Here is a 115,343-nt window from a genome sequence, read left to right as displayed (position 1 = left end):
TCATTTTGAGGCATGAATGAACCGAAAGCAAATAGACTTTGCATCCAAGGAACGTCTTTAATTAATTTAATTTCTAAAGTTTGATCATCAATTGCTTTAACACCTAATTCTTCAGGTTTTTTCTTACCTGCAGTAATGTCTTTAGCATTCTCGATGTTTTCAAACATATATGCATATTCAGCTGCTGTGTCTGGATCTACAGTTCTTTGCCAAGCATAAACGAAGTCATGCGCTGTTACTGGATCACCATTTGACCATTTTGCATTGTCTCTTAATTTGATCGTCCAAGTTTTACCGTCTGCAGATTTTTCAGGATCTGCTTTTGCAACACCTGGTGCAGGATTATCATCTTTATCTAATACATATAATCCTTCTAAAGTTTGGTTAAATGTAAAGAATGATACTTGGTCTGTTGCTAAAGATGAATCCATAGTTGGAATATCTGATGTTGAAGATAAGTTTAAGACGTTTTCAGATTTTTCGCTCTTAACGCCGCCTTTACCACCTTCGTCACTTTTAGAACCGCCACCACTACATGCTGCTAACGTTAAAACAGCTGCAACGAGTATTGACAATAAAACCGAAATCTTCTTCCTCATATAGCTTTTCCCCCTTGTTTTCTTACTTCTGAGTAATCAGAAGAGTTATTATAATTATATTTTAAAAATGCATGAATAACAATAAAAATTCACACAATTTTCAAACAATTGTTAAAATGCGGTAAATCTTGATTAAAAACTATAATTTATGCTTCTGTTAAATCAAAGTCTTTATTATAGTTGGCCTTCTTCTCAGCAAATTCTTTTTCAGAACAATATACAAAGTGATCCGGACCTACTTCTCTTAATTCTAGTTTGTCGTCGTCTTCATATTTATGTATATCTGGATTATATGAAGATCTTGTTCTTGTTCGTTCAGAATCAGGATCTGGTAATGGAATTGCTGATAATAATGATTTCGTATATTCATGTTGAGGGTGCTTATAAATTTGGTCAGATGGTCCAAGTTCAACCAATTTACCAAAGTACATGACACCGATTCTATCTGAAATATATTTAACCATTGATAAATCATGCGCGATGAATAAGAACGTAATGCCTTTTTCATCTTGTAGCTTTTGCATTAAGTTAACGACTTGTGCTTGAATCGAAACATCAAGTGCAGAGATAGGTTCATCTGCAATAATGAATTCTGGTTCAACAGCTAATGCACGTGCAATTCCTAACCTTTGTCTTTGTCCACCTGAGAACTCATGTGGATATCTATTAGCATGCTCTTTATTTAAACCAACTGTTTCAAGTAATTCGTAAACACGTTTTTTTCTTTCTTCTTTACTTGAAACTAATTTGTGAACATCTAAACCTTCAGCAATAATATCCATAACTTTAAGACGTGGATTTAACGATGCATATGGATCTTGGAAAATCATTTGCATACGACGATTAAATCGTAATAAATCTTTACGCTTTTTGATATTTTGTATATCAACGTTATCAAAGATGACTTTCCCGTCAGTTGCATCATATAGTTTAATAAGTGTGCGTCCCGTTGTGGATTTACCACAACCAGACTCACCAACTAAACCTAATGTTTCACCTTTAAATATTTGAAATGAGATATCATCTACCGCTCTTACCTCATTTTTCTTGCCTACGTTGAAATATTGCTTTAAATTTTGAACATCAATCAGTACTTCTTTTTTATCAGCCATTAGAACGTCACCCTTTCTACACGTTTTGGCTTGTCAAATTGATCTGGTGTTGCTTTTTGTTTTAATTTAACAGCTTCTGGTAATTCTACTTTAGGTGCTCTTTCATCTAACAACCATGACTTCACAAAGTGTGTAGGTGAAATTTGGAACCAAGGTGGCTCTTCCTTAAAGTCAATATCTAAGGCATATTCACTACGTCTAGCAAATGCATCTCCAACAGGTGGCTTGATTAAATCTGGTGGTGTTCCAGGAATAGCCAAAAGTTCTGTATCATGAGATGTTTCTAAACTTGGCATTGATGATAGTAAACCCCATGTGTATGGATGTTTAGGATTATAGAAAATTTCATCAACTGAACCTGTTTCTACAATTTGTCCACCATACATAACTGCTACTCTATCTGCCACGTTTGCTACTACACCTAAGTCATGTGTAATAAAGATAATAGAAGTATCTATTTTATGTTGTAATTCTTTCATCAATTCTAATATTTGTGCTTGAATGGTTACGTCTAATGCTGTTGTAGGTTCATCTGCAATTAAGATTTTAGGGTCACAAGCTAATGCTGTTGCAATAACAATCCTTTGTCTTTGACCACCTGAAAATTGGTGAGGATAGTTATTAAATCTTTCTTTTGCTTTCGGTAAACCTACTAAATTTAAAATATCTAATGCACGTTTTTTAGCATCTTGTTTAGATAATTTTTGATGCTTAATAAGTGGTTCCATGACTTGCTTACCAATTTTCATTGTTGGGTTGAGTGAAGTCATAGGATCTTGGAATATCATACCAATCTCTTTACCACGAATCTTCTGCATTTCTTTTTCGCTTAATTTTGCAATATCTTTCCCGTCAAACAAAATGGATCCGTCTTTAATTCGACCTACTTTTTTCGGCAATAAGCGTGTTAATGCTTTAGTCGTAACAGATTTACCTGAACCTGATTCACCAACTATTGCGAGTGTTTCCCCTTTATCTAAATAAAAGTCTACACCTCTTACTGCTTGTACTTCCCCCGCGTCAATGTCGAAGGAAACATGTAAGTTATTTACTTCTAATATTCTCTTAGCCATAATTAATTTCCTCCTTATTTACGCATTTTAGGGTCAAACGCATCTCTTAAACCATCACTGAATAAGTAGAAGAATAAGATTAATAAACTTAATACTGTTGCTGGTACGAATAATTCATGTGGGTAAATCAGCAACATTTTTCTACCAGTATCAACTAATGAACCTAGTGATGCTTGTGGTGCTGGAATACCTAATCCAATGAAGCTTAAGAATGCTTCGAAGAAAATTGCACTTGGAACTGTAAACATTGACGTTACAATAATTGGGCCAAGTGTATTCGGTAAAATATGTTTAAAGATTAATTTAAAGTTAGAAACCCCTAATGTTCTAGATGCCATTACGAATTCTTGTTCTTTAATTTTCAAGAATTGTCCACGTACAATACGACTCATACCGAGCCAACCTGTAACGGACATGGCTAAAATAATTGTCCATATAGATGGATCAAATAGTAATACGAATAAAATTACGACAATTAAGTTTGGAATAGAAGATAGTATTTCTACAATACGTTGTAAAACATCATCTATTCTTCCCCCGAAGTAACCTGATACAGCACCGTAAATGACACCGATAAAGATATCTAGAGCTGCCGCTACAACACCGATGAATAAGGATACTTGTGTCCCTCTCCAAGTACGTGTCCATAAGTCACGTCCAAGTTCATCCGTACCGAACCAATAATTTTCTTGAACGTTTTGACTTTCATATATGTCAAAGCCATCCTTGTCTGTGCCATCAAATGGTAAGAATGGCACTTTATCTAATACTGGAATTTTCGGTGGTAAGTTTGCATGTGCAACGTTTTGATCACTAAATTTATGATCGTTCATTAAAGGTCCTACTAAAGAAATAACTGTCAGTAAGATAAGAAATACTAAACCAACAATCGCTAGTCTATTCCCTACAAGTTGCTTCCAAGCATCTTGCCAGAATGTACGACTTTTTCTTTCGAATTTTTCTTCTACTACTTTATCTCTTCCATGTAATACGAAGCTTTCTGCTGGCATACCTTGTGTTGAGTGTGTAACAGAGGCGTTATCATAACCGCTATTATTTAACTTGTTATCATCATTATTAGCCATTATTTTTTACCTCCTTCAACACGGATTCTTGGATCTACTAATCCGTAAAGTACATCAACTAAAAAGATTGAAATAATAAATAAGAAACTGAATAGTAACGTTAAAGCCATAATGACTGGATAATCATTTGTTTGTATTGATCGAACGAATTGGTCACCTAAACCTGGAACGCCGAATATATTTTCAATTGTCAAAGTACCTGTTAAGATACCTGCTAACATTGGCACGATAATCGTAATAATCGGAATTAATCCATTACGTACTGCATGTCCAAAAATAACACGTGCACTTGACATCCCCTTAGCTCTTGCTAATTCTATGTAATCAGAACTTAGGACCTCAATCATTTCAGAACGAATATAACGTGCAATTGTTGCCGTTACACCTGCTGCTAATGCAATTGATGGTAATACAGCAGTCATAAATCCACTCCAACCTGCTACAGGGAATATTTGCCATTCAACAGCAAATACATATTGTAGTAATACAGCTAGAACGAATGATGGAACTGAAATAAATATTACCGATAGGAAGGTGGCCCCATAGTCTACTATTGTATTTTGCCTGATTGCAGCAACTATACCTAATAATAAACCAGTAATAGTTCCTAAAATCATCGCATATGTACCCATTTCTACAGATGGTCCAAGTCTAGGTTTAATTAAACTCCAAACCTCTCTGTTATCGTATTGGAATGAAATACCAAAATCTCCTTTCGCGACATTTTTTAAATAGTTCGCGTATTGTACTGGTACAGGATCATTCAAACCATACTTTTCATTTATAATAACCTTCTGCTCTTCTGATAATTTCTCATCGTTGTACGGTGAACCCGGTAACAATTTCATTAAGAAAAATGTTATCGTCATAATTAAAAACAATGATATGAACATATAAATAATACGTTTCAAAGTATATCTAACCATTGTTTTGCCTCCAATCCCCTTATCGAATTCATATTTCTTTTAATATTCAGAAATATTTATATACATTATACAGAATTTATACAATGTAAATCAACACGAATATTCAGAATTTTGAATATGAAAGTGTTCAAAATAATAGATTATTTTATTACGATAAAGCGACAACGCGATGTTGATATACACTTTATTAGCATAAATATACAACATTTGTTTACTAATTACCTATTTTTTCTAATTTTCAGTCATTTACTATGTAGTAGCATACAATAATTATACATAAGTAAAATTACACTTATTTTTTTATTAAGTTCCACAAAACATAAATATTTTTTTCTAATCTGTTATAATACACTTAAATCTAATGATAAGAGGTAGGTAATAATGAAATTTTGGGGTATTTTTACTATAGGTTATATTGGCCTATTTGCTGTCCTTTGTCTTATCTTTTTAAAAGACCTAGATCAAGCAGCTAATATATACTTTTACATCATGACAATTGCTTTTGCAGCGAGTTGGATTGTCGCAATGAAACAAGATGGCGTTGGAGAAGTTTCTAGACAAGCTGTTCGGAAGTTTAATTTTCATATGAAGTCTAAAGCGTCACAAGATTACTTGAAAGACGATGAAATCATGAATCCAAATATGAAAGAACTACATTTAAAAGAAAGAAAAATACATAACTGGGTATTACCTTTTGTCGTATTAAGTACATTATTTTTTATTATCTCAATCTTTCTAGGATTTATCGTTTAATATTTTTCATAAAAAAAGCTGAAACACCAAATTTTCATTGGTATTTCAGCTTTATTTTTATAATCTATTTTTGATATTTTTTGAAGACTAATACTGCATTATGTCCACCAAAACCTAAACTATTACTCATAGCGTACTCAATATCTAATTTAGCCGCTTCATTAGGCGTATAGTCTAAATCGATTTCTGGATCTGGTGTATTTGCATTAATTGTCGGAGCGACAATACTATTTTCAATTGATAAAGCCGTTAAGATTGATTCAACTGCACCAGTTGCACCAAGTAAATGACCCATCATTGATTTAGTTGAACTTACTTTTAAGTTCTTAGCTGCATCACCAAAAGTAGATTTAATAGCTAATACTTCATATAAATCACCAATTGGCGTACTTGTTCCATGCGCATTTAAATATTGGATATCTTCTGGTTTAATACCAGCATCTTTAATGGCTTCTTGCATTGCACGAGCACCGCCTTCTCCATTTGGAGATGGTGCTGTTATATGGAATGCATCACCAGTTGATCCATAACCTACAATCTCAGCATAAATATGTGCACCACGTGCTTCAGCTGATTCTAATGATTCTAATACGACTACTCCAGCACCTTCACCCATGATGAAACCATCTCTTCCTTCTTGGAAAGGGCGACACGCTGTATTTTTGTCAGGATTTGTAGATAATGCTTTATTCGCACTGAAACCTGCCATAGCCATTTCTGTTATAGGTGCCTCTGTACCACCAGCTAACATAACATCAGCATCACCACGTTGGATGATTTTAAATGCATCACCTATAGAGTTTGTACCTGTTGCACAAGCTGTAACTGTACAACCATTTGGTCCTTTAGCACCTAAATCTATAGATACTTGACCAGTTGCCATATCTGGAATCATCATTGGTACGAAGAAAGGACTTACACGTTTTGGACCGCGTTTTAATAGCATATTGTGTGAGTATTCGAATGTTTCCATACCACCAATACCTGAACCAATCCAAACACCTACACGGTGACTATTTTCATCTGTAATTTCATATTTAGAATCTTTTAGTGCTTCACGAGCTGCAACAATTGCATATTGCGTGAATCTATCCATTTTACGAGCATCTTTTTTCGGAATATGATCATCAATATTGAAATCTTTCAATTCACCTGCTAATTTAGCTGGAAATTCAGAAACATCAATCCTTGTTACTTCGTCTATGCCGTTTTTACCGTTAATTGCATTTTCCCAAGTTGTAGGCACGTCATTTCCTAAAGGATTTAATGTACCTAAACCAGTCATTACAACACGTTTTTTCTCTGTCATTATCCAATTTCCTCCTATTTACCCCAGCGTAACGTTATGGCACCCCAAGTCAGGCCGCCACCAAATCCAACTAGGACTATTGTATCGTTATCTTTTATTTTACCTTGTTCTAATTCATATGCAATACTTAAGGGTATTGAAGCTGCAGATGTATTCCCGTATCTATCTACAGTTACACTCATCTTCTCTTTAGCAATACCTAATCTTTCACGTGCAGATTCCATAATTCTGATATTAGCTTGATGTGGTACAAACATATCGATGTCATCTGATTGTAGACCTGCTTTTTCTACTGCTTTAGTTGAAGCTTCACCCATAATTCTAACTGCAAACTTAAAGACTTCTCGTCCATTCATTTGGATTGTATTAGCATCCATATCTTGATATAGGTATGGTCCACCATTACCATCTGAACCAAGCTCAACACTTAGTATACCTTTACCTTCTGATACTTCGCCAATGATTGCTGCGCCAGCACCATCACCAAATAATATCGCTGTACTTCTGTCATTCATATCTGTAATTTTCGTTAGTTTATCAGCACCAACTACTAATACATTTTTATAAAGACCAGATTGTACAAATTGTTGTGCAGTTACTATACCATAAATAAAACCAGTACATGCAGCAAGTTGATCCATAGATGGAACTTTATTTAAACCTAATCTCTGCTGTAATGTTGTTGCTACAGTTGGAAATGGTTTATCCCCTGTTGAAGTTGCTACGATAATCATTTCGATTTCTTCTTTATCCATTCCTGAATCTTCAATCGCTCTTACCGCAGCTTCGTATGCCAAATCACTTGTATCTTCAGTATCATCAGCAAAACGTCTTTCTTTTATACCTGTCATTTTTGTAATCCATTCATCTGATGTATCTAAATAACTTTCAAAATGTTCATTTTTTACCACGCGTTTAGGCGCATATGCACCAAAACCTTTTATACCAATATCCATTATATTGACACCTTCTTATAATCTGTTGTTATTATCAGGTACTAATTTAACATACTTATACCATTATACACAAGCACAGACTCACTTTTAAAAATATTTAAATCGTTTTCATCATATAAGGTATACAATTTATAAAAAGTTAATTATAATAAATGATATGACATTAACAGTTACGGAGGATAAAAAATGCAATACATCTTAACTTTTATATGGGCATTCTTATTATCACAAATGATAAACTTTGTATTACATAGTTTAGGCGGTTCAGATGAAGCGCTAAATTTTGTTAGTCCAACTATTTATGCAATCATTTTTACAGTTGTTATTATTCTTTTAGATGCATTAATTGGTAAATCTTCTGAGGACAAACAAAGTACACAACATTCATAAAAAAATCCCGTCAATTATATGACGGGATTTTTTTGTTTGTCATCAACTATATAATTTTTAGCTGATAATCAACGTGTGAAGGTGGGCGTTGTGAACACTTCTCGCCAAACTTGTTCATAACGGGGGCGTTGCGAACACTTCTTACCAAACTTGTTTATAACGGCGGCGTTATTTATAAAACTCGGCCGAAGTGTTACTAAGGATAGCCATAGTTACAAAACTCGGCTGAAATGTTACTAAGGATAGCCATAGTTACAAAACTTGGCCGAAGTGTTACTAAGGATACCCATAGTTACAAAACTCAGTCGAAGTGTTACTAAGGATACCCATAGTTACAAAACTCAGTCGAAGTGTTACTAAGGATACCCATAGTTACAAAACTCAGCCGAAGTGTTACTAAGGATACCCATAGTTACAAAACTCGGCCGAAGTGTTACTAAGGCACTCGTTATTTGCACTTCTCACCAAACTTGCTAATTGCTTCCTTACTATCTTATACACATCACCAAAAAAATCCCGCCAATTACATGACGGGATTCATTATTATGCATTTACTTCAAATTTAACTTCACCATCTACTAAGTGTACGTTTACTATTGTACCTTCTTTTAATTCTTGACCGATCATTAATCTTGCTAATGGTGTTTCAATTTGTCTTTGTACAAATCGTTTCAATGGTCTTGCACCAAATTGTGGTTCATATGCTTCTTCAGCTATCCATTCTTTCACATCTTGATCTACACTAACTTTGATGTGTTGATCTACTAATCGAATGTTTAAGTTTGTAATAATATGATCTACGATATGACTCATATCTTTAATAGAAAGTGGTTTGAATAATACGATATCGTCCATTCTGTTTAATATTTCTGGTTTAAAGTAAGCATGCAAGCTGTCGTCTACTTGTTTTTTAGCTGATTCTTCAATTTCACCATTTTCAGTAACACCATCTAATAAATATTGTGATCCAATGTTACTTGTCATAATGATAATTGTATTTTTAAAATCAACACTGCGACCTTTTGCATCTGTTAATCTACCTTCATCTAATAATTGAAGTAATACGTTAAACACATCATTGTGTGCTTTTTCAATTTCGTCTAATAAAATAACTGAATATGGTTGTCTTCTAACCGCTTCTGTTAATTGGCCACCTTCTTCATAACCTACATAACCTGGAGGCGCACCAATCAAACGTGCTACAGAGTGTTTTTCCATATATTCACTCATATCAATTCTGATCATATGCTTTTCAGAATCAAATAATGTTGCTGCTAATGTCTTAGCTAATTCAGTTTTACCAACACCAGTAGGACCTAAGAATAAGAAACTACCAATTGGTCTATTTGGGTCTTTAATACCTGCTCTAGCTCTTACAACAGCATCTGACACTAAATCTACTGCTTCATCTTGACCGACAACTCTCTCATGTAGAATGTCTGAAAGTTTAAGTAATTTTTCTCTTTCAGTTTCAACAAGTCTTGATACTGGAATACCTGTCCATTGACTGACGATATAACCAATTTCTTCATCTGTTACAACTTCTCTAATAAGTCGGTCATGGTCAGATCCTGTTTCTTCAGCAAATGCTTCTTCTAATTCTTTTAATTCTGCTTCTATTTGTGGAATCTTACCGTGTTTAAGTTCTGCTGCTTTAGCTAAATCATATTGATTTTCTGCATTTTCAAGCGCTTGTTTACTTTCATCTAATTCTGCTCTTTTATCTTGTAATGATTTGATTTGTTCTTTCTCTTGTTCAACTTTACTTTGTAATTGTTGTTGTTTTTCTTTTTCATCGGCTAATTCTTTTTGTAATTCTTCTAGACGAATTTGACTGCTTTGGTCAGATTCTGATTTAAGTGCATTTTCTTCGATTTCTAACTGCATCACACGTCTATTTACAGCATCTAACTCAGTTGGATTAGAACCCATTTCTGTACGTATTGTTGCACAAGCTTGGTCTACTAAATCTATCGCTTTGTCTGGTAAGAATCTATCTGTAATATATCTATCTGATAATTCCGTTGCTGCTACTAACGCTCTATCTTGAATACGAACACCATGGTGTACTTCATATCTTTCTTTCAAACCTCTTAAAATTGATATAGTATCTTCTAAGTCAGGTTCTTTAACGTTTACTTTTTGGAAACGTCTTTCTAATGCTGAGTCTTTTTCAATGTATTGACGATATTCATTTAAAGTTGTTGCACCGATACAATGTAACTCACCTCTTGCTAACATTGGTTTAAGCATGTTACCTGCATCCATTGCACCATCTGTTTTACCTGCGCCAACTAACATATGAATTTCATCAATGAATAATAAAATTCTTCCTTCAGATTCTTTAACTTCTTTTAAGACTGCTTTTAATCTTTCTTCAAATTCACCACGGAATTTGGCACCAGCAACTAGTGCTGATAAGTCTAATTCAAAAATTGTTTTATCTAATAGTGATTCAGGAACATCTCTTTTAACAATTCGTTGAGCAAGTCCTTCTACAATTGCTGTTTTACCAACACCAGGCTCACCTATTAATACTGGGTTGTTTTTAGTTTTTCTACTTAATATACGAATCGTATTACGAATTTCCTCATCTCTACCGATTACAGGATCCATTTTCCCTTTTCGAACTTCTTCGACTAAATCTCTACCGTATTTAGATAATGCTTCGTATTGTACTTCAGGATTTTGTGATGTCACACGATTCCCTCCTCTTATTTTATTAATAATTTCATTAACGACTTCTTTTTTATTGCCTACCATATCGATTGTTGTTTGATCAACTTCGATGGCTGCTTTTAAGATATGCTCTATAGACATATAGTCATCTTGCATTTCTTCTTTAATTTTATCTGCTTTATTAAATAATTCATTAAGCTTAGGCGAAATATATTGTCCATATTGGACGTTATCACCTTTAACTACAGAATATTGTTTTAACTTTTGTTCATATTTATCTTTTAAAATTTCTGTATCAATATTTGCTCTTTCAAGTGTTCTCTTATAAATACTTTCATCTTCATTTAAGGCTGCAAGTAATACAGCTTCTATTTCAATATTTTGTAGTTGATATGATTGTGATAATTGTTGTGCTTGTTCAATTGCACTTTGTACGGAATATGTCATCTGATTAATATCCAAATGTATCACCTCTTTAAATTTTCAACGGCCAATAGTTTGACTATCTTTGACCTTAATTTGATTATATACCTTTTGACCTTCTTTGACAAATATAAAGCATCAAAATTACAAAACTTTTTTATGACATTTTATGGTAAACTATAAGTGAAATCATAAGGGGAAGTGATCTTTTGCAAACTACATATACAGAAGCAACTTCAATTATTGAGTATATTATTCAACATGGTCAACGACACCATTTTAATGCCCACCATTATATATACCATACTGGAGACTTATGTAATCATATTTATGTAATTGTAGAGGGAAAAGTCATTACACATCGCGTAATGGAAGACGGGAAAGAATTTAATACTAAACTATTAGGCAGACATAGTATTTTCGGGTCGACAACATTATTTTGTGGAAGAAAGACACATAGCCTTTCAGCAAGAGTAAAAGAAGCAGCTGTCGTATTTAGTATTCCTAAAGTACAATTCGAAGAAGCCATTTTAAACGATGAAGTACTTAAATATGAATGGTTACTATGGGTACAGAATGAAAACGAAAAAAATGAATATCAAATTAGAGATGTCTATACACTTGGGAAAACGGGTGCGTTCTATTCGATATTGATTAAATTAGCAAATACCTATGGCATACAAGATGGTAATAGCATTTTGATCAATGTAGATTTAACAAATCATGAATTAGCCAATTTTTGTAATGTAACAAGAGAAAGTGTTAACCGTATGTTGAGTAATTTAAAGAAAGAGAAAATCGTCTCCATCCATCATAAAAAAATCACCATACACGACCTAGATTATTTAAAGAGAGCCATCAATTGCGAAAATTGTCCTTTATCTATATGTAGGATAGAATAAGTATTAAGATTTTAAAACCTTTATTCAATAAGGAGGATATCAATGAAAAACTTAATCTGGATTATTCTAGGTTTATGTAGTCTTATCTATTCTATAGATTTATTTTATAATGCAATTTTTAATAATAAGCCTTTGAATCCTGTTACTACTATCATATTGATATTCGTTATATTTTATATCATTTATGCTTTGATTTCAGAAAAGTATAAGAAAACAAAGTCTACTAATAATTAATTTCATTCAAGTAACTATAAACAACAAAAGCAGTAGAGATGCATGTTTTAAACATGATGCTCTACTGCTTTTTGATTACTTTAGCTTACACCTAATGCAATTTTAGCGTAACGTGACATTTTGTCTTTGCCCCATGGTGGATTCCAGACAATGTTAACTTCTGTTTCTTTAATTTCAGGTAATTCTGCTAATGCAGTTTTAACCTGGTCTATAATTTGTGGCCCCATTGGACAACCCATAGAAGTTAAAGTCATTTCTACTGTGCATAATCCTTCATCGTCTAAGTCAACGTTATATACAAGACCTAAGTTAACTATGTCAATTCCTAGTTCAGGGTCAATTACATTCTCAAGTGCACCGATAATACTATCTTTCATTGCTTCTTCCATATTTTCACCTCATTCTAAAAGTTACTATATATAATATATCAAATTTAAAGCATGGGTTAAAGAAAATGATATGATATTATTGTATGTATCATAAAGAAAAAATGGTAAGGAGTTATCGATATGGAAAAACATTTAATTTGTTTAGATTTAGATGGCACATTGTTAAACGATGAAAAGCACATCTCACCTTTTACTAAAAGAGTATTACAGTATTTAAAAAAATCCGGTCATGAAATTATGATTTCAACTGGTAGACCATATCGAGCAAGTGTGGATTATTACAACGCAATGAATATGAATACACCTATCATTAATTTTAATGGTGCTTATATTCATCATCCAACAGATAATAGGTTCCCAATGAAACATGAGCAATTTGATACTCGTATCGCATACAAAATTTATAAAGATATTAGTCAACTTGATATTAAAAATATTATTGCTGAAGTTAAAGACCAAGTGTATATCAACAACTATGATCAATCACTATTTGAAGGATTCAGCATGGGCAACCCTGAAATAAAATATGGAGAACTTGATCAATTACTACCTGAATCTCCTACGAGTTTATTAATTCAAGCAGAAGAAAGTGAAATTCCACGTATTAAAAGACATTTATATAAGCACTATGCTGAATTTATAGAACATCGTCGTTGGGGTGCTCCATTTCCTGTTATTGAAATTGTTAAAAAGGGTATTAACAAAGGTAAAGGGGTAAAATATGTCGCTGAATATTTAGATATAGATTTTGATAATATTATTGCTTTTGGTGATGAAGATAATGATTTTGAAATGATTCAATTTGCCAATTATGGTATCGCAATGGGAAATGCTATTCCAGAACTTAAAGAAATTGCAACAGAAGTTACAGACACTAATAATAATGATGGTATCGGAAAATACTTAAACAAACATTTTGACTTAAATATGTAAGGGGATTTTTACATGAAAATGATCGTAGATAGTGGTTCAGATTTAACGTTATCTCAAATTGAAGAAAAAGGATTTTACTTCTTACCTTTCGGAATTGTCATTGATGATCAAAATAAAGTTGATCAATATGAAATCTCAAACGAAGAAGTATTAGCAGCAATCAAAAACAATAAACATCCAAAGACGAATCAAGCAACTATGGAACAAATGACAAAAGTATTTACTGAAGTTGCTGAAAAGAAAGAACAAGCCATTTACTTAGCTTTTAGTAGTGCTTTAAGCGGGACATATCAAACGGCTTGTTTAGTTAAAAAACAAGTGAAAGAAACATACCCAGACCTTGATTTAACAATATACGACACATTAAGTGCATCAATGGGATGCGGTAAATTAATTCTCGATGTACAAGATAAAATTGAACAGTCATATACTTTTGAAGAGCTTGATACTTATATTAAAGAACGCATTGATAAAATTAGACACCTATTTACAGTTAAAGATTTAAACTATTTAGCAAGTGGTGGCAGACTTTCTAAAGGACAAGCATTTTTAGGTAACTTATTAAATATCAAGCCACTTCTTCATGTTGAAGAAGGCAAACTTGTTCCGATTGAGAAATATCGTGGTTCTAAAAAATTATGGCATGCCATTATAGATAAAATGCAAAACGAAAATAGTGATTACTCTGATGATATTATTTATATGACACATGCTGATGATATTGAAGAAGCTGAAAAAATTAAAGCACTGATACAATCATCACTTTCACCTCAAGATGTTGTCATTTCAAATATTGGCCCAGTTATATGTTCACATACTGGTAGTGGCACAGTCGCTATATTCTATTATAAGGAGTGATGGTAAGTGGCTAAAATTATCGTAATCGGTGCAGTTGCTGGAGGCGCAACAGTTGCTTCGCAAATTCGACGACTTGACTCGGATAGTGACATAACAGTTTATGAAAAAGATAGAGATATGAGCTTTGCAAACTGTGGCCTTCCCTATTATTTAGGAGAAGTCGTAGAAGATAGAGATATGATGTTATCAGCAACACCTGAACAATTTAAAGATAAAAAGCATATCACAGTCAAAACGTATCACGAAGCGATTGAATTAAATGATTCTAAAAAAACAATCACAATTAAAAATCATGAAACTGGTGAAATTTTTGAAGATGCATATGATAAACTCATTTTAAGTCCGGGTTGTCGTGCAAGACATTTAGGTTTTCAATCTGACCGTGTATTTACATTAAGAAATTTAGTTGATACTGACAAAATAGAAGACTTTATTCAAAAAGAAAATGTCCAATCTGCATTAATTGTCGGTGCTGGTTATGTGAGTTTAGAAATTTTGGAGAATTTATATAATAGAAATATCCAGACAACTTTGATTCATCGTAGCGACCACATTAATAAGAGTATGGATAAAGATTTAAATAAAGTCATATTTGATGAGTTAGAAAAAAGACATATTCCATATAGATTAAATGAAGAAATTGCAGATATTTCAGGACGAGAAGTAACTTTTAAATCTGGGAAAACAGAATCATATGATTTAGTCATAACTGGAGTCGGAATTGAACCGAATAGTGATTGGTTAAAATCATCTTCACTTAAATTAAATGAAAAAGGCTATATCCCAGTAAATGAATATTTCGAAACGAATTTAGAAGATGTATATGCATTAGGTGATGTAATCGAAACGTTCTATAGACATACAAAGAAACCAACTAGTGTTACTTTAGCTTGGGGTGCCCATAGAGCAGCAGCATTAATCGCCGAAAACATTACATCAAAATCATCAAGTTCTAAAGCCACTTTCAAAGGTTTACTTGGTACAAATATTGTAAAAATGTTTGATTATGCATTAGGCAGTGTTGGCGTTTTAGAAAGTGAACTCTCAAATTATGATTATGAAATAGTTGAACAAACTCAAAAACAACATGCTGGCTATTATCCAAGTGCCGAACCACTTACATTACGTGTTTATTTTGAAAAAGCAACACGCAAAATATTACGTGCATGTGCAGTCGGTAAAGATGGTGCTGACAAACGGATCGATATCATATCTACAGCAATAATAGGAGACCTAACAGTAGACGAACTACGTGATATTGAGATTGCTTACGCACCACCATTCTCTAGTCCAAAAGATATTGTAAATATGATTGGTTATAAAGCACAATCAAAATAAAAGCATGTGAATATTAGTAGAGCGACCTGAAAATGATGTTTTCAGGTCGCTATTTTATTTTATCTGCCTGCAAATCCCGTTTTCGGATCGGTAAAATTTTTTATCGGTCCATATTTCCTGTTTCTGGACCGGTACATTTTTTTATCGGTCCATACTTTCCGTTTCTGGACCGGTAATTTATTTTATCGGTCCATATTCCTCGTTTCTGGACCGGTAATTATTTTTATCGGTACAAAAACACATCCCCTACTACCTCTAACAATGAAAAAAGCTGGGACACGGATGTCCCAGCTTTACATATTATTGATTATTCTTTTGTCTTTTACTTCTTCTTGATACTAAGAAGATAAATAATCCAAATAATAGAATTACAAGTACTGCTGCTACTAAATAACTATTATTCAGTCCTCTTTCATTAATTATTGCATATAGTTCACTTTCTTCTCTATCCGTAATTAAGTCATATCGATTATCTTTACCTTTAATATTATCTCCTAATATAAGACCCGATAACATTTTATTTTTTTCAATAAGCTTATCATCTAATGTAACTTTTTTAGACTTACTGCTATCGTTAATATTCAAAATATAATCAATTGTATTTGTGTCATAATAAAACCAGTTTGTGCCTTTGTCATGCGGCAATACTTTCACTTTACCTTCATACAATTCTTGATATTGTTTAAAGGTATCAGCAATTTTTTCCAAATATTTTATTACTTCTTTATCCGTTCTAAAGTTCTGTAGCTGATTGATTGTTTCGATTTTCGAACCGTTTACAGCTATTTCTGTACCATAGTTCATCATAACTGGACCTTTATATCCCCACATATATGTCATTAATTGTTTAATACGTGTTCCAGGAAATTTGTTCTCATCTGCAGCATGTTTTGTGAAACGTTCTGTAAACCAAGTATCTGCAATGAGTACTTCACCTTTCTGATTATAAGTAGGAATTTCCGTATTTTCAGTTTTAAATGCATTTTGAATCTCAGTACGTGTGCCATTTGTCGATAAATGTTTAAAGTTCTTTGCGTTTATGCCCTCTTTATTTATGATGCCGTATGTATCCAATCCTTCTGGTAGGAACGCTTCAGCATCTATACCGTCTTGAACGATATTCATCGAAATACCATCGACATGATATTTATCAACAAATGCTTTAACTTTCGCTTTGTAAATGCCTTGATTCTCATTATTCTTTAAATCTATGAATTGATTATTCTTGAAATATGATTTTTGAATTTGATTTAAATTACCATTTGTAGATTGCTTAAATTCATCTGTATATGTAACTGGCATATCGACGATAATTTTCATATCTTTATGATGCACTTTATCTACTAATGATTTGAATGCTTTTTCTCCACCAAGTACTTTGTCGATATCATCATAGTTTTTCACTTTATACCCTAAAAAATCTTTCTGATCATGTGAAAAGACTGGTGAAATATGTATCGTATTAAATCCCATATCATGAATATAGTCTAGCTTTGATTCAATCCCTTGGAAATCCCCTCCAAGTGGTAAATCATTCGATTGATGATTATTTTTAACCATTTTATTGTTGTCGTTATTTCCATTCATAAAACGATCAACCACTAAACTATAAATTCTAGGGTATTTAACATCCTCGTATTCTTTCTCTTTCGCAAAAACATAGCTACTAAAAAGTGGTGCGATTAATATAATCGATATGATTATCTTTGTCCATTTATTCATTTATTCAACCCTCTTTATTACCCAATTAACTCTATTATACTAAAACGTTTACTTAACTGATAGAACTACATGAAATTGTCATAAATAAATTCAATAAAAAAATCCATTCATGTCTTGTATATACAAAATCATGAATGGATCGTAAAGTGGTTATTAACCAAAGTGTAATACGCCCATTGGTAAATAACTACCTAATAAAATCGTTAATACCATTACAACAATTGTTGCAATGAATAATCCTTGGCTGTTTTTATTCTTTTTCTTCTTAGCAATTGTCACTTCAATTAAACCAAGAACTGCAAGTCCAAGAATAAATTTAATACCATAAAGCATACCGTTAATTCCCATAGCTTGCATGAAAATAACAAAACCAGAAATTAAAGTAAATACCATGAATAATCTTAAGACCATATGCACTGGTTTATTTGTAACTTTCATGTAGACAACGAAGAATAAGATAATCGTAACTAACCAGCTAAAAATATGGAAATGTATCATATTTAGTTCCCCCCAAATAGTCATATTTCTTTTCCAATAGCATTATAACATAGGAACAATTAGAATAAGCTCATTTTTTAAAAAGCAAATATTAAAGTTAGCGCATAATTCACAATTTATTCAAATGTTCATCCTACTAAAAAGAATACCCCCTATTCCAAGTTTCTAACACTTGGTTTAGAAGGTACTCTTATATATTACTTTAATTATTTTTCACTAATGAATGTTGTTAATGTTCCGATACCATCAATTGTAACTTTAATTTCATCACCAGGTTGTAAAAATTGTGGTGGGTTCATACCAGCACCAACTCCAGCTGGTGTACCAGTAGCAATGATATCACCTGGATGCAATGCTACATATTTAGAAATTTCAGCAATTAATTCGTCGATTTTTAAGATCATTTCATTTGTATTACCATCTTGACGAATTTCATTGTTCACTTTAGTTACAATGTTAACATCTTCAGGTAATGGTAACTCATCTTTAGTTACGATATATGGACCCATTGGACATCCACCTGTTAATGATTTAGAAAGGAATGCTTGATCATGTTCCTTTTGAGCATTTCTATCTGTAATGTCATTGATGATTGTATAACCATATACATAATCTAAAGCTAATCCACGTGGGATTTTTTCTCCATGTTTACCGATTACAACGCCTAATTCACCTTCATAATCTAACTTGTCTGTTACATCTTTATGATTCGGAATTTCTGCGTTATCACCAGTTAAAGATGATGCTGCTTTAGTGAATACATATAATCTATTAACTTTATTATTTAATTCTTCAGCGTGTTTTTTGTAATTACGTCCAAAAGCAATTACATTATTTGTAGGTGTTACAGGTGGTAAAAACTCGATATCCTCAAAGCTATATTTATAATCGTCTTTCTCAGCAGATTCTTCTACTTTAACGACTGCTTTACGAACTGCTTCTTGGAAATCAACATTTATATTTAATTGTAAACCTTCTAATAATGTCTTAGGATTAAAACCTTCTTCTCCAAAGTCTGCAAATACTTTGCGTAAATCCCAAACCGCTTCTTCGCGTTTTACTTTCACACCGTATGAAGTGATATCTTTATGTTTAAAAGTTAAAAATTTCATTCACTCTGTCAACTCCTTCTTATTCTTAATTTCGATTATACCGAATTTTTAGATAAATCGCATGCTTTTCAATCGATTATTTTAAATATGTTACTTTTCTCCATAATTTTTCCAATGGTCCTTGTTTAAATCTCAATAAATACAGATAACTTACGATAAGTTGCACGCAATAAATAACAATACCTATGATATAAATGGTTAAGACAGGTAACTTACCGTAGTAATTTAAACCAACACCATAGAATATGATAATACAAATTATACTTTGCATAATATAAGTCGTTAAACTGAGTTTTCCGATAGATTGTAATGGCGTTAAAATTTTTCGAACTGTTTGATCTTCACATAAGATGACAAAGAACATAATATAGCTCAATGCAACAATTGGACCACCAATCATCTGACTCATTAATTGTGATGTTACAGAACCTTCTAACACGATTTGAATCATTTTAATTGCTAAACCTAAAATTAATACAACAACCCCTATCACCATATATAGATTTTTATGTTGTTTAATTTTGTTAAACCAATTAATTTGATGTGCATAAATACCAAATAGCATAATCGGTAAAATAGAAAATGGTCCTACTAGAATGGCGTTCGCAATATTCATACCAAAATATTTCAAATTAAAGCCAATAATCGATACATAATCAGCACTTGATAATATATTATTAACTCTTTCTAATTCTTGTAATCCTACGAAGCTTTCTATTTGCGTGACATCTTTTAATAAAATCATTGGCAGTAAATATAACAGTACAAATATGCCGATTCCTATTGATAGTGCAATTAATGTATATTGTGGTTTTAAGCGCACAAATATGATTGCTATTAAACCTAACAATGCATATGTTGATAAAATATCACCATAAAAAATGAATACGCCATGAATGATACCTAGCAGTAATAAAAATAATAATCTTCTTGTAATCATTGGATAGTAGTTTAATCCCTTATCCAAACTATTTTGATACATGATGGACAAACCATAACCAAATAGAAATGCAAATATTGGATAAAATGAAGCAATTATAAATAATGAACTGATTTTAAACCATGCACCATCTTGATGTTGAAAAAATTCGAACGGATTGATGATTTGATATGGATATGCAAAGGTTAAAATATTCATAAGTAATATACCTAGTAAACTAAACCCTCTTAATGCATCAATACTAAATATTCTTTGTTTTGCCATTAATGATTCTCCTTGATGTGTTTCGTTCCATATTGAAAGAAGTATAAATAACCTTCAACTGGTTTCTTCAATATTGTTTCTAAAGTATTTTGATAATAACGCATTTGAACGTCATATTTTTGTTTCATCGTTTCTGCTACTTCTTCTTTTGTTTTACCTCTACGAACGATAAATGCATCTGTTTTATAATCTATAAATGATACTTTATCTCCTTCAATAAAAATACAATCTATCATCCCTTGGATAATCGGTTTATTATCTTTTTCAGAAACATCGAAAGATAAACCTTGATCGATATCATCTTGACCAACTACAAAAGGTACCTCTCTCATAACTTTATCCGCATTGACTAATCTTTTGTATAAATCAGACTTTGTAAACACTTCTATTAATGATAAATCTAAATCTTGCATAGCGTCATCAGGTAGTATTTCTTTATCCATCAACTCGTGCACAAGATTTTGTAAATCTTCTACAGTTAAACCTTCTTGTTTTAAAGGAAGATGTTGCATAACTGCATGCATCAAAGTACCAATTTCGGCACTTTGTCTTTTTTGTTTAGTCATAAACTTAGGTCTGTCATATGATTTAGTACCAAGCTGATATTGTCTTACAATTTGATAATCCGTTCCTGCTTCTTCAGTTTCGCGTTGACGTTTAATTTCAGAAACAGATTGTTTTGCGGCAATATTTAACAATTGTTCATCAGGATATTTGTACACCATCTGATTATAAATTTCATCCTTTTTCTCAGAAGGTTTATATTTCATAAGTGTATCTAATGTTGGCTTTTCGTATGAGATATCTTGTTCTTCATCTTGTTCTTCGTCACGTATGATATTGATATTAAAAGATTCACTTCGTTCAGATTTAAATGGCATTGAGTGTGATAGACCATTATCTTTCGATTTAGCAAGAACTGAGGAGATAAGATCAAATGGCGATTTCGCCTTCACTCTATATTCAGATTCAATCATTTCATCTTGATCTGCACTCACAAGCCCTATTTTTTCAAGTGCTTTATCACTTTTAACACGGCCAATAAGATATAATCCTTCTTTGGCTCTTGTTAATGCGACATAAATCAATCTCATTTCTTCAGAAATCATTTCTGTTTCATTGATATTTTTAAATATAATAGATGCTAGTGTTGGGAATGAGACTTCTTTTTCAATATTGAAATATGATAAAGCTAATCCATATCGATTATTTAAGATAACATGCTCTCTTAACTCAGTACGGTTAAATTCACGTGTAATACCTGAATAAATAACAAATGGAAATTCTAGCCCTTTACTACTATGAATCGTCATCATACGTACAACATCATCATTCGGACCTATCACACTTTCTTGTCCGAAATCTTGGCCACGATCGATTAATTCATCGATAAATCTAATAAATTGGAAGATACCTCTTAAACTAGATGCTTCAAATTGTATGGCTTTATTTAATAAGCCGTATAAGTTCTGTCTTCTTTGAACGCCACCTGTAAGGCCACTAAAGTAAGAAATTAAATAATAGTCATTATATAATTTATCCAACAGTTGCCATACCGGAACAGATTTACTATATGCTTGATAGTTTTTCAATTGCGTTAAAAATTGATTAATCTTTTCTACTAGTGCTGCATCCGCTTCTGCATTTGAAATATATTTATAAATAGAATCAATATAGTAAATTTCTTGTGGCGCTTTATTTCTAATTTCAGCAAGCTCATCTTCTTTAAACTGAAAAGCTATCGACCGCATAACACCGACTAAATATTTATCTTGCAACGGATTATCTATCACACGCAAAAATGAAAGCATCAATCTAATTTCATTTTGTTCGAAATAGCCTTTTTTCGATTCTACATAAAACGGAATATTCACTTCTTTAAATTGTTGTTGCAAGTGCATCGCATTACTATAACTTCTCTCAAGAATTACAATATCTTTGAATGTTGCTGGTCGATAACTTTGCGTTTTTCGATCATATACGCGTTTGTTATCTAAAATATATTGCACTTTATCTACAATAGCCTTTGCTTCAATAAGATTATTATCTTCTACTTTAAAAGAATCTTGGACGATAATATCCATTTCTAGTGGCGTATGTTGTGAATCATAATCTGCACCGTAATACAATTTAGCTTCATCGTTATATTCAATTTCACCTACAACTTCATCCATCATATGAGAAAAAATATAATTCGTATTATCGAGCACTTCTTTTCTAGATCTAAAGTTCTTAGATAAATCAATTACTTCACCTGATGCTATATCCTGATCATTAAATCGTTTATATTTTTCTATAAATAATTCTGGCTCAGCTTGTCTAAATTTATAGATGGATTGCTTCACATCACCAACCATAAATAAGTTACCATTATGCTCTTCTCCACGTTTAATACAACTAATAATAGCCTCTTGTACTCTATTAGTATCTTGATATTCATCTACTAAAATTTCATCGAAGTAATCTCGATATTGCAAGGCAATTTCTGAAGGATTGCCATCATCATCTGTCAAAATTTCTAAAGCTAAATGTTCATAATCAGAGAAATCAATAATTCTTTTTTGTTGTTTAAGTGATTGGAAATATTGAATGACATCTTTAGTGATATCCGCAATCACTTTCACTCTTGGTCCCATATCTTTCATATCTTGAATTAAATCTTCTCTACTTCTGCTGAGATAACCTTCAGTCAGTTCTTTTAAGTGGTCAAGATAGGCTTTATGATAGTCTTTACCTAGTTCCAGTAATTGCTCTGATCCTTCATTTTCAGACTTAATCTTCGCACTATTTGTCGGTAATTTCTTTGCTGCCATATCTAAATGTATTTGATCAAGTAGCTTACTACCTTCAAATACGCGCTCTAACCAAATACGTTCACCTTCAAGATAAGTCACATGTTTATCAACTTCATTCAAGTGTTGATAGCAATCTATTGACTGATACAAAGCATTTTTAGCACTATCTAATTTACGATAAATAAGTTGGTCAAACATTTTAAAATAAGCGTGATTTTCATCAATTTGATCATATGGTTGAGCCAATTCATTTAACCACGCGAAAGGATCTGCATGTGCAATACTAAATCGATACAGACGGTTCAATAATACTCTTAAAGGCTCGTCAGAACGGTCATTTGATAGATGCTCAACGATTTCTAAAAATGTCTGTTCATTCTTTTCATAATAACTTTCTAACACATCATCTATTGCCTGTTCTAATAAGACAATACTCTCAACTTCATTTGCAGTTCTAAAGTTTGGGTCAATATCAATCGTGTCATAATGTGATTTAATTAATGTTAAACAAAAGCTATGAAGTGTAGAAATTTGAGCTTGATGAATTTTAATTCTTTGTGACTTCAAATGTTCATCTTCAGGATATTTAATACTTTCTTTTTGAATCGCAGCATTGACTCTTGCTTTCATTTCTCTTGCACTTGCGTTAGTGAAGGTTACAACAAGCAGCCTATTAACGTCTTGTTTGTTACGCATAATTTTTTGAATAATACGCTCAACTAACACAGCTGTCTTACCGCTTCCCGCTGCTGCTGCAACAAGGATATCTTTCCCTTCGCTATATATCGCTTTCCATTGATCATCCGTCCACTGTGCATCTATCGGTTTTTCTGGCAATGTCATTCTTCCGCCTCCTCTCTCAACATATCGATGATTTCATCTTTCGTTAATGAATGTTCGATTTCTCTATATTGCTCTGTATCAGTTATAGGATCGATGTGACAAACTGATTTAAATTCACAAAATTGGCATGGTAACCTCTTTTGATATCGCATAGGCGAAACTTCTGTATGCCCATCCATAATTTGTGTAGCTGTTTCAACAAAGTTTTCTCTATTTTTATTCATTAATTTGAAAAATAGTTCTTCATCTAAAGCTTTACTATAACTATTTAATTCACCATTTTTCTTTTTCGTAACAGGGATCATGTCAGATTTTAATTGGTCTATCAATTTATCATCAAGCGCATCGACTACTTCAGGATTTCTATTCACATATCCATCCATTTTGAATTTTTCAATAGTTTGTTGATAAATATCATCTACTTCTGGAATTTCTCCCCAACTTGTCGCTTTAATTTCAGGTTCATGTACATGGAAATATAATAATGCACCAGGTGATACGTTATCTTGTAGATTTAACAAAGCTTTATTTTGGAGTACGACATCTAAATACGTAAACATTTGCATTTGCATACCATACATTACTTTAGTTAAATCTAAACTTGTCTCCGATGACTTATAGTCAATAATGGACACATAATCTTTATCTTTACCTTTATATACATCCAATCTATCAATTTGACCTCTAATATTAATTGGAATTTTTCGTTTCGTTGATAAAGGCGTCGTTTTTAATTGATGTTTAGATGTTGCACCAAAGTTTAATTCAAATTGATAGGCTTTGAATTTTGAATGACTTGTTTGATACTTCATTGCTTCTAATGTAGATTTCAAAATATTTTGGATGCGTAATTTTAAATATCTATAATGAGCAGTACGATGTAGTACATCAAATTGAATTTTAGGCAAGCTTTCATCGATAGCTTCGTTTATTAATTTGGACATGGATTGTGCTGATAACTTACTAAAGTCACCATTTACTTCATCTGAAATATATTTCAATGTTTGATGGAATATATTACCGATATCGACACTTTGAATTTGATATTTCGTACGTTCGTTTAATTTTAAACCATGTGAAACATAATGTTTAAACGGACATTGATTATACGTTTCAAACCTTGATACACTGGCATTTATTTTCTGACCGTAAAGCGATTCTGATACATCTGTATTTAATTGGACTGTATCATTTTTATACGTTAAAGCTGATGTTAAAAATTGAACAGTATGGTCTAAATGATGAATATCTAATGAAGCATGATACGCATCTAGCCATATATCATTAACAATCTCATCATTCATCCAATCATTTAAATGTTCAAATATATGCATTTGACTTTGATGTTCATGTTCTAATAATTGAATAGGATTGTGCTCTATATTTGATTTTAGAGATTGAACTTCAAGATTTGTAAATAATGATTGAATCGTATTGATAAATGGACTCTTTTCTCTAATTTCTCCACCATCGGACATTAAACTATATGTGAATACAACTTCTTTCTTAGCTCGTGTCATCGCAATATAACATACAAACGCTTCATCCATCTGTAAAATATCACTCGTCGGGCTTAATTCTAAACCGCTTGAAGTTGCTAATTCTTTTTTCTCATCGTCTGTTAATAACAACATTTGATTAGATACTTTCGGTAAGACACCGTCATTCATACCAAGCAAGAATACAATTTCTTTATTATCCACTTTGGCTAAATCCATATTACCGACTGTTACTTCATCTAATGTTTGCGGAATCATTGAGAATTCTAATTCATCTAGTCCTCTATCCAATATTTCAATGTATTCATTTAAAGAAAGTGTTACATCACCTAACACTTCTACGATGTCATCAAATATGCGTATTGTACCTTCCCATACTTGGTCAATTTCCTCTGCTTCTTCAAACTGATACTTTATTTCTAATTCATCACGCATCGTCATTAAGTGCGTAGGTAAATCAAACTGTTCGATAACGCCATATAATCGACTCGTAAAGTCTTCCACTGTTTGACTATCAGCTAAAGCTTCGTTCAACTTTTCAATTCGATTCACAACATAATCTTTCAAGTCGATAACACTCTGAATTGTTTTTCTATCTTCTTCTATAAATGTATCTTCTTCTTTTCTTAATGATTTTTTGCCGAGTTTTTCAAAAGATTCAACTGTGAAAAATTCTGGATTTGTCCATCTCTTACCAGATATCCCTCTTTCAAATGCATAGTTTTCTAATATATCAATTAAGTATGACGCATTTGGGATATGGCTAGTTAAGATACCTGTCTTCAACATGCGCATGACAGGTTCAAATCTCCATCCAGTTTGAATAACTTCTAACATTGATCTTAAACATTCAATGAACGGATGATATGCCATTTTCTTTTTCGCGTCATGATTATAAGCAATATTAAAATGCGGTAATACCGTTTCAATCAGCTGCTCATAACCTGGATCACGATAAAGTATCGCTATGTCTTTGTAAGATAAGTGTTCTTCTCTCGAACGTCTTAATATCTCTCGCGCGACGTATTGTACTTCGTCTCTCATATTGGATGTTTCAATAATTTTTAAACCTTCACTATCAATAGTATTCGGCAGTAATGCATCAAATTGACTTTCCAAATGCTTTAATACTTTTTGATTATTGAATCGTTCCGTTGTCTTAAAGTGCGTATAATTAATCTTAATTTGTAATGCATCAGCAATATCTTCAACGTGATTGAGAGATTCAGATGTTTTTCTAAATAAGCTAAATGGATCTTTGTCTCCATCTGTCGTTAAACCGATTGTAACTGACTTACTATATTTAACTAAGGCTTCAATAACGCGATATTCTAGTGTTGAAAAGTTATGAAAACCATCTATATAAATATCTGCTTGTTTGATGTAGTCTGAATTTGGTATTTTCTCAATTAATTTATACAAGACATCTTCAGCTTGTACATAACGCCCATTTAATTGATCCTCTAAAGCTTTATATATTGTTTCGATATCACTAAGTTTATCTTTCATTCTTTTAGGAATGGCTTCGTTATTTTCAATATAATGTGATAAATCATCAGGACTTACATTATATTTTTTAAAGTCTTTAATTTCGTTCATCATTTTATGACTAAATCCATAATGTTGAATGGTAGACTGATATAAAATTAATTGTTTTTTATGTGTATGTAATAAGTGATATGTAAGCATTTCTAATGCTTCGTCTGAAATTTGTTGTTCAACAAGACCGCCTTCATCACTTAAAACTCTCCAACTTAATCTTTCAAATCCGAATACTGAAGTACGTATACTTCCTTTTAAATTAGGATTTTTAACAAATGCTTGTTCATATTGGAAGGTATTTTGAGTTGGTGTCAAAAATATAATTGGGTCTCCTAATGGATCTTCAATCATAGCTTTAGTCATTTGGTTAAGCATTTGATTCGTTTTCCCGGTCCCACTTCGTCCAATCCATACATTTAATTGCATTTATTTCTACCTCCCTTACGTTCTCTTATTCATTTATTTTAACATAAAAAGAACACCTCACTTAATTTCAAAGCAAGGTGTTTAAGATCTTTTATATTAGTTTGTAGATGGATCAAAATTATAATGGAATTGGTTAATTGGCCAGAATCTTAATGCAACTTCACCAACAATGACATCTTTATCAATCAAACCAAATGAACGACCATCTTTACTTACTTCACGATTATCTCCTAAGACTAAATATTCATCATTAGGAATTTTATTGGCACCATTTGAATTCACTAAATCTTTCACTTCAAAATTCTCTGTCAATAAATCACGTGACTTATTCGCTTTGTTTGCTTTTAAGTATTCTTCAGGTACTTTTTTATCATTTACATATAATTGATCATTTTCATATTTCACTGTATCACCAGGTTTACCGATAACACGTTTCACATAATCATCATTCTTGTTTGCGTGGAATACAATAACATCTCCGTTATCAATATCTCCCACTTTATATCCAATTTTGTTGACGATTACTTTTTCACTATTTTTTAAAGTTGGGTACATAGAATCTCCAGAAACTGTATATGTTACAAATAAGAATTTCTGTATCAGTAATACACATACAACTGCTACTGCAATCGCCACAACCCATTCAAATATTTCTTTTTTCAAAAATGCCACCTCATTATTATTATTTATCAAAATTCACATCTATTTGATTAAATGGATAATATCTTAAATTCACAGTACCAACGATATCATCTTCATGTACAAAACCAATTTCTCTTGAGTCTCTGCTATTGCTACGATTGTCACCTAATACTAGATATTCACCGTTAGGAATAACATCACTTTTAGAGCCTTGAATGGTTCTTGTACTAAAATCATCAGTCTTTATATTATCATTTAAATAACGCTCATTTACATGAGTACCATTAATATACAGTTTGTTGTTTTTCATTTCAACTGTGTCGCCTGGTAACCCGATAACTCTTTTAATATAATCAGCATTTTTATTCGCATGAAATACGATAACATCACCGTTATTAATTTGTCCAAAATTCTTAACAAGCTTATTAACAATTACTCTATCATTATCATGAAAAGTTGGTTTCATTGAGTCTCCGTCTACAACATAACCGATGAATAAAAATGTTCTTACAATAAATAATAATACTAACGCAATTATAATTGCAATTATCCATTCGAATATTTTTTTCATTTTTGACTCCTATTTTTTAAGCGTTTATCAAAATATTTTTCTAAGCCTTTTCCAACTAGCCAGAGCACAAATATAATCACGACTACTATTATACTCTTTTTAGGACTTGCAAAAAAGGAATTTATATCGGCACCAATGAAACTTAATGTAAATATCATAATGGCTTTTGATAAAATTAACGCGATTAAATAGACTTGTTTACTAATGTTTGAAAAGGCACTAACCATATTAACTAAAGCACCTGGCGTAAATGGAAAGCACAACAAAATGAACAGTGGTCCGAATCCATGTTCATCAATCCACTGAATAAATCTTACAACTCTAGGCTGTTCAATAACCCTTTTCATAAAAGGCTTTTTAGAAATTACTCTAAAGATTATAAAGACAATATAACTTCCCGATACAGTACCAGCCCATGTAATGATAAAACCTAACAATAATCCATAAGCATTTACATTAGCAATTACAAATAGAATGATTGGCAAAAACGGTAAGAATGCCTCAATAAATGGTAATAAAAATGCTATAAATATCCCGAACGATCTAAACGTTTCAATTAATTCAGTAATGTTCTCTTCACTGAACCAATTCATTAAATCTTGTATTGACATGTAACGCAACTTCCTTCTTAAATTTAGATTAATTATACCGATAAATGTGTAAATAGAAAAGTAAATTGACATCATACAAAAGTCGTATCTTTAGGAATGAGAAGTAATTCATTAGTTGTTAGGGGGAATATTGGAAGGGAGTTGGTTAGGAAGTGAGTATCGGGTGGTAAATTATTTATCGGTCCATATTTCTCGTTTCTGGACCGGTAAATTATTTATCGGTCCATATTTCCCGTTTCTGGACCGGTAATTTATTTTATCGGTCCATATTTCCCGTTTCTGGACCGGTAAATTTTTTTATCGGTCCATATTTAGTACTTTTTCTATTACCGCTTCTTATAAAGTACTTATATAGTATTCTCTTGATGGAACTTCTGTAGACCCCTGTCCATATTTCTGCTTCTTTTACTGAAAATGGTGCGCCTTTTAATAAATATAATTCTTCTAATGATTGAATAATGATATTCGTTCTATTCAATGCTTTCTTACAATGATGACATTTCAAATATTTTCGCTTATTAAATAATTCATCTACTCGAATCAACTTTCGACAGTTTGTACATCGAACGCCTCTTTTTAAATCTTTATATTCAATATTCAAATTTGGTATTTGATTTGTATTTAAAAATGGTTCGTGTAGGCTTTTTAGTTTACAGTATATCCATTTATTCTCTTCATATTTAAAGTTTTGTGATACCATATCTTTTATTTTATGTAGCTCACTTTTTAAAATAATATTCATTCGTGATCGTAAATCACCATGTAACGTGAAAGTTGGATGTATAAAAACAACATAGCTTTCTACTTTGCGTTTTAATTTATATTTCTCAACGATTCTTTTTAAGCCTTCTTGAGCGACTTCATATTGATTAATAAGATCTTTAGATACAAAGCCTGTACTTCTAAATAGTTTGTGATTTTCAAAATAATAGTCACCTGTATAATTTTTAATTTCAAATTGGATGATGGCATCGTCTGTTATGACTACAAAATCAAATTGAATGTGATTATAATTTTTAATCTGTAAATCATATAGCCACCATTCTGCCCCATAGCTTTCAAGTATTTGAGCGAATACTTTTTCGCCTTCGTACCCTTGCTTTGTGACTTGGTATTGTTCATCTATATTTTCAGGTAACTCATCCACCCTATTTTGCAATGCATCAATATAAGTTAAAAATAAATTTTTACGTATTTTCATAAAATATCACTCATTTCTTCAAAAAATTCAAATTCAAAATAAAAAAAGTCCTCCAAATTAAATTTGGGGACTTTTTTCTAAAATACGTTTCATATTATAGTCTATCTTCTAATTCTTTTTTCAAGTCTTCGAATCCTGGTTTACCAAGTAATGCGAACATATTTTGTTTGTATGCTTCAACACCTGGTTGGTTAAATGGATTCACACCTAACATATAACCACTCATTGCACATGCTAATTCGAAGAAGTATACAACATAACCGAATGTATATGCATCTAATTTAGGAACTTTAACAACTAAGTTTGGTACACCACCATCTGTATGTGCTAATAATGTTCCTTGGAATGCTTTCGTATTAACGAAGTCAACTGTTTCACCTGCTAAGAAGTTTAAACCGTCTAAATCATCTTTGTCTTCTTCAATTGCAATATCATGTTTAGGACTTTCAACTTTTACAACTGTTTCAAATAAGAAACGACGTCCTTCTTGTACATATTGACCAAGTGAATGTAAGTCAGAAGTGAAATTAGCACTTGATGGATAAATACCTTTAAAGTCTTTACCTTCAGATTCACCGAATAATTGTTTCCACCATTCACTGAAGTATTGTAAAGCTGGTTCGTAGTTGATTAACATTTCTGTTGAATATCCTTTTGCATATAAGATATTACGAATTGCTGCATATTGATAAGCAATATTGTCATCAAGTTCTGAAGATGATAAATCTTCACGTGCAGCAGCAGCACCTTTCATCATATCTTGAATATCAATACCACTTGCTGCGATTGGTAATAAACCAACTGCTGTTAATACTGAATATCTACCACCAACATCATCTGGTACGACAAATGTTTCGTATCCTTCACCAGTCGCTAAATCTTTTAAAGCACCTTTTTCTTTATCAGTTGTAGCAAAGATACGGTTTTTAGCTTCTTCTTTACCGTATTTTTCTTCTAAAATTTTCTTAAATATTCTAAAAGCTACTGCAGGTTCAGTCGTTGTACCTGATTTAGAAATAACGTTAATAGAGAAATCTTTACCATCTATATACTCAATCAAATCATGTACATAAGATGAAGATAAATGATGCCCTACAAATATAATTTGAGGATTCTCACCTTTTTCATAATTAGCAAATGTAGAATTTAACATTTCAACTGCTGCACGTGCACCTAAATATGAACCACCAATACCTATAACAAGTAATACTTCAGATTGTTCTTTGATACGTTTAGAAGCAGCTAGAATTCTATCGAACTCTTCTTTGTCATAATCTACAGGAAGGTCTACCCATCCTAAAAAGTCGCTACCTGCTCCAGTCTTTTCATGTATAACATGATGTATATTTTTTACTAGTTCACGTGATTGTTCTAACTCATGTTCACCAAAAAATGTTAAAGCTTTTTTATAATCAAATTGAATATGTGACATAATATCCTCCTATGTAATCTATATTTAATTTCAACAACGTCTTTATTTTACTCTAGTTTTCATAGGCTTTCAATTGAAATGCAACGATATACCTTTACATGCATAAATATTTAAAATAACTATTGAACATTCATTCCTAATATGATATTGTATGTTTATCGATTAAATATACAAAATATTAAATATTAATACAAAAGTGAGGTTTTTTTAATGACTAACAAAGTTGTATTGGCATACTCAGGCGGATTGGATACGAGTGTTGCAGTAAAATGGCTAATTGAAAAAGGATATACAGTAATTGCATGTTGTTTAGATGTTGGTGAAGGTAAAGATTTAGAACTAGTTAAACAAAAAGCTTATGATATGGGTGCAGAAAAATCATATGTAATAGACGCAACAAAAGAATTCAGTAAAGATTTTGTTGGTTATGCAATTAAAGGTAATACAATGTATGAAGGTAGTTATCCACTTGTTTCTGCATTGAGTAGACCACTTATATCTAAGAAATTAGTTGAAATCGCACAAGAAGAAGATGCGATTGCAATAGCACACGGATGTACTGGTAAGGGGAATGACCAAGTACGTTTTGAAGTAGCTATTAAAGCATTAGCGCCTCATATTAAAGTATTAGCGCCAGTACGTGAATGGTCTTGGAGTCGTGAGGAAGAAATTGATTATGCTAAAAAACATAACATTCCAATTCCTATCAATTTAGATTCTCCATATTCAATTGACCAAAATTTATGGGGTCGTAGTAATGAGTGTGGTATTCTTGAAGATCCATTTGCGACACCACCAGAAGATGCATATGATTTAACGAAACCAATTGAAGAAACACCTGATACACCAGAAGAACTTGAAATTGTATTTGAAAAAGGTTTACCTATTTCAATCAATAATAAATCATATCCGTTAGATGAATTAATCTTACAACTTAATGAAATTGCTGGTTTACACGGTATCGGCAGAATCGATCACGTAGAAAACCGTTTAGTTGGTATTAAATCACGTGAAGTATATGAAACACCAGGTGCAAAGGTTATAATGGAAGCACATAAAGCATTAGAAACGATTACTTTAACAAAAGACGTTGCACACTTTAAACCTGTTATCGAAAAACAATTAGCTGAACAAATATATAATGGATTATGGTTCTCACCATTAACAGATAGCTTAAAACAATTTATCGATTCTACACAAACTCAAGTAACAGGTACAGTACGTGTTAAACTATTTAAAGGAAATGTAATCGTTAATGGACGTAAATCTCCATTTAGTTTATACAATGAAGCACTTGCAACGTACACTAAAGAAGACGCATTTAACCAAGAAGCAGCTGTAGGATTCATTGAAATCTTCGGTTTACCTACTAAGGTTAAAGCATTATTAGAAACAGAGGGTGTTTTAAAATGACAAAAAAAGCATGGGGTGGAAGATTCGAGTCTAACCCTGAATCATGGGTAGATGCATTTAATGCATCTATCCATTTTGATAAAAATTTAATTGATCAAGATATTCAAGGTAGTATTGCACATGCAACAATGTTAGCGGAGCAAAATATCATCAAAACAGAAGAAGCAGACCAAATTATTCAAGGTTTAAAAGATATCCAAGACGACTATTATAACGGTAATCTTGAACTTTCTGAATCACTTGAAGATATTCATTTAAATATTGAACATGCATTAATACAGAAGATTGGTCAAGTGGGCGGTAAATTGCACACTGGTAGAAGTAGAAATGATCAAGTTGCAACGGATATGCACCTTTATACAAAACAACATATTCAAGAGATTCTTACACTTATAGAGTCTCTTCAAAAATCAATTCTACTTATTGCAGATGAACATGTGCATACCATCATGCCAGGATACACGCACTTACAAAGAGCGCAACCTATATCTTTCGCGCATCATATCATGACTTATTTCTGGATGTTAGAGCGTGATAAATCGAGATTTAATGATAGTTTAAAAAGAATCGACATCAGTCCACTAGGTGCTGCAGCTTTAAGTGGTACAACCCATCCTATTGATAGACATCGAACACAAGAACTTTTAAACTTTAGCAGTTTATATGAAAATAGTCTTGATGCAGTTAGTGATCGTGATTATATCGTAGAAACTTTGCATAATATTTCATTAACGATGGTTCACCTATCAAGATTTGCTGAAGAAATTATTTTCTGGTCTACTGATGAAGCTAAATTCATTACACTATCAGATAGTTTTTCTACTGGATCATCGATTATGCCGCAGAAGAAAAACCCTGATATGGCAGAATTGATTAGAGGTAAAGTTGGAAGAACAACGGGTCATTTAATGAGTATGCTTGTTACTTTAAAAGGCTTACCATTAGCATATAATAAAGATATGCAAGAAGATAAAGAAGGTCTGTTTGATGCCATTCATACTGTTAAAGGCTCATTGCGTATTTTCGAAGGTATGATATCTACTATGCAAGTGAATAAAGAGCGTTTAAATGAAACAGTGCATAAAGATTTTTCTAATGCTACTGAGCTAGCTGATTATTTAGTAGAACAAAATATACCATTTAGAGAAGCGCATGAGATTGTAGGTAAAATCGTCTTATGGTGTATTCAAAATGGTAAATATTTATTAGATGTGCCATTAGAACAATATCAATCTTATAACGAACGTATACAAGAAAATGTATATGATTACTTGAAACCTGAAAACTGTTTAAACCGTAGAAAAAGTTATGGTTCAACAGGTCAAGAGTCCGTCCAACATCAAATTAATGTCGCTAAAAAACTCATATAATCAAAAAACACACCATGCAAAATGGTGTGTTTTTATTGGTTAAGGCTTATGCCCAACCTCTATATCTAGCCGCTTCAGCTGTACGTTTAATACCTACAATATAAGCTGCTAATCTCATATCTATTTTTCTATTTTCTGCTAAGTTATAAATTGTATCAAAAGCTTTAACTAATTTTTCACGTAGTTTTTCGTTAACTTCTTCTTCAGTCCAGTAATAACCTTGGTTATTTTGTACCCACTCGAAGTATGATACTGTTACGCCACCAGCACTTGCTAATACGTCTGGCACAAGAAGAACGCCTCGCTCACTTAATATTTTAGTTGCTGCCATTGTAGTTGGACCATTAGCTGCTTCTACTACAATTTCAGCTTTAATATCATTAGCATTATCTTCTGTAATTTGATTTGAAATCGCTGCTGGAACAAGGATATCACAATCAATTTCAAATAATTCTTTATTAGAAATTGTATCATCAAATAAATTTGTAACTGTTCCGAAGCTATCACGACGATCTAATAAATAATCGATATCTAAACCTTCAGGATCATGAAGTGCACCATAAGCATCTGAAATACCTACTATTTTAGCGCCTTGATCATATAAGAATTTCGCTAAAAAGCTTCCTGCGTTACCAAATCCTTGAATAACGACTCTTGAACCTTCGATTGTTTTTCCACGTCTCTTAGCTGCTTCTTCAATTGCAATAACAACACCTAATGCAGTAGAACGATCTCTACCTTGAGAACCACCTAAAACAATAGGTTTACCAGTAATAAATCCTGGAGAATTAAATTCATCCATTTGACTATATTCATCCATCATCCAAGCCATAATTTGTGAGTTTGTAAATACGTCTGGTGCTGGAATGTCTTTTGTAGGACCTACTATTTGAGAAATAGCACGAACATATCCACGAGATAATCTTTCTACTTCATGAATACTCATTTGTCTTGGGTCACAGACAATACCACCTTTACCACCACCATATGGTAAATCTACAATTCCACATTTTAACGTCATCCACATAGATAATGCTGTTACTTCTTCAACATCAACATCTGGGTGGAAACGAACCCCACCTTTAGTTGGTCCAACTGCATCATTATGTTGTGCACGATAACCAGTAAATGTCTTAACAGAACCGTCATCCATTCTAACAGGTATACGCACTGTTAATAATCTCATTGGTTCTTTAATTAAATCGTACATCCCCTCGTCAAAACCTAATTTATTAAGGGCTTCACCAATAATTTCTTGTGTCGATGAAACTAAATTTAAATTTTCGCTCATGATCCTCTTCGCCTCTTTTTTAAATACTTTTAATCTCTAAATAATTGTAACATAATTGATTATTTTTAAAAGGTCTTAAACGTTTTTTTGTAAACGTTATCAGATTTTTTATTTAAAAACAGACTTAACTTGATCAAGTGCCCAATCTAAATCTTCTTTTTCGATAATAAGTGGTGGTGCAAAACGAATAACTGTATCGTGAGTTTCTTTACATAACAGACCTAATTCTTTTAATTTTTCACAATATGGTCTTGCATCTTCAGTTAGTTCGATACCGATGAATAAACCTTTACCTCTTACTTCTTTGATTGATGGATGATCAATTTTTTGTAGTTCTTCTTTGAAATAAGTTCCTAATTCTAAAGAACGTTCAGATAATTTTTCATCAATTAGTACGTCTAATGCTGCAACAGATACCGCACATGCTAGAGGGTTACCACCAAAAGTAGAACCATGTGAACCTGGGTTAAATACTTCTAGAATTTCTTTATTACCAACGATACATGAAATTGGGAATACGCCTCCACCTAACGCTTTACCTAAGATATACATATCTGGTTGTACATTATCCCAATCTGTTGCGAATAATTTACCTGTTCTACCAAGACCAGCTTGAATTTCATCTGCAATGAATAATACATTGTTTTCATCACAAATTTCTCTAATTTGTTTTAAATAGCCGTCTTCAGGTACATTAATACCCGCTTCACCTTGAATAGGTTCAATTAATACGGCTGCTGTATTTGGTGTAATAGCAGATTTAATTTGTTCAATATCACCGAAATCAACAAGTTTGAATCCACCTAATAATGGACCGTATCCTCTTTGATATTCTTTTTCTGAAGAAAGTGAAACTGCAGCCATTGTACGACCATGGAAGTTACCATTCATCGCAATGATTTCTGCTTTGTTATCTTCTACACCTTTCACATCATAAGCCCAACGTCTTGCAGCTTTAATCGCTGTTTCAACAGCTTCTGCACCTGTGTTCATTGGTAATACCATTTCTTTATTTGCAAGTTTACAAATCTTTTCATACCAAGGACCTAATTGATCACTATGGAATGCTCGTGAAGTAAGTGTTACACGGTCTGCTTGATCTTTTAATGCTTGGATAATTTTCGGATGACGATGACCTTGGTTAACTGCAGAATAAGCAGATAACATATCTAAATAGCGATTGCCCTCTGGATCTTTAACCCAAATACCTTCCGCTTCTGAAATTACAATTGGTAATGGCAAATAGTTCGGCGCACCAAATGTATTTGTTTGTTCAATGATTTCTTGTGACTTTGTCATATTAAATCTCCTCCCATTAAAACAGTAGAGCATGCAAACGCCCTACTGTATTTTTATTATTTCAACAATATTATAACATTTCTGATGTCGTACGTCCTTGTAAGTGAAGTACTAAGTAGTCTGGTCCACCTGCTTTAGAATCTGTACCTGACATTTTAAATCCACCAAATGGTTGGTAACCTACAATAGCACCTGTACATCCTCTATTGAAGTATAAGTTTCCTACCATAAAGTCTCTACGTGCTTGTTCTAATTTAGAGCGGTTATTTGTAATAACGCCACCCGTTAAACCGTATTCTGTATCATTCGCAAATTCAATTGCTTGATCAAAATCTTTTGCTTTGCTGAAACCAACAACTGGTCCAAAGATTTCTTCTTGCATGACTCTATCGTCATGTTTTAAATCAGCAATAACAGTTGGGTTAACGAAATGTCCTTTTTCTTCGTCAGTTGTACCACCTGCTACTATACGGCCTTCTTTTTTACCGATTTCGATATATTTTTTAATTTTGTTTAATGAGTTTTCGTCAATTACTGGCCCCATATAATTAGCTTGATCAGTTGAATCACCGACAGTTAATTTTTCTGTACGTTCAACTACTTTATCTAATAATTCATCATAAATATCTTCAACTGCAATGACACGTGAACATGCTGAACATTTTTGACCTGAGAATCCAAATGCTGATTGTACAATTGAATCAGCTGCTAAATCTAAGTCGCCTTCTGAATCAACAATAATTGTATCTTTACCACCCATTTCAGCAATAACGCGTTTAAGGTGTGTTTGGCCTTTTTGAACTTTTGCAGCTCTTTCGTAAATAGAAACACCTACATCACGAGAACCAGTGAATGAAATAAGACTTGTATCTTTATGATCGATTAAATAATCACCGATTTCACTTGATGAACCTGGAATGTAGTTTACCACCCCTTTTGGTAAACCTGCTTCTTCTAAAACTTCCATAAATTTATAAGCGATAACTGGCGTTTTAGATGATGGTTTTAATAATACAGTATTTCCTGTTACGACTGGTGCTACAGTTGTACCAGCCATGATTGCAAATGCGAAGTTCCATGGTGAAATAACAACACTTACACCAACTGGTAAATAATTATATTTATTATATTCTCCTGGACGACTTTCTACTTTTTTACCGTCTTTTAATTCAAGCATTTGACGCGCATAGTATTCCATAAAGTCGATTGCTTCAGCAGTATCTGCATCTGCTTCTTTCCATGGTTTACCACCTTCTTTAGAAAGTAAAGCTGAGAATTCGTGTTTACGACGTCTCGTAATTGCTGCTGCTCTGAATAAAACGTCAGCACGGACACTTGGATCAGTATCTCTCCATGTTTTAAAGGCTTCTTTAGCAGCTTCCATTGCTTTTTCAGCATGTTCTTTGCTTGCTTTAGAAACTAATCCTACTGTTTCTTCAATATTTGATGGATTATATGAACGTGTTTTATCTTCTGTAAAGATACGTTCACCTCCAACAATAATTGGATACTCTTTTCCTAAATATCCTTCAACTGTTTTAAGACCTTCTAAGTAAGCAGCCTTATTCTCCTCTTTCGTAAAATCAGTAAATGGTTCGTGTTTGTATGGAATCATTAAAGTAAACCTCCCTATGTTTATACGGGGTATTAAGAAACCCCTTACATTCCTATAATGACACACTTTTATAGATTACTTCAAGCTATTTTTTTCTGAATTTTTACAATAAAAATAAGTTGTAAATTTACTTCAAATAAATATTCAAAAAGCCGTTTAAATGTTCATTCAATGAAGTGATTTTTCGTATAAAAAAAAGCCGGATTATCATGTAAGATATCCAGCTTATAAAGACGATAGATCATTTATTCGTCTTCAAAATGTTTATTTGATTGTTTAATCCACTTAGGCAACCTTTCTTCTAAAGGTTGAAACCCGTATTTTTCTGTCTCTCTAATTTCATCTAGAACTGAGCGCTTTTCTTTCTTACGTTCTTGTCTTTTGAAATATTCATTATCTTTAAGTGATAAATTCAACTTGCCATCCGCTTCAACTTTAATTATTTTAGCTTTTACTATCTGGCCAACACTAACAAATTGATTAAGGTTGTGCACGTAATCATTCATCACTTCAGAAATATGAATGAGACCTTCCACATGATCAGGGGTTTCAACAAAGGCGCCATATGGCTGAATGCCAGTCACTTTTACCTTTACAAACTGACCAACTTTATATTGTTTTCTCACTTTTAGAAAACCCCTTGTACTTGAAGTTATTAACTATTTCATCATAGCATAGTTATTTTTATTAAACCATTAATTTGATATATAATTCTGAAAATATTATGCATAAATATAAATCATCTATAAATTCATGAATTTATTATTAGAATAAGAAATAAGTATTCTATGGCGAAAATAGATTAATGATTCTTTATTTGTTGTAGGATTTGTATGGGGATTTTGTGAGATATGTTGGGCGCTAACGATCTTGTTTTCGTTTCTTGGACGTTAGAATTTCTAACGATCTTGTTTTCGAGTCTTGATCGTTAGCTTACCCTCAACTCAACATTAAATATAAAAAAGAGACTTCGACATGCATATGCCTCAGTCTCTTCCTATATATAGTATTCGTTTGGAATGCTTTATTTACTTTTATTGTTCTTTTTCTCCTCTTGCTCTAAATGATCCATTACTTGTTTTTCAAATGATTTCATTTTTTCTTCGTCTTTTTTAGATTTTTTACGGAACATCATAAATACGATATACGCCAAAATCATAAATAATATCAACGTAGCAACAGCAGGAATATATTCTAATTTATTATCTGGAAAATAAAGAAATTCCATCATAAGCCGACCACTCCCTTAGCAACTAAATTATACCAAAGATTGAGTCGAATGCATTGATTTTTTTATGACAATTGAATGTCGATTTATTTTATAATTTCAATTGTTTCAATTACTACGTCTTCAACTGGTTTATCGTTAGCGCCAACTTTAACGTTTGCGATTTCTTCAAGAACTGATTCACCTTCAACAATTTGACCAAATACAGAGTGTTTTTGGTCTAACCAAGGTGTACCGCCTTTTTCTGCATAACGATCAACGATTTCTTCAGGCCAACCACCATCTTTAAGTTGAGATAACATATTTGCTGGTACTTCTTTCATTTGTACAATGAAAAATTGTGAACCGTTTGTGTTTGGTCCAGCATTAGCCATAGATAACGCACCGTATAAGTTAAATGCTTGTAATGAGAATTCATCTTCAAAAGCACTTCCATAAATACTTTCGCCACCCATACCTGTACCAGTTGGGTCTCCACCTTGAACCATGAAGTCATTGATAACTCTATGGAAAATGATGCCATCATAATATTTTTTCTCAGCTAAACCGATGAAGTTTTCAACAGTTTTAGGTGCTAATTCAGGAAATAACTTGAATGTCATGTTTCCTTTAGTTGTTTTAATTTCTACAACTCTTTCACCTTCTAATATTTCATTTGTTAATTGAGGATAGTTTGTCATTTAATATTCTCCATTCATGTTAAAATAATTACAATAGTGATATCATAACATAATTTTTTAGAAAGGGGATATCAACATGTATTATCAATTTCCACATAAAACAGGTCAATATGTCGTAGAAATAGTTGAAGAAAAAGGAGACCAGTTTCTTGTTAAAGTATTAGCTGTTCTCAAACATCCTAGACAAGGAGATTTGCATAGTCCAAATGAAGTTGAAAATGTCTTTTTCCATGAAAGAAAAGCTTTAAGCCAATTCGAAAAAAGATATACAACTGCACAGTTTTTAAAAGACTATCCGCACGATGTTCCGAACTATATTGATTCATTAAAAACATCATTAGCTGAACTTGAAGAAAAAATGATTAAAAGAAATAATGATTATAGTGAACAAGCTTTGAAGTGTATTGAACAATTAAAAATAGATTATTCACGTCAATACAAGGCAAATTTTTAGTAAACTTAAAAAAAATTATAAAAATTTATAACGTGTTTCTTCATATTTAAAAATAGCCTAAAAATTCTGAAAGATTGACTTGATAGTATTTTCAAGCATTAACTTTATTGTGTATAATAATATTTATAAGATTTTTGGAAGGAGGTTATTAAATGAGTTTGATACATATTATGATTTTGTTACCTTTAATTTTTGCAATCATAATACCAATTTTATACAGATTTTATAAAGGTATACATCTAGGATGGTTTGTACTACCTATTCCGATTATTATATTTAGTTATTTTATGTCATACATAAATGTTCCAGATTCGGAAAAACCATTCATTGTAATATGGGATTTCATGCCTAGATTAGGTATGAACTTCTCCGTTCATTTAGACGGACTAAGTTTATTATTCGCATCATTAATTACAGGGATTGGTGCGCTCGTTGTATTATATTCCATTACATATTTAAGTAAAAATGAATCACTCGGTAATTTTTATTGTTATTTACTTATGTTTATGGGAGCTATGTTAGGTGTTGTATTATCAGATAATCTATTAATGCTTTACCTATTCTGGGAATTAACATCTATTTCAAGTTTCTTACTGATCGCTTATTGGCGCCATAAACAATCGTCAATATATGGCGCGCAAAAATCATTATTAATTACAGTGTTTGGTGGCTTAATGTTACTAGGTGGTTTTATTTGTATCGCAATTGCAGGTAATTCATGGAGTATTACCTCTTTAGTACAAAATGCCGCTGAAATTCAAAGTTCACCTTACTTTATTTTTGCAATGATTTTAATTTTAATTGGTGCTATGACTAAATCTGCACAATTTCCATTTCATATTTGGTTACCAGATGCAATGGAAGCACCTACACCAGTCAGTGCGTATTTGCACTCAGCAACAATGGTTAAAGCAGGTATATATTTAGTTGCTCGTACAACACCAATTTTTGCAGCAAGTGCTGGATTTGTTTGGGCGGTAACTGCTGTCGGATTAATCACATTATTCTGGGCATCATTTAACGCTGTTAAACAACAAGATTTAAAAGGTATTTTAGCATTCTCAACAGTTTCACAGCTCGGTATGATTATGTCCATGCTTGGAATCGGTGCTGTTAGTTATCATTATTCTGGTGAAGAAAGTCAATTATTCTTAGCTAGTATTATCGCTGCAGTATTCCATTTAATTAACCATGCTACATTTAAAGGTGCATTATTCATGATTACGGGAACAATCGATCATGAAGTTGGTACAAGAGACATTAAAAAATTAGGCGGTTTAATGACCATCATGCCAATTTCTTGTACGTTCACAATTATTACTGCTTTAAGTATGGCAGGCGTTCCACCATTTAATGGTTTCTTATCTAAGGAAATGTTCTTAACAGCAATGTTTGATAGTCATCAAGCTGATGTATTTGGTTTATCAACACTTGGCTATTTATTACCAATAGTAGCGATTGTTGGTAGTATCTTTACGTTTGTATATTCATTTAAATATGTACATGAAATATTCTTTGGAGACTTCAAACCTGAAGCATTACCTAAGAAACCACACGAAGCACCGTTACTTATGTTATTGCCGACAGGTATTTTGACATTCTTAGTTGTGTTATTTGGTTTATTCCCAAATATATTAAGCAACAGTATTATTGCACCAGCAGTAAGAGCAATTGCACCATTCGCTGATGCGCCTGATGTTCATATATCTCATTGGCACGGTATAACACCTGCTTTAATAGGTACGTTAATCGTATTTATTATAGGTTTTATATTATTTAAATCAGTAGAAAAATGGTTCAATATTTATAGCATTCAACCTGAATACTTAACGTTTAATTATTATTACGACAGAGGTATTCAATTAAGTTCTTATGTTTCAAACAAAATAACGCAAAGCTATATGACTGGATTTATCAGATCATACTTAATGTATATTTTCGCATTCTTTATCATTATGACTGCACTTACATTATTTACACATCCTGTAAGTGTTGCATTCGATAATATAAGCGAAATTAGACCATATGAAGTCATTTTAATGGGCTTAATTTTAGTAAGTACATTCTGTATCGTATTAGCTAAATCAAGACTATTTAGCATCATTATGTTAGCTGCAGTTGGTTATTCAGTTGCTTTATTCTTTGTATTCTTTGGTGCGCCAGACTTAGCACTGACACAATTATCAATTGAAACAATCTCAACTGCCCTATTCTTACTATGTTTCTACCATTTACCTAAAATGAGTAGACATGATGAAAATAGAAACTTTAAAATCGGTAACTTTATCATTGCGATTTGTGTTGGAATTGGAGTTATTACAATCGGATTAATTTCATATGGAAATAGACATTTTGATTCTATTTCTCAATATTATATAGATAATGTATACGATCTAGCCGCTGGGAAAAACATGGTAAACGTTATTCTTGTAGACTTCCGTGGATTCGATACATTATTCGAGTCAGCTGTTTTAGGTATTGCCGGATTAGGTATTTACACATTAGTTAAATTAAGAGACAAGGATAAAGATGGAGGTGAAGAACATGAAGAAACAATCAAATGATGTATTCTTTCAGTTTAATGCCATTATCATTTTCCTAATTATTATGATGTATGCTGTTTCTATCTTCTTTGGTGGACACTATACACCAGGCGGCGGTTTCGTAGGTGGATTATTACTTTCATCTGCAGTCATTATTATCGGTATAGCCTTTGATACTAAAACTTTAAAGAAAATGTTCCCATTTGACTTTAAATTAGTAACAGCAACTGGTTTGTTCTTCTGTGTTCTAACACCAATCTTAAGTTGGACATATAACAAAACATTTTTCACACATAAATTTGGAGAATTTCATCTTCCTATCTTTGGTGAAGTTCATTGGCATACAGCAATGCTATTTGATTTAGGTGTATTACTAGCTGTTGTGGGTACTGCCATTACTATCATATTAGCGATTGGAGAGAATGAATAATGGAAATATTAATGATTTTCGTTGCAGGTATTATTATATCCGTATCAGTGTACCTAGTTCTCTCTAAAAGTTTAATTAGGATAATTATTGGTACTACATTACTATCCCATGGCGTACATTTAATGTTACTGACAATGGGTGGATTAAAAAAAGGTGCGTTACCAATTGAAGAAGAAGGTATTAAGAACTATGTTGACCCATTACCACAAGCATTGATCTTAACTGCCATCGTAATAGCGTTTGCTGTTACAGCCTTCTTCTTAGTATTAGCTTTTAGAAGTTATAAAGAATTAGGAACTGATAATTTAGAAGAAATGAAGGAGGTACCGAAAGATGAGTAATTTGATTATTGTACCTCTTGTCATTACATTTTTAACTGCGGTCACGTTAATTTTTGTCGGTCATAGACCTTATGTTAAACGTAAAGTAGTATTAACAGGCTTCTCGTTAGCATTATTAGTGAGTTTATACAACCTCTACCACATATATATGAATGGAACACAAACTTTAAATTTAGGTAGCTGGCCAGTTCCATACAGCATTGTTATATACGTGGATATGTTAAGTGCATTACTCGTAACAGTAAGTTTACTGATTACGCTTATCGTACTCATATACTCTCACCAATCAATTGGTCTCCATCGTGAAAGATATTTTTATTACTTTGGTGTTTCAATGATGGTTACAGGTGTTAACGGCGCGTTTATGACTGGTGACTTATTTAACTTATTCGTATTTTTCGAAGTATTTTTAATGTCATCATATTTATTACTTGTTATTGGTGGTACTAAAATCCAACTACAAGAAAGTATTAAATATATACTCGTTAACGTATTAACATCTGCATTCTTTGTATTAGGTGTCGGTATGCTTTACTCAATTACTGGTACATTAAATATGGGAGATCTACATGTTAAATTCGCTGAACTTTCAGGAACAGATTTAAATATTGTTGTGATTACATTTATCATGTTTCTATTCGTATTTGCGACTAAAGCAGGTATGTTTCCACTGTATTTCTGGTTACCTGGAGCATATTATGCGCCACCGATTCCGATTATCGCTCTATTTGGTGCTTTATTAACTAAAGTCGGTGCATATGCAATTATGCGTACATTTAGCTTATTCTACTCAACGAATAGTGAATTTATTACGCAAACGTTAATTGTTCTGTCAATCCTAACAATCACCATGGGTTGTATTGGTGCCATCGCTTATTACGATGTTAAAAAGATTATCATTTATAATATTATGATTGCGATTGGTGTTATCCTAATTGGTGCTGCTATGATGGATAAAAATGGCATGATGGGAAGTATATACTACTTGTTACATGACATGATTATCAAAGCTGCTTTATTCTTATTAATTGGTGTCATCATTAAAATAACTGGTACGCCTGATTTAAGAAAGTTCAGTGGATTAATCAATCACTATCCAGTTCTTGGTTGGATTTATTTTATAGCTGCCCTGTCGTTAGCTGGTATACCACCATTAAGTGGATTCTATGGTAAATATATCATCGTAATGTCTACATTTGAAAATGGTTATTACATAAGTGGTATTATCGTTCTTTTATCAAGTTTATGTGTACTCTATTCTGTAATGCGCATTTTCTTAATGGCATTTTGGGGTGAAGAAAAAGGTTATATTTATAACCCTAAACTACCAATCAATAAATTAATGATTGCATCAGTAGCCATTACAATAGTAGCCATTCTATTTGGACTTGGAGCAGACTACTTATATCCATTAGTGGAAAAAGCTGCATTACCATTCTATAACCCAGAAACTTATGTTAATGCGTTAGGAGGCGATTATTAATGGCGATACAAGTACTTATAAATGTTCTTTTAGCTGCATTATGGATGATGCTTTCAGATACTTATACATTTGGTGCATTTGTATTTGGTTATCTATTTGGTATATTGTTCGTCTTAGTAGCTTTACCGCTTCTTCCAGGCAAACATTTATACTTACGTCCTGTTTGGAAATCACTTATTTTAGCAGTTATATTCATGAAAGAATTAATTTTAGCGAATATAGATGTTATTAGAATAGTTATACAAAAAGAAATCCATAATAAGCCGGCATTTTTCGCTTATCCTACAGATTTAGATAAGGATTGGGAAATTAGTTTATTATCACAATTAATCACTTTAACACCAGGAACAATCGTCGTAGCAATTTCAGATGACAAAAAAACACTTTATATTCATTCAATTGATTTTTCAGATATTGATTCTGAAGTAAGTGCGATTAAAGATTCATTTGAAAAAGCTATCAAGGAGGTGAGCATACGATGACAAATATATTCGTTATTATTGCGATTATCATCGTTGCACTCTCTATGATTGGTATGCTGATTCGTGTCATTATTGGTCCTACTCTAGCTGATAGAGTCATTGCGCTCGATGCATTAGGTATTACATTAATGGCCATAATAGCTTTATTCTCAGTATTAACTCATACTAGATATTTATTCGTTATACTTTTATTAATAGGTATATTAGCATTCTTAGGTACTGCAGCATTTGCGAAATTTATGGATAAAGGAGAGATCATTGAAAATGATAGAAACGATTCTTATTAGTATCTCAATTTTTATGATGGTCATAGGTGCTTGCTTTAGCTTTTTCGCAGCGTTAGGTATTCTAAGATTACCAGATGTCTTTTCTCGTGCACACGCCTCAGGAAAAGCTTCTACATTAGGCGTTATGCTTATCTTGTTAGGTGTATTGATATACTTTATCGCTAAAGAAGGACATTTCAATGTTCAACTACTACTAGGTATTATCTTTATATTCATAACAGGTCCGTTAGCAGGTCACTTAGTTTCAAGAAGTGCTTACTATATGGGCGTTAGACCTAGTGAAAGAACAATTCGCGATGATTTAAAAGATGCAAAATAAAAAAGTTGTTGCAGTGATTATTTCACTAGCAACAACTTTTTATTTATATTAATTTATTGGTGCGCCACCAGTTACACCATATACTTGTCCTGTGATATAACTTGCACTATCTGATGCAAGTAGTACATACACTTCTGCTAATTCGACTGGTTGCCCTGCTCTTTGTAAAGGCTGATTTTTTCCAAAGTCTGGTATGTTATCCTGTGGTTGACCACCTGATATTTGTAATGGTGTCCATATTGGTCCAGGTGCAACACTATTCACACGAATGCCTTTTTCTCCAAGTTGAGCAGCTAAACTTTTCGTTAATGATATATTGCAACTTTTTGTCATCGCATAATCTACCAAATGGGCACTTGGTTTAAATCCTTGTATAGATGATGTAATAATAATACTACTACCTTCTTTTAAATATTGAAGCGATTCTTGTATTGTAGCTATACCAGAAAAAACATTCACTTCGAATGTATCTCTAAGATTATCTTCTGATAAATTTTGAATGTCATATTCATATTGTTGTATACCTGCGTTCAGTACAACTATGTCCAAGCCACCTAATTTATTTTGCGCTTCTTGGACGAGTTGCTTAGGGAACTTTCGATTTCTTAAATCTCCAGGAATCAGTACACATTTTTGACCAGCTTTTTCTATAATACTTTTTACTTCTTCAGCATCTTCTTTTTCATCTTGAATATAATTAATCGCGACATCTGCACCTTCTTTACCATAAGCGATTGCAGCAGCACGACCTATTCCAGAATCTCCTCCAGTTACAAGTGCTTTCTTACCTTTCAATTTCTCTGAACCTAAATAGGACTCTTCACCACAATCTGGAACAGGATTCATATTTTTCTGAATACCTGGATAATTTTGTGGTTGCTTATCATATTGGTCATAATAGTAAGCTGTTAAAGGATTGTGCTTAGTCATAATATATCCTCCTCAAATTATATATACTATATGTATACCCTTTATTGAGATATTTAAAAATATATATACGAATAAGAATAAAAAGCGATCAATACAAATATATGATTGATCGCTTTTTATATGATTAAATTATCTTTTTTGTTTAATTGCTATTGTTGCTCTTACTATGGAAATAAGTTGTTCGTTTTCATCAATAACTTTAACATCCCATACTTGAGTTGTTCTTCCAATATGAAGTGCTTGACCTATTGCTCGAACTGTACCTGTTCGAATTGACTTAATATGGTTTGCGTTGATTTCTAATCCTAAAGGAATTTCATCTTCGCTTGAAGCGTAATGAGCTCCCATAGATGCTGCTGTTTCAGCTAATGCTATTGTTGCACCGCCATGTAGGAATCCGAATGGTTGTTTAACTTTATCCGTTACTGGCATCGTCATTTCGATATAGCCATGTCTTGATTCGATTGTTTCTATTCCAAAGTTCTCTATTAAATCCATATGATTAATCCCCCTTAATCATACTATAATACCATTGCAGCAATAAATCCAAAAATAATTAATGGGATATTATATATTAAGAAATTTGGTATACATGTATCTCTAATATGATCATGTTCACCATCGACGTTTAAACCAGCTGTTGGGCCTAAAGTTGAATCACTTGCAGGGCTTCCTGAATCACCTAACGCACCTGCTGTTCCGATAACTGCGATTAATGCCATAGTGCTAAGTCCAATTTCTTGTCCAAATGGAATAAATAAACTAGCAATAATCGGAATTGTCGCAAATGATGATCCTATGCCTAGTGTTACAACAAGACCAATAACGTACATCATTATAATACTGAATGCTTTATTATCTCCTGTAATTGATGCTAGACTTTCAACTAGTGAACCTACTTCATTTGTAGCGCTCATCACACCTGCAAATCCGTTTGCTGTTAAAATCACAACACCAATGTATGCCATGATTTGAATACCTTCAACTAATTTAGCATCTAAATCTCTCCAGTTATATAATCCTGAGAAGAAGAATATTAAGATCCCTGCTAATGCACCAAAAATCATAGATTCCGTTAATGTTTGAACAACGAATGTTCCTAAAATCGCTAAGCCCGTCACAATTAATGGATATGGCTTTAATGTCTTCGTTTCTTCGTCTTCTTCTACTTTAATTGTTTTATATGTTCTAGGTTTCCAATACATAATAATCGCAACGATTAATCCAAATACATAGCCCATTGAAGGAATTAACATCGCTTTCCAAATACTATTGAATTCTATATCTACATTTGCTTTTCCAAATGCATCAAAGATAATAGATTGGAATATATGACCATAACCATAAGGGAATAAAATATAAGGGAAACATAGTCCGAAACCAATAACTGTAGCAATTAATCTTCTATCCATTTGTAGTTCATTAAATAAGCTTAATAATGGTGGTATAAGAATAGGTATAAATGCAATATGGACAGGTATGACATTTTGACTGAGTACTGATATGACAAGTAATACAGCTACTAATAATATTTTTATTTTTACTCTACTTTTCTGTGAATTTTCTTTTTTCATTGATGTAATGATTTTTCCAACGATGTAGTCAGTTATACCACTATATGAAATCAGTGCTGCAAATCCTCCTAATAATGCATAAGATAATGCAACTTCTGAACCATCAACGATTGTTTTACCAAATGTGGAAATGACTTTATCAACAGACATTCCACTTAATAAACCACCTGTTAATGCACCTATGAATATACTTAGTACAACATTTAAACGCATTAAACAAAGTATAATCATCACAATAACAGCTACTAATACTGCATTTATTTCCAAAAAGACCCTCTCCATTCTTTAGTTCTCTACCACGATAAAGTGAAATAATGAACTTATCATATCAGTTGAGAAATAGCATGTCAACATTTCAAGAATTAGTCCGAATATTCTGAATCAAATTTCGTCATAATTAAAGCGGGATCTAAACCTAGCTTTTTACATAGATTTTTTATCCCGCTTTATATGTGATTGATTTTATTTATTTTTTAAGAAATGTAGTACTGTTGGTATCATAGCACCTGTCGCACCCTTTGGTCCTTTGAATGAATCCTTTTCTGTTTCCCCTGAACCTGCAATATCAAAGTGTAAGTGAGGTATTTCATCACTAAAATGTGTTACAAATGCTGCTGCAAATAATGCTTTACCGTTTTTATTTAAAATACAGTTAGTTAAATCTGCAACTTCTGAAGATTTAATATCTTGTTTCTCTTCATCTGTTATCGGTAATTCAAAACTTACTTCATTTGAATATTTTGCAGCTTGTTTCACATCATCAATGTATTGATCAGCATCGCTTGAGAATATCCCCGTTTTCCCTAAACCTAATGCTGCAACGACAGCTCCTGTTAATGTCGCAAAGTTCATAATAAGCTCTGGCTTATATTGTTTAACGAATGAAACAGCATCACCTAATACTAATCTTCCTTCAGCATCCGTATTTGTTATTTCAACTGTTTCTCCACTTAATGCTGTATATACATCATCTGGTTTCATTGCATTATTTGAAATCATATTTTCAGCTAATGGTAATACGGCTACTACATGAATAGGTAATTGTAATTGGTTGATAGCATGCATCATACCTACTACGTTACTTGCACCACTCATGTCATATTTCATCGTTGGCATACCTGTTTTAGATTTAATTTGGTAACCACCTGAATCGTATGTCACACCTTTACCTACAAGTGCAATTGGATCTTGAGTTGAACCTTTATATTCAAGCACGACTAAACGTGGTGGGTTTATAGATCCTTTACCAACTGCATCTAATAAACCAATACCTTCTTCTCTAATTTCATCTTCATTTTTAAACGTTACTTTTACTTGTGAATCTTTAAAGTGTTGTTCAATTTGGTTTGCGAAATAATCTGGCGTTAAAATATTCGGAGGTGTTTGTGAATATGTTCTCGCTAAATTAACACTTTCCCCTAAAATTTCACCTTGATTAATAACTGTCGTAACATCTTCAGTTGTCGTTGTAACATAATTAATGACTGTATTAACATTTGCTGATTTATTTGATTTATACGTATCAAATACAAATGTAGCTTGTGTGAATAACCAGCCAAAACGATAAGCACGTTCTTGATGAGATACATTTTGTGATACAAACGTATCATCTAACAAATGTACTTCTTCAATTCTATTACTTTGTAAATATCTGCTTAAGTTTCCGTACACAACTTGATAGTCATTTTCTTTAATTTCTTTTAAGTTACTTAACCCTACAGCAATTAATTTAACGACTTGTCCATTTACGATAATCGCTGTACTAGTTATTTTACCAAGTTCGCTACTAATAATTTGTTGTTTTTTTAAATTTTCAAGTTGTCCGCCTAAAATTTGATCAATTTCATCAAAATTGTGCATTTGATTTAAATGACTTGGACAACCGATTACAATCGGATGTTCATTATTAGAATATGATTCTTTAATTTTTATATTCATCATTATTATCCCCTTTTGTTAAAACATTGAATAACCGCTTCTTCGTAAATTCCTTATAACAAATCCTGCGACAATAGCGCCAATCCATCCTGAACCAAGCATTAATATATCCGCAGTATGTATATGTGTTAAACCTGTAATAAGTTTTGAAAATGCAGTTGCTGGATCTGTAAAGTACATAGCAGTGGAAATTTTATCTACAATTGCAAAAATAACAAATGGATAAAGTACGACCATTAACCAAGTAGCTTTTAATAGCATATTTAATATAAAAGCGATTCCAAAAAACAGAACAAAAAATAATGCCATTGATATGATAACTTGCGGTAAAGATATCATAGCTAACCTCCTTTAAAAAAAGAGACCCGCCTAATAGCAGGTCTCTACACTTAATAATGAATCAATTAGAATTTACCTTTTTTATAGGCTAATCCGATACCACCAATTTTGAAAATTGCACGAGTATCGATAACTTTTTTCATGAATGCTGCTTTTTTACCAGTAATTTCGCGACCCATAACAACACCAACACCATCATGACTACCTAATGAACATACAGTACCTTTGTCATCGTATGCGAATGGCTCTGTTTTCTCACCATTGAAGATGTTTTTAATGTTTTTAGCAAGGTGTTCACCTTGTTGCATAGCGATTTGTGCTGTTGTTGGAAGTGGACGCTTGTTATCTCCTTCACCAGCCATAACAGCTGAACAGTCACCAATTACGAAGATATCATCATAGTTGTCGATTGATAAATCATCTTTAACTACGATACGACCACGTTTAACACCGTCAAATGATTCTTCCATTAATTTACTACCTCTAACACCTGCAGCCCAAATAGCTGTGTTAGCTTCTAAAGTTTGTTCTTCGTCATTAACTTTAACTACGAAACCTTTTTCATTACAAGCAACGATTGGAGTAGAAATTTTGAATTCAACGCCACGTTCTTCTAAATATTTAACAACGTAGTTCACTAAGTTTTCAGAGAACATAGGTAACATTTTGGGAGCAGCTTCAACACAAGTGATTTTAACTTTAGATTGATCTACACCGTATTTTTTACATAATTCAGGAATACGTTCTGTTAATTCACCTAATAATTCAACACCAGTGAATCCAGCGCCACCTACTAAGATTGCTAAATCATTTTCATCTTTTTCTTTAGATGCAGCATAATTAGCAAATTTATCTTCGATATGTTTAGCAATACGACGAGAAGTGTTAATGTTTTCGATTTGTAAAGCATGTTCTTTCATACCTTCAATACCGAATGTTTCACTTTCAAATCCTAATGCAACAACAAGAATATCATATTCGAATACACCATTAGATGTTTCAACTGTTTTAGCATCTTTGTTGATTTTTGTTACTTCTGCTTTAACGAAGTTTACTTTATTTCTGTCGATTACATTTGTAATTGGGTATAAAGCATCCTCATAGTTTAAAGTACCTGCAGAAGCTTCGTGTAACCATGTAGCTTCGTAGTGATAATCGTTTTTGTTGATTAATGTAACATCAACGTCTTGGTTTGAAACTAATTTTTGCAATTTAGTTACTGTTTGTAAGCCAGCGTAACCTGCCCCTAATACTAGAACTTTTTTACGTTCAAATCCCATTATTTTCACCTATACTTTCTAAATTTTGTTTGACACTTATAGGAAAGTTGTGTCACTTTGTGTTTTTCCTCACAAATAAAGATAATACTATTTACATACAAGTTTTATTGTATATTTTTATAAAGATAAATTCAAGTGTGACATATCAATTCCTTAGCATTGTTCTGGCGTACCTGAAACATCTCTTGTCTTAAATGAACTTCCGCAACCACAAGCTGCAATAGCATTAGGGTTTTCAATCGCAAATCCGCCACCCATTAAAGATGTCTTAAAGTCAATTGTTGTACCATTTAAAATTGGTGCATCATTCTTATCTACTAACACTTTCACACCATAAAACTCAAGAACTTCATCATTCTCAGCCGGTTCTTCTTCTGCTGACATCCCGTATGAAAGTCCTGTACAACCGCCACCTTTAACAGATACTTTCAAATAACCACTTGGCATATCGTTATTTTTCATCATATCTTTAACTTCATAAGCTGCTGCTTCAGTTAATATAACAGTTGACATATTTATTCCTCCTAAAAAATCCAATTTTCTTCTATATGACTATATATATTTTCAAGTAATTCTTCTGGTGTTTCTCCCTTGACCATATCTCCATTGACTAATGCATATAACCCTCTTGCACATGGTCCACAATTTTGTAGACAACCGTATTCCAATACATCTACTTCTGGATCATTGTCGAGCTTGTTAAACACTACATCAGCACCTTTGGCCAAGTTTGAAATACAAAATTCGACAATTGGGTTCAATGTGTTCACCTACTCACTTTTTATTCATTAAACTATTTTAACATTCATTGTAGTTTATGCCAAAAACGATTATACTAAAAGTATACTTATATATTATAAAATATATACATACAAATTTGTAGAAATTTGATTTATGGACAAAGGAGAATAACGATGAAAAGCTTAGTATTATTAGGGGGCGGATACGGTAATATGCGCTTAATGAAAGAAATACTTCCTAGCACATTACCTTCCGATTATTCAATTACGCTGATTGATCGTATGCCATTTCACGGTTTAAAAACAGAGTTCTACGCATTAGCAGCAGGCACAAAACCAGATAAAGATATTCGTGTTCAATTTCCAAAAGATAAAAAAATTAATACAGTATACGGGGAAATTACTGATATTGATTTAGACAATCAAATTGTTTCAGTTGGAGATACACGAGTTGATTATGATGAACTTGTAATAGGTCTAGGTTGTGAAGACAAATATCACAACGTACCTGGTGCAAAAGAATATACCTATAGTATTCAAACTGTACAAAACGCACGCAAAACATACCAAGCAATATGTGACTTACCAAGTGATGCAACTGTTGGTATCGTCGGTGCAGGATTAAGTGGTATAGAACTTGCAAGTGAATTACGTGAAAGTAGACAAGATATTAAAATTAAACTTTTTGATAGAGGTTCACGAATTTTACCTGCATTCCCAGAGAAATTAAGTAAATACGTAAAAAAATGGTTTGATAAACATAATGTAGAAGTTGTACCAAATTCAAATATCACTAAAGTTGAACCCGGACAACTTTATAACAATGAAGATATTCATAACGTTGATTTAGTTGTATGGACTGCCGGTATACAACCAGTTGAAATCGTTAGAAATCTTTCAGTTGATACAAACGACGGTAGAAGGGTTATCGTAAATCAATATCATCAAATTCCAACATATCCAAATGTATATATTGTAGGCGATTGTGCAGCATTACCACATGCACCAAGCGCATATTTAGCAGAAATACAAGCTGATCAAATCGCTGAAGTCATGAAATTGCAATGGGCAAACAAACCACTACCTGAAAAGATGCCAGAATTGAAACCACAAGGATTTGTAGGTTCACTTGGTGAAAAACAAGGATTCGCTTATTTAATGGAACAAACCGTAACAGGTCGTTTAGCAAGAGTCATTAAATCAGGTGTCTTATGGTTATATAAATATCATAACGGATAAGAAAAAAGTAGCAGATTAATCTGCTACTTTTTTTCTGTTATATGTGGGGGTGGTTGGAAGTGAAGATGTGAGTTTGTTGTGGTTGTTAAGGAACGGGATAACTTTAGTACTTTCTTGGCTTTATTCGAGCATTAAGCTAAGACTTCAGCTATCTCTTGGCTTTACTCACACATTAAGCCACGACTTGCCTCATATCTCACAACTATACTCTACCCAACTCAGCTGTCCCAAATAATCTACCCAACTTTATTCATTTTTTATTGTTCTACTGCTACGTGTTCATCTATAAATTTTGTTACTGGCTTTAATTGAACATAACCATCTGCTACGTATTCATCATTGATTGTTACAAGTGGATAGAAAAGTTCGTCTTCGTTTATTCTTTCGATAAATTGTTGGTCGTGATCTGTTAAATTTTCTGTTTGTTTCATAATATCAATATATGTGTATTCAAGGTTTAACTCTGGATATTTTCTTCCTAAAATTGCTTGTAACCATTCAAATGTGTCTTTTGATGATGGTGCATTTACACAACTTGCACATACAACATCAGCCCCATAAATTACTATACTTGCCTTGGACATTTTAGCATCCCCCTAGTTTCATGAATAGATTTTTTACCTTATTTCTATTATAATAGATAAATAAGATTAATGTATCTAATAACACTTGATGAGAGGAGTATTAATATATATGGCTACCGAACAACAAACAATGTTTGATCAAGTTAGTGATGTACTCGAAAAGTTAAGACCATTCTTATTACGTGATGGTGGCGACTGTGAATTAGTAGATGTTGATGACGGGATTGTTAAATTACGTCTACTTGGTGCTTGTGGTACTTGCCCAAGTTCTACTATTACGCTAAAAGCCGGCATAGAACGTGCTTTATTAGAAGAAGTACCTGGCGTAGTGGAAGTAGAACAAGTATTCTAACTTCATCATTAATAAAAAACAGGACATCGTTTATAAACGATGCCCTGTTTTTTATTTCCTAGGTAATATTAATGATACTGTCTACTCACTTTTCCATCATATGTTCCATTGATGTGTTGTATCATTTGTTCATTAATATATACCCAGCCTTTCCATCCTATATGAACGGCGTCTGTTATTACATACGGTTCATATTCTTTATCGGTTAAATCGTATACTTTCATATCATTCTTTTGAATCATGTGATTGATTTTCTCATATACCGTTTCACGTTTTTCTTTATCCACATGAATGTGATCATACCATTTTCCATTTGCTGGAATCACAATAAACAATGGGTCTGCTTTAGCTTCTTTTAAAGTATCAATTAATAATTGTAAATCATCAAATTCTTTCGAATGCATATTAAACTCGTAATTACGATTATATCTTTTACGTTGCTGTTTTAATAAATGCCAATATTTATCATTCATACCAAATTTGTTTGTTCTTGAATGTTGTGCTCCATATTCTGAAGCGTATAACTTCAAGTCATTCCAATTCATATGATTAAAATGATGGTGTTCTTTTCTATGTAACTTTGCTTTTTCTTGTCCAAAAATTGATTTCAAAACGTCGTGTTTTTCATAGATATTTTTTTCAAAATCATTCATAAATGTACCTTCATTATAATGATGATTTTCTTTTTCTATGACTGATTTCAAGTATGGGTCTGATTTTAATTGTTTAAATTGCGCTAATCTTTTAGCAAAACGATCTTTAATTTCTGGACTTAACACTTTATTTTTAAATAAGTGATCAGCTTGCAATGGTGAAAAGCGAGCATTAAAGTTATCATTTGTCAGTCCATGATTTGTAAACCATTGTGGCGAAATAATAATCGCTATTTTTTTACCTTTTAGATTATGTGCTTGGCTTCCCATATTAATTGCATGAATTAAATCAGTTGATCCACCCGTACCTATTAGATATGGTTGCAATTTCGCTTTTTTGTCATTCAAGATATACGCTGGATGGAAGATGTCTTGTTTTTCCAATTCGCTTGACCCAAAGATTGGATAGAAATTTTTACTTAATAACATTTCTTCTTGTGAGTGCACACCTTTTAGTACTGTATCATCTAAAGATATCGCTTCGTTATTAATACTGTCATACTTTGAAAATGATTTAATCCATTCTACTGGTACCAGTAAAAATAAACCGAATAATAAACCACTTATTAATAATGGTAACAATAACTTTAATTTCATTGTAATTCCTTAAGTACTGCTATAATTTTATTTGGTGTTGCCCACTCATCTCTATCAAAATCAGTAATTGTTACGTCAATGCCTAAATTATTTTGAATTTCTAATAATAACCCTACTGTCGCAAATGAATCGATAATGCCTTCTTCAAATATTTCAATATCAGGATTTTCTTTAACGATATCATTTTCTGCAACTTCTGCTAAAATATTTAAAACACTCTTTTCAAAATTCATAATATAACTCCCTTATTTAATGTATTAACTTGCCTGAGAAAAGTAAAAATCCAAATGCTATACAATGGAATGTAATGAGTATTGCTACTATGTTCATAATGCTTGGATTCATCTTTATAGGATGTTTTTTACGCCATTGTTCGTAATAGCCATACCCAATAAATAGCAATGCATGATATAAACCATACAAAATATAATGCCATTCAATACCATGCCAAATACCCATAATAAAGAAATTCAAGAAAAATCCTAAATTAGATATTAATAATTTATCTTTTAATAATTTTTCTTTAGATACCCAAAATACAAATCGCATATATACGCAATCTCTAAACCAAAATGATAAACTCATATGCCATCTATTCCAGAAATCTTTAATATTTTTAGCTTTAAATGGTTGGTTAAAGTTAACAGGTGTTTGCACACCAAATAAATAACTAAATGCAATTGCAAATAAACTGTATCCTGCAAAATCAAAGAATAAATAGAAACTATAACCATACATATAATATAAGTAATTTAAAAATGTTGGATCAGTGTCTATTGGTACAACTTTTATCACATACTCATTTATGTAATAAGCAATGATATATTTATACAAGAATCCCATAAACACCATATGTATCGCTTTGATAAGCATGTTATAGTACTTTTCAGGTTCTATTGTCTTCTCTTCATCTTTAATAAAGCGTTTATATCGATCTATTGGACCAGATGAGATTGTTGGAAAGAATGTAATAAAATCGATTAATTTCATCGTATCAATAGACTTAATTCGACTATCACGAATTTCCATAATGAGTTGAATGCTCTTAAATGCAATATAAGAAATTCCTAAAAATCCAATAAATTCAATGACTCTATTACCATGTATTGTAAGTTGATGTGTTCCAAGCCAACTACTTTGTAATACTTTGACAACAATTAACGGTAATATAGATAAAAATATTGCACTCACATATAACTTAAAGTTGTTTGTTTTCTTTACGAGCGTGTTATAAGTTCTAATCAAAACAACTTGATAACATACATACAGTGCAAAGAAAATGAGTTGATAACTTAAATATTGATTATCGAATAAATTTTTACTGTCATCCGAAAATATTAAAACAAGCATAATTAAGGTTATTACCCTATTGTATATAAGACTTTTCTTACCGATTAATCCTAAAATAATAACGGGTAACATTAAGATTAAACAGATGTAGAAATAAGTAAAATCTCCATATGGTGTCATGAATTTAACCTCTCTAATACTTTGTTGCGATCTAATTTACCGTTAGCCGTTAAAGGTAGCTGTTTAGCATAGCTGAATTTTCTAGGAATCATGTATTCAGGTAAATGTAATTTCAATTCATGTTTCAAATGCATTGTCATGTCATTTTCACTTTCTAGCACATCAGCTATTGGCACAATTGTTGCATGTAAATATTGGATTTTCTCACCCTGTTTGATTGGTGAAATGACAGCTTGTTTAACATCTGATAAGTGTTCAAGTACGCTTTCAATTTCTTCAAGTTCCATACGATAACCATTGATCTTAATTTGAAAATCAATTCTTCCGTTAATGAACCAATAACCATCTCGATAAGTTGCTTTGTCACCTGTATGATAATTTAATTGGCCATCAATGATTTTAAACACCTTATTATGTTTTTCTTCATCTTTTAAGTAACCTTGGCTCACACTTTTACCTATAATAATTAATTCACCTTCATCTGTTAACTTCAATTCGCTATTTGGGCGTACTTTGCCTATTGGTAAAGGTTTAAATTGATCCAGTATTTCTTGCGTGATTTGTATACTCGTTACAGCAACTGTAGCTTCAGTTGGTCCATATGTATTATAAATAGTTGATGTCGTAAACAAATCATGTAATTTCTGTGCTGTTTTATGACTCAATATCTCTCCACAGAAGAAGAACTGCTTTAATTCCGGATGATGTGTTTCATTAAAATTAGGCAATAGCAGACACATTTCTAAAAATGAAGGTGTAGATACCCAGCTTTCTACTGCTTTATGTTCGAGCAATTCATATAATTGTTTAGGCTTTTCAATCATCTTCTTATCGACAAGTTGAAGTGTACCGCCAGTCATTAAACATGGATAAATGGCCATAACAGACAAGTCAAAAGAAAACGGCGCTTGATTTAACCACATTCTATGCTCGCCTATTTGATTTAATTTCAGCATCCATTCTGTAAAATCAACAAGACTTTCATATCTTATTTGTACACCTTTTGGAAATCCTGTAGATCCAGATGTAAATATTGTATAAACAATGTCTTTATCAGTTATTCTCTTGAAGTCTTGATCCACTGATTCAACAGCAAGTATTTCTTCTATCGTTATTTGCTTTACATGTAAATTATTCAATAAATTTCCAGTTGTGTTCAAAATAAAAAAAGGCTCAACCTTCTCAATGATATGCTCTATTCTTTCTAATGGAATAGAAGTATCAATTGGAACGTAACCAATGCCTGCTTTCATACTCGCAATCATTCCCACAATCATATAAGGTGACATATGACCATAAAGTACTATAGGCTTTCCAGAACCTTTAATTAAAGTAGCTAATTTATTAGAATAAAGATCTAATTCACCATAAGTTATTACTTCGTCTCTATAGTTTATCGCAACCTTATCAGCATGCCACTTATTCATAAATGTTACTTTTTCTAAGATGTCCCTCATAAACTTTCTCCTTCATTAAAATTCATTATATATAAAATCATTACTTGCGCTTCCACCAGCATAAATCCAAAATAACACAATCATGATTAGTAAATAGAAAATCGTCAAACCAACCAATTTAAAGTTTTCAGAGTTTATAATATCCCTAATTTTTTCCATTGTTAATCTCCTTGTGTTTTAATTTTGTAATTATTCTATTTCATCATTATATTCTATACATAATCGAATATCAAGAATTATATGTAAAAAATTAGCAATATATGTAAATAAAAAGGCGGGACAGAAATCTAATTTGTAAAAAAAAGATTTCGTAGTCCCGCCCCGGCAAGGATGACTAGAGTTGAAAAAGCTTGGTACAAGCGTATTTCAATTCAGTCATCTACTGCCAAGATACTACAAGAGACTGAGACATTACATTATGTCCCAGCCTGTTTTTTCTTTATTAATTTGGCTTGATTATTTCAACTTAACCGGTGTAATTGGATCTTGGTTAGACATAATTTGTTTAGCATTATCTACGCATAATTGCACCATTTTATCTCGCGTTGCAACTGAACTACTGCCGATGTGTGGCACAACGATAACTTGATCCATTTTTAAAAATGGATGATCATCTGAAATAGGTTCATTTTCAACAACATCTAATGCTGCACCTAAAATCTCTTGTTGCTCAATTGCTTCAATTAAATCAGATTCTACGATGTGACCACCACGTCCGATATTAATTAAAATTGCTGAGTTTTTCATTTTTTTTAAAGTTTCTCGATTGAATATACCTTTTGTTTCTGGTGTTAATGGCGCCGTACAAACTACGAAATCACTCTCATTAAGCAATTCATCCATTGTACGATATTCAACATTTAATTGCTGTTCAGCTTCTTCTTTCCTGGAGCGGTTATGATAAAGTACTTTGCAATTAAAGCCTTTCAATCTTCTAGCAAAAGCTTCACCAATTGAGCCCATTCCATAAATACCAACTGTTGAGCCGTGGACATCTTTTCCTGCTAAAAGATAAGGACCCCAACTTTTCCATTCACCATTATGTACATATTGAACCGCTTCAACAATTCTTCTTGCTGCTGTTAACATTAACGTAAAGCCTAATTCGGCAGTCGTTTCTGTTAAAACTTCTGGTGTATTTGTAACAACAACACTTTTTTCTTCAGCAAGTTTCACATCAATATTATCAAAACCAACAGCTAAATTGACGACACCCTTTATGTGCGTTGCATTGTTAAAAAATTCCTCATCAATTTGCTCGCTTAATGTCGTAATGACAATTGTAGCGTCTTGAGAACGTTCTAAAAATGATTCTCGAGGCATTGGTTCTAATTCGCTGTTCCAAACATCTACTTCTGCATATTCTTTAATCTGATTGATAAACTTTTCTGGTAATTGTCTTGCAACAAGTACTTTCTCATTCATGTTCTCAGCTCCTTATGTGAATTTACTTAATAACTTCAAATAAATTCTTAACGCTATATGTTGGTAATACTTCTTTTTTATTAATTTCTTCTAAAGAAGTTACACCAGTTTGTACATGTAATGTATCAATGCCACTATTGATTCCAGCTAAAATATCAGTGTCATATAAGTCACCAATCATGACACAATCTTCTTTAGCATGACCAATTTTTTCAATAGCTTGCTCCATAATAATTGTTTCAGGTTTACCGATGAATACTGGTGTCTGTCCAGTTGATACACTCACAACACTTGTCAATGAACCATTTCCAGGTAAAAATCCTCTTTCATTTGGAATCGAAACATCTTTATTTGTAGATATGAATTTCGCACCATTTCTAACGGCTAAACATGCTACTGAAAGCTTTTCATAAGAAATATTCACATCTAAGCCCATTACGACATAATCAACATGTTCATCTTCTTTCACAACTAAGCCAGCATCTTTTAAAGAAGTTTCTAATCCACTTCCACCTACCATATATACTGATGCGCCTGGAGAAGCTTCACTTATATATCCAGCAGTTGCCATTGCAGAAGTAATCACATGTTCACTTGAAGTATGAAAACCCATATTATTTAATTTTTCAGCTACTTCAGCAGGTGTTTTTGAAGAGTTGTTCGTAACGAATAAATAATCTTTATTATTATCATTTAAATAATTTATAAATTCGATTGCACCTTCAATAACTTCTGTACCTTTATACATTGTGCCATCTATATCAATAAAATAACCTTTATAATCTTTCATTTTTATCTCCTTCGCCAAAAGCTGTTACGGGAACATTTTCATTTTCTAAAAAGTGTTTAGTATCTTCGACTGCTTGTTTATAAAATGGATTCGCAATTTTAAAAGCTTTTCTCAATTGATCATGATTAATATTTTCATAATTTCGAATAAGTTCTTTTCTGTAATCAATAGATGTCCTAATCGCTTCAGCAGTTGAAGGCTGGAATACTTTTTCAAGTTCCATAATATCAATCACATCTTTATAATTACCAGGATCTCTTAAAATAAATGCATCAATAATCAAATTCCCAATATCAACTACAGATTCAATCATCATATGTGCGATTCTTTCTAAAGCATATGGAGAATTTTTCTCGGTTTCAAAATCTTCCGTTAATTTTTCTAAATAATTTAATTTTAAAGTTAAAGTTTTGCTATCTACGAAATACATGTAGAAGACCTCCTATCCATATATCATCATATCATAATTTTGAATTGTACGGCATTGCTCTGTATACTATACAAGTAAAGAAAGATTTTTAAAAAGGAGTCGCTAAACATGATAGATATGTTCTTATATGATGAACAAGACGAAGCGAAAATACAATTTGTAGGATTTGTCGGTGAACACAGTCGCTATGACTTAACACTGATTTATACTAATAGACATTATGGAAAAACAATGGTACTCAATACTCAAAACAATACATTTGGTATTATCGGTAAAGATGACTTAGAAGAAGAAGGCTATATTAGTCACATCCTCGGTTTAACAGAAGAAGAAGGCGAAGAAGTAACAGAATATTTACATGATGTTATAGATATATAAGTTTGAATTAAGTTTGTTTTTTATTTAGTGCGTTCGTTATTAACAGTTCTGGCCGAAAGTGCAAACAAGAAGTCCAGTAATGACATTTCTCAGTAGTTTTGTAAATAAGGCACTCCATAGTTACACTTCGACCGACTTTTGTTACTATGGGTACTCTTAGTTACATTTCGACTGACTTTTGTTACTATAAACCCCCTTAGTTACATTTCGACCGACTTTTGTTACTAACACACCTATATTATACAAACAACTTCATTCAATAGTATTCACAACTCTCGCTATAGCTCAATAAAAAAAGAGCCCGGAAAATTTCCGGGCTCTTTCGTTTATAAATAATCTTTTAAAGTATTTTTAGATGTAGGTTGTTCTTCAATTACGTCTTCTTCTATTTCTACTGTTTCAGCTTCTTGTTGTTTGTTTTGTTGCTCTTGTTTAGTGTTTTGTTGAATTGTTGGCTCTATTTTAACATCTTCTAATTTATGTTCTTCATCTATGAAAGTTGCTTCTTCTGCTGTTAATTTAGATATCTCAGATTTAGATAATCGTCTCAACACAAAATATTTACATCCAAAATTACAATACTCTAATATATAATCTTGAATAGCAGAGAATCGCTTATTTGCATCACTTTTTTTATTAGAATCATGATAAAAGCCTTTTAAACGAAGTTGCTCGTAACCAAAGTCACCAACAATAAAATCATATTTATCTAGAATTTCAGAATAACGTGATGTAAACTGTTCTTCATTGAAAGATTTCTGATCATCCTTAATCACTTCAAAATAGTTATTTTCTATTTTAGTTAACATTCAATCACCTTATTAGTTATTAAGTGCTTGTTCACCTAGAATATGTTTTTGTTTAGCAGCTTCATTAACTTGTTCATCTGCGTGATAAGAACTACGTACCATTGGACCAGCTTGGCAATGTTTAAAGCCTTTTTCCATAGCTACTTTTCTTAATTTACCAAATTCTAAAGGTGTGTAGTATTTTTGAACATTTAAATGTTTACGTGATGGTTGTAAATATTGACCGATTGTCATAATATCTACGCCGTTTGCACGTAAATCATCCATTGTTTCATAAATTTCTTCAACTGTTTCACCAAGTCCAACCATTAAGCTAGATTTAGTAGGAATATCTGGGTACATTTCTTTAGATCTTCTTAAAAATTCTAATGTACGGTCGTATTTTGCACGTGCTCTAACTCTTGGTGTTAAGCGTCTAACTGTTTCGATATTGTGGTTTAAAATATCTGGTTTAGAAGCCATTAATGTTTCTAATGCTTCATAACTACCACCCATATCTGATGGTAAAATTTCAATTGTAGTATATGGATTTAACTCTCTTACTTTACGTACTGTTTCTGCATAAACGTTAGAACCAGCATCTTTCAAGTCATCTCTTGCTACAGCTGTAATTACTACGTGTTTTAAGTTCATAAGTTGAACTGATTCTGCTACACGTTGTGGTTCATCTAGATCTAACTCATTTGGAAGACCTGTTTTAACTGCACAGAAACGACATGCTCTCGTACAAACTGCTCCTAAAATCATAAATGTAGCTGTACGTCTTTCTCCCCAACATTCGTGAATGTTTGGACATTTAGCTTCTTCACAAACTGTATGAAGATTCTTCTCACGCATCATTTTTTTCAAGCCTGTGTAGTTCTTATTCGTGTTTAATTTTATTTTTAACCAGTCTGGTTTACGTAATATTTCTTCATTTTTAGTAGCCATATACGTGAACACCCTTCTATTATTAATTTTCATCTTTATATATTATAACGAATATACATATAAATTTAAATGCTCATTACACTTTCTTTTTAAGTTGTAATAACTTTTGTACAAAAAATATTTCTTAAAAACTCTGGCATAATATAATTTACATTCATATCTTTCAATATTGGGAAGTATCTTCCGAATGTGTACATATCAATAGTACCGAGCTTATATTGTTCGTGATCTTCTATTTCTTTTCCATTCACGAAACATTGACCTGTAGACTCAATATAGCCGATATTTTTAAATACATATCCTCCAAATATATCTCCTCTAAAGCCAAATCCAAATGCCACTTCATCCATATAGGACTGTTCCATCGCTTTGTATATAATTTGTTTGAGTTCCGCGCCTCTTAAATCTACTGAAACAGTGTTTATAGGATGCGGTAACATTTGATGAATATCGTATTCTGTTAACTCATTACCCGTCTTACCTTTAACGATAAGACCTGCATTAATAATTGCACAGTCTGCTCCTGTAAATTCTAATACACTTTCGCATAATAAATCCGTTGTATAACTTGCACTGTTAAGACGACGTGGTAATGAAAAATTACCTTTAAGAATCGGTTTATTTAATAATGCCTTACCTTTTTCTTCATAATCATTTGGTACTTCTTCAATTAAGTCAGAATTAATAATTTCCGCTTCTTTATGAATAACTTTTTGATTTTCAATAACTAAATCTACTTTACCAACATAATGGCCATATTTACCAGCTGCAGCCATCAACACACCATTTTGTACTTCGCCATTCTCAAAGTAATGATGTGTATGTGCACCGAATATAACATCTACTTCTGGACATTCTTTGCAAATTTGCTCATCAAAGAAGATGCCGACATGACTTAATACGAGCAGTACATCATATGATTCTTCCACTTGCTCGATTTCGTTTTTTAAAGCAAGTAATGGTGACGTCACTTTCCAATCAAGTCTTTCATAAATATGATTAAATGGGGCTGTCAAACCAATCATACATACTTTAATACCATTAATATCTTTAACAACATGAGAAGTTATATGATTCGGTAAATTGCCATCTAAATCAAATAAATTACAACAAGTAACATCGAACTGAGCTTCATCATATAAGTGGTTCAAGGCATCATGAGATATTGTCATACCTTCATTGTTACCTATTGTTACAACATCTACGTGACTGTCATTTAAAATTTTAACATTTTCTCTACCTTGTGATGCTTCTGTTAAAGGATGAAACAAATCTATATGATCACCTATATCAATATATAGTGCATCATGCTGACAACGACTTCTTTCATCTTTAATATACTGAGATATTTTGGCATATGTATTTAAATGACTGTGTATATCATTTGTATGAAATATCGTGAGCTTCACAAATCCAACTCCTTATAAAACACTTTTTATAATCAAATATATACCTAAGATTAACATTGTAAATCTTAAAATTAAAACGACAGTATCTGACTTCATTCTACTATTTATTCTTACACCAATTTTTGCACCAAAGTAACTTGAAATAATCAATACAATCGCATGTACCCAAAGTACATTACCTTGCACAATGTGGCTGACTGAGCTTGATAAACTTGAGAAGAATATCATCATCATACTTGTACCAACAGCAACATGTGGTGGGAATCTAAATACAATAATCATCAATGGTGTCATCAGTGCACCACCACCAATACCGAATAAACCAGTCGTTACACCAACAATAAATGATGAAACAATAGCAACAAACGGTGGTACACCGTATTTATGGTGTTCACCATATCTATCTGTAAATGATTTTAAATACTTTTCTTGTTGGAAATACTTTATTGGTTTCACATGATTACGTATCATTAATACGATAGAAATAAAGATTAAGAAAATACCAAAGTACAAATTAAATGAATCTAAAGTAAAATACTTACTTAAATATGCACCAAGTAAAGCACCCGGAATAATACCAACTAAGAATATTAATCCATTTTTCACATCAACTTGCTTTGTTTTCAAATAGCCTAATGTTGCTGTTAAACCCGTCGTAATTAATATGACTGATGATGTACCAATCGCTCTTTGTGGTGTCATACCAGACAATAATTGATGATCTATACCGAAGTATACAAGTGAAGGAACAATAATAATTCCGCCACCAATTCCAACTAACGCCCCTAATATAGCAGACGATACACCTATAATAATTAACACTAAATATGCCATACCTGTCACCTCTAAAATAATTTAAGTTGCTTAGGCGCTAAACCTTCGTATTCTATATCTAATAACTTTTGGTAAGTTTTGGCATTTTGTGCAGCATGTCCACCAGAATTATTATTAAATACTACATAAACATCTTTCGCTTTATGCTCTAAAATTTTAACTTTATCAGCTAACTCTTTAAGTTCTGCTTCATTATAATCATATAAATATCTGACATCACGCCACTCTTGATCTGTCATATCTTTCTTCGTCCACCCGTTTACATTTCTACCATGATAACGAACGAAAGCAACATCATGCGTAATACGATTAATAAGTGGTATAGACCCTTCTCCACATTGCGGCTCATCACATACACTATGAATAAATTTCATTTCGGTTAAAAATTCCAACGTATACTCTTTAACATCTTCTTTAAACCAAGTACGATTACGGAATTCAATACAAACATCAAAATCTTTTAATTGCTCACGTACATAACGTAAATAATTAATATTTTGAGGTTGTAAATTAAACCAAGGTGGAAACTGTACGAGAATCATCGCTAACTTTCCTGATGCTTTCAACGGTGCCATCGAATCTTTAAATAAATTAAACAATGTCAATTTGTCCTCAGCAAAATCAGTAACCTCAGCATGACCTGTTAACGCCTGATGAATCTTAACAACAAACTTAAAATTATTAGGCGTTTCTCGAATCCATTTTTCGATATTTCGTTGCGGTTGAATCGCATAATAAGTTGCATCTAATTCCACAATAGGGAAATGAGCAGCATATGCTTTTAACTTATCTTTTTTATTAGACAGGTCCTCATATAAAGAATCATGATCTCCCCATCCAGTTAGGCCTATTTTTATCATATCTCATCACCATACCCATCATACCACACAGAGTATTTATAGTTCAGTTTGTTTGATTAAAATTATGTAAAACTATGAATGTGCAGTAAAGAATTGTATGTCGTTCGTTACACTTCGACCGACTTTTGTTACTATAGCCCGCCTTAGTTACACTTCCTACGACTTTTGTTACTATGGAAGCCCTTAGTTACACTTCCACAGACTTTTGTTACTAAATCCACCATACTTTACAACTCAAAAAAATAACGGCTATGACAAACTATAATGTCCTAGCCGTTTTATATGTGTATCAACTCATTCATGTAGCAAGTTGTATATTTCTATCACAATATTTCATAACTTCCTCGTCATGCGTAACAATTAATATAGTAGATTTACCTTTAAATTCTGATAAAAGTTCAAGTATTTTATATTTATTATCGTTGTCTAAAGCACCTGTTGGCTCGTCTGCAAAAATTATTAGAGGTTCTTTTAATAGTAACCTAGCAATTGCAACTCTTTGTTGTTCTCCTCCACTTAATGTATAAATTTTAGTATTAAGTGGTTTATTTAATCCTACTTTTTTCATGACATCATTTTTCAATACTTTTTTCTGTGATTTACTCAATTTTTTATAAGTTAGTACGATGTCCAAATTATATTCAATCGTTTCATGTGTGATAAGTGCGTAGTTTTGAAACAAATAGCCTAACTTATTTCGATATAAAAGCATCTTATGTTTACGTTTCATCTTAGTTATGTCATCACCATCAATATAAATAGTACCACCATCAATTTTTTCTAAGCCACACATACAACCCAATAAAGTAGATTTTCCCGAACCACTTCTCCCAGTTATGGCGACCATTTCACCTTTATTAATATTCAGACTCAAATCACTAAATAAATTAACACCATTAAATTGTTTTCTTAAATTAATTACACGGATCATTGTTTAATCATCTTCTCATACTCAGATTTACTAATATATTCTATAAAATAAACCCATTTACCTTTGTGATCGATTTTGACATATTGTTCAGAAGGGCTATGACCTTTAAAGTCCAATAAGTAGTTGTTTTTATGACCATTTTCATCATAAGATTCAATATCTTTATAATCTTGGATATTTATAATTTCTTGTTTACTTAAATGTTCAGCATCGCTACTATATGGAACCTTAGCATAACTCCAACCTCTTTTAACAAAGGGATTTACTACATCCAATTTTTCATCAATATTTTTCATCGTAAATAAAATTATACAAATTATCATAATGATTGTTATTAATGTATAAATTAACTTTTTCATTATTGAGTCTCACCTCTTCTTGCATCTTTCAACAAATGATATTCATATCGATTAATAAAAATCATGACAGAAAGTAATTCGAATAGAATAATTGAAATCATTAATTTGAATGAAATTTCTACAATATCAAAAAAATTCACAATAAATAATGCTATAAATGTAGAAAGTAAACTATTTATAACAAAACTTATATGCTTTTTAAAAAAAGAATCTCCATGAATAGTTCTTACAAATATCACTTTTTTCTCTCTATCACAATAAATATTAATAGTAAATAGATATACTGAAATTAATATTATGATTCCTAGTATAGAGGTAGTAACAGAAACAAATAGATTACGTTTTATTTTATTATATTCAGTCAATACACTACTATAAGCATTAGTCAAACCTTGAATTTCTGAATCAAACTTATTATGATCTAGTTTACTTTTAATTAGATCATAATCATTAAAGAGCAATAACCCTTGTGATGTAACAGAACTATAAAAAGAAATTGGATAATAACCTTTAGGTAATATTATTATTACTGGATTATAAGATATAACCTCTTTACTATATACACCTGTACTATAGTTAAATAAATTATAATTATTTTTTATTTTATGAACTTTGATATCTAGATACCTTTCTTTATTAGGAACTTTCTCAATTTCATCATAAAATTCAATCTCTTCTTGTAAATCTTTTTTTATTTTATTTATATTCTCTTTGGAAAATCCTTTATCAGGAATTAGTGCTGTAATTTTCGAAAAATCTACTGATTCTTTGTTTTCTATATTAATTTTATTTCTATCAATAAAAGTCTTATTTACATAGATAGCATTATCTAAATCATATTTCTCCCCAGATTGTTTCCAATTATAATGTCTATGAAATGTAAGCATCCAATTCTTTTCAGGAATTTTGTTTAATAAATTTATCACTTCTTGATCTGAATATTTAAACTGTTTCTTACTTGTTTCTATTTCATTTGTTGTCAATTCAGCAATATATAAATCTTTATTCTTAAACCAATGCTTTTCACTGTTCACAATGTCAATCGCTTCTATGTAGTTATGTATTGAAATCGATATAACATTGAGTAAAGTTAAAGTCACTATTAACTTAATTATATTTGGCAAGTATTGAAACCTATTGCCGACACCTTCAAATTTTATATATTTTTGAATATTAAAAGTTTGTTTAGATACTAGCCAGTAAGACATTAGCGATACCATAATTAAAATAATATAGAAAATTACTACACAAATTAAATATGACCAAAAAATATATCTAATTTGTGCCAATTGATTATATAAATATAATCCAATAGTTACTATTAAAGTTATTATTATGAAATGTGAAACAAAGATTTTTGTAATTTTTAATAATTGTAAAGCTATAATTTTTGCCGATGTGAATCCATGTATTCGTTTAATAGACATTTCTTTCACTGAAGCAAGTTGATCATATAAAATAGCTATGAAAATTATTACTAATAAAATTATGAAAGTAGAAGGTAATTGATGGGTACTTATATATTCCAATATTATTAAATGTAATGGAAATTCATAATCTTTAGTAGTTAAACCTTTTTCTTCTAATGTTTCATAAAAATCACTCTTGGGATTCTCTTTTATAAAAAAAGTTGTTCCAACCAAATTTAATTTACCCAAAATTTTATTATCTGGTTTTATAATTTGATATTTCTTGTTACGATTAAATGCTTTTTCATTAAAATTAAGTTTCTCGTTCAAATTATATTGAGATAAATATTTAGTTTTACCATTATCATCATAATTCCCATTTACTCGAATCATCGAAATATTATGTTCAGTAGAAAGCTTAACTAATAACCTATTTATTTCTTCTTTATTATGTTTCTTGTCCCACTTTTCTATGACTAATGCCTTGTTGTATCCTGGCAATTTAATATCATCTATATAATTATAAAAATTTAAGAATATAAAAGTTATAATACAGAATATAAGAAATATAGTTATCTTTGTAATTTTCTTCATTTAATAGCCTCATTAATAAAATTCATTAATAGAAGCCGTAATATGCTTTATTTACTTTCCAAATTTGCCAACCTGGTCGTTTTTGAGCCGATACCTTAGACCATCTTCCTTTAGGTGTATAACCTGAAGTAGCCCAATAACGCCCTCTTACACTCGTATAATGTGTTTTCTTTCCATGGTAATAATTAGACCATACATATTGACTTGAAACACCATAATTCCATGTACCACCATCAACATTAACTTGGTATGCTTTAACAATCCCTGCACCAGAAGCAATTATAATTGTTAATAATAATGTTATAAAAAATTTTTTCATTAATAAACACTCCCATTTTTCAAAATTCAAGACGCCTTAAGAATAATATATTTAATTCATAATATTCTGTCAATTGCTTTTTATACAGTTTTTTACATTTAAAACCCTCGCTATTTGTTTGTTGATAGCGAGGGTTTTGTGGTATATTTAATTTATTCGGATACCTTACATAATTTTATTTAATGATGGCCGTCATTGTATAATTTTTATGGTTAAGGTATTTTTTTCTGTGTTTTTATTCATTGTTTTGTCTCCTATTTTAATTTCAATACTTGTCCGATTTGTATGACATCTGATGTTAATCCGTTCAATTTCTTTAATGTTGCTACGGTAACGCCTGTTTTTTGACTGATACTCCACAGTGTATCTCCTGCTACGACTGTATATGTTGTTGGATTTGTATTGAGGGCACCGCCGTTAATGGCTTCTGCTAATGATTTTGTATATGCATTTAAATTATTTTTAATGTAATTCATATCTTTTGTTGAGGTAATAAACCCTAACTCTACTAATCGGTAATTGATATATTCTGCTTTAGCAACGTTACAATGTAATAGGTCACTTCTTTCTGTAATGCCTCTAATAGTACCTACATGTTTTTTCACGGCTGCTTGTAATGCTTTATCAATACTGTCTGCTGCTAATCCACTTGGAATAATAACATGACCTCCTGTAGCTGATGCGGCTGCTGAATCTAAATGAAATTCTACTACAATTTCATAACCTTGTGATTTAACCCAGTATAATCCGTAATCTTTTTTATTTCCGACCTGATTACCGTATGCTGTATCTTGATACATATCTTGGTCTTTGCCGTATACTGCAACTGTATGGCCTGCTTGTTTTAAATAATTTGCTACTCTGTCTACGATATTTGCTCTAATAAAATCTCTTTCATTTGTTCCATTTCCTACTGCGCCTGGATCATTATATCCATGCCCTGCTACAATCATAATTTTTCTACTCATTTTAACGGCTCCTTTATTGTTAGATTGATCTAATTTTTGATTAAGTTTGGATATGTCATAATTTTCAATTGGCATACCACTGCACACTCTTGTTACTTCTTTAGAAATATTTTCGCCTTTTTGACGTAATTGGATATGCAAATGTTCACTCATCGGATTATTGTCATAATTACTATTGCCTTGTAATCCAATAATGTCACCTTGAATGACTTTATCACCTTTAGAAAATTGCAATGAATCTCTTTGCATATGTCCATAAATCCAATCATTGCCATTATTATCTCTAATTTCAATTGTGCCTCCGAAATTACCAAATGGTTCACTTAATATAACTGTTCCACTAGTAACTGCTGGAATTTGATTCGTTTCATTACTATAGACATCAAATGCTCTATGATAACCACTACAATAGGCATCATAATTTATGCCATCTTCTGTGTAATTTCTATATCCATAGTTTTTCGGGTATTGATCGTACGTTCTTGGGTCTGATGAAATTTCCCATCCTTTTTTAGTTAAATATGTTATAGCTGTTAACATTCAATCATCCTTTCTTATTTTTATTTCTTACCAGATTGTTTTAAGAACTTTTCTTGTTCTCGTGATTGATTTGTAAAAATGAATGTGTTTTTCCAAATACCATAAAGCACAAATATGATAGGTATCCCTGTGTTTAATACGCTCATCCATGCATTTAACCTTTGAGGGTTCAACCATTCTACCGAAATTCCAGATGCATTCAATGCTAAATATAGTGCACCTAAGAACCCACCTATCATTGCGATAAATTGTTTAACTTTGTCTGGATCAATTGGGATTCTGTTATCTTCTTCGGAATAATTCAAATTTACTTTATCTGTTTTGAAGTTCATTTTAACCATCTGTATCACCTCCTTGGTTACACTATAATACAACTTTCGGTTGACGTCAATAACTTTTAGTTATATTTTTCTGCAAAATTATTGATAAATTGTAACTATAGGTTATAATAATAGTATCAATCATATAAGGAGCGGGAAACTTATGGTGTCTCAAAATAAACTCTCTGAACAAATAAGTTTATTAAGAACTAAAAATGGATGGACGCAACAAAAATTAGCAGATGCGTTACAAGTTTCAAAACAATCCATTTCATATTGGGAAACAGGAAGAAAAGCACCAAAGATGAAGAAAATAGAAGAAATGGCAAAGTTATTTGACGTGAGTGTCAGTTATATTTTAGACGGGGAAGCTAAACAAACTTATAACTCTACTGCAGAAACGATTGCCGCACATTTAGATGGAGAATTAACAGAAGAAGAATTGAAGAAAGTATTAGAATATGTTGATTTTCTAAAGCATCAAAACAAATGATTTATTAAACGGATAATATGGTGGGGATAATTTGAATAGATATGAAAAAACACTTATCAATAATGAACACATCGTGATTAAAGAAACAAGTAACCTTCCGAATCAACTGAAAGGTTTATATGTAGATGGATTAATTTTATTGAAAGATGATTTATCTAACAAAGAAAAGTTAGAAGTGCTAGGAGAAGAGTTAGCCCATCATGATATATCTTATGGAGATATTCTCGATACAAGTGAATTATGGAAATGGAAATTTGAGCATAAAGCAAGAAGATTAGGATTTGAAAAAATTATACCCCTAAAAAGTATTGTGCAAGCATACCAATCAGGTGTCCATAATAAATTTGAACTGAGTAATTATTTAGACGTATCTGAAGGTTATATAGATGAAGCTTTAGAACATTACAAACAAAAATATGGATTAAGCACATGGTATGATCATTATTTAATAAAGTTCAACCCACTTCAAGTTTATGAATATAGAGAAATCAATTAAAGGCTGAGACGTCATTGTCTCAGCCTTTAATCATGTTATGAACAAACGTTATATTTACCATTCTGCAATGCTTCCATCTTTATGTCTCCAAATTGGGTTATGCCAATCATGCCCGACTTCCGCCATTTTTCTAACATGTGCTTCATCAATTTCTACACCAAGGCCAGGATTTTTAGGCATATCTACATATCCATCTTTAAACTCAAATACTTCTTTGTTCGTAATATAATCTAAAATATCACTGTCTTTATTGTAATGAATGCCTAAGCTTTGTTCTTGAATAAAAGCATTGTGACAAGTTGCATCCACTTGTAGACATGATGCTAAAGCGATAGGTCCAAGTGGACAATGAGGTGCAGCACCTACATCATAAGCTTCTGCCATAGAAATAATTTTTTTACATTCTGTTATACCACCAGCATGTGATAAATCAGGTTGAATGATATCGACAAATCCACTTTCTAAAATAGGTTTGAAATCCCATCTTGAAAATAGTCTTTCCCCAAGAGCTATAGGGATCGTTGTCGTTTGACTAATTTCTCTAACCGCTTCTATATTTTCACTTAACACTGGTTCTTCTATAAACATTGGATTGTATGGCTCTAATTTTTTCGCTAATACTTTAGCCATTGGTTTATGAACACGCCCGTGAAAATCAATTCCAATACCTAATTGATTGCCAACCGCTTCTCTAATGCCAGCTACACGTTGAACAACACTTTCTATCTTGTCATAACTATCTATATACTGTAATTCTTCTGTTGCATTCATTTTGATTGCTTCAAAGCCATTTTCAAAAGCTTTTTTAGCAGCGTTTGCAGTATCTTGAGGTCTGTCACCACCAATCCATGAATATACTTTCATAGATTCTCTACATGCCCCTCCTAATAATTCATGAACAGGTGCATTATAATATTTACCTTTAATATCCCACAATGCTTGATCTATACCTGAAATGGCACTCATTAAAATTGGACCACCTCTATAAAAGCTACTTCTATACATCATATTCCAGTGATCTTCAATATTTAAAGGATTCTTGCCAATCAACTGTTGCATAAATTCATCAACCGCTGCACCAACAGTCTGAGCTTTACCTTCAATTACTGGTTCACCCCATCCGACGATACCTTCGTCTGTCGTAATTTTTAGAAACAACCAACGCGGTGGTACTTGAAACAACTCATAGTCTACAATCTTCATGTTAGCACTCCTCTTTAATGTACTTTGTTATAAAATGCTTGTGCTTTTTGTTCTAGTTCTTCAAAATACGCTTTATTCGTTTCTACTTTCGTATTTACTAAAGCACTTCCTAAACCGACGCCAACAGCTCCCGCTTTAATAAAGTCTGTAACATTGTCTATACTCACACCACCTGTTGGTAAAAGTGGGATATGTGGTAATGGACCTTGTAAATCTTTAATATATTCAGGACCTAAACTTGTTGTTGGAAAGACTTTAATAATATCTCCACCGTATTCATAAGCTTCTAAAATTTCTGTTGGTGTCATAGCACCTGGTATACTTACGGCACCATATTTTTTACTCATGCGAATCGTTTCTTTATCAACTGTTGGCGACAATATAAACGTTGCACCACTTAAAATAGCTAACCTTGCCGATTCTGCATCTAAGACTGTACCTGCTCCGACTACAACTTTACCCTTCATTTCATTAGAGATTAGTTCAATAGATTCTAACGCTTTAGGTGAATTCATCGTAACCTCAATCGCACGAATACCTGCTTTATATAACGTTTCTACGATTGGTAAAATATCATTGGGTTTTGCATTTCGTAAAATTGCGATTAATTTAGTTTCTTGGATTGTTTGTAATGTATCTATTTTAGACGCCTCCTTATCTAATTACATCATCTACATGACCTGTATGTTTCATTTGTTCAATTTCTTCTTTAGTTGGTAATCCTTCAACATCACCTTTAACCGTTGTCACGAGTGCACCTGCATTACAAGCCTGTTCAGTCGCTTCATGAATGGACAATCCTTCGATAATACCTGCGATTAAACCTGCCGCAAAGCCATCTCCAGCACCAACAGGATCAACGACTTCTATTTCTTTTGAAGCTTTTGCATAACCTGAAATATCGTTATGTACATAGTAAGCACCTTTACTTCCTAATTTAACAACTACAGTTGATGCACCTAAATTAATAATTTCTTGTGCGATTTTTTCTTCAGATTGTGTATTGAATAAAAATGCCCCTTCACTCGTTCCTGGCAACACAATATCGCTTAAAGCGATTAATTGTTTTAATGTCTCTTTCGCTTCATCTTCAGACCATAATTTGAGTCTTAAGTTTGGATCGAAAACAATTTGTAATCCTAATGATTTTGCTGTCGAAATGAGTTTAAATATTGTTTGTTTACAAGATGCACTTAAAGCAGGCGTAATACCTGTTACATATAAATATTTAAATTGAGCGACATAACTTTCATCTATATTTGCTTCAGACATTAGACTAGCTGCTGAACCTTTTCTATAATAATGAACGCGTGTTTGATCTTGTCGAAATTTCTCTTTAAGAAAAATGCCAGTTGGTGCTTCAGATATTAATTTTACAGAATCTACATTAATACCTTCACCACGAACAAAATTTAAAATCTTCTGCCCTAATTCATCATTTCCTAATTGACTGATCCAGCCAGTTTTTACACCAAGCTTTTCTAATCCAATAAGCGTATTTGTTTCAGCCCCAGCTATATGCGTTGAAAAGTCTTGAGCATAACGCATTGGTCCTACTTCTTTAGGTGCAAACACAACCATCGTTTCTCCAATAGACAATACATCCATCTTCATGACCCTCCTTATAACTTAATAGCCGTCTGCGTTGTATAAACGTGCAGATAAACCACCATCAATGACTAAGTGTTCACCTGTCATCATTTCAGAATCATCAGATGCTAAATATTGCGCTAATTTACCAATATCTTCTGGTTCATTAATTCTTGATGTCGCGTGTAAATCTAAGACGCCTTGTCTCACTTCATCTTCGTTTTCCATTGAATCAAACCAATTTTTTAAATGTGATGTGTTTGTAAATCCTGGACATATCGCATTTACACGAATATTGTATTTACCTAAACTTAATGCCATACCTCGTGTCATTGCATTAACGCCACCTTTAGCGGCAGCATACATATCAGTATCAGGTAAAGTCGCGATTGAATGGTTTGAAGAAATATTGATAATTGAACCGCCACCTTGTTTCTTCATTTCAGGGATGACATGTTTCGAACATAAGAATGTTCCTCTTAAATCAATATTGATAATAGAATCCCAATCTTCAACTGTTGCTTCTTCAATTGATTTAAACACTGTGATACCTGCATTATTAACAAGCGTGTTGATTTTTCCATAATGATTCACTGTTTCGTTAACCATATTAATAATGCTTTCTTCTTTAGATACATCTGTTTCAACAAAGTATGCGTCGCCAGCGTTATCGATTATTTCTGCAACTGTTTCTTTACCAAACTCTGGATCAATTGTAGCAACGACAATCTTTGCTCCTTTACTGCCAAGTTGTTTTGCAATACCTTTACCGATACCTTTTCCTGCGCCAGTTACAATAATGACTTGTTCATTTAATTCACTCATTTATAATTCCTCCTTATATTCATTTATTTGGTTTAGGTAATGAGAATATTTCTTCTACTATTAAAGATGCTGCACCAATCGTGTATAAATCGTCCCCTAAAGCAGAAGTTACAATTGGCGTCTTTTTCGCATCTTCACCCATTACTTTTAACCGAATGATTGCTTTAATTTCTGGTAGTAAGACATGACTAATTTTCGTTAAACTACCACCTAATACTATAAATTTTGGTCCAAATAAATTGATTAATATTGCGAAGCCTAAACCAAGGTTTCTACCAACTTCTTTAGCAATTTGGACACATAATTCATCGCCTTGATTCACTGCCTCATAAAAATCTACAATACTTAATTCATCAATTTCAGACTGCATATTTAATATTTGACTTTTACGACCAATTTTTAATTGACGCTTAATCATTTTTAAAATTGCTGTTTCTGAAGTCAACGTTTCTAAACAGCCATAGTTACCACAAGAACATAATGGACCGTCTGGATCTATTGTGACATGTCCAATTTGACCTGTAATATGATGATTGCCTTTTAAAATCGATCCATTATTGATAATACTTGCACCAACACCATAGTCTACGATGACCGAGATAAAGTTTGTTTCTTCTTTACCCTGACCAAACCACATTTCCGCAAGTGCTGCACTATTACAATCATTATCAATTACGACCATCAAGTCTGCTTCAGATTCTAATATCGATTTAATTTCGATATTTCTCCATCCTAAGTTTGGCGCAAAGATATTTGTACCATTTTGAGTATCGACCAACCCGTGCATACCTACTCCAATACCAAGTACTTCAATTTGTTGTGCTGAATATTCTTCTGCAATTAAACGAATTTCTTGTCCTAAATAAACAATCATGTCATTCGGACCTTTTTGTAAATCCATTTCTATTTGTTTCTCAAATAAGATTTCTGCTCTCAAATTACTGACAATTATACTCGTTCTATATGCACCAATTTCTAAACCAATCATCACTTTTTTCTCTTTATTAATATCAAGTGGTATCGGTTGTCTGCCTCTAACTTTTCTTTCCATTGCCTTCTCTTCTATCCATTGTTCATCAATTAATATTGAAACAATTTCTGAAACTGAAGGTCTTGATAAATCAATTCTATTCGCAATTTCTACTCTAGAGATTGGTCCATACTTTTGAATCGTCCTTAAAACAAGTTGCTTATTATAATCTTTCATTAAATTAATATTGATCCGAGATGATTGCTTCACGACAACCCTCCTTAACTTTAAGTAATTTATAATAACTAAAATAAATATTTTTATTCGTATTTTACTTGATTTTCTATTTGAAAAGGCTTACATTAATAATTAAATCAGATTCAAAGAGTAATTACAACTTTTTTTAGTTATCTTAAATAATCAAATAACTTCAACGAGCTCCAAACTTTTATTTTAACTAAAGTTTCTGATGGCGTTATTCAAATTACATGGGGGTAATAAAATGGAAGCAAGCAATTATAGAACGAAGTTAATTTTCTTCCTAGGTGCTTTAGGTGGATTGCTTTACGGATATGACACGGGTGTTATATCTGGCGCGCTGCTTTTTATAAAAAATGATATACCACTCACAAGTTTCACTGAAGGTTTAGTCGTGAGTTCAATGTTAGTCGGTGCAATATTTGGCTCAGGATTCAGTGGACCACTATCGGATAAACTCGGTCGAAGAAAGCTCGTATTTGTTATTGCGATTGTCTTTATCGTCGGTGCATTAATTCTATCATTAGCACAATCAATGGTTATCCTAGTCATAGGTAGATTTATAATCGGATTAGCAGTCGGAGGCTCTACTGCAATCGTGCCTGTCTATTTATCAGAAATGGCACCAACTGACACGAGAGGTTCTTTAAGTTCATTAAACCAACTGATGATTACTATCGGGATTCTCGCTTCATATTTAGTTAACTATGCTTTCGCAGATATGGAGGCTTGGAGATGGATGGTTGGATTAGCAGTTGTCCCTTCTGTCATCTTAATGATCGGTGTTTACTTTATGCCAGAGAGCCCTAGATGGTTACTTGAACATAAAAGTGAAAAAGCCGCTAGAAAAGTTATGGCAATTACAAGAAAACAATCAGAAATTGATAAAGAAATTGACGAAATGAAAGAAATCATTCATATATCAGAAAGTACATGGACAGTCTTAAAATCTGTTTGGCTAAGACCCGTACTTGTTATAGGCTGTATATTTGCACTACTCCAACAAATCATCGGTATTAATGCCATCATTTATTATGCACCAACAATCTTTAGTAAAGCAGGTTTAGGAGATGCAACAGCTATTCTTGGAACAGTCGGCATCGGATCAGTCAATGTTATCGTAACGATATTTGCAATATATATAATGGATAAAATTGACCGTAAAAAACTACTCATTACAGGTAATATCGGTATGGTTAGTTCATTACTTATTATGGCGACACTCGTATGGACAATTGGATTACATTCAACAGTCGGCGCATGGATTATTGTCGCATGTTTAACATTGTTCATTGTCTTCTTCGCATTCACTTGGGGACCAATCTTATGGATCATGTTACCAGAACTATTCCCAATGAGAGCAAGAGGTGCAGCAACAGGAATTGCGACATTATCATTATCAATAGGTAGTTTATTAGTCGCACAATTCTTCCCACTTCTCACATCAGTTATGGGAATCGAACAAGTATTTCTAATCTTTGCAGTCATCGGTATACTTGCAATGATATTTGTCATTAAATACTTACCAGAAACAAGAGGCAGAAGCCTTGAAGAAATCGAAGTAGACTTAAGAAATAGAACATCATCCGTTACATTATCTAAAATTGATTAAAGTATTGAAAAACCCCGTAGAAATTCTACGGGGCTTTCTTTATCTGGTAGTATTATAAATCCAAAATTAAGTGACTATACTTCTTAGAATATAATAGATAATCTTCACTATTATAAAAAACTAACCAAAGACCTCTATCATCATATAAATGGTATATTAAGTTTTTAGTATTATTGATTATATATATTTCTGAATAATTATAGTCCTGATTAATATTTGGAACTAATCCTTTAAAATCTTGATTGGATATAGCCTTTAATAGCTTTTTATATTTTATATCTTTCCTGGAACATTTATATGAAAACTCCTCACACATAATATTATCATCATTCGTTTTTATGTATTCTTTAAAATAAGATAATTCATCTATAGTTAACGAAGTGAAATTCTTTATAATATTCGTTTTTTTGTAAGGCTTATTATAAACATATACAACATGAACTAAATTTAAAGAATCTGATGGTGAAAATAATTCTTCAAAAATGTTTATTGCATTTTTATATACAGTTAAAAAATAATCATTGTTAATAGTGACACCATCTTCTAAAAGTTGATACTTATCATCACTTAAATTTAAATGAATAGCTTTTTGTAAATCTCCAAAATTTAATAATTTAATCTCCACGCTATCTGCATCAAAGTACATCATATTCAGCACCTAACTTCCTTTAACTATTTAAATGAATCTTCAAATATTAACGCATTACTATTCAATAAATAAATATAAATACCTTTAATAATCGAGCATTACTAATTCATATCATTCATTAAATTACAAATAATGTCAATGTTCGTTTTGTATTTTTTAATATGAACAAATAGGTTATGATATAATAATAAATTATAAAATGAATATAGAATTTCTGTTTGGGTGTGAGATCATATGAAGAAAGTCGTTATACTTGGTTCAAGTGGTTCCGGAAAATCATATCTATCTAAAAAACTATCTAGAGAATTAAATATTGAAGTGTATCATTTAGATAATTTAATGAGAAAATCAGACTGGAAACCTGTTAGTTATAAACAAAAGTGTGATATACAAAAGAAAATACTTAGTAATGATAATTGGATCATTGAAGGTAATTATACTAACATTCTAGATGAAAGATTATTAGAAGCTGATACTATCATCTTTTTAAATATTAATAAGTATAAATGTATTTTTAATGTAATTAAAAGAACATTTATCTATAGAAATAATGATAGACCAGATAAGCCATACAATGCAATTGATAAATTAAACTTACATCTATTGATATGGACGTGGAATTTTGATAAAAATGAAAAACCTGTCATTATAAAAAAAGTAAATAAGTTTAGTAAAACAAAACGCATAATCATATTAAATACTATTAAAAACATTAATAATTACTTTAATAATGTTACAAAATAGATAAACAGCTATAAGATTTGATTTAATAATAATTTCAAAAAACTCTCATTTAAATGAGAGTTTTTTTAATTTCTTTCTTTTACTGATGTTAGAGTTACTCCAATAATAGTTATAATACCGCCAATTATAGCTAATTGTGACGGTATCTCTTGTAGTATCAAATAAGATAATATTAATGAAATAACTGGTGTTAAATAAAGAGATATTGTGGCTTCAGATGTACCAATTTTCTGTATTGTATAAGCTAAAGCAATATATGGAATCACACTAGGAAATATACCTAGATATATGACAGCTAAAATAGAAATATTACTTGCTGAATGTAATTCATTAATTGCATCAGGTAAAAATATAATTGTAAATATCGTACCAGAGATAATCGTATAAATTGTAAAAGGAATAAAACCATATTTATTCAAAAACTTATTTTGAAAAACGAAGTAAATGCTCTCACCTAACGAGGCAATCAGAACTAAAATAACCCCATACCCCATTATTTTATTATTGCCACTACTTAAGCTTAATAATCCAACTCCCAAAAAAGCAATACATGAACCATACCATGATTTTTTTGTAAATCTTTCTTTTAAAAAATACTTTGCAAGTATAGCTGAAAAAATTGGAGTAGTTGAAACCAATAAACTTGCTACGCCAGCACTAATATAATATTCACCAATACTTAATGCCACATGATAGATAGTAAATCCACTAAATCCAAGCAAAATTATTAATGGGATATCCTTTTTTTCAGGAAGTGGGTATTTTTTTATAACTGCAAATACTATTAACACTATTGAGGCAATAAATAATCTTATCGCAGATAAATTCTCAGCTTTAAAATCTACAAGAGCAAATTTAATCATTGGAAATGCAGAAGCCCATAAAATAATGGTTAATGAAAAAGCGAATAATATATACTGATTAGTTTTAAATTTATTCATCGATATTTGCAACAACTGTTTGTTGAAAATCAATAAGTATTACAGATCTAACTGCCTCATCATCACCATTATTCTTTTCAACTGGACTAACATAATGACTAACTTTAGGATCATATACTCCATAGGATTCAAGAGGATTAATAATTTCGAATACTTCAATTATTTCTTCATTATCAATATCATCTGGTTTTTTTCCCGCAGAGGCAGGAAAAGCAATGACATTTCTACCACCTGTTACATTACGTCTCTCTATTAGATGCGCAAAAGTAAATGGCTCTCCATCTTGATGTAAACAATTTGGAGATGAAACTGCCTTTTCTCCATTTTTTTTAACGCTTAATTTTACAAAATGTATACCTACATGTATAGGCAAAATTTTGTCTTTTTCATCCCAAAAAGTTTCATTATAGTCATGTGTTATAATTTTGTTAAGTAATTTATTATTTTTCATAGTTTTACTCAGTGAATGAAATTCTCTATATGCACTTAAATGTTCTGGATTATATTTACCTTGAAAATAAGCAGAATATTCAACGTTATCTTTATTAATAGTTGGTAACCATACTATTTCTCCTGTTTGTGGTAGTATTATAGCTCTAGAATATCTTCTATATCTATTACCATTCCCTCCGTATTCATCAATTGGTAAATCATTAAAGTATTCCAATAATTCATTATAATCATGCTCAATACCTTCATATTTCAAATCCTTAAACAAATCATATCTTGCATAACTATTCTTTTTGATTAAACTCATTTTATCCACTCTTTTCTTCATAAGATATTCTTATATTAAGGAAAATAATGTAAAATAAGTACAACCAATTATATTTATAATCATACAACCAATTTTTGAGAGGTGATTTATCATTAAATATAAAGAAATAGCTTCATATATACGGGATAAAATAATGCGTGGTGAATGGTTTTATGGAATGCGTATTCCTTCCCAAAGAATTTTAGCAAAACAATTTAATGTGAATAGAGTAACTGTTATCAAAAGTATAGAGTTATTAGAAGCAGAAGGCTTTGTTTATACTATGATTGGAAGTGGTACTTACGTAAATAACTATTTGGATGAAGGTTACATTTCAACCAAATGGACAGAAATGATGAAGTGGTCTTATAGTAGTAGGAGTGATTATACTGTTCAATTAATTAATAAATTTGAAACTGATTTAAATTACATTCATATTAGTAAAGGTGAGTTATCTGAAGATCTACTACCTCATTTATATTTAAAAAATGCTTTAAAGGAAGTTTCAAAATACATAGGTAATTTATCTTTTGGTTACAATAACGGATTTGGATATAACAAATTACGTAAATTAATAGCAAATAGATTACAACATGAAGGTATAAATGTTACCCAAAATAATATCCTTATAACTTCAGGGGCACTTCATGCAATTCATCTATTAACAACTGGTTTTTTAAGTCAAAACGCATTAGTATTTTCGTTTACCCCTTCATACATTGATTCAACTCATATCTTTAACACGTCTAATTTAAAACAAATAAAGATTCCATATAGCAATAATCAACAATTTAATAAGACAATTCAAAAATATCATCACTATAAAGACAAAGTAATATACGTAGAATCTACATTTAACAATCCTACTGGTCAGTCTTTATCATCTCATAGTAAAGAAAACATCATTAAGTTAAGTAGTCGCCACAATATACCTGTAATTGAGGATGATATCTATAGAGATTTATGGTTTGAAGAAAAGCCCTCTCCTCCGTTAAAATCATTTGATAATATTGGTAAAGTTTTTTATATAAGTAGTTTTTCAAAAACTCTTGCGCCAGCATTAAGAATTGGTTGGATTGCCGCTTCAGAAAAAGTTATAGAACAATTAGCCGATATCAGAATGCAAAGTGATTATGGTTCTAGTATATTATCACAAGCAGTTGTATATGAAATGCTTAAAAGCGGTGACTATGATATTCATTTAACGAGACTAAGAAAAATTTTAAAAGACAAACAAAACTATATGTTAACAATATTAGATAAATTATTCTCTACAATAGCTACATGGCATATACCATTAGGAGGATTTTTTATATGGATAAAGTTTAAAGATGGTGTAAATACGAAGAAATTATTTTTAGACTTACTTCATAAAGAAAAAATTTTGTTGAACCCAGGATTTATCTATGGCGGCGAAGAAAATACTATTCGATTATCTTATTCATATGAAACTACAGATAATATAGAGTTCGCACTTCATAAAATTCATGAGTACGTAAAACATTGCATAGATAATTAACCAAATAAAAAAGCACGATAGATTACACAAATTTGACAACATTTATAAAATAAATGGTATCGAATTGGTATCAATCGTGCTTTTTTTATCTACAATAGTATTGGAATAAGGTTAAAACTTATCCAATTGAACCTTCCATTTCGAATTTGATTAGACGGTTCATTTCTACTGCATATTCCATTGGTAATTCTTTTGTAAATGGTTCGATGAAGCCCATTACGATCATTTCAGTTGCTTCTTCTTCTGAAATACCACGGCTCATTAGGTAGAATAATTGTTCTTCAGATACTTTAGAAACTTTCGCTTCGTGTTCTAATGAAATGTTATCGTTCATGATTTCATTGTAAGGAATTGTATCTGATGTAGATTCGTTATCCATAATTAATGTGTCACATTCAATGTTTGAACGTGCGCCAGTTGCTTTACGTCCGAAGTGTACTTGACCACGGTAAACAACTTTACCACCATTTTTAGAAATTGATTTAGAAACAATTGTTGATGACGTATTAGGTGCTTTATGAATCATTTTTGCACCAGCATCTTGAACTTGTCCTTTACCTGCAAGTGCGATAGATAAAGTCATACCTCTAGCGCCTTCTTCAAGTAAGAAACAAGATGGGTATTTCATTGTTAATTTAGATCCTAAGTTACCATCAATCCATTCCATCGTACCATTTTCATATACGAAAGTACGTTTAGTAACTAAGTTATAAACATTGTTAGCCCAGTTTTGGATTGTTGTATAACGGCAGTATGCATCTTTCTTAACGATAATTTCAACTACAGCTGAGTGTAATGAATTAGTCGTATAAACAGGTGCTGTACAACCTTCTACATAGTGTACTGAAGAACCTTCATCAGCAATAATTAATGTTCTTTCAAATTGACCCATGTTTTCAGAGTTAATTCTGAAGTAAGCTTGAAGTGGTGTTTCTAATTTTACGCCTTTCGGTACGTAAATGAATGATCCACCAGACCAAACTGCTGAGTTTAATGCTGAGAATTTATTATCTGCAGCTGGAATAACACTTGCGAAATATTCTTTGAATAATTCTTCATTTTCACGTAATGCTGAATCAGTATCTTTGAAGATAATACCTTGTTCTTCTAAGTCTTGTTCCATGTTATGGTAAACAACTTCTGATTCATATTGCGCAGATACACCTGCAAGATACTTTTGTTCTGCTTCAGGAATACCTAATTTATCGAAAGTATTTTTAATTTCTTCTGGTACTTCATCCCATGAACGCTCTGAACGTTCTGATGGTTTAACGTAGTATGTGATTTCATCAAAGTTTAACTCTGTTAAATCGCCACCCCACATTGGCATTGGCATTTTGTAAAATTGTTTTAATGATTTCAAACGAAAATCAAGCATCCATTGTGGTTCGTCTTTCATTTCAGATATTTTTTTAACGATTTCTTCTGTTAAACCTCTACCTGAACGGAAAATAGAAACGTCTTCATCATGGAAGCCATATTTATAATCTCCAACTTCTGGTGATTTTTTAGCCATTTTCTTCACTCCTCTTTTATAATAGCGTTCGCCCATTTTTCAAAAGTTACGCGTTATTTTGCTCTTTTGTTCCTTTTTCAAATGCTTTCCATGCTAAAGTAGCGCATTTGATTCTTGCTGGGAATTTAGATACACCTGATAGTGCTTCTATATCTCCCATTTCTTCTGTAATTTCGTAGGATTCACCAAGCATCATGTTTGAGAATTCTTGACTCATTTCTAATGCTTCTTCAATTGTATGACCTTTAACCGCTTCAGTCATCATAGATGCGCTAGACATTGAAATAGAGCAACCTTCACCTTCAAACTTAGCATCTTTAATAACATTATCTTCTACATCTAATGTTAAGCGGATGCGATCTCCACATGTCGGATTGTTCATATCTATTGTTAGAGAGCCATCTTCAAGAACGCCTTTATTACGAGGATTCTTATAGTGGTCCATAATGACAGAACGGTATAGTTGATCTAAATTGTTAAAATTCATAAGAGAAAAACTCCTTCGCGCCATTTAGTGCCTGAATGAGTTGGTCAACATCTTCAGTAGTATTATAAATATAGAAACTTGCTCTTGCTGTTGAAGATTGGTTTAACCATTTCATTAATGGTTGTGCACAATGGTGACCTGCTCTTACAGCTACGCCTTCAGAATCTAATGCTGTTGCTAAATCATGTGGGTGAACACCTTCTACATTAAATGTAATTAATCCAGCTCTTTTATCAGGTGTAGGTCCATATATTTCAAGTCCATCAATTTTAGACATTTCATTGTAAGCATAATTCACAAGATCATACTCATGTTGATGAATGTTATCTAAACCGATAGCATCAATATATTTAATCGCTTCAGCTAAAGCAATTGCTTCTGCAATAAGCGGTGTACCAGCTTCGAATTTCGTTGGTAAGTCTGTCCATGTTGCATCTTCTAATCCAACAAAATCAATCATATCTCCACCAAATTCTATTGGTTCCATCTTATCTAATAAATCACGTTTACCATATAAGACACCTATACCAGTAGGGCCTAACATTTTATGACCACTAAAGCTAAAGAAGTCTACATCTAAATCTTGAACATCCACTTTCATATGTGGTGCTGACTGCGCACCATCTACTGCAATAACAGCATTATGACGATGTGCGACTTCTGCAATATATTTAACATCATTGATTGTACCTAATACGTTAGACACATGAGCGACTGCGACAATTTTAGTTCGATCATTTATCGTACTTTCGATTGCGTCTCTTTCAAGTTCGCCACTTTCTGACATTGGAATAAATTTAAGTTTAGCACCTGTTCTTTTAGCAAGCTGTTGCCATGGCACGATGTTCGCATGATGTTCCATTTGTGTGACAACAATTTCATCATCTTCAGAAACATTTGCATCACCGTAACTATGCGCCACTAAGTTGATTGCAGTTGTAGTTCCTCTTGTGAATACAACTTCTTCAAAATATTGTGCATTTATAAATCTTCTAACAGTTTCTCGTGCTTTTTCATAAGCATCCGTAGCAAGTGTACCTAGTGTATGCACACCTCGGTGAACATTAGAGTTATAACGGTTGTAGTAATCTACAATGCTATCAGTGACTTGAGTAGGTGTTTGACTTGTGGCTGATGAATCTAAATACACGAGTCTACTACCGTTAACTTGTTGTTCTAATATCGGAAAATCTTTTATAATTTTTTCTACATTAAATGTTGATTCGGCCACATTATCAGACCTTTCTGTGCCTTTTTTATATTTGTGTTGTTACTTTTAATTCAATAACTTCACGTAATTGACGTTTAACGTCTTCGATTGGCAATGCAGATACAACTGGATCAAGGAAACCGTGAATAACTAAACGTTCTGCTTCTTCACGAGAAATACCTCTACTCATTAAGTAATAAAGTTGAGTTGGATCTACTCTACCTACTGAAGCTGCGTGTCCTGCTGTTACATCATCTTCATCAATTAATAAGATTGGGTTTGCATCTCCACGTGCTTTTTCAGATAACATAAGAACACGAGATTCTTGTTGAGCATCTGCTTTCGTACCACCGTGTTTGATATAACCAATACCATTAAAGATTGAAGAAGAACTATCTTTCATAACACCATGTTTCAAGATATGGCCATTAGATTCTTTACCATATTGAATGATTTGTGTTGTAAAGTTTTGTTTTTGTTCTCCACGACCAACTACGACTGTTTTTAAGTTACAGTTTGAACGGTCACCCATTAAATAAGTCGTGTTGTCGTTAATTGTACTACCGTCATTCATTAAACCTAAAGCCCAATCAATTGTAGCATCAGCTGCTGCTGTACCACGACGGATAATGTGACCAGTAAAGCCTTTATCCATGAAATCAACTGTACCGTAAGTAATGTTTGAGTTTGCACCAGCAATTACTTCAGAAATGATATTTAACTGACCTTCGTTTGAAGATACTGTAGATAAATAGTTTTCAACGTAAGTTAATTCTGCACTTTCTTCAGTTACGATAATCGCATGGTTGAAGAAACTTGCATCGCTATCATCATGTAATACAACGTATTGAACAGGATCTTCTACAACAACATTTTTAGGTACGTATACAAATACACCACCGTTAACTAATGCTGCGTGTAAAGCTGTTAATCTATGTTCATCAACTTTAACTGCGTCTGTCATGAAGTATTTTTGTACTAAATCACTATTTTCAATTAAAGCTGTTTTTAAATCTTTAATTACAACGCCTTGTTCGACTAATTTTTCATCTACTTTAGTAAAAGCAGGTGTATTATTATGTTGAACAATTAAGTTTGTAGCATTTTCAGTATCGATAATTTTACGAACTGATTCTGGTAAATTGTCGATAGTATCAAATGTTTCACTTGTAACAGCATGTGTTTTGAATGAATCAAAATCCCATCTGTCAATTTTTGTTTTGTCTGGTTTAGGCATTTCTAATGTATCTAATTTTTGAAAACTTTCTTTTCTTAAATCAGTCATCCATTGTGGTTCATTTTGAGATGCTGAATAATTAACTAAGTCTTCAACGTTAATATTTAACTTTGTTTCAGTTGCCATTTATACTCCTCCTACTTGACTATCATAATCATATATTATTCAGCGTTAATTGTTTCGTCTTCAATGTTAAGTTCTTCTTTAATCCACTCGTAACCTTCTTCTTCAAGACGTTTTGCTAATTCTTCGCCACCTGATTTAACAACTCTACCTTGCATCATAACGTGTACAAAGTCAGGTGTAATATAGTTTAATAATCTTTGATAGTGAGTAATAATTAAACAACCAAAGTCTTCTCCACGCATTTTGTTAATACCTTTTGATACAACTTTTAATGCGTCAATATCTAAACCTGAGTCAATTTCATCTAAAATTGCAAATTTAGGTTCTAACATCATTAATTGAAGAATTTCGTTACGTTTCTTCTCACCGCCAGAGAAACCTTCGTTTAGGTATCTTTGAGCCATATCTTGGTCCATTTCTAATAGATCCATTTGTTTATCTAATTGCTTAATGAATTGCATTAAGTTAATTTCGTCGCCTTCTTCACGTTTAGCGTTAATTGCAGAACGTAAGAAATCAGCATTTGTTACACCAGAAATTTCTGATGGGTATTGCATAGCTAGGAATAAACCAGCTTGCGCACGCTCGTCAACTTCCATTTCTAATACATTTTCACCATCAAGAAGTACTTCACCTTGTGTTACTTCATAACTAGGATGACCCATGATTGCAGATGATAAAGTTGATTTACCAGTACCGTTAGGTCCCATGATTGCGTGGATTTCACCTTGTTTGATAGTTAAATCTACACCTTTAAGAATTTTCTTACCTTCGATTTCTACGTGTAAATCTTTGATTTCTAATATTGATGCCATATTATTTTTCCCTCCAGAGAATTTATTCACATTTAAAAAAGATAACCCTACATTATCTTTTCTAGTTTATAATAATTTTAATGTAACGTCAAAGTTTGCTGTGAATCTTTACCCTTAATATTATAACGTAGTTACACGGGCAAATAAACATTTTCGCTTTATTTATATAGAAGAAACTGTTCATATAAAGTATTTTTCTGAAATGTTTTTCAAATGATAATCATTTCAATTAATTCTCAATTTATAAATATTCTATTTCAACGTCTTCCGTATGCCTTTCTATCCAATATATACTATAATGATGATAAATAAATATGCAGTTTATGAAAGGAAAATTACATGAAACGCTATGAACAATTTGCATTCGTTATAAGTGCAATATGCGCATTTATACTTTTATTAAATTTAGTCAATGTTATTAATTTGAGTAGTATCTTAAACACATTATTAACTGCTGCTACTATTATTACAATCGCTACATTCAACGTTAGGAATTACAGATTTGTCGGTATCATATTGTATGCCATTGCGGTATTTATGCTGATTATTTATTTCTTTAACGGATATATTTAAGTTTTGATTATCTCACGATATCTACCAGTCTTCGTGCACCTTGACTATAATTTCATCTCTACTAAAACAAAAAGCAGTCGACTCTCCATTTAAAAAGGGAGATCGACTGCTTTTTGTTAAATATTATTCATAAACTCGGTATGTTTGACCGGAATGAATACCTTCTACACTTTTCAAGTATGCTTTAGCGGCTTTTTTAGCTGGGACTGCTTGATAACCTTTAAAGAAATCACCATAATCTTCGAGTGCTTCTTCAATTACATTTGGACTTACATTATTAATTCTTAAGTCACGTTTTAATTCATATGCAGCTGATTTCACAAATGCTTGAATACCACCACCAGCCATTGCTGATGAAACGCCACCTTTGATTGGTTCGTCCATAATAACACCAGTTGTTAATGTGAAACTTCCACCATCATTAATATAATGTTGTCCAATCAGTACTAAGTTGATTTGTCCAAGTAATTTACTCGTAACAGCAACTTCATTTGATTCAGGTGTTAAGTCAGATAAATCATCAAAATTAGCTGCACCTGCAGTAGAAACAACTGCATCTACATTTTGAATTTGTTCAAACATTAACTTAATATCTTCTACATTCGACATATCCATTTGATAGTCACCTGAATTACGTCCAACTTTCACAACTTCATGTCCATTTGACGCAAGTTCTTCTGCCACTGCTGAACCAATAGTACCATTAGCACCAACTAATATAATCTTCATAATTTACCACCTTTTCATTTAATTAAATAAATTTTATCTATAAATGAAAGCATACACAAACATAATGTTCAAAGATGAGTAATTATACAAAAAACATCTAACCTTATGGCTAGATGTTTTTTCAAACTTATTACTTAGCTGCGATTACAGCTCCGTCGTATTTCTTGTTGATGAAGTCTTTAATTTCTTTAGATTGTAAGACTTTCATTAAAGCTTTAATTTGTTTGTCGTCTTTATGACCTTTTTGAACTGCAATTAAGTTTGCATATGGTGAATCTTTTCCTTCTACTGCAATTGAATCTTTAAGTGGATTTAATCCTTGTTCGATTGCAAAGTTAGAGTTGATGATTGTAGCGTCACCTTCGTCTGCTTGATAAGATTTAGGTAAAAATTCTGCTGATTGTTTATTGTTGAATTTAATATTTTTCTTGTTTTCTACAATATCATCAAATGTTGCGTCAACTGGTTTAACACCATCTTTAATTTTGATTAGTCCTTCTTTAACGAAGAATGATAAGAATCTACCTTCTTCAGCTGGATTGTTTGAAACATAGACTGTTGCATTTTTTGGTAAGTCAGATAATTTTTTATATTTCTTAGAGTAAACTGCCATTGGCTCTAAATGTACGTTACCTGCTGATTCAATTTTATATCCTTTTTCTTTTGATTCAGTTTTTAAGTATGGTGTATGTTGGAAGAAGTTAGCATCAAGTTCACCTTTATCTAATAATTTGTTAGGTGTTGTGTAATCATTAATTGTCTTGATTTCTAAGTCATAACCTTCTTTTTTAAGAAGTGGTTTAGCTTCTTCTAAAATTTCAGCATGAGGTGCTGGTGATGCACCAATTTTAATTGTTTCGTTCTTTTCTTTCTTGTCGCCACTACCGCCACCACATGCTACTAGTACGACTGTTAAAATTGAAATAAATAATAACCCAAATACTTTTTTCATTAAAAACACTCCTTAACGTTTATCAATTCTTTTTACAATTAAATCTCCAATAAATTGGATGACAAAAACAATAATTAAAATAAAGATTGTTGAAATTAAAATGACGTCATTTTGATTTCGTGTAAATCCAGTTAGGTAAGCTAAGTTACCTAAGCCCCCTGCACCAATTACACCGGCTATAGCAGTTGATCCAACTAAAGCAATAGCTGTAACTGTGATTCCCGATACTAAAGCAGGTAATGATTCTTTTATTAATACTTTTCGAACAACTGTCCAAGTAGTAGCACCCATAGAAACTGCCGCTTCAATAACACCTTTATCAATTTCTTTCATGCCGATTTCAACAAGTCTTGCATAAAATGGTGATGCACCAATAATCAATGCTGGTAAAGCGCCTTTAGGTCCACTAATTGTACCTAGTAAGATGTCCGTAAAAGGTAGTAATAATAATATTAAAATGATAAATGGAATAGCTCTAAATAGGTTCACAACAAATGAAACGATTGAATAGAATACACGTGAACTTTTAGATGTTCCTCTTGATGTTAAAAATAGTAAAGTTCCTAAGATTAATCCAAATACTAAAGTAAATACTGTAGAAATAATCGTCATATATAACGTTTCATACAATGCTTCCCATACAGCATCCCATCGTACGTTAGGCATCGTGACCATTTCTGTTATGATATCTCCAAATGATTTATTCACCAACGTTCACCTCTACTTTCACGCCTAGATTATTCAATTCTTGCTTAATTGCTTCTTTAGAATAATCTCCTTGAGGTAAATGAACGATCATATGTCCAAATGTACCATTTTGAGTTAATTTAACGTCACCTTCGATAACGTTAATATCGATATTATAAGTTTTTATAATTTTCGCTAACACTGGATCAGAACTTGTTCCACCAACGAAGTTTAATTTCCAAATTTCACCATTTGGTTGTTCTTTCTTAAAGTCTTGTAAAGTTCTTTGTAAATCATCTGCTTTAAGATCATCTTTAACGAATCGTTGTGTAACATAAGTTTGAGGGTTATTAAATACGTTAATAACTTCTCCCTCTTCAACAAACTTACCGTTCTCCATGACTGCTACGTGGTCACAAATTTTTCTAATGACATGCATTTCATGTGTAATTAGTATGATTGTTAAATCTAGTTCTTTATTAATATCTACTAATAAATCTAATATTTCATCAGTAGTTTGCGGATCGAGTGCACTTGTTGCTTCGTCACATAATAAGACATGTGGATCATTAGCAAGTGCACGGGCAATACCAACTCTTTGTTTTTGCCCTCCTGATAATTGTGAAGGATATGCATTCTCGCGTCCTTCTAATCCAACTCTTTTAATGAGTTCTTTTGTTCTCTCATTAATTTCACTTTTAGATACACCAGCGATTTCTAATGGAAATGCGATGTTATCTTTAACTGTTCTAGACCAAAGTAAGTTGAAATGTTGGAAAATCATGCTTACTTTTTGTCTTTTTAATCTGAGGTCTTGCTTTGATAATTGACCGATATTCGCACCGTCTACAATTACTTCTCCCTCAGTTGGTGTTTCTAGGCCATTAAACATACGTATAAGCGTACTTTTACCTGCACCAGAAAAACCAATTACACCATATATACTTCCTTTATCTATGTTTAAGTCAACATGGTCAACAGCTGTTATGTTACCTTTTTTTGTTTTGAAAGTTTTAACAACTTTATTTAATTCGATCAAATCTGTTGCCTCCTAATCTCTAAATTAAAAACGCCTCACTCTTTAAAATAAGAGAAAGGCGTCAAAAATTGTCTTTCTCTCATCTCCAAAAGTTAACACTTTTTGTGAATTGGCACCATTTCATATTTATATGACGGTTGCCGGGCTTCAAAGGGCACATCCCTCCACCACTCTTGATAAGAGTTATTACGTATTTAATTAAATTCATACTATCATGATAAGTTTTTATCGTCAATAACTTTTTGAATATTCTCTACAATATACGGAACAGACTGAAAGGCATAAATCCGACGGATAACTTGATCTTTATGCATGATAAAAAGTACGGGTACTGACATGATTTCAAATTCTTTACAGAATTCTGGGAAAAAATTCAAGTCACACTTATTAATAGGTAATTGTGTCACTTGGTTTGCAATATCTAACATGCGTTCTGATATTTTGCACGTTCCACATGTTGGCGTATATCCAAATAATAAATGGATATCTTTATCAAAATGCTTGTATATATCGTTCAATATTTCTGTGTGTTTCATGGTAACGATACTTCCCTTTCAATACAAAATCATTCTTAACAATAAATCCATGATAGTTTAACACATTCGCTAAATATTGTCTTGGACAGCGCGCTACTTCAGAAAATGTAGAATCTATATAAATATGCTGACTTTCACTTGCATATTTCTTAAACCATTTTCTAATTTTCTTACCTTCTTTATCTTGATCTACTAAGACATATACTTGAGAACCGAATATCTCTTCAAGTAGCTCATCCATTTTTTCGACACCCATCGTTCCATGGGTACAAATGATATGAACATGATCATTTAATACTTCTTCCACTCGTTTTTTATCAGAAATACCTTCTACGATTATAATCTTTTTAATCATCGCCATGAATATCACCTTCTACAAATGAGATAGTATTGCTGTTCAGTTTCATGATAAATATTTCAAAAAAACTCCATGACACATCAGTATCGTGGAGTTTAATGTTATGTTATTCACCTATCATTTCGCTATAAGCGTCTGCATCTAATAATTCATCTAATTGAGCTTTATCAGATAGTTCAACTTTGACCATCCAAGCTTTATCATATGATGATTCATTAACAAACTCAGGGCTGTCTTCTAGTTCTTCGTTTACTTCAACGACTTTACCAGATAATGGTGCATATAGTTCAGAAACTGTTTTAACAGATTCTACACTACCGAATGAATCTCCACTAGTTAATTCGTCACCTTCTTCTGGCAACTCAACAAACACAATGTCCCCTAATTCTGATTGAGCAAAATCAGTAATACCGATTGTTACGATATCTCCATCTACTTTTACCCATTCATGTTCTTTTGAATATTTTAACTCACTAGGCACTGTCAAAGTAATCCCCTCCTATATGTAATTCAATTATAATCATGACATAAAGCCATTATTCAAGCAACTATTTTTATAACCAAGTTTGACGATATTCGTCTTCATTAAAACCAAGTGTCACTTTATTTCCTAAAACAGCTAAAGGTCTTTTAATTAACATGCCATCAGATGCTAACAAATCAAACTTTTCGTTGTCTGATAAATCATCCATTTTATCTTTTAATCCCAATTCGCGATATTTAGCGCCTCGAGTATTAAATAATTGATTTACATTGATGTCTGTCCCATCAATGATATCTTTTAATTCTTTAGCTGTTGGTGTTAATTGAGTAATATCAATCGGTTCAAAACTGGCACCGTTCATTTCTAAGAACTTTGCTGCTTTTTTACAAGTTGTACAATTAGGATATTGATAAAATTTTATCATGTCTTTACCTCCATATGTCTATTTAATTTCATTATAACAATATTAGTACAGAACATGTAGTAATGAGTTAAATATTTTTTTAAATATTAGAAATAAGATATACTTACCTTATAATCATTATTTCTAAGGAGCAGAATAAATATGAGAACAATAAGTCAATATGCTGAATTTGAAGAGATTACACAAAGTGATGAACCAGTTGTCGTTAAATTCTTCGCAGATTGGTGCCCAGATTGCACTAGAATGAATCAATGGATCGATCCAATTATTGATGAATACAATCAATACAATTGGTATCAAATTAATCGTGACCAAGTTCCTGAAGCAGCAACTGAAAATGATGTAATGGGTATTCCAAGTTTATTAGTATTTAAAAACAACGAAAAACTTGCACACTTACATTCAGCAAATGCAAAAACACCAGAAGATGTTAAAGCATTCTTAGCTGAGAACTTAAAATAATCATATTAAAACCCACAATTGAGCTCACGAACTCATTTGTGGGTTTTCTTTTTACCATTCAGTAATTAATGATTTATTTTTTCTTTCCATCACTTTAACACTTGAATCTTTTTCAGTTAAATATAAAAATCCACATACATCTTCATCATCATGAGCGCCGACTGTTTTTCTAAATGATGGATTAAAGATAAATGCAGGTGTTTTCCAACATGAGCCCATTCCCTCATCATGCATTAGTAACATTAAGTTTTGTACAAATGCGCCGATTGCCATTTGATTTTCAAGGTTTTCTTTTTGTCTTGAGTCTCGTTTCGACAAGATGACAAACATGCCACCCACTTTAGTAACTTTATTAATATATTTTTCTTGTTTAGCTGGATCATTAACAAATGCCGATTCAGCAACTTCTTCAGCAAATTCAGGAATTTGTTTTTTATTAATATACACAAGTCTCCAAGGTTCTCTCATACCATGGTTCGGCGCGTATGTTGCTAAATCAACTAAAGAAAATACTTTTTCTTCGTCTATATACATTTCATAATCATAATTTTTGACGCTTCTTCTTTCTTTAATCGCTTTCTTTAATTCCATTATTTACACTCCTAATTCATTGATAATTATTATCAATTGTATCATAAAATAAAGAAGCGAGATAGAAATCTAAAATTGTCTAAAAAGATTTCTACACTCGCTTCATCAATATTATGCATAATGCAGTGATTAATTTTGATATAAAGCTAACTGCTCTTTAATATCTTTAACATGAATTTGACCTGGTGCTGCTTCTTTACCAACAAATCCGTAAGTAAATTTAGATCCAAACATACCACCAGTAATTCTTGTCATCTTACCTAATTCACCCATCGAGATACCGATCACATCAATATCCAACTTATGATAAGCTCTGTTCATAGCATTTAACATCGATAATAAATGACGTTCATTTTGTGGCATCACGGCTAACTTGCCAATATTCGCACCTAACTCTGCCATTTTCTCATATGTGACAAACATTTCTTCAACATCTGGCGTCGACTTAAAGTCATGATGTGAAATAATAATTTTAACATCATTATGCTGAGCTTTTGTAATACAATTCATAAGATTATCTTCATACGTATCGAGTTGAATATCGACGTATTCAGCTTTTTTGTTACATATAATATCTTGCATAATCTTGTAATATGTTTCATGATCAAAGTCACCATGACCGCCTTGTCCTACTGAACGATAAGTGAACAAAATTGGCGCATCATGATATGCACTTTTAAATTGCTCTAATGTTTCCTTAATGTTTTCAATTGAAGTATTTTTTAAAGTATCTGCTCTAAATTCAACAATATCTATTGAATCTTTGTGAGCATTGAGTTCTTGCACTGTTTTTTCAATATCATCTTGAGTTTCTAATGAAATCGTTGCAACGATATACGGAAACGCTTTCTTTTGTCCATCAGTCATAGTCATTCCTCCAATATGCTTCTATTTTCATTTTACATGAGTCGAGGACTTTTTTCTATGAAACGATGCATGATGATTCAAGAAATCTATTACTTAAATCAATATACTTTTTCTACTTAACAATTAATACAGGAATTTTAGCTCTTTTAGCTACTTTATGGCTGACACTACCTAATACCATTTTATCTGTGTCTTCTGCTTTTCTATTACTTAACACAACGATATCAAAATCACCACTATTTGCTCTATGCACTAATTCCGTTTTAGGATTTCCTTTCGCAAATTCAATTTTATATTGAATGTTGTGTTTATGGAAATAGTCTAAGATATGCTTCATCGATTCTTGACGTTTTTCTTGTATTTCATCTAAATGAACACCCATTCTAACTGAAGCTTGTAGGTCTTTATCAGCGACTACATTAAGTAATGTAACTTCAGAACCTTCTCCGACAAGGTGATTAATTTGTTCTAAAACCTTTTGATTTTTCATTTCTGTATCAATGCCAAACAAAATATTTTTATACATATTTATCACTCCTTTATAACTATATTACCCCTTTTTGCATAAAATTTACAAATATTCATATTCTACAAAATCATTAAATATTAAAGTACTATTAAATTTTTATAAATTTAATAATAAGTCTAGATTTATTTCCCAGTTTACTATAAACTAAAAATAATTAATAATTAACACAATTGTTTATCAATAGTTGAAAACTTTCACACAAGAATTTCGATTATATTAAAACAATAATTTTTTATTAAAATAAAGTAATGAATAAGGGGGAAATATTATGGCTAATTCTAATCAATCAGATCAGAATCCTTTTAATCAAAACACCTCAGAACAACAAAATAATCCATTTAACGAAACAAATGGTAATAATCAGCAACAACAATCGGGAGACGGTAATGGCTCTAGTATGAAACCTTGGTTATTCGGCTGTGGTGGATGTTTAGTTATATTCATTATTTTAGCTGTTATTTTAGGCGCATGTGCTGCTGGTCCAATCAAAGACCAAATCGATGAGTTTACGAACAAAACAGAAGAAAAATCAACTGAAGAGAACTCAACAGAAGAAGAAACAACTGAGGAGTCTACTGAGGAAGAAACGACTGAAGAGTCTACTACTGAAGAATCTACAACAGAAGAAAATACAGATGAAGATGATAACGATTCATCTATCGTCGATAGACAAACATCAGTTGGTAACGGGATTAGTGCAATCGGTACTAAGATTACAGTTGAAAGAGCCGAATATGTTAACCCACCATCTGATGGTACTAAACCATTAAAAGATAAAATATTAAAAGTTAACTACAAACTTGAAAATATTAATAACTCTAGCTTAATCGTTGGAGATGCTAACTTCGGTGTTACAGCTGATGGAAGCAGAGTTTCAAAATACTATGGTATGAATGACAAAAATGACGGATTCTCATTCAGTCTTAAACCTGGAGAATCTGACACTGGGTATGTATACTACGATGTTCCTGAAGCGGATCAATATGACGTACAATTACAATTACGTTCATCAGATAAACGTTACAAAATGAAATGGGAAATCGATAAAGACGATGTAAAGTAAATAAAAAGCCATTAGACAGTCATCGTGTCTAATGGCTTTTCTTATGCTTTAAACAAATTAGAAAACGTATTATTTCTTAAATTTATCGATAACTTCGTTCGCTTTATCTTTAACATTTTCTACTGCTTCTTTAGCTTTGCCTGAAGCTTTATCTTTTTTACCTTCAGTTTCTAGGTCTTTGTTATCCGTTGCATTACCAACTGTTTCTTTAACGTTACCTTTTGCTTGTTCGAATTTGCTTTCGTCTGCCATTTTATATCACCCTTCATTAAACTTTATTGAATGATTGACCATTCTTTTATATTTTACCCTGTAAGAGGACTTTTAAACGCCTCACGTCATATTTTTTTGAAAAATTTCCCAAAAGAAATATGATCGATAAAACTATATATACACATACCTATTATTATGAGCGCTATACCTATCATACTTAAACCATTTGGTAACGGTAAGCCTAGTAGTATCATTTCACCAATAATAGCAAATACAACTTCTAATGATTGCGTTGCTTCGACTGCTGCTAATTGTTCCTGGTTATCCTTTACAATATTTGTAGCATAGAAAAATAGAATTGTTGCGATAATGCCTGAAAATAGTGCGACGATAAATGCTTGTACGACTTGACTAGAAGAAGGTAATCCTTCTTTAAGTACGCCAACAACAAATATAACAATCCAAATAGGCAATGTGACTAAAGTCATGCCAAATACACGTTCAATTGTACCGAGTTCACCATTCACAACTTGCATCATTTTTCTATTTCCCAAAGGATAACTAAATGCTGCAATTAAAATCGGTAAGAAACCTAATAAAAATAAGTTCAATTTAATCTGACTTGCTTGAGGAATTTGGATAATGATAATACCGATAAACATAATGCTTGAAATCAATAATGATCGCCATGGGATTTTATGTCTAACGATTGTTTCTTTACCATTTATCACAACTGTCTCTACAAATAATGGCGCCAATATCATGCCACAAATAATTGTTATTTGCCAAGTACCTGAAATCAACCACCCCGGGCTATACTCTGCTGAAAAGGTTATAGGTACATAAAATAATACAAAACCTACTGCACTCCATATGAACCAAGCCTTCTTCTCTTGTTGAATATGCTTTAAAACAAATTTTGTTCTTCCCTTAATGAGTACAAACAAATATAAAAATGGCAGCATAAAAATAAAACGTAAAGAGGAACTAAAATACCAACTTCCGCCATCATTAGCCATCATATGATTAACGACAAATGTAACTGCAAAAAATAAAGCTGCCAAGACACCTATTAAGATTGCTTTCATGTTGTGACCTCTCTTATTTTGATATTGTATATTATTTCATATTTCCGGCAATTTATATATGCTAATTTATAATTTATAGATGATTTAAAAAATAATATACGGGTAAATAGATAGTATACTTTAAAGGAGGTATTTTTTTATGGCAACTCATTATGAAACAAAAGCTACAAACACAGGTGGACGTAAAGGTCATGTTTACACTGATGATAAAGCAATCGATGTAGATGTATTACCACCACAACAAGCAGATGGTAATGCCACTAATCCAGAACAACTTTTCGCAGCAGGCTACGCTTCATGCTTCAACGGTGCTTTTGATTTAATTTTAAAACAAAACAAAGTTCGTGATGCTGAACCAGAAGTTACGTTAACAGTTCGTTTAGTTGATGACGAAAATGCTGAAAGTCCTAAATTAGAAGTAGATATTGCCGCAAAAGTAAAAAACGTATCTCAAGAAGACGCAGAAAAATATTTAAAAGCAGCGCACGATTTCTGCCCATACTCTAAAGCAACACGTGGAAATATTGACGTAAACTTAGAAGTAGAAGCTGTTTAATTGAATATAAATCACAAAAAAGTAAGGACTGAGACAAAATTTTGTCTCAGTCCTTACTTTTCTATGATTTATTTGTTTCTTCGTGATTCCACCAAAGTGCATCTTTCGGATTTTCATATACTTCTTGTAAGTCTTCTTTATTATCAACATTTGGATAAGATCCTCTTAATGACTTATTAGACGTTGTTTTAAACATAAATAAGAAGATAACAAGTCCAATGACATTAATCAATGTTAAATAATAAGATGGTGCAATTTTTTGACCAGTTGTTTCGACTAATGTTGTTAAAATAAATGGTGTTAAACCACCAAATATCGCTGCACCAATATTGTAAACAAGTGATAATGTTCTTAGTCTAACTTTTGTATAGAAAATACTTGGTAATACAGATGGCATAACACCTTCAAATGTAGACATAAACAGTGCAATGATAAACAGTCCTAAAATAACAATTGGTATTGAAGGAATACTCATTAACCAGAAGGCTAATACTGAGAATAAACTAAATCCTATTAATCCAAATAAAATGGTATTTTTATTCCCTACTTTATCACTGTACCAACCAAAGAAGAATACTGCTGGGATCATTGCTGCCATCGTTAACGTACTTAATAAACTACTCATCGTACCACCTAAATCTAAAGTGCCATTTAAGAATGACGGCATATATGATAATACCATGTAATTAGCAACGTTTAAAAAAGCTACACCTGCGAAACAAACAATGATATCTCTCCAATATTTTCTGAAAATATCTTTATAAGAGTACTCAAGTTCTTCTTGTTCCTCAAGTGTTGTTTCATAAGCTGGACTTTCATCTAAATTATTTCTTAAATACACACCTATAATACCAAGTGGTGCAGCTATAATGAATGGGATTCTCCAACCCCAAGCTGCCATTTGATCATCACTTAATAGTGCATACATAATCCCTACTAAAGCAGCGGCTAAAATACTCCCGGATAAAGTACCAATTTCAAGTCCACTACCGAGTCTACCTCTCGTCTTATCAGGTGATATTTCTGCAATGTATGTCATCGCACCGGCATACTCACCACCAGTAGAGAACGATTGAATCATTCTAATAATTAATAATAAAATTGGTGCCCAAATACCGATTTGGTGTTGTGTCGGTAATAATCCTAGAGCAAGCGTAGATAAAGCCATCATAATAATTGTAGTTGAAAGGACGACTTTACGACCATGTTTATCTCCTAAATGACTAAAGAATATACCACCAATCGGTCTTACTATAAATGCAAAAGCAAATACCGCAAATGTTGATGCAAGTTGAATTTCTTTCGGCATATTACCAAAGAAATTCATACTGATAATGACGGCTAGCTGAGCATATAGACCGAAGTCAAACCACTCTATCGCATTACCAATACCTGTTGCAACGACCGTTTTTTTCGTTTTACTGGCGTCGACAACATTAACGTTCTTTCTTTTAAACTTCATAATTATAAACACTCCCCATTTTGTCTATATAATCATATAACCTAATAAAATGGTTTTAATCAGAAAATTCAATATTTTATTAATTGAACAGTGTTGAGCCCTATCATTATGCAATTTAAAATTTTAATTTTTTCATAAAAAAACTTCATTCAGCTCGTTATTTAAACATAACGACACTGAATGAAGTGCTTATTGTGTTATATTTTTTTAGCTAATTCTGTCATGTAATCAAAGAATCCATCTCTATCAACATCATTAATGATATTAATCATTCTACCTTCATCACTTTTGAATGTTCTACCTTGACTAGGGCCATCTGTAATGACGGATACTTTTTGCGATTCTTTCTTAACGAGTTCAGGTTTCCCTACATAAGCTGTTGTTAATACATCCCATAAGAAATAAGTTGAATTTGTTACAAAATGCGTTAATGGTGGCACTAGCGCATAACATATACCTAAGAAATCAACACCTTCATATTGTCTTTCATTCGCCCATCGTTTACGTACATCTGGTGTTAAAGGTACTTTATTCGTGCTTTCTAATGCTACAATATCAATCGGTAATGACGTATCAAAAACAGTCTTCACTGCTTCTGGATCCCAAAAAGCATTCCATTCAGCTGTACCATCATGTTCAGGTTCTTCAACATTACCTTTATTCAGCAATGTGCCACCCATCCATACAACTCTTTCAATACGACTTTCAATTCTTGGTTCAACTTTCAAACTTTTTGCTAAATCTGTTAACGGTCCCGTAAATAGCATCGTTACCTTTTCAGAACTATTCATTACTTTTTCAATGATATCTTCATATGCTTCTTTTTCAGAAATTGTAGAATTTACTTCAACATCTTCATTTAACATTGGCATCGCATCTACAAAGAATGCATGCATTCTCCAATCTTTAGGAAATGGGTTTTTCCCTCTTTCTTTCGAAGCTGCAACATTTAGTTTTTGTGATGAAAATCGGTTGATAATCTTACAAGAAGCGTTTGTTGCCGGTTCTACATAACTATCTGCGCCAATTGCACTTACACCAATTAAATTCACATCTTCCATCTGTAATAATAAAAATAATGAAATTAAATCATCTACGCCACCATCATGGTTGAAATATACTGTCGTCATTTGGTTACCTCTTTCTTATGTTACGTATAAATTATTCATTTGTTTAACTAACGTTCTTTTTGTTCATTTGAATTATTTTGAGATTGTTTTTGCTCGTTTGATCTATCTTTAGCTTTTTGTGCTGCATCTTGAGCTGCACGATCTTTCTCTCTTTGAGCCTCTTGGTCTCTTTGTTGTTGCTGTTGTTGTTTCTCACGTTCAGCAGCTGCTTGTTCATCACGTTTTTTCTGTTCAGCTGCTGCTTTTTCGTCAGCTTCTTGTTGTTTCTGTTCAGCTTCTTCTGCTTTTTTATCCGCTTCTTCTTGACGTTTTTCTTCTTCCTCTTTAGCTGCCTTTTCTTCTTCAGCTTTCTTGTCTGCTGCTTCTTTATCTGCTTTTTCTTTGGCCTCTTTATCTGCTTCTTCTTGTTTACGTTTTTTCTCAGCTTCAGCTGCTTTCTTCTCTTCATCAGCGTTATTATTAGGTTGTTGAATCGTTCTTTGTTCATAAGTTGGCGCTTCTTGTGTAGGATTTATTTCTTCAGTTGGATTTTCTTGAGGTGTATTATCTTTAATATCTTTATCATTAATGCGCCAATTAGCATGATACGTTTTCTTAGAAGTTTCATAATTCATTTTAACTTCATATTTATCAGATTCCGCTACATCATAGTATAAATAACTTGTTTTACTTTCACCTTTATCAAGTTGATGTTGAAATCCACCTTTGTTGTCTTTCATACCATTAAATTGAGGTTGTACCTCATCATCAATCGTAAGTTGAAAATTAGAATTATCGATTAATTTTTTACCTTTTTCTAAATTTTTGAACTTATAATTGATTTTAAGAATTTTGCCATTTTGCGAATAAGAATAACCGTCATCTGGTTGAACAACTTCTGCTTTTGTGACAGTCACTTCTAATCCATCAACAATAATTTTATCACCTAGTTTAATATTTTTTAAATCTTTTTTAGGTGTATCGGAAACATGTTTAACTGCTTTAGGCTTATCCTCTTTAAATAATTGTTGATATGAATATTCTTTATCAAATGAAAGACTTACAAATATACATACAAAACTAATCACACCTATTACAAATAGTAAAATTGTGCTCACTAAATAGCTACTATACTGTTTTTCTTTAGCATATTTAACGACTGTAATAATCAAAGTCGTTATAAAGCCAATCGAAATAACAACCCATAATAACGCAAAAAGTAGACTACTCATTTTTTCTCTCCTCTACAAATGATTAATAATTTCATCATAGCATGAATTAATCAAAATAATAGTACAAAATCAAATAATTATTCACTATAACTGACCTATCTAAATATGATTTCACTTAAAAAATACAGGTTAAAAAATAATTTTAAAACCTGTTTATGTCATATCTTTATTCTTCTAATTTTTCAAATGTTATTTCATATAAGTCTTTTTCATCCATATTTACAAAATCATCAATCGAAATTCTATACTCATTAGAAGATCGCTTTTTAGAAACTTGACCATCATACTTTAACTCAATCGTCATATTCGTTTCAAAATAACGATTTTCTATTGTATTTTGAAATTCATTAAAGACTTTTTGGTTAATTGGAATTAAATAAAATTGATTATTAGGTAAAATATTTATACGTTTACGTTGCAATACTTCATCACCATTTAACTTTAACACGACCTCAATATTTTTAGCAGAACCTCCGCCTAAATTTAACAGCTTAAAAGCCGTATTTAAATATTCATGATCAGATGAAGTTAAATTCATCACTTTAATACCATTTTGTTTCTTCTCCAGGATAATCTGATCAAAAGATAAATAAGGAATAAATGATATTTTAATTTGGCGAATTTGAATCATGACGGATATAAAATATAGAATCGCCATAATAAATGTACCTATAGAACCAATCGCTTGAATAATATTAATCATACGCTCACCTCACAATATAACCTTGTCCTAAATTATACCCATTTGTATAGGTGTAAATCATAGATTTATAATCTTCAAGATTTCTCTAACAATCCGCCGTGAAAACAATAATATTTCTCAGCATTTAAATCTTTAATTTTCTTTAAGGAATTTTCTGCGTCTTCTAAATTCATACTATATTCAGGATTCGCAACGTTTAAGCTTTCGCCTTCTTTCACAGCAGCATCTCCTGTAATAACGCTATTGACTGATTGTATATATAATGAAATATGCCCTGACGTATGTCCTGGTGTCGCAATAACTTCCACTTCATTATTTAATATGAGCTCCCCATATGTGACTTCTACATCAACATCGACATGTTCTAATTCTTGTAGCATTTCAACAAATTCTTCACCATATGGCTTTTCATCATCTGACATTTCATTTAACAAATCTTCAGCTTGAATCAATCTTTCTGATTTAGCATGACCACCTATATATTTAGCTTCTACAAAGCTACTTATAATTTGTGTATTAGGATATTTATCTTTAAAAGCTTTTAACGCTCCAATGTGGTCATCATCATAATGCGTAATTATAATATTCTTCAAATTTTCTATACTGTAATTTAATCGTTTAATTTCTAGTTCAATCTTATTCATGAAACCTGGATAACCTGTATCAACGAGTGTCAATTCTTCATCTTGGATGATAAGCGTAGGATGTATTTCGTAGTTATCTCCTTCATAATCAAAGTTTATATTTAACTGTTCTACTTTAATAGGCATAAAAGTTCTCCTTTATAAAATGACGTATGTTTATATACATTTAAAGTAATTATATGACATTTTAGTCATTTAATCATAAAATAATATTTGTACGACTTTTGATTAAATAGAATCTAATTTTCACAGGAGGTTTCTTATGGTTCCAAAACATATTGTTTCAGCAGCTTGTATTGTCTTAAATGATGAAGATAAAATATTACTCATTAAAGGTCCAAAACGTGGTTGGGAAATGCCTGGTGGTCAAGTTGAATTGGGCGAACCTTTATATGATGCTGCAATTCGCGAAGTTAAAGAAGAATCTGGTGCTGATATCGAAATTATTAGATTTTGTGGTATTTTTCAAAATACGAAAAGTTCTATCGTTAACACATTATTTTTAGCGCGTTATACAGGTGGCACGCTTCAAACGAGTGATGAGAGTTTAGAGGTAGGCTTTTTTACTTATGATGAGGTTATGAATATGGTTACTTGGAAAAACTTTAAAGAAAGGTTCGAGTACTGTTTAAATCGTACTGAACCTTTTGTTGTTAATTTTTAATATTCTTCTTTTAAAATGCTATAAATTAATGAATCTCTGTAGCCATTTTTAAGCTTTGTATCTTGTCTTAAGATGGCTTCATGTTTCATACCTAGCTTTTGTAGTACAATTTCAGATGCTGTATTACGAATATCTGTTGATGCCCAAATTCTATTAAGTTTCAATACTTTAAAACCATACTTAATAATCGTTCTACCAATGTCAGTTGCGATACCGTTACCCCAATAATCAGGATGTATGATATAGCCAAGTTCTCCGCTATTATTTTTCGTATCACATACTAATTGCACTGCGCCAATGACTTTATCATGTTCTGCATCTACTATGACATTGTACATCCAATTTTCATCTCGATTTAATAACATCTCAACAAATGCTTCTGTTTCTTCATAAGTTTGTGGCTCCCATGCTTGATACTTACTCACTTCAGGTAAAGCATTATATGCATGAATATCTTCTATATCTGATCGTTTCAAATCCCTAGTATAGTAATCCATTTAAAATCCTCCAATGATGATATGTAATTTAATGATTGGGAATATCTTATCATAATTTCCAATCTATACAAAACTATTCTTATAAGATTACTCAACTTTATGAAAAATAAAGTGCTAGGACATTAAATCATGCCCTAGCAATAAATAAATTATCTATCTAATTTTACATGTTTGTACTCTTTCGTACCTACGTAATGAATGATACGTCCGTGAACTTCTTTTTTCGTTAATCGTGCTTTACCTTTTTGATAAAGTGGGATAACCATACCATCATTCAATAACATTTCTTCACCTCTTGCGAGTTCTTGCCATCTCTTGTCTGGATCTTGAAGTAACGAAGATTTACCTTTGTTGATAATTTTGTCGTATTCAGGATTATCATATCCCGTTTCGCCTTTAGTCGTTTCACTATGGAATAAATCTAAAAATGTCATTGGATCTGGATAATCTGGTCCCCAACCAGTAATTGCTACATCATAATCACCTTTTTTAGTCAGTGCTATTTTCTGTTTGTTCGGTTGTTGTTTAATCGACATTGTTACACCAGGTAAATGTTTTTCAACTTGTTCTTTAAAATACTCTGCATCTTTCTTAGCATTATCTTGATCAAATGTTAAAAATTCTATATCAATTTTATCTTTACCTAATGCTTTTTTAGCTTTTTTCAATGAAGCTTGTGCCTTTTTAACATCATACGTATAAGGTGCATTTACTAACTTGTTATAATCTTCTTTTTTCTCATTAGTAAACACTTTTTCAGGCGTAAATGTATCTATCGGTTTAGAACCATCATTTAAATTATGTTCTACGTAAGATTTTTTATCGATTGCTTGAGCAAGTGCAGCTCGTAAATCTTTATTTTGTAAGTCTTTATTCGTTTGCGTATTAATTTGTATATAATAAGTAGCAGATTCTAAATTCGTATCGAAACCTTCTTTATCTTTGTTAGATTCGACATTTTGAGAACTCAATTCTGTTGTATCCACTTTATCATTATTATATAAATTGAGTGCCGTTTGTTCGTCTTTAATGACTCTATAATTAATACCTTTAAGTGATACATGATCTTTATCCCAATAATGTTTGTTTTTCTTAAGCGAGTAATTATCTTCAACTTTCCAACTCTTCATTACAAATGGTCCACTATATAACGTCTTATCAACAGTCGTCCCATACTTACTGCCTTGCTTTTTAACAAATTTCTCATTCAATGGCATGAATGTTCCAAACGTTAACAGTTCTTTATAATAAGGTAACTCTTGATTGAGCGTTAACTGTAAAGTATGATCATCAATTGCTTTTACACCCAATTCTTCAGGTTTTTTCTCACTTTTGTTAATCGCTTCAGCATTTTTAATATCATACATAATGTATGCATATTCTGATGCAGTCTTTGGATCTACAACTCTTCTCCATGAATAAACAAAATTATGTGCAGTAATAGGATCTCCATTAGACCATTTCGCATCTTCTCGTAATTTAAATGTCCAAGTCTTCCCATCATTTGATTTTTTAGGATCACCAGTTGCAATCGCTGGTTCTGCTTTATCATCTTTGTCTAAACGATATAATCCCTCTTGTGTCGCATTCATCACTTCAAAAGCACCAGCTTCAACAGCCAAACTAGAATCTAATGTCGTTAAATCAGACGGTGCAATTAAACGTAGCGTATCCTTTGGATCACCACTTGCACCATCACTATCCCCACCACTACTACAACCAGCTAAAAATAACGCTAAAACTAATACATAAATCCCCACTTTGTAAATATTTTTCATCAAATCAATCCCCTTTGCTTGTTTGATAATGTTTAATTATGTTTATTTTATCATAATATTTTGAATATTCAATTGATTATGTTCGATTAATTTAATATAGCAACAATAACAAACTGTTATGTAGTTTGTAGAAGTGGATAAGATGAAAATAAGCTGAATCGTCTTATAGACAATTCAGCTTATTACATTTTTCGGGTCGATATTTTATTTTATCGGCCTGATAATCTCGTTTTCGGGTCGATAAATTTTTTTATCGGTCCGTATTTCCCGTTTCTGGACCGGTAAATTTTTTTATCGGTCCATATTTCCCATTTCTGGACCGGTATTTTATTTTATCGGTCCATATTTCTCGTTTCTGGGTCGATAATTTATTTTATCGGCCTGATAATCTCGTTTTCGGGTCGATAATTATTTTTATCGGCCTGATAATCTCGTTTCTGGACCGGTAAATTTTTTTATCGGTCCATATTTTCTGTTTCTGGACCGGTAACTTATTTTATCGGTCCGTATTTCTCATTTCTGGACCGGTAATTTATTTTATCGGTCCATATTTTCTGTTTCTGGACCGGTAACTTATTTTATCAGTCCATATTTCTCTATCCATTCTCTTCACTCTATTTCATATCTCATCATGTCTTCATCATAATAATCTTTTCCATCAAATATTGCATTTGGTTCAGTAGCATATTTGTCAAAGCCGACTTTATTATAAAATTCTACTGCGCGTTGATTATTAGAAAGGACACTTAAATCAATGTATTTTAAACCTGTTAACTTGGATGCTTCAATAATCAATTTATTGACTACTTTCTCAGCAATACCTGAACCTCGATAATCAGGATGACAATACATCGCCACTAAATTTCCTTTATGATGCATCTTCTTAACCGCTTCTCTATAAAAAGTTGCTACACAAACTAAGTTATCATCTTCAAAACCACCCATTGTAAATTTTGTATCACTACATTCTAATCGCTGTTCAAATTTACTAACTGGATAGTTTATTTCAATATCATATAAAGACGCAAATGCAGATGGATCTGTCTGCAAACTTAGTAACCTAAGACTTCTAAATGCATTTACATCATTTTTATTTAGTAACCTTACTTCCATCCCACCACTCCTTTATTTTTGTGATAAATAGTTTAGTATAAATTCTTTCATTTTTACTGGTGGGCTTATATTTTGAGGCAATTTATCTAAATCAAAGAATTTTAAGTTTTGAGTTTCTTTAATATCGGCACTAAGCTCTCCTTTATATTCTTCACTTTCAAATAATGCTGTTACAGTATATGCTTCATCTCCATTCGGATAGACCATGTGATAATCTTTACCTGAAAAATTTGTAATAAATTTAAGGTTTTGAATTTCCAAATTAGTTTCTTCATATACTTCTCTAATAGCCGCTTCTTCAAAAGATTCTCCGAGTTCCATTGTTCCTCCTGGTAAACCCCAACTTTCATTATCACTTCTTAACTGTAACAATACTTGTTTATCTTTATTAAATATCAGAACTAAAGCTCCAACTAAAATAACTGGAGCATGTCCGACTTTATCTCGTAAACTCGATATATAATCCATCCCACCACTCCTTTATTTTTCTTTATACCACCTGATTGCTTGTTGTTCTAAATTTTTAACATATGATTTTTTTGCTTTACTATAACCAGCTGTTTCATTATATTCTTCAGCTAATTTTTCTTTATAGTTACTATATTCTATAGCCGCTTCTCTATGTTCTCTTAGATAATCACGTAATATTAAATGTCTCTCTATTTCAGGGTTACTTTGTTCATAAATATGTATATGATGTGTTCGGTTAACTCCTCCCTTACGAATGAGTCTTCTCCCTTTAATTCCCCATTCTCCAGCCAAATCATAACCTCTACTCAAAAACTCATCATCAAATAAATCAATTTTTTCTATATTATTTACTATAACCATCATATCTATAACTGGTTTTGCTTTCATACCTTCAATTGAAGTACTACCAAAGTGTTCAAATTTAATAACTTCATCTTCTAATATAGACTTAATTATTCTACATTCTTCTAAATACATATTTCTCCAATCTTTATCAAAACCACTCAACCTTACTTCCATCCCACCACTCCTTATTCACTAAAGTAATACACGTTGCCTTCTCCGTTGTAATCATCTAGTTCTGGATTATGTTTAAATCCTAATTTTTCTGCTGTCTTTATTGAAGGTGTGTTTTCTTTTTTAGTTAATGCTACAATTTTATATTGGTTATTTGTTAATTCTTTGACGTGTTCAATTATTTTTCTACTTGCTTCTGATACGAGTCCTTGTTGTGTTTCTGCAGCTTCTATTCGATAGTAAATGTTTAAATATGTTTGTCCTAATATTTCTTTATACTGCAACCCACATACGCCAAATGGGAGATAGTGGTCTTTTTTAATCAAGACGTAATATCCAAATCCATGGTCTTCATAATGCTTAATCCATTGATCTAATGTTTCTCTAAATGCTTCTATTGTTGTTGCTGGACCTGCTGGGTTATATTTTTGATTTGCTGGATCATGATGGACTTCAAATAATTTTTCAAGATATGTATATGCTGGGGGTACAAGCTTGATTCGTTCCGTTTCTAATATCATTGTAATGACTCCTTTTTAGTTACAATTTAGTTATTTAATATCATAACATTAAGCATCTCATATTGGGAGGTCATAGAAATTTTTATGCATACAAAAAAAGCATGAGCAGTTACTTATGCTCATGCTTTTAACTTATACTTTTGCTAGTTGCCATTGGTAAGGTTCGTTTAGTTTAGTCCAATCTGCGTCGATTTCTTCTGAATTCAATAAGCATTGATCTAATGCTTTTGTAATTTCTTCTTTATTTAAGTCACTACCGATAATGACAAATTGTGTTTCTCTGTCGCCATATTCTGGATCCCAATCAGCTTTAATTTCTGGTCTAGATGTAAAGATTTCTTGTTTCGCTTCTTCTTCCATCGCATCAACCCAGAATGTAATTGGATGAATATTTACAAAAGAACCTGCCTGAGAAAATAGACATGCTACGTGATTATATTGAGCTAACCAAACGATACCTTTAGCTCTTATAATATTCGTTGGCATATTTTCCATCCATTGATTAAATCTTTCTGCATGAAATGGCAGTCTTCTCTTGTAGACAAATGATGATATACCATATTCTTCAGTTTCTGGTGTATGATGCGCATGACCACCTTCTGTTAATTCTTTAATCCATCCAGCTGATTGACTTGCATCTTCAAAATTAAATAAACCTGTATTGAGCACTTCTTGAAGCGGTACATCTGCAAAACTTGTTCTGATAAATTTCGCTTTAGGCTGTAACTTTTTCAAAACGATTTCCAATTGCTTTAAATCCTTTTCTTCTACTAAATCAGCTTTATTTAAGATAAGTACATCACAAAATTCAATTTGGTCAATCAACAAGTCTGAAATAGAACGTTCATCTTCTTCACTTATACCTTGATCTCTATCTTTCAATAAATCTTCAGAATACATATCATGAACAAATCTATGTGCATCTACAACTGTAACCATCGTATCTAAACGACATATACTTGTTAAATCAATACCTAATTCATCATCTATATATGAGAAAGTTTGGGCAACAGGTACCGGCTCTGAAATACCAGTTGATTCTATTACGATTTGATCGACATCTCCTCGTTTAGCGATTTTTTCGACTTCTATTAATAAGTCTTCTCTTAAAGTACAGCAAATACAGCCATTCGATAATTCTACTAATTTTTCGTCAGTTCGTGAGATACCTCCGCCTTGAATGACTAAATCTTTATCTATATTAATTTCACTCATATCATTTACAATAACTGCAATTTTTAATCCTTCTCTATTTTTCAAAATATTATTGAGCAGCGTTGTCTTTCCAGCTCCTAAATAACCACTCAATACTGTAACTGGTATTTTATTCAATACATTTCCCCTACCTTCTATCTATTTATCCCATATAAGCATAAAATCTTACCAACTCGATTTTTTCAATCCAGGTATTTGACCTTTATGTGCGTATTCTCTTAAAGCGATTCTAGACATACCAAATTTTCTATATACACCTCTTGGTCTGCCAGTCACTTGGCATCTACGTGTAATACGTGTAGGAGAAGCGTCTCTAGGTAGTTTTTTCAAACCTTCATAATCTTTATTAGCCTTTAATTCTTCACGTTTTTCACGGTATTTTTCAACCATTTGAATTCTTTTTTGCTCTTTTGCAATTTTTGACTTCTTCGCCATTTTATATACTCCTTTTACTATTAAAATTTTTGAAATAAATCATTAGATATAAAGAGTGAGACGGTAAATGATGTCTCACTCTTTTGAAATCGTATATTAAGTAAGTAAAGTAGCCATCTCATTTCCGGAGGTAAATCGTAATGACTACGTTTTAACTATAATACATGATTTTTTATTTGGCAAGAGCAAATTTTTATTTTTCATTTAGAATTGATAATTAGAATTAAAAAAACAGAGTCTAAGACAACGTAATATGTCCTAGACTCTGCTTATCTCTATTCAACTTTCCATACATTAAATCCATGTAATTGGCTGTTTGCATCATATTTCAAATCTTCTTTACCATAAAAAGTATAGCTTTTGCCTTCTTCAAGTTTTTTATGATCATAATCTATAATATAATATGACACTTTATCGTCCCCACTATCCTTTGTAACTTCGACGATTTTATCACCTGCTTCACTATGGCTAATTTTATCAACCTTAGCATTTGTGATTTTTAACAATTCGTTATGGCTATATGTTTCATTATTATACTTGTCATAATTAATCTCTTTAGAATGGTTCATTTTTTTCTGAACATATTCATTCGCTTGTGCTTCTGCTACGTGATCATCGAACTTGATTTTTGAAT

Annotated in this window: 122 protein-coding genes, 1 pseudogene and 1 riboswitch (2 of these 124 cut by a window edge); of the genes and pseudogenes, 29 read left to right on the top strand and 94 right to left on the bottom strand. The window is 32.0% G+C overall.

Annotated features, from left to right (window positions below):
• From LQ694_RS08955 to opp3b, 5 genes are all read right to left on the bottom strand, one after another.
• Positions 1-599, bottom strand: partial view of a peptide ABC transporter substrate-binding protein gene (locus tag LQ694_RS08955; protein ID WP_075577798.1) — the beginning only. The gene continues 1,072 nt to the left of window position 1, outside the view; the window shows 599 of its 1,671 coding nt (coding positions 1-599); it begins with the start codon at positions 597-599; its stop codon lies off the left edge, out of view.
• 146 nt (positions 600-745) lie between these two features.
• Positions 746-1,711 (bottom strand): ABC transporter ATP-binding protein, encoded by a 966-nt coding sequence (locus LQ694_RS08950; protein ID WP_025905681.1) that lies wholly within the window; start codon positions 1,709-1,711, stop codon positions 746-748.
• Complete coding sequence (locus LQ694_RS08945) at positions 1,711-2,784, bottom strand: ABC transporter ATP-binding protein (RefSeq protein ID WP_049319851.1); 1,074 nt, start codon at positions 2,782-2,784, stop codon at positions 1,711-1,713. Before LQ694_RS08945 ends, LQ694_RS08950 begins: the two co-directional genes overlap by 1 nt.
• 14 nt (positions 2,785-2,798) lie before the next feature.
• Entirely contained in the window at positions 2,799-3,869 is a 1,071-nt protein-coding gene (gene opp3C / locus LQ694_RS08940; protein ID WP_096791222.1) for an oligopeptide ABC transporter permease, read from the bottom strand.
• On the bottom strand, positions 3,869-4,795 hold the full coding sequence (gene opp3b / locus LQ694_RS08935) for an oligopeptide ABC transporter permease (RefSeq protein WP_025905684.1): 927 nt from the start codon (positions 4,793-4,795) through the stop codon (positions 3,869-3,871). The genes opp3C and opp3b overlap by 1 nt, the downstream gene beginning before the upstream one ends.
• Positions 4,796-5,176: 381 nt before the next feature.
• Here opp3b and LQ694_RS08930 point away from each other — a divergent pair, with 381 nt between their 5' ends.
• A complete protein-coding gene (locus tag LQ694_RS08930) occupies positions 5,177-5,548 on the top strand; it encodes a DUF3899 domain-containing protein (protein ID WP_096791221.1) in 372 nt (123 codons plus the stop codon).
• Positions 5,549-5,612: 64 nt separating this feature from the next.
• On the opposite strand, the gene fabF is transcribed toward LQ694_RS08930, so the two are convergent.
• Together fabF and LQ694_RS08920 are read right to left on the bottom strand one after the other, a co-directional pair.
• The gene (fabF, locus tag LQ694_RS08925) at positions 5,613-6,857 is read right to left on the bottom strand and encodes a beta-ketoacyl-ACP synthase II (protein ID WP_096791220.1); all 1,245 of its coding nucleotides are present in this window, start codon (positions 6,855-6,857) and stop codon (positions 5,613-5,615) included.
• 14 nt (positions 6,858-6,871) lie between these two features.
• Positions 6,872-7,813 (bottom strand): beta-ketoacyl-ACP synthase III, encoded by a 942-nt coding sequence (locus LQ694_RS08920; protein ID WP_058611852.1) that lies wholly within the window; start codon positions 7,811-7,813, stop codon positions 6,872-6,874.
• A 186-nt stretch (positions 7,814-7,999) separates the two neighbouring features.
• Here LQ694_RS08920 and LQ694_RS08915 point away from each other — a divergent pair, with 186 nt between their 5' ends.
• Positions 8,000-8,203 carry a YjzD family protein gene (locus tag LQ694_RS08915; protein ID WP_058611853.1) on the top strand — a complete coding sequence of 68 codons (204 nt, stop codon included), beginning with the start codon at positions 8,000-8,002 and terminating at the stop codon, positions 8,201-8,203.
• Positions 8,204-8,746: 543 nt separating this feature from the next.
• On the opposite strand, the gene clpB is transcribed toward LQ694_RS08915, so the two are convergent.
• A complete protein-coding gene (gene clpB, locus LQ694_RS08910) occupies positions 8,747-11,344 on the bottom strand; it encodes an ATP-dependent chaperone ClpB (protein WP_135015700.1) in 2,598 nt (865 codons plus the stop codon).
• A gap of 170 nt (positions 11,345-11,514) precedes the next feature.
• On the opposite strand from clpB, the gene LQ694_RS08905 reads away from it, so the two are divergent.
• Entirely contained in the window at positions 11,515-12,207 is a 693-nt protein-coding gene (locus tag LQ694_RS08905) for a Crp/Fnr family transcriptional regulator (protein ID WP_058611855.1), read from the top strand.
• 314 nt (positions 12,208-12,521) lie between these two features.
• Here LQ694_RS08905 and LQ694_RS08900 read toward each other — a convergent pair whose 3' ends face one another.
• The gene (locus LQ694_RS08900; protein WP_037588867.1) at positions 12,522-12,830 is read right to left on the bottom strand and encodes a metal-sulfur cluster assembly factor; all 309 of its coding nucleotides are present in this window, start codon (positions 12,828-12,830) and stop codon (positions 12,522-12,524) included.
• A gap of 120 nt (positions 12,831-12,950) precedes the next feature.
• Between LQ694_RS08900 and LQ694_RS08895 the strand changes: the two genes are divergently transcribed.
• Genes LQ694_RS08895 through LQ694_RS08885 form a run of 3 tightly spaced genes read left to right on the top strand, consistent with a single transcriptional unit; the run spans position 12,951 to position 15,959 of the window.
• Positions 12,951-13,763: a Cof-type HAD-IIB family hydrolase gene (locus LQ694_RS08895; protein WP_239771994.1), complete on the top strand. Its 813-nt coding sequence runs from the start codon at positions 12,951-12,953 to the stop codon at positions 13,761-13,763.
• Between the two features lie 12 nt (positions 13,764-13,775).
• Entirely contained in the window at positions 13,776-14,621 is an 846-nt protein-coding gene (locus tag LQ694_RS08890) for a DegV family protein (protein WP_218696763.1), read from the top strand.
• A 6-nt stretch (positions 14,622-14,627) separates the two neighbouring features.
• Positions 14,628-15,959 (top strand): CoA-disulfide reductase, encoded by a 1,332-nt coding sequence (locus LQ694_RS08885; RefSeq protein ID WP_096791216.1) that lies wholly within the window; start codon positions 14,628-14,630, stop codon positions 15,957-15,959.
• Between the two features lie 300 nt (positions 15,960-16,259).
• On the opposite strand, the gene LQ694_RS08880 is transcribed toward LQ694_RS08885, so the two are convergent.
• From LQ694_RS08880 to LQ694_RS08830, 11 genes are all read right to left on the bottom strand, one after another.
• Positions 16,260-17,681, bottom strand: a complete 1,422-nt coding sequence (locus tag LQ694_RS08880) for an alpha-amylase family protein (protein WP_239771992.1) — start codon at positions 17,679-17,681, stop codon at positions 16,260-16,262.
• A gap of 153 nt (positions 17,682-17,834) precedes the next feature.
• Positions 17,835-18,179 carry a YisL family protein gene (locus tag LQ694_RS08875; protein ID WP_037588863.1) on the bottom strand — a complete coding sequence of 115 codons (345 nt, stop codon included), beginning with the start codon at positions 18,177-18,179 and terminating at the stop codon, positions 17,835-17,837.
• A gap of 206 nt (positions 18,180-18,385) precedes the next feature.
• Positions 18,386-19,291: a fumarylacetoacetate hydrolase family protein gene (locus LQ694_RS08870; protein ID WP_037588862.1), complete on the bottom strand. Its 906-nt coding sequence runs from the start codon at positions 19,289-19,291 to the stop codon at positions 18,386-18,388.
• Between the two features lie 76 nt (positions 19,292-19,367).
• Complete coding sequence (locus tag LQ694_RS08865; RefSeq protein WP_218696764.1) at positions 19,368-20,495, bottom strand: DUF418 domain-containing protein; 1,128 nt, start codon at positions 20,493-20,495, stop codon at positions 19,368-19,370.
• Positions 20,495-24,133: a helicase-exonuclease AddAB subunit AddA gene (gene addA / locus LQ694_RS08860; protein WP_218696765.1), complete on the bottom strand. Its 3,639-nt coding sequence runs from the start codon at positions 24,131-24,133 to the stop codon at positions 20,495-20,497. The genes LQ694_RS08865 and addA overlap by 1 nt, the downstream gene beginning before the upstream one ends.
• Positions 24,130-27,600, bottom strand: coding sequence for a helicase-exonuclease AddAB subunit AddB (addB, locus tag LQ694_RS08855; protein ID WP_218696767.1), 3,471 nt, complete (start codon positions 27,598-27,600; stop codon positions 24,130-24,132). Before addB ends, addA begins: the two co-directional genes overlap by 4 nt.
• A gap of 96 nt (positions 27,601-27,696) precedes the next feature.
• Positions 27,697-28,263, bottom strand: a complete 567-nt coding sequence (gene lepB, locus LQ694_RS08850; protein ID WP_096791210.1) for a signal peptidase I — start codon at positions 28,261-28,263, stop codon at positions 27,697-27,699.
• 19 nt (positions 28,264-28,282) lie between these two features.
• On the bottom strand, positions 28,283-28,813 hold the full coding sequence (gene lepB / locus LQ694_RS08845; protein ID WP_048540121.1) for a signal peptidase I: 531 nt from the start codon (positions 28,811-28,813) through the stop codon (positions 28,283-28,285).
• Positions 28,810-29,424 carry a TVP38/TMEM64 family protein gene (locus tag LQ694_RS08840; protein WP_049319835.1) on the bottom strand — a complete coding sequence of 205 codons (615 nt, stop codon included), beginning with the start codon at positions 29,422-29,424 and terminating at the stop codon, positions 28,810-28,812. The genes lepB (LQ694_RS08845) and LQ694_RS08840 overlap by 4 nt, the downstream gene beginning before the upstream one ends.
• Before the next feature lie 256 nt (positions 29,425-29,680).
• Positions 29,681-30,625, bottom strand: coding sequence for a nuclease-related domain-containing protein (locus LQ694_RS08835; protein WP_218696768.1), 945 nt, complete (start codon positions 30,623-30,625; stop codon positions 29,681-29,683).
• 94 nt (positions 30,626-30,719) lie between these two features.
• Entirely contained in the window at positions 30,720-32,057 is a 1,338-nt protein-coding gene (locus tag LQ694_RS08830; RefSeq protein ID WP_218696769.1) for a glucose-6-phosphate isomerase, read from the bottom strand.
• Between the two features lie 210 nt (positions 32,058-32,267).
• Between LQ694_RS08830 and LQ694_RS08825 the strand changes: the two genes are divergently transcribed.
• Together LQ694_RS08825 and argH are read left to right on the top strand one after the other, a co-directional pair.
• Complete coding sequence (locus tag LQ694_RS08825; RefSeq protein WP_058611867.1) at positions 32,268-33,470, top strand: argininosuccinate synthase; 1,203 nt, start codon at positions 32,268-32,270, stop codon at positions 33,468-33,470.
• Positions 33,467-34,840, top strand: coding sequence for an argininosuccinate lyase (gene argH / locus LQ694_RS08820; protein ID WP_218696770.1), 1,374 nt, complete (start codon positions 33,467-33,469; stop codon positions 34,838-34,840). The genes LQ694_RS08825 and argH overlap by 4 nt, the downstream gene beginning before the upstream one ends.
• Before the next feature lie 46 nt (positions 34,841-34,886).
• On the opposite strand, the gene LQ694_RS08815 is transcribed toward argH, so the two are convergent.
• The 6 genes from LQ694_RS08815 to LQ694_RS08790 all read right to left on the bottom strand — a co-directional run bounded on the left by LQ694_RS08815 (position 34,887) and on the right by LQ694_RS08790 (position 40,953).
• On the bottom strand, positions 34,887-36,131 hold the full coding sequence (locus tag LQ694_RS08815) for a Glu/Leu/Phe/Val family dehydrogenase (RefSeq protein ID WP_048540128.1): 1,245 nt from the start codon (positions 36,129-36,131) through the stop codon (positions 34,887-34,889).
• 108 nt (positions 36,132-36,239) lie between these two features.
• Positions 36,240-37,430, bottom strand: a complete 1,191-nt coding sequence (locus LQ694_RS08810) for an ornithine--oxo-acid transaminase (RefSeq protein ID WP_049319830.1) — start codon at positions 37,428-37,430, stop codon at positions 36,240-36,242.
• A 70-nt stretch (positions 37,431-37,500) separates the two neighbouring features.
• A complete protein-coding gene (pruA, locus tag LQ694_RS08805; protein WP_058591479.1) occupies positions 37,501-39,045 on the bottom strand; it encodes an L-glutamate gamma-semialdehyde dehydrogenase in 1,545 nt (514 codons plus the stop codon).
• Positions 39,046-39,290: 245 nt separating this feature from the next.
• The gene (gene ygs / locus LQ694_RS08800; protein WP_048540132.1) at positions 39,291-39,671 is read right to left on the bottom strand and encodes a S1 domain-containing post-transcriptional regulator Ygs; all 381 of its coding nucleotides are present in this window, start codon (positions 39,669-39,671) and stop codon (positions 39,291-39,293) included.
• Positions 39,672-40,069: 398 nt separating this feature from the next.
• On the bottom strand, positions 40,070-40,276 hold the full coding sequence (locus tag LQ694_RS08795; protein ID WP_049319828.1) for a hypothetical protein: 207 nt from the start codon (positions 40,274-40,276) through the stop codon (positions 40,070-40,072).
• An 83-nt stretch (positions 40,277-40,359) separates the two neighbouring features.
• A complete protein-coding gene (locus LQ694_RS08790; protein ID WP_048540134.1) occupies positions 40,360-40,953 on the bottom strand; it encodes a peptidylprolyl isomerase in 594 nt (197 codons plus the stop codon).
• Positions 40,954-41,029: 76 nt separating this feature from the next.
• Between LQ694_RS08790 and kapB the strand changes: the two genes are divergently transcribed.
• From kapB to mnhG, 8 genes are all read left to right on the top strand, one after another.
• The gene (gene kapB, locus LQ694_RS08785) at positions 41,030-41,407 is read left to right on the top strand and encodes a sporulation phosphorelay system protein KapB (protein ID WP_058611870.1); all 378 of its coding nucleotides are present in this window, start codon (positions 41,030-41,032) and stop codon (positions 41,405-41,407) included.
• 152 nt (positions 41,408-41,559) lie between these two features.
• The gene (locus tag LQ694_RS08780; protein WP_049319826.1) at positions 41,560-43,971 is read left to right on the top strand and encodes a Na+/H+ antiporter subunit A; all 2,412 of its coding nucleotides are present in this window, start codon (positions 41,560-41,562) and stop codon (positions 43,969-43,971) included.
• Entirely contained in the window at positions 43,952-44,380 is a 429-nt protein-coding gene (locus LQ694_RS08775) for a Na(+)/H(+) antiporter subunit B (protein WP_025904695.1), read from the top strand. The genes LQ694_RS08780 and LQ694_RS08775 overlap by 20 nt, the downstream gene beginning before the upstream one ends.
• Complete coding sequence (locus tag LQ694_RS08770; protein WP_025904694.1) at positions 44,380-44,721, top strand: Na(+)/H(+) antiporter subunit C; 342 nt, start codon at positions 44,380-44,382, stop codon at positions 44,719-44,721. The genes LQ694_RS08775 and LQ694_RS08770 overlap by 1 nt, the downstream gene beginning before the upstream one ends.
• On the top strand, positions 44,714-46,204 hold the full coding sequence (locus LQ694_RS08765; protein WP_218696771.1) for a Na+/H+ antiporter subunit D: 1,491 nt from the start codon (positions 44,714-44,716) through the stop codon (positions 46,202-46,204). Before LQ694_RS08770 ends, LQ694_RS08765 begins: the two co-directional genes overlap by 8 nt.
• Positions 46,204-46,686, top strand: a complete 483-nt coding sequence (locus LQ694_RS08760) for a Na+/H+ antiporter subunit E (RefSeq protein ID WP_025904692.1) — start codon at positions 46,204-46,206, stop codon at positions 46,684-46,686. The genes LQ694_RS08765 and LQ694_RS08760 overlap by 1 nt, the downstream gene beginning before the upstream one ends.
• Positions 46,683-46,973: a Na(+)/H(+) antiporter subunit F1 gene (locus tag LQ694_RS08755; protein ID WP_048540139.1), complete on the top strand. Its 291-nt coding sequence runs from the start codon at positions 46,683-46,685 to the stop codon at positions 46,971-46,973. Before LQ694_RS08760 ends, LQ694_RS08755 begins: the two co-directional genes overlap by 4 nt.
• Entirely contained in the window at positions 46,951-47,292 is a 342-nt protein-coding gene (gene mnhG, locus LQ694_RS08750) for a monovalent cation/H(+) antiporter subunit G (RefSeq protein WP_025904690.1), read from the top strand. Before LQ694_RS08755 ends, mnhG begins: the two co-directional genes overlap by 23 nt.
• 48 nt (positions 47,293-47,340) lie before the next feature.
• Here mnhG and LQ694_RS08745 read toward each other — a convergent pair whose 3' ends face one another.
• The 8 genes from LQ694_RS08745 to LQ694_RS08710 all read right to left on the bottom strand — a co-directional run bounded on the left by LQ694_RS08745 (position 47,341) and on the right by LQ694_RS08710 (position 54,114).
• The gene (locus LQ694_RS08745; protein WP_049319823.1) at positions 47,341-48,222 is read right to left on the bottom strand and encodes an SDR family oxidoreductase; all 882 of its coding nucleotides are present in this window, start codon (positions 48,220-48,222) and stop codon (positions 47,341-47,343) included.
• 129 nt (positions 48,223-48,351) lie between these two features.
• Entirely contained in the window at positions 48,352-48,720 is a 369-nt protein-coding gene (locus LQ694_RS08740; protein WP_096791203.1) for a PaaI family thioesterase, read from the bottom strand.
• 23 nt (positions 48,721-48,743) lie between these two features.
• Positions 48,744-50,078, bottom strand: a complete 1,335-nt coding sequence (locus LQ694_RS08735; protein ID WP_179296624.1) for a Na+/H+ antiporter family protein — start codon at positions 50,076-50,078, stop codon at positions 48,744-48,746.
• Between the two features lie 180 nt (positions 50,079-50,258).
• Positions 50,259-51,734: a M17 family metallopeptidase gene (locus LQ694_RS08730; RefSeq protein WP_058611875.1), complete on the bottom strand. Its 1,476-nt coding sequence runs from the start codon at positions 51,732-51,734 to the stop codon at positions 50,259-50,261.
• 18 nt (positions 51,735-51,752) lie between these two features.
• Complete coding sequence (locus LQ694_RS08725; protein ID WP_096791201.1) at positions 51,753-52,073, bottom strand: YuiB family protein; 321 nt, start codon at positions 52,071-52,073, stop codon at positions 51,753-51,755.
• A gap of 65 nt (positions 52,074-52,138) precedes the next feature.
• Positions 52,139-53,353: an NAD(P)/FAD-dependent oxidoreductase gene (locus LQ694_RS08720; RefSeq protein ID WP_048540146.1), complete on the bottom strand. Its 1,215-nt coding sequence runs from the start codon at positions 53,351-53,353 to the stop codon at positions 52,139-52,141.
• 153 nt (positions 53,354-53,506) lie between these two features.
• Complete coding sequence (locus tag LQ694_RS08715; RefSeq protein ID WP_058611876.1) at positions 53,507-53,866, bottom strand: HesB/IscA family protein; 360 nt, start codon at positions 53,864-53,866, stop codon at positions 53,507-53,509.
• A gap of 11 nt (positions 53,867-53,877) precedes the next feature.
• Positions 53,878-54,114, bottom strand: coding sequence for a YuzB family protein (locus LQ694_RS08710; protein WP_025904683.1), 237 nt, complete (start codon positions 54,112-54,114; stop codon positions 53,878-53,880).
• A gap of 153 nt (positions 54,115-54,267) precedes the next feature.
• On the opposite strand from LQ694_RS08710, the gene LQ694_RS08705 reads away from it, so the two are divergent.
• The gene (locus tag LQ694_RS08705) at positions 54,268-55,332 is read left to right on the top strand and encodes an NAD(P)/FAD-dependent oxidoreductase (RefSeq protein WP_218696777.1); all 1,065 of its coding nucleotides are present in this window, start codon (positions 54,268-54,270) and stop codon (positions 55,330-55,332) included.
• Between the two features lie 257 nt (positions 55,333-55,589).
• Here the strand turns inward: LQ694_RS08705 and LQ694_RS08700 are convergent, their stop codons facing one another.
• The gene (locus tag LQ694_RS08700) at positions 55,590-55,916 is read right to left on the bottom strand and encodes a YuzD family protein (protein ID WP_048540152.1); all 327 of its coding nucleotides are present in this window, start codon (positions 55,914-55,916) and stop codon (positions 55,590-55,592) included.
• 109 nt (positions 55,917-56,025) lie between these two features.
• On the opposite strand from LQ694_RS08700, the gene LQ694_RS08695 reads away from it, so the two are divergent.
• Positions 56,026-56,268: a NifU family protein gene (locus tag LQ694_RS08695; RefSeq protein ID WP_025904405.1), complete on the top strand. Its 243-nt coding sequence runs from the start codon at positions 56,026-56,028 to the stop codon at positions 56,266-56,268.
• 68 nt (positions 56,269-56,336) lie between these two features.
• Here LQ694_RS08695 and dltD read toward each other — a convergent pair whose 3' ends face one another.
• From dltD to LQ694_RS08655, 8 genes are all read right to left on the bottom strand, one after another.
• The gene (gene dltD / locus LQ694_RS08690; RefSeq protein ID WP_096791199.1) at positions 56,337-57,518 is read right to left on the bottom strand and encodes a D-alanyl-lipoteichoic acid biosynthesis protein DltD; all 1,182 of its coding nucleotides are present in this window, start codon (positions 57,516-57,518) and stop codon (positions 56,337-56,339) included.
• Entirely contained in the window at positions 57,515-57,751 is a 237-nt protein-coding gene (gene dltC, locus LQ694_RS08685) for a D-alanine--poly(phosphoribitol) ligase subunit 2 (RefSeq protein WP_096791198.1), read from the bottom strand. The genes dltD and dltC overlap by 4 nt, the downstream gene beginning before the upstream one ends.
• A gap of 16 nt (positions 57,752-57,767) precedes the next feature.
• Positions 57,768-58,988 carry a D-alanyl-lipoteichoic acid biosynthesis protein DltB gene (gene dltB / locus LQ694_RS08680; RefSeq protein ID WP_065381031.1) on the bottom strand — a complete coding sequence of 407 codons (1,221 nt, stop codon included), beginning with the start codon at positions 58,986-58,988 and terminating at the stop codon, positions 57,768-57,770.
• Complete coding sequence (gene dltA / locus LQ694_RS08675) at positions 58,985-60,445, bottom strand: D-alanine--poly(phosphoribitol) ligase subunit DltA (RefSeq protein WP_058611879.1); 1,461 nt, start codon at positions 60,443-60,445, stop codon at positions 58,985-58,987. Before dltA ends, dltB begins: the two co-directional genes overlap by 4 nt.
• 15 nt (positions 60,446-60,460) lie before the next feature.
• A complete protein-coding gene (locus LQ694_RS08670; RefSeq protein ID WP_077152207.1) occupies positions 60,461-60,604 on the bottom strand; it encodes a teichoic acid D-Ala incorporation-associated protein DltX in 144 nt (47 codons plus the stop codon).
• Positions 60,605-60,901: 297 nt separating this feature from the next.
• Positions 60,902-61,870, bottom strand: a complete 969-nt coding sequence (locus LQ694_RS08665) for a 2-hydroxyacid dehydrogenase (RefSeq protein WP_058612634.1) — start codon at positions 61,868-61,870, stop codon at positions 60,902-60,904.
• Positions 61,871-61,892: 22 nt separating this feature from the next.
• Positions 61,893-62,660: a TIGR01457 family HAD-type hydrolase gene (locus tag LQ694_RS08660; RefSeq protein ID WP_058612633.1), complete on the bottom strand. Its 768-nt coding sequence runs from the start codon at positions 62,658-62,660 to the stop codon at positions 61,893-61,895.
• A complete protein-coding gene (locus LQ694_RS08655) occupies positions 62,647-63,090 on the bottom strand; it encodes a DUF86 domain-containing protein (RefSeq protein ID WP_218696779.1) in 444 nt (147 codons plus the stop codon). Before LQ694_RS08655 ends, LQ694_RS08660 begins: the two co-directional genes overlap by 14 nt.
• A gap of 108 nt (positions 63,091-63,198) precedes the next feature.
• Between LQ694_RS08655 and LQ694_RS08650 the strand changes: the two genes are divergently transcribed.
• On the top strand, positions 63,199-63,468 hold the full coding sequence (locus LQ694_RS08650) for a DUF3055 domain-containing protein (RefSeq protein WP_049319809.1): 270 nt from the start codon (positions 63,199-63,201) through the stop codon (positions 63,466-63,468).
• Between the two features lie 431 nt (positions 63,469-63,899).
• Here LQ694_RS08650 and LQ694_RS08645 read toward each other — a convergent pair.
• The 11 genes and pseudogenes from LQ694_RS08645 to LQ694_RS08595 all read right to left on the bottom strand — a co-directional run.
• A pseudogene (locus LQ694_RS08645) lies at positions 63,900-64,277 on the bottom strand (YutD family protein); the annotation flags it as partial.
• A 12-nt stretch (positions 64,278-64,289) separates the two neighbouring features.
• Complete coding sequence (gene lipA, locus LQ694_RS08640; protein ID WP_025904395.1) at positions 64,290-65,207, bottom strand: lipoyl synthase; 918 nt, start codon at positions 65,205-65,207, stop codon at positions 64,290-64,292.
• An 89-nt stretch (positions 65,208-65,296) separates the two neighbouring features.
• Positions 65,297-66,616 (bottom strand): bifunctional metallophosphatase/5'-nucleotidase, encoded by a 1,320-nt coding sequence (locus LQ694_RS08635; RefSeq protein ID WP_065381028.1) that lies wholly within the window; start codon positions 66,614-66,616, stop codon positions 65,297-65,299.
• 12 nt (positions 66,617-66,628) lie between these two features.
• Complete coding sequence (locus LQ694_RS08630; RefSeq protein ID WP_049319807.1) at positions 66,629-67,450, bottom strand: sulfite exporter TauE/SafE family protein; 822 nt, start codon at positions 67,448-67,450, stop codon at positions 66,629-66,631.
• Between the two features lie 11 nt (positions 67,451-67,461).
• A complete protein-coding gene (locus LQ694_RS08625; RefSeq protein ID WP_096791197.1) occupies positions 67,462-68,310 on the bottom strand; it encodes a DUF72 domain-containing protein in 849 nt (282 codons plus the stop codon).
• Between the two features lie 298 nt (positions 68,311-68,608).
• Positions 68,609-69,241 (bottom strand): ATP-binding cassette domain-containing protein, encoded by a 633-nt coding sequence (locus LQ694_RS08620; protein WP_135015671.1) that lies wholly within the window; start codon positions 69,239-69,241, stop codon positions 68,609-68,611.
• The gene (locus LQ694_RS08615; protein WP_096791195.1) at positions 69,238-69,600 is read right to left on the bottom strand and encodes a YxeA family protein; all 363 of its coding nucleotides are present in this window, start codon (positions 69,598-69,600) and stop codon (positions 69,238-69,240) included. The genes LQ694_RS08620 and LQ694_RS08615 overlap by 4 nt, the downstream gene beginning before the upstream one ends.
• Positions 69,600-71,603: a hypothetical protein gene (locus LQ694_RS08610; RefSeq protein WP_096791194.1), complete on the bottom strand. Its 2,004-nt coding sequence runs from the start codon at positions 71,601-71,603 to the stop codon at positions 69,600-69,602. The genes LQ694_RS08615 and LQ694_RS08610 overlap by 1 nt, the downstream gene beginning before the upstream one ends.
• A gap of 25 nt (positions 71,604-71,628) precedes the next feature.
• Complete coding sequence (locus LQ694_RS08605) at positions 71,629-71,922, bottom strand: lactococcin 972 family bacteriocin (protein ID WP_058591500.1); 294 nt, start codon at positions 71,920-71,922, stop codon at positions 71,629-71,631.
• Between the two features lie 254 nt (positions 71,923-72,176).
• The gene (locus LQ694_RS08600; RefSeq protein WP_058612425.1) at positions 72,177-73,430 is read right to left on the bottom strand and encodes an N-acetylmuramoyl-L-alanine amidase; all 1,254 of its coding nucleotides are present in this window, start codon (positions 73,428-73,430) and stop codon (positions 72,177-72,179) included.
• A 20-nt stretch (positions 73,431-73,450) separates the two neighbouring features.
• The gene (locus LQ694_RS08595) at positions 73,451-73,771 is read right to left on the bottom strand and encodes a phage holin (RefSeq protein ID WP_077152208.1); all 321 of its coding nucleotides are present in this window, start codon (positions 73,769-73,771) and stop codon (positions 73,451-73,453) included.
• A gap of 142 nt (positions 73,772-73,913) precedes the next feature.
• On the opposite strand from LQ694_RS08595, the gene LQ694_RS08590 reads away from it, so the two are divergent.
• A complete protein-coding gene (locus tag LQ694_RS08590; protein WP_025904388.1) occupies positions 73,914-74,243 on the top strand; it encodes a helix-turn-helix transcriptional regulator in 330 nt (109 codons plus the stop codon).
• 31 nt (positions 74,244-74,274) lie between these two features.
• A complete protein-coding gene (locus tag LQ694_RS08585) occupies positions 74,275-74,739 on the top strand; it encodes an ImmA/IrrE family metallo-endopeptidase (protein ID WP_025904387.1) in 465 nt (154 codons plus the stop codon).
• Positions 74,740-74,793: 54 nt separating this feature from the next.
• Here LQ694_RS08585 and dgoD read toward each other — a convergent pair whose 3' ends face one another.
• Genes dgoD through LQ694_RS08560 form a run of 5 tightly spaced genes read right to left on the bottom strand, consistent with a single transcriptional unit; the run spans position 74,794 to position 79,597 of the window.
• On the bottom strand, positions 74,794-75,942 hold the full coding sequence (gene dgoD, locus LQ694_RS08580; protein ID WP_218696780.1) for a galactonate dehydratase: 1,149 nt from the start codon (positions 75,940-75,942) through the stop codon (positions 74,794-74,796).
• 14 nt (positions 75,943-75,956) lie between these two features.
• Positions 75,957-76,565, bottom strand: coding sequence for a bifunctional 4-hydroxy-2-oxoglutarate aldolase/2-dehydro-3-deoxy-phosphogluconate aldolase (locus LQ694_RS08575; protein WP_371131715.1), 609 nt, complete (start codon positions 76,563-76,565; stop codon positions 75,957-75,959).
• A 31-nt stretch (positions 76,566-76,596) separates the two neighbouring features.
• Positions 76,597-77,550 (bottom strand): sugar kinase, encoded by a 954-nt coding sequence (locus LQ694_RS08570; protein WP_058612421.1) that lies wholly within the window; start codon positions 77,548-77,550, stop codon positions 76,597-76,599.
• A 21-nt stretch (positions 77,551-77,571) separates the two neighbouring features.
• The gene (locus tag LQ694_RS08565) at positions 77,572-78,357 is read right to left on the bottom strand and encodes an SDR family NAD(P)-dependent oxidoreductase (protein ID WP_218696782.1); all 786 of its coding nucleotides are present in this window, start codon (positions 78,355-78,357) and stop codon (positions 77,572-77,574) included.
• 19 nt (positions 78,358-78,376) lie between these two features.
• Positions 78,377-79,597 (bottom strand): ROK family transcriptional regulator, encoded by a 1,221-nt coding sequence (locus LQ694_RS08560; RefSeq protein WP_204200711.1) that lies wholly within the window; start codon positions 79,595-79,597, stop codon positions 78,377-78,379.
• A 232-nt stretch (positions 79,598-79,829) separates the two neighbouring features.
• Here LQ694_RS08560 and glcP point away from each other — a divergent pair, with 232 nt between their 5' ends.
• Positions 79,830-81,197, top strand: a complete 1,368-nt coding sequence (glcP, locus tag LQ694_RS08555) for a glucose transporter GlcP (RefSeq protein ID WP_218696784.1) — start codon at positions 79,830-79,832, stop codon at positions 81,195-81,197.
• 52 nt (positions 81,198-81,249) lie between these two features.
• Here glcP and LQ694_RS08550 read toward each other — a convergent pair whose 3' ends face one another.
• A complete protein-coding gene (locus LQ694_RS08550) occupies positions 81,250-81,843 on the bottom strand; it encodes a DUF3885 domain-containing protein (protein ID WP_218697472.1) in 594 nt (197 codons plus the stop codon).
• A gap of 237 nt (positions 81,844-82,080) precedes the next feature.
• Here LQ694_RS08550 and LQ694_RS08545 point away from each other — a divergent pair, with 237 nt between their 5' ends.
• Entirely contained in the window at positions 82,081-82,590 is a 510-nt protein-coding gene (locus LQ694_RS08545) for a P-loop NTPase family protein (RefSeq protein WP_135015655.1), read from the top strand.
• A gap of 65 nt (positions 82,591-82,655) precedes the next feature.
• Here LQ694_RS08545 and LQ694_RS08540 read toward each other — a convergent pair whose 3' ends face one another.
• Positions 82,656-83,531 carry a DMT family transporter gene (locus tag LQ694_RS08540; RefSeq protein WP_218696785.1) on the bottom strand — a complete coding sequence of 292 codons (876 nt, stop codon included), beginning with the start codon at positions 83,529-83,531 and terminating at the stop codon, positions 82,656-82,658.
• Positions 83,524-84,309: a 2OG-Fe dioxygenase family protein gene (locus LQ694_RS08535; protein WP_239771990.1), complete on the bottom strand. Its 786-nt coding sequence runs from the start codon at positions 84,307-84,309 to the stop codon at positions 83,524-83,526. Before LQ694_RS08535 ends, LQ694_RS08540 begins: the two co-directional genes overlap by 8 nt.
• 88 nt (positions 84,310-84,397) lie before the next feature.
• Between LQ694_RS08535 and LQ694_RS08530 the strand changes: the two genes are divergently transcribed.
• Complete coding sequence (locus LQ694_RS08530; RefSeq protein ID WP_135015650.1) at positions 84,398-85,807, top strand: aminotransferase-like domain-containing protein; 1,410 nt, start codon at positions 84,398-84,400, stop codon at positions 85,805-85,807.
• A gap of 118 nt (positions 85,808-85,925) precedes the next feature.
• Here LQ694_RS08530 and sufB read toward each other — a convergent pair whose 3' ends face one another.
• Genes sufB through sufC form a run of 5 tightly spaced genes read right to left on the bottom strand, consistent with a single transcriptional unit; the run spans position 85,926 to position 91,198 of the window.
• Positions 85,926-87,323: a Fe-S cluster assembly protein SufB gene (gene sufB / locus LQ694_RS08525; protein WP_025904379.1), complete on the bottom strand. Its 1,398-nt coding sequence runs from the start codon at positions 87,321-87,323 to the stop codon at positions 85,926-85,928.
• A gap of 46 nt (positions 87,324-87,369) precedes the next feature.
• Positions 87,370-87,810, bottom strand: coding sequence for a Fe-S cluster assembly sulfur transfer protein SufU (sufU, locus tag LQ694_RS08520; RefSeq protein WP_048540200.1), 441 nt, complete (start codon positions 87,808-87,810; stop codon positions 87,370-87,372).
• Positions 87,800-89,041 (bottom strand): cysteine desulfurase, encoded by a 1,242-nt coding sequence (locus LQ694_RS08515; protein WP_096791141.1) that lies wholly within the window; start codon positions 89,039-89,041, stop codon positions 87,800-87,802. Before LQ694_RS08515 ends, sufU begins: the two co-directional genes overlap by 11 nt.
• A 25-nt stretch (positions 89,042-89,066) precedes the next feature.
• Positions 89,067-90,383 (bottom strand): Fe-S cluster assembly protein SufD, encoded by a 1,317-nt coding sequence (gene sufD / locus LQ694_RS08510; protein WP_058612416.1) that lies wholly within the window; start codon positions 90,381-90,383, stop codon positions 89,067-89,069.
• A 35-nt stretch (positions 90,384-90,418) separates the two neighbouring features.
• Positions 90,419-91,198 (bottom strand): Fe-S cluster assembly ATPase SufC, encoded by a 780-nt coding sequence (gene sufC, locus LQ694_RS08505; RefSeq protein ID WP_048540204.1) that lies wholly within the window; start codon positions 91,196-91,198, stop codon positions 90,419-90,421.
• Positions 91,199-91,537: 339 nt separating this feature from the next.
• On the opposite strand from sufC, the gene LQ694_RS08500 reads away from it, so the two are divergent.
• Positions 91,538-91,771 carry a hypothetical protein gene (locus LQ694_RS08500; RefSeq protein WP_218696787.1) on the top strand — a complete coding sequence of 78 codons (234 nt, stop codon included), beginning with the start codon at positions 91,538-91,540 and terminating at the stop codon, positions 91,769-91,771.
• Positions 91,772-91,894: 123 nt separating this feature from the next.
• Here the strand turns inward: LQ694_RS08500 and LQ694_RS08495 are convergent, their stop codons facing one another.
• The 8 genes from LQ694_RS08495 to LQ694_RS08460 form a co-directional block, all read right to left on the bottom strand.
• The gene (locus LQ694_RS08495) at positions 91,895-92,500 is read right to left on the bottom strand and encodes a short chain dehydrogenase (RefSeq protein ID WP_025904373.1); all 606 of its coding nucleotides are present in this window, start codon (positions 92,498-92,500) and stop codon (positions 91,895-91,897) included.
• A gap of 130 nt (positions 92,501-92,630) precedes the next feature.
• Complete coding sequence (locus LQ694_RS08490; protein ID WP_048540210.1) at positions 92,631-93,452, bottom strand: MetQ/NlpA family ABC transporter substrate-binding protein; 822 nt, start codon at positions 93,450-93,452, stop codon at positions 92,631-92,633.
• A gap of 12 nt (positions 93,453-93,464) precedes the next feature.
• A complete protein-coding gene (locus tag LQ694_RS08485; RefSeq protein WP_025904371.1) occupies positions 93,465-94,160 on the bottom strand; it encodes a methionine ABC transporter permease in 696 nt (231 codons plus the stop codon).
• Complete coding sequence (locus LQ694_RS08480) at positions 94,153-95,178, bottom strand: methionine ABC transporter ATP-binding protein (protein WP_058612661.1); 1,026 nt, start codon at positions 95,176-95,178, stop codon at positions 94,153-94,155. The genes LQ694_RS08485 and LQ694_RS08480 overlap by 8 nt, the downstream gene beginning before the upstream one ends.
• 76 nt (positions 95,179-95,254) lie before the next feature.
• Positions 95,255-95,361: riboswitch (SAM riboswitch) on the bottom strand.
• Between the two features lie 29 nt (positions 95,362-95,390).
• A complete protein-coding gene (locus tag LQ694_RS08475) occupies positions 95,391-95,714 on the bottom strand; it encodes a thioredoxin family protein (protein ID WP_070368998.1) in 324 nt (107 codons plus the stop codon).
• Entirely contained in the window at positions 95,671-96,075 is a 405-nt protein-coding gene (locus tag LQ694_RS08470; RefSeq protein WP_058612660.1) for a toprim domain-containing protein, read from the bottom strand. Before LQ694_RS08470 ends, LQ694_RS08475 begins: the two co-directional genes overlap by 44 nt.
• A gap of 103 nt (positions 96,076-96,178) precedes the next feature.
• Positions 96,179-96,559, bottom strand: a complete 381-nt coding sequence (gene gcvH / locus LQ694_RS08465) for a glycine cleavage system protein GcvH (protein WP_025904367.1) — start codon at positions 96,557-96,559, stop codon at positions 96,179-96,181.
• A 67-nt stretch (positions 96,560-96,626) separates the two neighbouring features.
• Entirely contained in the window at positions 96,627-96,980 is a 354-nt protein-coding gene (locus LQ694_RS08460; RefSeq protein ID WP_048540217.1) for an arsenate reductase family protein, read from the bottom strand.
• A 141-nt stretch (positions 96,981-97,121) separates the two neighbouring features.
• On the opposite strand from LQ694_RS08460, the gene LQ694_RS08455 reads away from it, so the two are divergent.
• On the top strand, positions 97,122-97,442 hold the full coding sequence (locus tag LQ694_RS08455; RefSeq protein WP_037588811.1) for a thioredoxin family protein: 321 nt from the start codon (positions 97,122-97,124) through the stop codon (positions 97,440-97,442).
• Positions 97,443-97,493: 51 nt separating this feature from the next.
• Here LQ694_RS08455 and LQ694_RS08450 read toward each other — a convergent pair whose 3' ends face one another.
• The 3 genes from LQ694_RS08450 to LQ694_RS08440 form a co-directional block, all read right to left on the bottom strand.
• Positions 97,494-98,033 (bottom strand): nitroreductase family protein, encoded by a 540-nt coding sequence (locus tag LQ694_RS08450; protein ID WP_049319789.1) that lies wholly within the window; start codon positions 98,031-98,033, stop codon positions 97,494-97,496.
• Between the two features lie 129 nt (positions 98,034-98,162).
• Positions 98,163-98,900: a type I 3-dehydroquinate dehydratase gene (gene aroD, locus LQ694_RS08445; protein ID WP_070368999.1), complete on the bottom strand. Its 738-nt coding sequence runs from the start codon at positions 98,898-98,900 to the stop codon at positions 98,163-98,165.
• 112 nt (positions 98,901-99,012) lie between these two features.
• Positions 99,013-99,426 (bottom strand): universal stress protein, encoded by a 414-nt coding sequence (locus LQ694_RS08440; protein ID WP_049319787.1) that lies wholly within the window; start codon positions 99,424-99,426, stop codon positions 99,013-99,015.
• A gap of 271 nt (positions 99,427-99,697) precedes the next feature.
• Here LQ694_RS08440 and LQ694_RS08435 point away from each other — a divergent pair, with 271 nt between their 5' ends.
• The gene (locus tag LQ694_RS08435) at positions 99,698-100,492 is read left to right on the top strand and encodes a DUF4352 domain-containing protein (RefSeq protein WP_048540225.1); all 795 of its coding nucleotides are present in this window, start codon (positions 99,698-99,700) and stop codon (positions 100,490-100,492) included.
• Between the two features lie 69 nt (positions 100,493-100,561).
• On the opposite strand, the gene LQ694_RS08430 is transcribed toward LQ694_RS08435, so the two are convergent.
• Positions 100,562-100,744 (bottom strand): CsbD family protein, encoded by a 183-nt coding sequence (locus LQ694_RS08430; RefSeq protein ID WP_058612655.1) that lies wholly within the window; start codon positions 100,742-100,744, stop codon positions 100,562-100,564.
• A gap of 86 nt (positions 100,745-100,830) precedes the next feature.
• The gene (locus tag LQ694_RS08425) at positions 100,831-101,793 is read right to left on the bottom strand and encodes a DMT family transporter (protein ID WP_058612654.1); all 963 of its coding nucleotides are present in this window, start codon (positions 101,791-101,793) and stop codon (positions 100,831-100,833) included.
• A 139-nt stretch (positions 101,794-101,932) separates the two neighbouring features.
• Between LQ694_RS08425 and LQ694_RS08420 the strand changes: the two genes are divergently transcribed.
• Positions 101,933-102,349: an organic hydroperoxide resistance protein gene (locus LQ694_RS08420; protein ID WP_025904358.1), complete on the top strand. Its 417-nt coding sequence runs from the start codon at positions 101,933-101,935 to the stop codon at positions 102,347-102,349.
• Between the two features lie 61 nt (positions 102,350-102,410).
• On the opposite strand, the gene LQ694_RS08415 is transcribed toward LQ694_RS08420, so the two are convergent.
• The 5 genes from LQ694_RS08415 to LQ694_RS08395 all read right to left on the bottom strand — a co-directional run bounded on the left by LQ694_RS08415 (position 102,411) and on the right by LQ694_RS08395 (position 107,619).
• The gene (locus LQ694_RS08415) at positions 102,411-103,811 is read right to left on the bottom strand and encodes an MFS transporter (RefSeq protein WP_049319785.1); all 1,401 of its coding nucleotides are present in this window, start codon (positions 103,809-103,811) and stop codon (positions 102,411-102,413) included.
• 197 nt (positions 103,812-104,008) lie between these two features.
• Entirely contained in the window at positions 104,009-104,941 is a 933-nt protein-coding gene (locus LQ694_RS08410; protein ID WP_058591568.1) for a nucleoside hydrolase, read from the bottom strand.
• Positions 104,942-104,988: 47 nt separating this feature from the next.
• Positions 104,989-106,152 carry a DUF4352 domain-containing protein gene (locus tag LQ694_RS08405; RefSeq protein WP_096791140.1) on the bottom strand — a complete coding sequence of 388 codons (1,164 nt, stop codon included), beginning with the start codon at positions 106,150-106,152 and terminating at the stop codon, positions 104,989-104,991.
• A gap of 166 nt (positions 106,153-106,318) precedes the next feature.
• On the bottom strand, positions 106,319-106,855 hold the full coding sequence (locus LQ694_RS08400) for a hypothetical protein (RefSeq protein ID WP_058612650.1): 537 nt from the start codon (positions 106,853-106,855) through the stop codon (positions 106,319-106,321).
• A gap of 74 nt (positions 106,856-106,929) precedes the next feature.
• The gene (locus tag LQ694_RS08395; RefSeq protein WP_218697476.1) at positions 106,930-107,619 is read right to left on the bottom strand and encodes an MBL fold metallo-hydrolase; all 690 of its coding nucleotides are present in this window, start codon (positions 107,617-107,619) and stop codon (positions 106,930-106,932) included.
• Positions 107,620-107,761: 142 nt separating this feature from the next.
• Here LQ694_RS08395 and LQ694_RS08390 point away from each other — a divergent pair, with 142 nt between their 5' ends.
• A complete protein-coding gene (locus LQ694_RS08390) occupies positions 107,762-108,163 on the top strand; it encodes an NUDIX hydrolase (protein WP_065381021.1) in 402 nt (133 codons plus the stop codon).
• On the opposite strand, the gene LQ694_RS08385 is transcribed toward LQ694_RS08390, so the two are convergent.
• From LQ694_RS08385 to LQ694_RS08345, 9 genes are all read right to left on the bottom strand, one after another.
• Positions 108,160-108,660: a GNAT family N-acetyltransferase gene (locus LQ694_RS08385; RefSeq protein WP_096791137.1), complete on the bottom strand. Its 501-nt coding sequence runs from the start codon at positions 108,658-108,660 to the stop codon at positions 108,160-108,162. The two genes, LQ694_RS08390 and LQ694_RS08385, sit on opposite strands and share 4 nt — an antisense overlap.
• A gap of 149 nt (positions 108,661-108,809) precedes the next feature.
• On the bottom strand, positions 108,810-110,438 hold the full coding sequence (locus LQ694_RS08380) for a peptide ABC transporter substrate-binding protein (RefSeq protein ID WP_218696788.1): 1,629 nt from the start codon (positions 110,436-110,438) through the stop codon (positions 108,810-108,812).
• Between the two features lie 609 nt (positions 110,439-111,047).
• Entirely contained in the window at positions 111,048-111,551 is a 504-nt protein-coding gene (locus tag LQ694_RS08375) for a GNAT family N-acetyltransferase (RefSeq protein ID WP_058612646.1), read from the bottom strand.
• Between the two features lie 12 nt (positions 111,552-111,563).
• Complete coding sequence (locus LQ694_RS08370) at positions 111,564-112,019, bottom strand: NUDIX hydrolase (protein WP_058612645.1); 456 nt, start codon at positions 112,017-112,019, stop codon at positions 111,564-111,566.
• A gap of 12 nt (positions 112,020-112,031) precedes the next feature.
• Positions 112,032-112,541, bottom strand: coding sequence for a GrpB family protein (locus LQ694_RS08365; RefSeq protein ID WP_218696789.1), 510 nt, complete (start codon positions 112,539-112,541; stop codon positions 112,032-112,034).
• Positions 112,542-112,552: 11 nt separating this feature from the next.
• A complete protein-coding gene (locus LQ694_RS08360) occupies positions 112,553-113,059 on the bottom strand; it encodes a GNAT family N-acetyltransferase (protein ID WP_096791134.1) in 507 nt (168 codons plus the stop codon).
• A gap of 132 nt (positions 113,060-113,191) precedes the next feature.
• A complete protein-coding gene (locus tag LQ694_RS08355) occupies positions 113,192-114,391 on the bottom strand; it encodes a GTP-binding protein (protein ID WP_058612642.1) in 1,200 nt (399 codons plus the stop codon).
• A 48-nt stretch (positions 114,392-114,439) separates the two neighbouring features.
• Complete coding sequence (gene rpsN / locus LQ694_RS08350; protein WP_025904347.1) at positions 114,440-114,709, bottom strand: 30S ribosomal protein S14; 270 nt, start codon at positions 114,707-114,709, stop codon at positions 114,440-114,442.
• A 275-nt stretch (positions 114,710-114,984) separates the two neighbouring features.
• On the bottom strand, positions 114,985-115,343 hold the 3' portion of the coding sequence (locus LQ694_RS08345; RefSeq protein ID WP_218696790.1) for an NADH-quinone oxidoreductase subunit J. Its footprint extends 193 nt past the window's final position; the window shows 359 of its 552 coding nt (coding positions 194-552); its start codon lies off the right edge, out of view; it ends in the stop codon at positions 114,985-114,987.

Source organism: Mammaliicoccus sp. P-M58, assembly GCF_022386165.1.
Lineage (GTDB): Bacteria > Bacillota > Bacilli > Staphylococcales > Staphylococcaceae > Mammaliicoccus > Mammaliicoccus sciuri.
This window is presented reverse-complemented; position numbering and strand designations above follow the sequence as displayed.

Bases quoted from the DNA above. Each gene is read 5' to 3' on its own strand.
- LQ694_RS08655 (WP_218696779.1), bottom strand. From the start codon at position 63,090: ATGTATTTCGTAGATAGCAAAACTTTAACTTTAAAATTAAATTATTTA.
- LQ694_RS08490 (WP_048540210.1), bottom strand. From the start codon at position 93,452: ATGAAAAAAGTATTTGGGTTATTATTTATTTCAATTTTAACAGTCGTA.
- LQ694_RS08875 (WP_037588863.1), bottom strand. From the start codon at position 18,179: ATGATACATTTCCATATTTTTAGCTGGTTAGTTACGATTATCTTATTC.
- addB (WP_218696767.1), bottom strand. From the start codon at position 27,600: ATGCAATTAAATGTATGGATTGGACGAAGTGGGACCGGGAAAACGAAT.
- LQ694_RS08410 (WP_058591568.1), bottom strand. From the start codon at position 104,941: ATGACGACAGTATATTTCAACCATGATGGTGGCGTAGATGATTTAATT.
- LQ694_RS08460 (WP_048540217.1), bottom strand. From the start codon at position 96,980: ATGATAAAATTTTATCAATATCCTAATTGTACAACTTGTAAAAAAGCA.
- LQ694_RS08705 (WP_218696777.1), top strand. From the start codon at position 54,268: ATGAAAAGCTTAGTATTATTAGGGGGCGGATACGGTAATATGCGCTTA.
- LQ694_RS08865 (WP_218696764.1), bottom strand. From the start codon at position 20,495: ATGGCAAAACAAAGAATATTTAGTATTGATGCATTAAGAGGGTTTAGT.
- LQ694_RS08470 (WP_058612660.1), bottom strand. From the start codon at position 96,075: ATGGCGATGATTAAAAAGATTATAATCGTAGAAGGTATTTCTGATAAA.
- LQ694_RS08435 (WP_048540225.1), top strand. From the start codon at position 99,698: ATGGCTAATTCTAATCAATCAGATCAGAATCCTTTTAATCAAAACACC.
- dltA (WP_058611879.1), bottom strand. From the start codon at position 60,445: ATGAGGGACATCTTAGAAAAAGTAACATTTATGAATAAGTGGCATGCT.
- LQ694_RS08815 (WP_048540128.1), bottom strand. From the start codon at position 36,131: ATGAGCGAAAATTTAAATTTAGTTTCATCGACACAAGAAATTATTGGT.
- LQ694_RS08625 (WP_096791197.1), bottom strand. From the start codon at position 68,310: ATGATAAAAATAGGCCTAACTGGATGGGGAGATCATGATTCTTTATAT.
- LQ694_RS08430 (WP_058612655.1), bottom strand. From the start codon at position 100,744: ATGGCAGACGAAAGCAAATTCGAACAAGCAAAAGGTAACGTTAAAGAA.
- opp3b (WP_025905684.1), bottom strand. From the start codon at position 4,795: ATGGTTAGATATACTTTGAAACGTATTATTTATATGTTCATATCATTG.
- LQ694_RS08890 (WP_218696763.1), top strand. From the start codon at position 13,776: ATGAAAATGATCGTAGATAGTGGTTCAGATTTAACGTTATCTCAAATT.
- sufD (WP_058612416.1), bottom strand. From the start codon at position 90,383: ATGGCAACTGAAACAAAGTTAAATATTAACGTTGAAGACTTAGTTAAT.
- LQ694_RS08440 (WP_049319787.1), bottom strand. From the start codon at position 99,426: ATGTATAAAAATATTTTGTTTGGCATTGATACAGAAATGAAAAATCAA.
- LQ694_RS08475 (WP_070368998.1), bottom strand. From the start codon at position 95,714: ATGAAACACACAGAAATATTGAACGATATATACAAGCATTTTGATAAA.
- LQ694_RS08650 (WP_049319809.1), top strand. From the start codon at position 63,199: ATGATAGATATGTTCTTATATGATGAACAAGACGAAGCGAAAATACAA.
- argH (WP_218696770.1), top strand. From the start codon at position 33,467: ATGACAAAAAAAGCATGGGGTGGAAGATTCGAGTCTAACCCTGAATCA.
- opp3C (WP_096791222.1), bottom strand. From the start codon at position 3,869: ATGGCTAATAATGATGATAACAAGTTAAATAATAGCGGTTATGATAAC.
- LQ694_RS08895 (WP_239771994.1), top strand. From the start codon at position 12,951: ATGGAAAAACATTTAATTTGTTTAGATTTAGATGGCACATTGTTAAAC.
- LQ694_RS08700 (WP_048540152.1), bottom strand. From the start codon at position 55,916: ATGTCCAAGGCAAGTATAGTAATTTATGGGGCTGATGTTGTATGTGCA.
- LQ694_RS08810 (WP_049319830.1), bottom strand. From the start codon at position 37,430: ATGACAAAGTCACAAGAAATCATTGAACAAACAAATACATTTGGTGCG.
- LQ694_RS08825 (WP_058611867.1), top strand. From the start codon at position 32,268: ATGACTAACAAAGTTGTATTGGCATACTCAGGCGGATTGGATACGAGT.
- LQ694_RS08545 (WP_135015655.1), top strand. From the start codon at position 82,081: ATGAAGAAAGTCGTTATACTTGGTTCAAGTGGTTCCGGAAAATCATAT.
- dltC (WP_096791198.1), bottom strand. From the start codon at position 57,751: ATGAATTTTGAAAAGAGTGTTTTAAATATTTTAGCAGAAGTTGCAGAA.
- LQ694_RS08665 (WP_058612634.1), bottom strand. From the start codon at position 61,870: ATGAATGAGAAAGTACTTGTTGCAAGACAATTACCAGAAAAGTTTATC.
- LQ694_RS08780 (WP_049319826.1), top strand. From the start codon at position 41,560: ATGAGTTTGATACATATTATGATTTTGTTACCTTTAATTTTTGCAATC.
- LQ694_RS08660 (WP_058612633.1), bottom strand. From the start codon at position 62,660: ATGAAAGATTATAAAGGTTATTTTATTGATATAGATGGCACAATGTAT.
- rpsN (WP_025904347.1), bottom strand. From the start codon at position 114,709: ATGGCGAAGAAGTCAAAAATTGCAAAAGAGCAAAAAAGAATTCAAATG.
- LQ694_RS08375 (WP_058612646.1), bottom strand. From the start codon at position 111,551: ATGGAAGTAAGGTTACTAAATAAAAATGATGTAAATGCATTTAGAAGT.
- fabF (WP_096791220.1), bottom strand. From the start codon at position 6,857: ATGACAGAGAAAAAACGTGTTGTAATGACTGGTTTAGGTACATTAAAT.
- LQ694_RS08755 (WP_048540139.1), top strand. From the start codon at position 46,683: ATGACAAATATATTCGTTATTATTGCGATTATCATCGTTGCACTCTCT.
- dgoD (WP_218696780.1), bottom strand. From the start codon at position 75,942: ATGAAGATTGTAGACTATGAGTTGTTTCAAGTACCACCGCGTTGGTTG.
- LQ694_RS08380 (WP_218696788.1), bottom strand. From the start codon at position 110,438: ATGAAAAATATTTACAAAGTGGGGATTTATGTATTAGTTTTAGCGTTA.
- LQ694_RS08795 (WP_049319828.1), bottom strand. From the start codon at position 40,276: ATGATGGAATTTCTTTATTTTCCAGATAATAAATTAGAATATATTCCT.
- glcP (WP_218696784.1), top strand. From the start codon at position 79,830: ATGGAAGCAAGCAATTATAGAACGAAGTTAATTTTCTTCCTAGGTGCT.
- pruA (WP_058591479.1), bottom strand. From the start codon at position 39,045: ATGATTCCATACAAACACGAACCATTTACTGATTTTACGAAAGAGGAG.
- LQ694_RS08400 (WP_058612650.1), bottom strand. From the start codon at position 106,855: ATGATTAATATTATTCAAGCGATTGGTTCTATAGGTACATTTATTATG.
- LQ694_RS08915 (WP_058611853.1), top strand. From the start codon at position 8,000: ATGCAATACATCTTAACTTTTATATGGGCATTCTTATTATCACAAATG.
- LQ694_RS08775 (WP_025904695.1), top strand. From the start codon at position 43,952: ATGAAGAAACAATCAAATGATGTATTCTTTCAGTTTAATGCCATTATC.
- LQ694_RS08830 (WP_218696769.1), bottom strand. From the start codon at position 32,057: ATGTCACATATTCAATTTGATTATAAAAAAGCTTTAACATTTTTTGGT.
- LQ694_RS08840 (WP_049319835.1), bottom strand. From the start codon at position 29,424: ATGTCAATACAAGATTTAATGAATTGGTTCAGTGAAGAGAACATTACT.
- LQ694_RS08500 (WP_218696787.1), top strand. From the start codon at position 91,538: ATGAAACGCTATGAACAATTTGCATTCGTTATAAGTGCAATATGCGCA.
- mnhG (WP_025904690.1), top strand. From the start codon at position 46,951: ATGATAGAAACGATTCTTATTAGTATCTCAATTTTTATGATGGTCATA.
- LQ694_RS08790 (WP_048540134.1), bottom strand. From the start codon at position 40,953: ATGACAAACTATCCTCAATTAACAAATGAAATATTAGAAGGTGAAAGA.
- LQ694_RS08570 (WP_058612421.1), bottom strand. From the start codon at position 77,550: ATGGATGTATTGTCTATTGGAGAAACGATGGTTGTGTTTGCACCTAAA.
- LQ694_RS08630 (WP_049319807.1), bottom strand. From the start codon at position 67,450: ATGGCATATTTAGTGTTAATTATTATAGGTGTATCGTCTGCTATATTA.
- LQ694_RS08455 (WP_037588811.1), top strand. From the start codon at position 97,122: ATGAGAACAATAAGTCAATATGCTGAATTTGAAGAGATTACACAAAGT.
- LQ694_RS08880 (WP_239771992.1), bottom strand. From the start codon at position 17,681: ATGAATAAATGGACAAAGATAATCATATCGATTATATTAATCGCACCA.
- LQ694_RS08605 (WP_058591500.1), bottom strand. From the start codon at position 71,922: ATGAAAAAATTTTTTATAACATTATTATTAACAATTATAATTGCTTCT.
- LQ694_RS08540 (WP_218696785.1), bottom strand. From the start codon at position 83,531: ATGAATAAATTTAAAACTAATCAGTATATATTATTCGCTTTTTCATTA.
- dltD (WP_096791199.1), bottom strand. From the start codon at position 57,518: ATGAAATTAAAGTTATTGTTACCATTATTAATAAGTGGTTTATTATTC.
- LQ694_RS08670 (WP_077152207.1), bottom strand. From the start codon at position 60,604: ATGGAAAAAATTAGGGATATTATAAACTCTGAAAACTTTAAATTGGTT.
- LQ694_RS08900 (WP_037588867.1), bottom strand. From the start codon at position 12,830: ATGGAAGAAGCAATGAAAGATAGTATTATCGGTGCACTTGAGAATGTA.
- LQ694_RS08590 (WP_025904388.1), top strand. From the start codon at position 73,914: ATGGTGTCTCAAAATAAACTCTCTGAACAAATAAGTTTATTAAGAACT.
- LQ694_RS08770 (WP_025904694.1), top strand. From the start codon at position 44,380: ATGGAAATATTAATGATTTTCGTTGCAGGTATTATTATATCCGTATCA.
- LQ694_RS08450 (WP_049319789.1), bottom strand. From the start codon at position 98,033: ATGGAATTAAAGAAAGCGATTAAAGAAAGAAGAAGCGTCAAAAATTAT.
- LQ694_RS08620 (WP_135015671.1), bottom strand. From the start codon at position 69,241: ATGATCCGTGTAATTAATTTAAGAAAACAATTTAATGGTGTTAATTTA.
- LQ694_RS08425 (WP_058612654.1), bottom strand. From the start codon at position 101,793: ATGAAAGCAATCTTAATAGGTGTCTTGGCAGCTTTATTTTTTGCAGTT.
- LQ694_RS08390 (WP_065381021.1), top strand. From the start codon at position 107,762: ATGGTTCCAAAACATATTGTTTCAGCAGCTTGTATTGTCTTAAATGAT.
- LQ694_RS08360 (WP_096791134.1), bottom strand. From the start codon at position 113,059: ATGATATTAGAAACGGAACGAATCAAGCTTGTACCCCCAGCATATACA.
- LQ694_RS08835 (WP_218696768.1), bottom strand. From the start codon at position 30,625: ATGAAAATACGTAAAAATTTATTTTTAACTTATATTGATGCATTGCAA.
- LQ694_RS08610 (WP_096791194.1), bottom strand. From the start codon at position 71,603: ATGAAGAAAATTACAAAGATAACTATATTTCTTATATTCTGTATTATA.
- LQ694_RS08735 (WP_179296624.1), bottom strand. From the start codon at position 50,078: ATGGAGAGGGTCTTTTTGGAAATAAATGCAGTATTAGTAGCTGTTATT.
- lepB (WP_048540121.1), bottom strand. From the start codon at position 28,813: ATGAAAAAAATATTCGAATGGATAATTGCAATTATAATTGCGTTAGTA.
- addA (WP_218696765.1), bottom strand. From the start codon at position 24,133: ATGACATTGCCAGAAAAACCGATAGATGCACAGTGGACGGATGATCAA.
- LQ694_RS08385 (WP_096791137.1), bottom strand. From the start codon at position 108,660: ATGGATTACTATACTAGGGATTTGAAACGATCAGATATAGAAGATATT.
- LQ694_RS08715 (WP_058611876.1), bottom strand. From the start codon at position 53,866: ATGTCAACTGTTATATTAACTGAAGCAGCAGCTTATGAAGTTAAAGAT.
- dltB (WP_065381031.1), bottom strand. From the start codon at position 58,988: ATGACACCATATGGAGATTTTACTTATTTCTACATCTGTTTAATCTTA.
- LQ694_RS08420 (WP_025904358.1), top strand. From the start codon at position 101,933: ATGGCAACTCATTATGAAACAAAAGCTACAAACACAGGTGGACGTAAA.
- LQ694_RS08745 (WP_049319823.1), bottom strand. From the start codon at position 48,222: ATGACTAAGCACAATCCTTTAACAGCTTACTATTATGACCAATATGAT.
- LQ694_RS08870 (WP_037588862.1), bottom strand. From the start codon at position 19,291: ATGAAATTTTTAACTTTTAAACATAAAGATATCACTTCATACGGTGTG.
- sufC (WP_048540204.1), bottom strand. From the start codon at position 91,198: ATGGCATCAATATTAGAAATCAAAGATTTACACGTAGAAATCGAAGGT.
- LQ694_RS08920 (WP_058611852.1), bottom strand. From the start codon at position 7,813: ATGGATATTGGTATAAAAGGTTTTGGTGCATATGCGCCTAAACGCGTG.
- aroD (WP_070368999.1), bottom strand. From the start codon at position 98,900: ATGACTGATGGACAAAAGAAAGCGTTTCCGTATATCGTTGCAACGATT.
- LQ694_RS08600 (WP_058612425.1), bottom strand. From the start codon at position 73,430: ATGTTAACAGCTATAACATATTTAACTAAAAAAGGATGGGAAATTTCA.
- LQ694_RS08950 (WP_025905681.1), bottom strand. From the start codon at position 1,711: ATGGCTGATAAAAAAGAAGTACTGATTGATGTTCAAAATTTAAAGCAA.
- LQ694_RS08535 (WP_239771990.1), bottom strand. From the start codon at position 84,309: ATGAAGAAAAGAGTGGATAAAATGAGTTTAATCAAAAAGAATAGTTAT.
- LQ694_RS08550 (WP_218697472.1), bottom strand. From the start codon at position 81,843: ATGTACTTTGATGCAGATAGCGTGGAGATTAAATTATTAAATTTTGGA.
- sufU (WP_048540200.1), bottom strand. From the start codon at position 87,810: ATGAATTTTAACAATTTAGATCAACTATACCGTTCTGTCATTATGGAC.
- LQ694_RS08370 (WP_058612645.1), bottom strand. From the start codon at position 112,019: ATGGATTATATATCGAGTTTACGAGATAAAGTCGGACATGCTCCAGTT.
- LQ694_RS08405 (WP_096791140.1), bottom strand. From the start codon at position 106,152: ATGAGTAGTCTACTTTTTGCGTTATTATGGGTTGTTATTTCGATTGGC.
- LQ694_RS08495 (WP_025904373.1), bottom strand. From the start codon at position 92,500: ATGAAGATTATATTAGTTGGTGCTAATGGTACTATTGGTTCAGCAGTG.
- LQ694_RS08945 (WP_049319851.1), bottom strand. From the start codon at position 2,784: ATGGCTAAGAGAATATTAGAAGTAAATAACTTACATGTTTCCTTCGAC.
- kapB (WP_058611870.1), top strand. From the start codon at position 41,030: ATGTATTATCAATTTCCACATAAAACAGGTCAATATGTCGTAGAAATA.
- LQ694_RS08720 (WP_048540146.1), bottom strand. From the start codon at position 53,353: ATGGGATTTGAACGTAAAAAAGTTCTAGTATTAGGGGCAGGTTACGCT.
- LQ694_RS08695 (WP_025904405.1), top strand. From the start codon at position 56,026: ATGGCTACCGAACAACAAACAATGTTTGATCAAGTTAGTGATGTACTC.
- LQ694_RS08740 (WP_096791203.1), bottom strand. From the start codon at position 48,720: ATGGATTTAATAGAGAACTTTGGAATAGAAACAATCGAATCAAGACAT.
- LQ694_RS08415 (WP_049319785.1), bottom strand. From the start codon at position 103,811: ATGAAGTTTAAAAGAAAGAACGTTAATGTTGTCGACGCCAGTAAAACG.
- LQ694_RS08760 (WP_025904692.1), top strand. From the start codon at position 46,204: ATGGCGATACAAGTACTTATAAATGTTCTTTTAGCTGCATTATGGATG.
- LQ694_RS08365 (WP_218696789.1), bottom strand. From the start codon at position 112,541: ATGGAAGTAAGGTTGAGTGGTTTTGATAAAGATTGGAGAAATATGTAT.
- LQ694_RS08565 (WP_218696782.1), bottom strand. From the start codon at position 78,357: ATGAGTGAATTAAATGAACAAGTCATTATTGTAACTGGCGCAGGAAAA.
- LQ694_RS08930 (WP_096791221.1), top strand. From the start codon at position 5,177: ATGAAATTTTGGGGTATTTTTACTATAGGTTATATTGGCCTATTTGCT.
- LQ694_RS08725 (WP_096791201.1), bottom strand. From the start codon at position 52,073: ATGATATCTTTACCGCAAGTTATCATATCAATGGCATTATTTTTTGTT.
- sufB (WP_025904379.1), bottom strand. From the start codon at position 87,323: ATGGCTAAAAAATCACCAGAAGTTGGAGATTATAAATATGGCTTCCAT.
- lipA (WP_025904395.1), bottom strand. From the start codon at position 65,207: ATGGCTACTAAAAATGAAGAAATATTACGTAAACCAGACTGGTTAAAA.
- LQ694_RS08615 (WP_096791195.1), bottom strand. From the start codon at position 69,600: ATGAAAAAGTTAATTTATACATTAATAACAATCATTATGATAATTTGT.
- LQ694_RS08730 (WP_058611875.1), bottom strand. From the start codon at position 51,734: ATGAATATAAAAATTAAAGAATCATATTCTAATAATGAACATCCGATT.
- LQ694_RS08765 (WP_218696771.1), top strand. From the start codon at position 44,714: ATGAGTAATTTGATTATTGTACCTCTTGTCATTACATTTTTAACTGCG.
- LQ694_RS08595 (WP_077152208.1), bottom strand. From the start codon at position 73,771: ATGGTTAAAATGAACTTCAAAACAGATAAAGTAAATTTGAATTATTCC.